Origin of the sequence: Flavihumibacter sp. UBA7668, from assembly GCF_002483205.1 — a bacterium.
Classification (GTDB): Bacteria; Bacteroidota; Bacteroidia; order Chitinophagales; family Chitinophagaceae; genus Flavihumibacter.
In genome coordinates this window covers 288357-403699 of the sequence record NZ_DLHM01000003.1, presented here as the reverse complement: position 1 = coordinate 403699, position 115343 = coordinate 288357, and the positions used below count along the sequence as shown (strand labels likewise).

The following is a 115343-nucleotide window of genomic DNA, read 5'->3' as shown; positions in this document are numbered from 1 at the left end:
GAATTTTTAGAAAACTTGCAATTTCCCGTACGTTGAACGCAATCAGTTCAGGTTGTTTGAATACCTCTTTATTGATGCGCTGCAAAATATAGGTTCCGGACTGACCCGTTACTTTCCAGGTTGAATTGATTAAACCTGATCCAAAGGCCTCAGTGGAGAGGTTGGCTGTTTCTTTTAAATAGGCTGGTAAAATCTTTTGTTCCATTGTTGATTAACCGGTCAAGTCCGATTCCTGATCTAACTTAGGATTAAGATTTGAGCTTCAGCCATGCAACCGTTTGACTTATTTTTTTTGATTGTTCCAATTACACTTATTCTGCCTGCTTTTTCCAGTTTTTTTTCTGAGCATTCAGGTACCGGTCAAAAAGCATGAGTCCCAGTACAATATTCACCATCATGAAAATATTCACAAACTGATTATTAAATACACCGGAGAAATCAATCCTGCTCCAATCGAAGCTGCTGTTGCCCGTATTGCCGCTGCTCCAGTTGACCTGTGCGATGGCATAAATCAGGAAGCCTACAATTACGGTAAGAAAAAAACCGCCGATTCCATAAATGATCTTTTTATTGATATAGGTGCTGGCAGCCGGAGCAATATGGATGCGGGAAATTTCTTCCATTACATTTTTAGTGAATCGCATAGACGGCGATTCCAGTTCCAGGTGGTTGGCCAGATCTTTATGAACAGACAGCAGGGCCTGGTATTTTTCCCGCCATTCCTGCTGGGTTGCGATCAATTCTTCGATAACGGATTTTTCTTCCGGTAACGATATCCCGTCTATGTATTCCCATAAGCGGGCTTCCATTTCATTTTCACTAAACATAGTTGGAAATTTTAGATGTAAGATTTTAGATTTATGATGTAAGATCGCGTACTTCCTGGGGGAAGAATTTTTCCATTTTATCCCGCAATCGTTGTCGGGCCCGGTGCAGTCTCACTTTTACTGCATTTGTTTCCTGACCCAATATCTGCGCAATTTCATCCAGGCTTTGTTCGCCTTTATAAAACAGCGTAATCACCTGTGCATCATCTGGAGAAAGCAGTCCGATTGCCTTGTTTACCATAGCCAGTTTTGATTTTTGTTCGATCTGGTTAGCCCTCATTCCACTTTCCACCTGTTCCGCATGTGCCATCACTTTTTCATTATCCAATGAATGCACTTCCAGCTTTTTCTTTCTTAAAAAAGTCAGACAACTTGTGGTTGTAATGGTATAGAGCCAGGTACTGAATTTGCTTTCACCCCTGAAATCAGCCAGACTTTTATAGGCTTTCACAAAAACATCCTGGGCAACTTCTTCCGCATCTTCCCGGCTGGTCAGGTATCTCAACACTATTGTAAATACATAGTTCTGGTATTTGGTTACCAACGGACCATAGGCCTGATGGTCGCCATTTTTAACCAATACTATGAGTTCGTTATCCGGTTGTCCTGGTTGCATTACTGGTGATAGGACGATGGGTGGTTGAATTGGGTTACAGGAATTCTGACCTTTTTTCAAATATAATAAAGTTGCCGCCCTCTTCCTCATTTTCCCTTACCCCAGCTCCTTTTCCTCCTCTTTCTTAAAATAATCCGTACTGCCTGTAACCTACCTGAACAACTGCTAGTCCTATGTTCTGTAACCAGTTCAATGAAAAAAAATCTTAACTGCTGTAACCTGGATCCGGATGCGGTAGTCAAAGAGAACAGAAACAAATTAACCCCTCAAATAAAACAAATTGTATGCAAACTGCAGAAGTATTAATCCCGATTTTGGTTCCTCTTGGAGCATTTGCCCTGACTTTTGGCATTATTTATCTGAAAAGTCGCGAAAATATGGCAATGATTGAACGCGGCATGAATCCCAAAGAGTTCGCTAATCGTCCGGCTCCTTACCGTAATCTCAAAAATGGTCTGCTTTTCATCGGTGCAGGTATTGGTTTAGCACTGGCTTACTTCATTACCCAATATGTTCTCCACGATGAAGAGAACCCGGCTCTTTGGTTTGCTTTTATTGCCATCGGCGGTGGAATTGGTCTGATCAGTTCTTATAGAATTGAGAAAAGGGAATTGTTGGACAAAGAAGGTGAAAGGTGAAAGGTGAAAGGTGAATGTGGTGAATGAAGTGAATAAGGTGAAGAGGGTGAATTGTGAGAAAGCTGCCCATTCACCCGTAATCTCTTCGAAAACCTTAAAATCCCCCCCTACACAAATTTTATACTTGTTGGGCTGATTGGATTGACATCGTTTATTTAAAGTCCAGATATGGAAGTAATAGTTGAAGCCTGATTATTACATATTAAAAAAGCACCCGATTGCGGGTGCTTTTTTAATATAATGAAGATTGTCTAACAATTAGCCCCGCTGGATATTCACCCTTCCTGATGCACATTGTCTCATTTCTCACCTTTCACCTCCTTCACCTCCTTCACCTCCTTCATCGCTTTCTTCACCATTTCATCCTCCGCATTCAGGACCTGAAAATAGCCATTGCTTCTCCAGCGATAGCGGGCAATCAGGGCCTTCATGCGTTCGGAAAGGAAATCACGGTCAGCGGCGGAAAAACTGCCAATTTTTATGCTATCCTGTTCAGCCAGCTTTTTAAGTCCTGCCCAGTCATTTTCGGTAAACTGAATAGCTTGATTATATGCGCCAGGAGTTGGGTATGCATCAACAGTCTTGCGATTTCGTACATAGTACAAATAGGTATAATTGCCGATGGTATTGTTTCGGTATAAATCGGTAACCGAACTGGATAGAAGCGTCGTGTCAGCTCCTACAAATTGATCAGGAGCTATTCCCCCACCTCCATACACAACCCGGCCTCCGCTTGTTTTGTACTCTTTGCCATTACTGGCATGGATGCTGTCGGCAGAAACCATCTCCCCATTTGCATAACGCTGGTGCAAATCATCCTGATACTGTTCAACTCCTTTGTCATAGGGCTTTTGGATGCTACGGCCGGAGGGGGTATAATAGCGGGCAACTGTAAGCCGAAGGGCAGACCCATCACTCAATTGGTATTGTTCCTGAACCAGCCCTTTACCAAAGCTGCGCCGGCCAATAATAGTAGCCCGATCCCAATCCTGCAGGGCACCCGCCAGTACTTCACTGGCAGAAGCCGACTGTTCATCCATCAGGAGTACCAGTTTCCCTCTTTCAAAGAGACCGGCACGGCGCGCCCGGTATTCCTGACGTGGCAGGTTATTGCCTTCTGTATATACGATCAATTTATCACCATCAAGAAACTCATCTGCCATATCAATTGCCTCTCCCAGGATTCCGCCACCATTGCCTCTCAGATCTAAAATCAGGGATTTCATCCCTTCAGCCTGTAATTTTTCCAATCCGGCCATGAATTCCTCATAGGTAGTTTCAGAGAACTTACTGATTCTCATATAACCGGTACCCGGTTCAACCAGATAAGATGCATCCAATGAGGGCAGGGGAATGGTACCTCTTGTAATTTTAATCGTTTCGGGCTTTCCATTCCTTAAAATGGTTGTTGTAACAACGGATCCGCCCGGACCGCGAAGCAATTCCTTGATCCGATCAGTACTTATTTTGCCAATAACCGTGGTGTCGCCCACTTTCAGGAATTTATCGCCCACCTGCAGACCGGCTTTTTCACTTGGTCCGCCTGGCACTACATTCACCACATTCACGGTATCGCGGAATAATTGAAATTCTATCCCGATTCCCTGAAAATTCCCCTGTAAATCTTCTGTCAGGGCGCCCAGATGCCGGGCCGGAATAAAGTTGGAATGCGGATCCAGCTTCATCAACATATCCTGTATAGCAGCGTTTCCAAGCGTGTCAACATCCACTTTATCTACATATTTCAGCATTACAAGGTCTAAAACCTCCTGTAGAGGGGATCTTTTTGTAGAAAACTTGAACACATTACTGGCCACCTGTGTATTATCGCGTAGTTTATAACCAATCACCATACCAACGATCATGACAATTGAAAACAATAAGGGGAGCCAAACCTGTACTTTCTTTCTTTGCTTCATAATTCTTTCAAAGTTGCAAATTACTGAATTGCCGGAAGCGCCGCTTACATAAATCCCGGACAGTATGCCAACATAGTTTTATTTTCGCCTCAGCATTAAAGTGAATTCATGGCCATACTATTAGCAGATAGCGGAGCAACCAAATGTGAGTGGTGCGTCGTTGATAAAGGAAAAGTTAAAAAGACGGTATTCACAATAGGTATCAGTCCTTATTTTTTAACGGTAGACCAGATTGAAGAGCTGGTTCGCCGCGATTTATACATGGAAATTAGCCGGTTTAAAATTGAAGCGATTTACTATTATGGCACAGGTTGCAAAAACCCCGCCAACCGGAAAATTGTGCAGAAAGCCATCCGCCGCGTTTTTGCCGGTGTCCCGGTTGAGGTAAATCACGACCTGATGGGGGCAGCCAGAGCGGTGTGTCAACAGGAAAAGGGAATTGCCTGCATTCTTGGTACCGGCAGCAACTCCTGCTATTATAATGGAAAAAGCATCCTGAAAAATAGTCCGGGTTTGGGTTATGTACTGGGAGATGAGGGCAGTGGCGCCTATCTTGGTAAAAAAGTAATCCAATATTATCTGTATAAAACCTTCGATGAGGAACTGAAATACCGATTTGAAGAGAAGTTTAAAATGACGGATGTTGATATACTGGATCATGTTTACAAGCAGCCGCTTCCCAACCGCTTTCTGGCCAGTTTTACCCATTTTCTTGCTGAAAACCGCGGGCATTATATGGTAGAGAATATCATTGAAGATGCCTTAAACGATTTCTTTTTTCAGCATATTATCAAGTACAATGAAAGCTGGAAATTTCCCATCCACTTTGTAGGAGGTGTTTCATTTGGATTCCGCGATGTTGTTGCCGACCTTTGCTCTTCTTATGAATTGGAGCTGGGGAAAATTCTGCAGCACCCAATGGAAGGATTAATTCAATTCCATAAATAAAACCAAACCTCAAGCTCAACGTTACCATATGGCCGAATTCGTTAAAGTAACTGAACAGGAAAGTAAACATCGTCACCTCGAACAAATGGAGGTTGCTGAAATATTATTGAATATTAATAAGGAAGACCAGGAAGTGCCGCTTGCTGTTGCGAAAGCGATCCCTCAGATTGAAAAACTGGTAACAGCTATCACTGATAATATGCTTGCAGGCGGACGACTTTTTTACCTCGGTGCAGGCACAAGCGGCCGGTTGGGGATTTTAGATGCCAGTGAAATTCCGCCTACTTATGGTATGCCCTATGGACTGGTGATTGGGCTTATTGCGGGAGGCGAAGAAGCCATTCAGAAAGCAGTTGAAAATGCAGAAGACAGTTTACAGCAGGGATGGGAAGACCTGAGCAGACATTTTATTAACGAAAAAGATGTGGTGGTCGGAATCGCAGCTAGTGGTACTACACCCTACGTAATAGGAGCATTGAAAAAATGTCGCGAAAACGGGATCATAACCGGGTCTATCTCCTGTAATCCGAATTCTCCTGTAAGCGAAGAAGCGGATTTTCCGATTGAAGTGGTAGTGGGACCAGAATTCGTAACAGGATCAACCCGCATGAAAAGTGGTACAGCGCAGAAATTGGTATTGAATATGATTTCTACTTCCGTCATGATTCAGATCGGAAGAGTAGAAGATAATAAGATGGTCAACATGCAACTAAGCAATGAAAAATTGGTTGACCGCGGTACCAATATGGTGATGCAGCAATTGAAAATGGATGATTACGAACAGGCAAGAACATTGCTATTGAAATATGGTAGTGTTAAAAAAGCGGTGGATGCCTGGACAGTTTCGCGTCCTTCTTAGTTCTTTTATCCGGAACTTTGTAAATTGCCGGCGTGCATGAAATTGAACCATTTTATAACTGGCGCCATATTTATGTGAGTGAAGAGGATGAGCAATCTCCTTTTTATGGGCGCGTGTATTCTGAATTTGAGTATTCACAAACGATCTATAATTTTTATATCCACCCGCAATGGGATGAATTTGGATCACGAACACTGTACCTGAAGGTGATTCTGGCGGATTATGATGAACATTATGCTGTTATCGAGTTATTGGGCGAATGGAATGATGCCATTGAAAACGATATCATGCAGCTCAAGCGGGAAGTCATCGATAAATTCCAGCTTGCCGGTATTCACAAATTCATCTTTATTGCAGAGAATGTTCTTAACTATCATTCCGGCGACCGGGATTATTACGAAGAATGGTACGAAGAAATGATTGATGAAGAGGGCTGGGCGGTATTAATTAACATGCCGGAACAAACTCAGTATGATTTTCGGAAAGCTAAATTACAACGCTATATAGAACTGGTTGAACTGCCCAACTGGCGTACCTTTAAGCCATTTCATCTCTTTCGCAAAATGGACGATGAACAGGTTAAACGACTGGACTAATCCGTGTTTAACTAACATTCGTAAGGAAAAATTTTTTTTCTCGTATTCAATCATTGTATATTTTTACTCCATGATCACAGGAAATGCATTTGGCCGATTTTATTTTTACTTCTACTTTTTTACAGGCAGAAGGCCGGCGATGCTTTGTGTTAGATCAACAAATTAAGATCATTAAAACTAAACATAGAGAGTCCCGGCAGAAAGCCGGGACTCTTGTTTTTTATGGCAACAAGAGTATCCATACAGGGTTATGAGGGCAGCTTCCACCAGGTGGCAGCGCAGCAGTTTTTCGGCAAGCAGGTTGAAGTAATTCCCTGCGCCACCTTCCGGGAAGTGGTTAAAATCGCTTCCAGCAAAAAAGACAGTGAAGGCGGCGTTATGGCGATTGAAAACTCCATTGCCGGAAGTATTTTACCGAATTATAATCTCCTGCAGAAAAGCAACCTCCAGGTTGTAGGTGAAGTTTATCTTCAAATCAGGCAAAATTTATTGGTAAATCCGGGTGTGCAACTTGAAGATATCCGGGAGGTTCATTCCCATCCAATGGCGATTTTGCAATGCCTGGATTACCTTGAAAAATTCAACTGGAAACTGGTAGAAACAGAGGATACCGCTTTAAGTGCCAAATATATTCACCAGAAGCACCACAAGCATGCAGCTGCCATAGCAAGCAAGCTGGCGGCAGATCTGTTTGAACTCGAAGTGCTTGCACCGAATATTCATACCATGCGAAACAATTATACCCGTTTCCTGATTCTTCAGCATAAGGATCTGGCTGTGGAAATTGTGGATGCAAATAAAGCCTCGGTAAATTTTCATACAGATCATTCACGGGGAAGCCTGGCGAAAGTGCTGACACGGATTGCGGATGGTGGAATCAATCTCAGCAAACTGCAGAGTTTCCCCATCCCCGGCAGCGATTGGCAATATAGTTTTCATGCCGATATGGAGTTTGACAGTTTGGAACAGTTTCAGGATGTAATGAGGGAGATTGAGCCACTGACGGTGAGTCTCCAGGTTTACGGGATTTATAAAAACGGAAAGTAATTATGAAGATTAGTACGGCGAGTCGCCTTAATGGAATTGGTGAATATTATTTCTCTCAAAAACTTCGGGAAATTGACACCCTCAATAAGGAAGGTAAAGCGATTATCAACCTCGGTATCGGAAGTCCCGATTTGCCGCCACACCCCGAAGTGATAAAAACTCTTCAGGAAGAAGCTGCCAAACCGAATGTGCATGCCTATCAGAATTATAAAGGTTCTCCGGTCTTGCGTAAGGCGATGGCAGACTGGTACGGTACCTGGTATGGTGTTACTCTAAACTCTGATACCAATATCCTTCCACTCATTGGAAGCAAGGAAGGGATCATGCATATTTGTATGACTTATCTTGATGCGGGTGATCAGGCGCTGATTCCAAATCCGGGTTATCCAACCTACAGCAGCGCGGTTAAGCTGGCGGGCGGAGAAGCTGTTTCCTATGAATTGGCAGAAGCTTTGAACTGGGAGCCAGATCTGGATGCGCTGGAGAAAACAGATTTATCAAAAGTGAAACTGATGTGGGTAAATTATCCGCATATGCCAACGGGACAATTACCTTCAGCTAAATTTTATACCCGCCTGATTGCGTTTGCGAAGAAACATTCGATACTGATATGTCATGATAATCCGTATAGTTTTATTCTGAATAAAACCCCCTCAAGTCTGCTGGCCATACCCGGTGCGATGGATGTGGTGGTGGAGTTGAATTCACTTAGTAAAAGTCAGAATATGGCGGGATGGCGGGTTGGCATGCTGGCTGGAGCAAAAGAGCGGATTGATGAAGTAATCCGTTTCAAAAGTAATATGGATAGTGGTATGTTTTTACCAGTCCAGCTGGCAGCGGCCAAAGCATTGCAATTGGGGGCGGACTGGTATGCTTCGGTAAATGAAGTGTATAGCAGGCGGCGCTTACTGGTATTTGAATTGCTGGATTTATTAAAAGCAACTTATAATAAAGGGCAGGCTGGTATGTTTGTATGGGCAAAAATCCCGGCGGAATACAAGGATGGTTTCGCTATGAGTGATGCGATCCTGTATGGTGCCAATGTTTTCATAACGCCTGGTGGCATTTTCGGATCCGCCGGCAATGGGTTTATTCGTGTAAGTCTTTGTAGTCCGGAGGAAAAGTTGAGGGAAGCGAAGCAGAGAATCGAGGAAGTGAGAAGTTAGAAGTTAGAAGTTAGAAGTTAGAAGTTAGAAGTGGGAAGTGGAGGAAAAGGAGGAAGGGGTTGGATTTTGTTCGCTGTTTCGGATATTGATGCAAAGGTAACCGATTGCCAATATTACTGCCGACGCTTGCGGAAGCAGGTAATAAACAAAGGAAACAAAGGAGAAAAAGGTAAAAAGGAAAAAAGGAGAGAAGGGAAACAAAAGTTGAATTGGCGGAAAAGGGTCTTTTTTCCAAGGTAACGGAAACTGTAGTAATAAGTAACCGGTGGTGAATGTTCCTGCGGAAGCCTGGGGAGGCAGGTAAATGGCTGGAAATGGGACTAGGAGTGAGGAGTTGAGAGCGGTAATAAAATCTTGAAATGAAGAATTTTAAAGCAGAATAAAAGCAACACAAAGAATGGAAAGAAAACGAATTGCAATAGTTGGTGTTGGTTTAATAGGCGGGTCCCTGGCTTTGCAGCTGAATGAAAAGGGGATGGCTGCGGGTATTGTGGGAGTGGAAGCCAATCCCGAGCACGCAAAAAAAGCTGTTGAATTAGGACTTGTTGATGAGGTTTTGTCATTGGAACAGGCCATCGATCAATCGGATGTTATCATTCTATGTATACCTGTTGATAAAATGACCAGCCTTCTTCCTAAGGTATTGGATCGGATTACGCACCAGATAGTGCTGGATGCCGGTTCTACTAAGGAACAATTAATTGATGCAGTTAAAAATCATCCCAATCGGGGACGATATGTTGCTACACACCCGATGTGGGGTACTGAGTATAGCGGCCCAGGCGCCGCAATTAAACAAGCATTTGAAAATAAAGCGGTCGTATTATGCAATTCGGCCGATAGTGATGAAGACGCAGTAAAATGGGTCAAATCGGCCTACCATAAAATTGGCATGCATCTGCTCGAAATGGATGCCCATGCGCATGATTTGCATGCTGCCTATGTAAGTCATATATCACATATTACTTCTTTTGCACTTGCTAATACAGTGTTGGAAAAGGAACGGGAAGATCAGGCAATTTTTGAATTGGCGAGTGGAGGTTTTGAAAGTACGGTTCGTCTGGCCAAATCAAATCCCTCCATGTGGGTGCCGATTTTCATGCAGAATCGCGAAAACGTACTCGATGTTTTGAACGAACATATCTCCCAGCTCCGCAAATTCAAAGCCTGCCTCGAAAAAGAGAATTATGAATATCTGGAAGAACTGATTCAGAATGCGAACAGGATCAGCAGGATAATAAAGTGAAAAGTGAAAAGTGAAAAGTGAGAGGAGAAAGGTGAGAGGAGAAAGGTGAGAGGAGAAAGGTGAGAGGAGAAAGGTGAAAGGCGAAAATGTAGGAAAAGTTAGGGTGCTTTTTCGACGTAAAGGAAGCAAAACTTGGGTATCCAATTGGTTATGGGAAAAGGAGGAAGGAAGGAGAAGGAGAAAAAGAAGAAAAGGCCAACGTTGAAAGGATATAATGAATATATATCAACGCGGATGTATGGATGAAATGGAGAATGGAGGAAAAGGAGGCATGGGGCAAGGGGAGCGGAGAAAGGTGAGTGGATTTAATGATGGTAATTTATTTAGTGGGTGAATAGGGTGGCCGATACAGGCGGAGTAATTGCGTTTGAAAACGGCCCGATTTTTTACTTTTTACTTTTAACTTTTGATTTAAACGTAGTTTTATGCAAGCAACCGACAACAAAACAATGAAACAAATTACACAGGAAGCATGGGCGAAACGTCCGCTGATTATAGCGGGTCCATGTAGCGCGGAAACCGAAGAACAGGTATTGCAAACCGCACAACGATTGGCACAAACCGGTAAAATTGATATTATGCGGGCCGGTATCTGGAAACCACGTACACGTCCGGGTTCTTTTGAAGGTATTGGTACAAAAGGTCTGCCCTGGTTACAACAGGCGAAAAAACTTACCGGAATTCCGGTTGCAGTGGAAGTTGCTACTGCCAAACAGGTAGAAGATGCCCTGCACTTTGATGTGGATGTGCTTTGGGTAGGTGCTCGTACAACAGTAAACCCTTTCAGCGTACAGGAAGTTGCTGATGCGCTAAAAGGTGTGGATGTGCCGGTTCTTATCAAAAACCCGATCAACCCCGATCTCGAATTATGGCTCGGTGCTGTTGAGCGGGTAGCCAAAGCCGGGATCAGTCAAATCGGATTGATTCACCGTGGTTTCTCCTCTTACGGAAATACAGAATTCAGAAATGCACCGATGTGGCATCTGGCGATCGAAATGAAACGTCGTTTCCCAGAAATGATGATGATTAACGATCCATCCCATATCTGCGGCAGGCGTGATATCCTGCTTGATGTTATGCAGAAAGCAGTGGATCTTGATTACGATGGTATGATTATCGAAAGCCATATCGATCCGGATAACGCCTGGAGTGATGCTAAACAACAGGTTACCCCTGAGCGTCTGGCAGAAATGCTGAACAGTATCGCCTGGAGAAAAGAAGATGTTGATTCAGAAGCCTACCATGCTGCACTGGAAAAATTGCGTCAGCAAATCAATCACCTCGATGATGAACTCATGCAAATTCTGGGTCAGCGGATGAAAGTGGCCGAACAAATCGGAACCTACAAGAAAAATAATAGTATCACCATTCTGCAAACCAATCGCTGGAATGAAATTCTGGATCGCGCTTTCCTGAAAGGCGATAAACTTGGATTGAGCAAGGAATTCATCACCCGTTATTTTGATGCGGTACATATGGAATCCATCAACCACCAGAATAAAATCATGAACAGCTAAGCCGGAAAGCAGCATGGAAAAGAAAAAAATCCGGATCGGACAAACTGTTACCGAATACTGTTTCGGTGCCAGTTTATCCGGACTGAAAAATGTTGTTGATAAACAACACGCCATCCTCATAACAGACGAAAATATCTATGAAGCCTTTAAGCAAAAACTGAAAGGCTGGAATACGATCGTAATAAAAGCAGGAGAAGAATTCAAAATTCAGCAAACCGCCGACACCATTATCGACACCATGATCGAAATGGAAGCAGACCGGAAAACAACCCTGGTTGGGTTGGGTGGTGGTGTTATCACCGATCTTACCGGCTATGTTGGCTCCATTTACATGCGGGGGATCCGCACTGGTTTTGTTCCGACCAGTTTACTGGCGATGGTGGATGCATCCATCGGTGGTAAAAATGGGGTTGATGTGGAAGTATATAAAAATATTGTTGGCTGTATCCGGCAACCTTCTTTTCTTTTCTTTGATACCAGTTTGCTTCAAACCCTTCCCGAAACAGAATGGCAGAATGGGTTTGCAGAAATTATCAAACATGCGGCCATTAAAGATGCGTCGATGTTCAGACAGCTCAGCTCACACGATCTCAGTTGGTATGTGAAAAGGAAAACTGAAATCGCTGCTCTGGTTCGTCGAAACGCTTTATTGAAGACAAAAGTTGTTCAGGGCGATGAAACTGAACAGGGAGAACGTAAACTACTGAACTTCGGTCATACATTGGCACATGCACTCGAAAACCAATTTGAACTTTCACATGGACAGTCCGTTGCTATTGGAATGACCTATGCAGCCCATTTGTCGGAAGAATTAGTGGGATTCCGTCAGGTAAAACGTTTGGTAAATCTAATCGACCAATACGGATTACCCACTTACGCAGATTTTGACCGCAGTAAAGTGTTTGAGGTACTCAAACACGACAAAAAAAGAGAGCGGTCCAGCCTGCATTATATCCTGCTTGAAAAAATAGGAAAGGGGGTAATTCATACACTTCCGCTTCAGCAGGTTAAACAATTAATTGAAAAGATTTAAAGAAATAAGATGGTAGTAACGGTAGAACCTTCTTCCATATCCGGCGAAATATGGGCAGCAGCTTCCAAAAGTTCCATGCAAAGAGCCTGTGCCGCCGCTATTGCAGCCGGAGGGATCTCCATAATCAGGAATCCTGGTAATTCCAATGATGATAGAGCAGCATTGGGGGTTATAAAAGCACTGGGTGCCGATTTGAAAGAAACAGAAAATGAGCTAATCATTCAATCCTCGGGTATTGAGGCCCGCTCTGCTACGGTACATTGTGGAGAAAGTGGTTTGGGAATTAGAATGTTTACACCATTGGTTGCCTTGAACAAAGAAGCCATCACCATTACAGGAGAAGGCAGTCTGGTTAATCGTCCAATGGATTTTTTTGATGAAGTACTTCCTCAACTGGAAGTGACTGTTCAATCGAAAGATGGAAAATTACCGCTGGTAGTGAAGGGGCCGCTGGTTCCAAAAAATATTACTATTGATGGTTCACTCAGTTCCCAATTCCTTACCGGAATTTTATTGGCCTATGCAGCTGCAGGTGCCAGGGATGTTGCAGTAACAGTTACCAATCTGAAAAGCAAACCTTATGTTGACCTTACCCTCAAGGTGATGGAAGATTTTGGTTTGGAAGTGCCTGAAAACAGAAACTATGAAAGTTTTTATTTTAAGGGAAATCATTCAACAGGTACGGGAAACCGAACGTATACAGTGGAAGGTGATTGGAGTGGTGCCGCCTTTCTGCTGGTGGCAGGAGCAATTGCAGGAGAAATCAATGTCAAAGGGCTGGATGTGTTTTCAACCCAGGCTGATAAAGCCATTCTTCAGGCATTGATCAGTTGCGGGGCAGGAATCAGTATTGAACCCGAACAAATAATCGTTCGACCCATGCCAATGAATGCCTTCCAGTTTGATGCTACGGATTGTCCGGATCTGTTTCCTCCACTCGTTGCATTGGCAGCCTATTGTACGGGCACTACTGTTATTGAAGGGGTTGAACGCCTCACACATAAAGAAAGTAATCGCGCTCTAACCCTGCAGGAAGAATTTGGAAAAATGGGACTCGTTATCGAATTGCAGGGCGACCTGATGTTGATTAAGGGAGGAAACGGTTTAACCGGTGCTTCCGTTCATTCACATCACGATCATCGAATCGCCATGGCCTGTGCCGTTGCTGCATTAAAAGCAAGTGGTATCACTACCATCGACAAAGCAGAAGCTATCAATAAATCCTATCCCGGTTTTTACGATCATATTCGTTCCCTGGGAGCAACCGTAAAAGAAATTGTATGAACGCATTCGGACGAAATTTTCGGGTATCCATTGTAGGTGAATCACACGGACCGGCAGTTGGTGTAATTCTGGATGGTGTTCCAGCCGGATTAACCCTTGCCCTGGAAGATTTCCTGGTTGATATTGAGCGTCGGAAAGGAGGCACCCAAAAAGGAACCACGCCCCGTAAGGAAGATGATCTTCCGATATTTCAAACCGGTCATTTTAATGGAAAGGCAACCGGAGCCCCGCTTACTATTTTATTCGAGAACAAAAATACCCGTTCGGGAGATTACGAAAAGCAACGTGCTGTTCCTCGTCCCGGTCACGCTGATTTTGTAGCACACCAGAAATTTGGTGGTTTCGAAGATTTTCGCGGAGGTGGTCATTTTAGCGGTCGCCTAACAGTAGGACTTGTAGCAGCTGGTGTGGTTGCCAAAAAACTGTTGAATGCAAACAGCCTGAATGCTGATATTAAGGTTAAATCCACCATCCTGGAAATAGGTGGAGAAGCTGACCTTGAAAAAGGATTACAAAAAGCCATTGATGCAAAAGATTCAATCGGTGGTATTGTTGAATGCAGAGTAGAGGGACTTCCTATTGGTTTGGGAGAACCTTTTTTTGATTCAATTGAATCACTGCTGGCACATGCCGTATTTGCCATTCCCGCTGTTCGGGGTATTGAATTCGGAACAGGATTTGCAGCTGCCCGAATGTTTGGGGTGGAACACAATGATGCCATTGAAAACAGCACTGGAAAAACAACTACAAATCATGCGGGCGGTATTGTGGGTGGTATAAGTAATGGGAATGAACTGGTTTTCCGTATCGCCATTAAACCAACTTCATCCACCCCAAAGGAGCAAACAACACTAAACTGGGAAAGCGGAGAAAAGGAAATCTTTTCAGTAAAAGGAAGACACGATCTCTGCATTGCCCTGCGGGTGCCGGTTGTATTGGAAGCAGTTACTGCCATGGTATTGGCGGATCTGATGATGCAAGCCGGACAAATTTCCCGGGTCCTGCCATAATTCCTATATTTATGGATTGGGCAGTATAGTTAATATGAAAAATTATAACAGCAAGGCTTGTTTTCGGTGGATTAGCGGCATTTTTTGTGTTCTTCTGTTCAATTTATTTGCCGCTTGTGGCGACTCTGATACACCAAAAGAGGTTGTTCTGGTAGATAAGACCGAAGAAGTGCCGATGGTGGTAAGCGGACAGATATCCGAGCTGCTTAGTTTCCTAACTAACAAGGATGGCTACCTGAATGACAGTACCCAACTGAGTGCAGTTTTTCTCCTGCAACGATTTTACGAATCCAATAATTTTCAGCCGGTTTGGAGCGAAGGCGATCATTGGAAACCTGCTGGCGACAGTATGTTTTTCGCCATTAGCCAATCTAAACTAAAAGGATTATTTCCCTCTGATTATTATCACCATTCCCTGCTTGAAATCCGGAATAAAATTATTCTGGACTCCATTAGTCGAAAAAATGCAGCACTTTGGGCAAGAGCTGATTTATTGCTGACAGATGCCTGCTGGAAAATGGCGCAGAATTTGAAATACGGCCATCTCCAAAAGGACAGCATTACTATTCGAAAAGACACTGCATTAACGGAAGATCGGCAGATGGAACTGCTGCAATCCATCATCAAGAGCGGGCAGGTGGAAATCATACTTTCAGCACTTGAGCCAACACATGCAGGATATCAGGAACTCAAAAAAGCACTGCCGCATTTTTTGGCTGATGCAAATTTTCAGCCGGTTGACACCATTGCTTTTCCTGCTGCCGATTCACTTGCATTTGTGGCGCAGGTGGCCGGAAAATTGAAAGCAATGAGGTTGCTGGATAGCAGCTGGATGGTTGGAGATGATTCTGTAATCTATTCCAAAGCAGTAAAAAAATACCAGGCTTCCAAAGGGATTATTACCACCGGGGTGGTGGCGCAATTAACGGTGAAAAGCCTGAATACGACAGATTGGGATTTTTTTAAAACCATTGCATTGAACCTGGACCGCTATCGGCAATTACCCGATACCCTTCCGGAAACCTATGTTTGGGTCAATCTGCCTTCCTATAAATTAAAGGTGGTAGATTATGATACGGTAGCCCTGGAATCAAAAATTATTGTCGGAAGTCCCAAAACACCCACTCCGGTATTAAACAGTACCATTACTAATTTTATCACTTATCCTCAGTGGACAGTACCTTATAGCATCATTTTCAAGGAAATGTTGCCGAAGATCAGAAAGGATATCAACTACCTGGCTAAAGAAAATCTGATGGTGGTGGATAAATACGATAGTGTAATAGCCCCCGAAACGATTGACTGGGAAACTGTGACCAGAAATAAGTTCCCTTATCTGCTTCGGCAGAGGCAGGGAGATGATAATAGTCTGGGTGTAATGAAGTTTAATTTCTGGAATAAGTACAGTGTGTACCTGCACGATACCAATGCCCGCAGCCTTTTTTCCAAAGAAACCCGGGCGCTTAGCCATGGCTGTGTGCGGGTTCAGCAATGGGAAAAACTGTCCCATTTTTTGGTTCGCAACAATGAAATCAGGTACCATCCCGATACTATAAGGGCGCTGATCAGTCGCCAGGAAAAGAAAACAATCGGTGATTTCCCCCGTGTTCCAATCTATATCCGATACATCACTGCAGAGGGCAAAGATGGGAAAATTCAGTTTTTTGCCGATATTTATGAGGAAGACAAACGCCTGAAAGCGCGTTATTATGCTTCCAAATCGGATAATCCATGACTATAAAAACCATTATCCTGCTCATCGGGATTTGCTGTCTTTTGCAATCTGGCGAAGTATTTGCCCAGGATAGCAGTGCTCAGGTAGCCGTTTTAATTGATTCAGCCAAATTGGCTTCCGCACCTCCAATACAAAAGAAACGGGTTGTAAATCTGGATCCCGTTCAATATGGCGTGGCAAGTTATTATGCCCCCAAATTTCAGGGACGAAAAACAGCCAACGGTGAGCGATACGATTCCACCAAACTAACGGCTGCGCACAATGGACTGGCTTTTGGTACCTGGATTAAGGTTACCAACCAGCGAAATGGACGGTCTGTTATCGTGAAAATCAACGATCGACTGCATTATGCGAATAAAAGGGTCGTGGATCTGTCTGGCAGCGCTGCAAAAAAACTGGGTTTTTACAAAAGAGGACTCACCAAAGTGAAGGTGGAAGTGCTTGGAAAGAAGAAACCGACTGAGCAATAGGATTCTATTGATAATAAATAATTTCCAAGTTTAACTAGGACAGTTTATTTTTGCCCCAGTTTAAATAAACTACGCATATGAAGAAATTAATACTTTCATTGTTGGTAGGATGCACTTTTACCTCAGTTGTATTCGCCCAAAACAATGATTACAAGAAGCGCCCCGCACTAGGAATCCATTTCTTCGGTAATGATTTTGAAACCCCGGAAAAAATTCGCAACACTTCTCTTAGTACCGTCCTGAAGGATAAGGAATGGGCAAAGCTGGGTGATCACAATTTTGGTTTCGGTGTGAATTACCTTAAAGGTTTGACCAATCACCTCGATTTCTCCACCACACTGGGTGTGTCTTTCCTCGACTATCCAATTCGTGATAAAGGTCCGGTTGGTGATGGTGCCCTGTTTGAGTGGGATGCCATGGTCAATGCCAAAATGCTCACAGATAAATACTGGGTAACACCTTATTTGTCTGCTGGTTTGGCTGCTTCCAAATTCAAAGGTTATTATGGTGCTATTGTTCCTGTTGGTGTTGGTTGGCAGGTAAATTTCTATGATGAAGCCTTCCTTTTGATCAATTCTCAATATCGGATGAGAGTTACCAATACTACTGAGAACCACTTTTACCACAGTATTGGATTTGCCGGTAATATCGGTAAACCCAAAGAAGTTAAAGTGATTCCTCCTCCTCCACCTCCAATGGTTGAACCAGTTGATACGGATAAAGATGGCATTGTTGATTCAGTGGACGCATGTCCAACTGAAGCCGGTCTGGCAGCTTTACAGGGTTGTCCAGATAAAGATGCAGATGGTATTGCTGATAAGGATGATAAGTGTCCGGATGTGCCTGGTATTGCCCGTTACAACGGTTGCCCAATTCCGGATACAGATGGTGACGGCATCAATGACGAAGAAGATAAATGCGTGGATGTTGCAGGTGTTGCCCGCTATCAGGGATGTCCGATTCCTGACCGTGACAACGACGGTGTAAACGATGAAGAAGATCGTTGCCCTGATCTGGCTGGCCCTGCAGATAATGGTGGATGTCCAAAACTGGAAGCATCCAAATTCAATGCAAGTGCTGTTCAATTCGTAACCGGCAGTTCTACTTTGACAGCTGCTGCCCGTAAAGAGCTGGATAAAGCTGCCAGAATCCTGAATGAGCAGTATCCTCAATTGAAAGTGGAAGTAGCCGGACATACAGATAATACCGGTAAAGCAGAGTCTAACCAGAAATTGTCTGAAAAGCGTGCTGCTTCTGTAATTGCTTACCTGGTTAAAAAAGGTGTTGATACTTCCCGCTTAACTGCTGTAGGATTTGGTCAGGACCAGCCGGTAGCTGATAATGGAACAGCAGCCGGACGTACACAAAATCGTCGCGTTGAATTTAAAGTAAGCCAATAAGCGTACTTAAATATTACTGAATAAAAAAAACTGGTCAGCTTTGGCGGACCAGTTTTTTTTTGCTTCCTGAATAGTAGTTTCGATGGTCTGATAGCAAAGAATTATTAAATGATTGAACAGTATCAATTCCATCCCAACCTGGTTCTTCGTTCGCCTAAATTGCCCCTGGAAACTCAGGTTGACAAAGAAACACTGGCTGCACAGGTAAATGATCCGGTGTTCATGGAAGCTGTTTACCTGGCGTCTCCGGTTTTATATGAGGAATGCAGGAAAATGAAGGAAGGAGTGGGGCCGGATGTCCGCGGACTGAAAAAAATTAACAGCTCTCTGACCAAATACTATACCCGGATGTTCAGTCGCTGTACTCCCTTTGGCCTGTTCTCCGGCTGTGCCGTTGCAAACTGGGGTACTGGCGAAACCAACCTGGTCGTTGATCCTGAAGGTTTTGATCGCCATACCCGTTTTGATATGCATTATTTGTGCGCACTGGCTCAATTTTTATCTGGTTTTAGTGGAATCAAAGAACAACTCGGATTTACGCGCAACTCCACGCTTTACTTTATCGGGAATGAAGCACGATATATTGAATACTATTACAATCAGGGCAAGCGGACCCATAAAATCAGTTCCATTTTACGGAATGAATATATAGACCGGGTTTTATCAATTGCTGCCCATGGTTTTCACAGCATACAGGATTATTGTACTGAATTGATGGATGAGGATATTAATTTGGAAGAAGCAAGTGAATTTATCCATGGTCTCATTGAAGCACAGGTATTGGTAAGTGAGTTGGAGCCTTCCGTTACCGGTCCTGAATTCATTCATCAGATGATGAAATCCCTTAATCAACTTAAACCAGATAAAGATGGAACAATTCTGTCAATCCGAAGTTTTCTTTTAACTGCATTGAAGGAATTAGATTCGCTTGATGAAGGGAAAATAAATGCTCCTGCCAGGTATAAATCCATTCAGGAAATGTTACAGATGATTCAGTTGCCTTTTGATGAATCCAAACTATTTCAATGTGACCTTTCTGTTAAGTTAAGCAGTGGGCAGGTTTCAGCTCAATATCAGTCACAATTAAGAGATGCATTGATTGCCTTGCATCGTTTAAGTCCGGTTCAGGAGCAGTCAATGGACCTTTTTATCCGAGATTTTAAAGAACGGTATGAGGATCGGGAAATGTCGCTGCTGGAAGTATTGGACACAGAAACGGGAATTGTTTATAAAGAAAATTCAGGGGTTGAACTGAGTCCCCTATTGAATGACCTGGTTTTGTTAAAGCCAGATCAGCCCATCAATTTTCAATGGGGAAAACTGGAAGAATTCTGGCATAAAAAGCTGGATAAGACAAAAGACTTCAGAGCTGTTCAGATTGAATTAACAGATAAGGATCTGGAGGAATTTCCAGAAAAGGCAGTTAAACTGCCGCCTTCAATTTCATTGTTGTTTCGGGTTGTTGATGCGGAAAAATCGCTGTTATTTATCGAATCAGCTGCAGGCTCCAGTGCGGCAAATTTATTGGGCCGTTTCGCCCATAGTAACGTAGCGATAAACGAACTCGTGCATTCCATAACGGAAAAAGAGCAGGAGCTCGAAAAGGAAATTATTTTTGCTGAGATTGTTCACCTGCCTGAAAGCAGGATCGGGAATATTTTATTGCACCCCGCATTCCGTACCTACGAAATTCCCTATCTGTCAAAATCTTCTGTTGATGAAAAACACCAACTACCTGTTCAGGACCTGATGATCTCCGTTCGAAAGAACAAAATCCTGCTTCGATCAAAAAGTTTGAATAAGGAGATTATACCCCGCCTTTCTAGTGCGCATAATTATAACCTGCAGCCGCTGCCGGTATATCAGTTTTTATGTGATCTGCAAACACAGGGAATCGCAAATGGATTTTCTTTCAGTTGGGGAGATATTAGCTTCCAACATAAATTTCTGCCCAGGGTGCTATACCGGCAAACTATCCTGCATGCCGCCACCTGGCAATTGCGTAAAGAAGATTGGGAATACCTGATCAACGTTTCCGATAGCGAATTGTTGGTGAAATTGATAGAATTCAGAAACACATGGCAATTGCCTGATAAAGTCGTAATTGCCGATGGCGATAATGAACTGCTGATCGATTTTTCAAATTCTATATTGCGTTCGGTTTTCCTCGACCTGATACAAAAAAGACAGAGCCTGGTTATCCGTGAATTTTTATACACCAATTCAACCGGAGTTAGGGATCTGATGGGAAACAATTATGCCAACCAGTTCCTGGCAATATTGCAAAAAAAGGAAGCCACCTATACAACTGCTGTATCAAAAATTGAATCTGCCCGGGAAGCTGAGTGTTTTTCAATAGGTTCAGAATGGTTGTATTATAAAATATATTGCGGCTCTCAATCTGCAGAAAAAATTCTGGTCCAGGCTGTTTATCCATTGGTGGAAGAATTAAAGGAGACGGGTAAAATCGACAACTGGTTTTTTATCCGGTATACGGATCCTGCATTCCATATCCGGTTACGTTTTCACCTGACGGATATCAGCAAACTTGGAGAAATCATGCAGGCATTCACCAGTTCTTGCTCAACCTTTGTAAAGGAGGGATTTATCTGGAGAATTCAATTGGACTCCTATCAAAGGGAATTACAACGCTATGGAAGCCGATCAATAGAAGCCGTGGAAAAATTGTTTTGTTTAAACAGTGTTTCAACATTGCAATGGCTTTCTCATGAAGTAGGCGATGAACGGGAAGAGGAGCGTTGGATCTGGGGATTACAGTGGATTGATTATCTATTGGATCATTTTGAATTGGACCTGGAAAAGAAAACGAATTTGCTGGAGCGCATTAAAACCAGTTTTGCAGAAGAATTTCATACAGGTAAACTCTTAAAGGACCAGCTTGATACTCGGTATCGGTTACATAGGAAAAAGCTAGAAACAAGAATGGGAGAGGGTTTTGTGTTTCATTCACACGATGGGGAGGTGGCAAATTCTGTAAGGTTCATTTTGAATTTGCACCGGCTGGATCTGCTTGAACCAGAGCTTGATAACTTACTGGCCAGTTTGATTCATATGCAGTTAAACCGGCTTTTTACGTCAAAACCAAGACAGCATGAAATGGTTTGTTATGACTTTTTGTATCGTTATTATTTCGCGAAAATGATGCGAAAATCACCTTCAAAATAGGGGGTTGTCAGTCCTCCCATACTATTCGTACCTACATTCGGCCTGTTGGTGTAGTGTTTAAGGTCACTCTGGTTGTTCGGGATAGATTTGTTGCACTCTGATTAAACAACAAATAAATCTTAACAAAATGAGACCCGAATCAATCAAATCCAAGCTGAACATTCAAAAGAAAACAATCGCTATCATGGTTAAGCAGGCGGAGCTTTCAACCAATCAGCAACCCTACGTAAAAGGTAATGATATCCGATTCATTCCTTCGTTGGTGGAAATTTGTACTTCTCCAAATCCGAAACCAACGTCAAAAGGGATATTTTAATACAGAAGAGGTATTTTTTGGTGGCTGCCTGCAGAATTTGTATCTATATGCCTGAAACAAAGTCTGGATGCAGAATAAAAAATACGGATCGGTAGTTCGTCATGCCACTTTCTGGGGTATCTGGATAGGAACAACTTTATTGGTTGCTTATTATATGAGCGGAGATGTAGATTTAATATCTGCAACAGTAAATTTCTTGCCAAGTATAGGCTGGTTTTATTTTGGTTGTTTTTTGCTTTGGAAAGGTGTTTTTGGTAATAAGAAAATAAGGTATATAAGGCTAGTATTTATGCTGGCATTATTTCCTGTATTTCATATTATCAGATTTAGTTTGATTGTGATTTTTTATGGTTATGATGAAACTATCAGCTTTATTTTTAATCGAAGAGACCTCGGACTTTCATTAACATATTATATTCAATACAACATATTCGCTCTTGGATATTCCTACTTCGTTTATTCCCTGGAAAGGCAAAAACGTATTCAGGAACTGGAATTGAATAACCGGAAATTGGAAATCCAGCAGCTTCACACTGAATTTAATTTTTTGAAAGCACAAATCAACCCTCATTTTTTATACAATACCCTGAATACGCTGTTTGCTCATGCGCAGTATTATTCGGAGGAACTGGCCAATAATATCCTGAAATTGTCCGAAATAATGCGCTATAGCATCGAAGGACTAGATAAGGACAACGGTATGGTTAACCTGAAAAATGAAATTCATTATCTGCATAACCTCATTGATATTCACCAACTTCGGTTCTCCAATGAGCTCCAAATCGATTTTACCGTTACTGGTCCGGTTGGAGATCATAAGATTCCACCACTTGTATTCATTACCTTTGTGGAGAACGCACTGAAGTATGGCGAGTTAAAAAACAGAAATCATCCCTTAATCATCCGTCTGGATGCCAGCCCGGAGAAGATCTATTTTTATTGCCAGAACCGGAAAAAGAAAAAAGTGATTGAGAAAAGCAGTGGGATAGGTATTCAGAATGTGCTGAGACGTTTGGATGTTTCCTTCAAAGGGAAATACGACGTGGTCACAACAAATGAAGAGGAATTCTATACACTGGAATTAACCCTTTATGTTTGATTCGTATGGTGAAATGCATGATTATCGATGATGAGAAAGCTGCAATTGATGTGCTGATCAATTATGTCTCCAAAATTGATCTGCTGGAATTGGTGGCTACTGCTATGAATCCCATAACCGGGGTTGATCTGATCAATCGTCATAAACCTGATCTCGTCTTCCTGGATATCCAGATGGAAGAAATGAATGGTATCGATATTATAAAAATTGTCGGAAATCATACCAAAGTTATTTTCTGTACGGCCTATTCCGATTTTGCATTGGATGCTTTTGATTATGAAGCGGTGGACTACTTAATGAAGCCCATCGCTTTTCCGCGTTTTATGAAAGCTGTGCAACGGGCAGTCAGTATTATAATGGCAGGGAAAGTGGCCGTTGTTGATGCCATCCCCAATGATTATATTTTTATTAAAACAGAACAAAGAGGCAAGCTTGTAAAAATCAATTACAATGAAATTGATTTTATAGAGGGACAGAAAAATTATGTTGCATTTCACAAAGGCAAAGAAAAAATAATGACACTTCTAAATCTGAAAGATGTAGAAGACCGGTTGCCTAAAAATATATTTGTACGTGTTCATCGCTCTTTTATTGTGCCCTTCCACAATATTATTTCTATAGAGAATAATATACTTCGCTTAAGAAATCGGGTAGAGCAGGTTCCGATTGGAACCAGTTTTAAAGATCAACTGGTGTCCCGGACACGTGATAGTACAATGAAGTAACCTGTATATCCATCCAAAAGGGGTATTCGTGTATTAAACTTAGATATTCGTATAGCTGCTATTACTTTTATTTCAGAAAATAACAGTTATGCAAGTAAAACAATATCCAACCGAATTAGTGAAAGAAAATTCATCCAGTTTCAGAAAGGATATCCTTCATCATATTGGTATGATGGAGCACGCCATTCAAGCCGGTACCACACACAATGATTCTCTCTTTATGGGGAAGCTCGGACTTTCACTATACCACTATAGTTGTTTTGAATATACCGGTTCTGAAGAGCATATCGAGAAAGGTCGTTTGTATCTTGATGAAGTGTTTCTTCGGTTTAATGAAAGTGGTAGTTCTTTGTTAAACCCTTCCTTAAGTACCGGCCTTGCAGGATTTATGAGTCTGTTGAATTTTTTATCGAAAAAGCAATATATCTATCAGGATTTGCAGGAATTTGAAGAAATTGATAAGTTTCTTTTAAAACAGGCACTACACCAGGCAGATCATGATTTTAATGATTACCTGCATGGCTCTTTTGGCGTTCTTAATTATTTTCTGGATCGCCTTCCTGATCCTGCCATCCAATTACATGCTGAATGCCTTTTGGAAGCTATACTTAAAAATGTAATTCATGCAAAAGATGGATGCTGGATTCGGAATTATATAATCTCAAAAGAAGAAACAAGCGAAATGAATCTTAGTTTGTCACATGGACAAACTGGTTTTATTCTTGTATTGCTGAAGGCTTTTGAACAGGGCTTGTTGTTTGATAAAATGCACGATACCATCCGTTCAATGGTTGGTCTGGTACTTAAACAAACGATGACAACAGATCCGGAAAACAATCGGCATTCCATTTTTCCAAATACGGTTCATGAAGCAACCCATGAAAAAACGTATAATAACCGACTGGCCTGGTGTTATGGTGATTTGAATCAGGCATTCATGTTGTATAAGGTAGGGTCTGCATTTGGAATTCAACAATATATTGAAATTGCTGATCTGATTGGTGCCTGCTCTCTTGATCGCCTGGATGCAGCTTCAACCATGTGTGTTGACGCTCAGTTCTGTCATGGTGCCGCAGGTATTGCCGCCATGTATCAATCTCTCTTTGCAGTAAGTGGCCGTTCATTTTATGAAAAAGCAGCCATTGCGTGGATTCAGAAGACAATGCATTTTCTGGAAGAAGGAAAACTGAATCTTGATTTCAACGAGAAGGAGTTGTCTTTATTGGATGGTTATCCTGCTGTATCGCTTGTATTACTTGACGCTGTATATCCGAATAAAGGGGACTGGAAAGAGTTCCTTCTTATAAACTAATGCACCATTAAACCTGTGGCATATTCATCCGGAGAAAATCGCTTTGGATGAATATGCCACCTATGAATTTTTATTCCTGTTCTTTATTCTTTTTGCCACCAAAAATTTTACGAAATATTCCTTTTTTTTTGGGAGGCTCTGCGGTATCTGTTGGTTTCTTCTCTTTCTTTTTCTCCGAGTCGCGGGCTTCTTTCAAAACATCTTCTTCATCTTTCGGAATTTCTGATTCAATTGGCACATCATTGTTTTCCGGTTCCATCAGATATTGGTCAGCTGCACCATTTCCCTGATCTTCTCCTTCTGCACCGGGAGGCTGGGTTTGATCAATAATATTCATGTAATCATACATTACTTCATTTTTCATCTGCTCCGGCTGTGCAAATCTTGCATCCTTATCAATACCCAGTGTTTTATCAGCATATACTTTCTGGAAAAAATATTCCCAGATTGGACGGGAGGCCTGTCCGCCGTATCCAAGGTTGTTTTCAATACGGATAAATCGATCATCACAACCTACCCAGGTTCCTCCCAGGAGTTGGGGGGTGAAGCCAATAAACCAGGCATCTGCATTGTCATTGGTGGTGCCGGTTTTACCTGCCATTTCGGCTGCACCCAGCCTTGCTCTCAATCCGGCTGCTGTTCCTACTTCAACGGGTCCGCCTAACATCTTGGTTGTGGTGTATGCGGCTGCTTCACTGATTACCTGATTCATTTTTGTTTGGAAACTTTCCAGCACATTTCCATTGCGGTCTTCAATTCGGGTAATATAAGTTGGTTGTGTACTGTATCCATTATTGGCAAACATGGTATAGCCGTATAACATCTCATACATTGAAAGATCCACTGCTCCCAGGCAAATGGAAGGATAAGCATCCATTTTGCTTTTAATATTGATATTATGCAGAAACTCTACAAAGCGCTTTGGACCAATCTGCTTCATGATATAAGCTGTGGCGCAATTATAGGAATAGGTGAGGGCCGTAGCCATCGAAACCGTATTGCCTTTACATATACCTTTTGCAGGAACCAATCCGAAACCTGGAAAATCCTGCGCTACATTTTCAACCTGTGTTTCAGGAGTAAATCCAGCCTCTTCCAATGCCTGACAATATAAAAATGGTTTTATGCTGGAACCTACCTGGCGTTTGGTATTAATATTAACATGATCAAATTTGTAGGTCTTGAAATCAATTCCACCAACCCATGCCTTTACTTCTCCGGTAACTGGATCCATCACCATAAAAGAAGTTTGCAACATCTGCCGGTGGTACTTGATTGAATCCATTGGCGTCATGATGGTATCTGTTTCTCTTCTTGAATTCCAGGCGAACACCTTCATTGGCGTTTTGGTTTTAAAGATCTTCCTGAGTTCTGTATCCGTTAATCCTTCCTCTCTTCCATTTTTCCAGCGATCACTGGCCTTCATGGCAGATTCCAGGACATTGTTATGGCCTTCCCAAACTTTCCCCTTTTTAATAGAAGGTTGTGCATTCATTGCTTTTTGAAGGGTGGGCATATGTTTGGCAACCGCTTCTTCCGCATAGATCTGCATCCGTGGGTTAATTGTGGTATAGATCCGTAATCCGTCTTTATAAATATCATAGGGGTCACCAGTAGCCGGATTCGTTGTTTCCTTACACCATTTTTTGATATCATCTCGTAATACTTCTCTGAAATAAGGAGCCAGTCCCGCTGTTTCATCCTGTTTGCGATAATTCAGTGCAATGGGTTTAAGTTTTAATTTGGCACCCTGTTCTTCTGTCAGGTAGCCGTTTTTGGCCATTTGATCCAATACCACATTTCGTCTGTTTACTGCAGCTTTTGGATTTCTTCTCGGATTGTACAGGGTATTGCCTTTTAACAAACCAATCAATACTGCTGCTTCTTCCGGGGCCAGACGGTCTGGCTCTTTTTGGAAAAAGGTAAGGGCGGCATTGCGAATTCCATAAACATTTTCTCCAAAGGGAACCGTATTAAGGTAAAGAGTCAGTATTTCTTCTTTCGTAAAATTTCTTTCCAGCTTTATGGCAATTATCCATTCTTTCAATTTCTGAACCACCCGTTTGATGGGATTTTTAGATCGTTCTGCAAACATATTTAATGCAAGCTGCTGTGTGATGGTGGATCCACCGCCTTCTTTACCAAGAAAAACAATGGCTCTTAGCACAGAACGACCATCAATACCCGAATGATCATAAAAACGTTCATCTTCCGTTGCAATAAGGGCATTTACAGCATGTTTACTGATATCCCTGTAGTCAACATTACTGCGGTTGCCTCTGTTTAGGAAGTATTTTCCCATCAGCGTACCATCCGCTGCATATACTTCTGTTGCCTGCAGGATGGATGGATTCTCCAGTTCACTTAGGGAAGGCAATTTCCCGAATAAGCCCAGGTTTATCGAAAGGATCAGCAGTGCAAAAACTGCAAAGCCAATGAAGAAAATTTTCCAAAAAACTCGTGTTACCTGTTTCATACTTTATATTTAGGAAGGGGCGCTGGTTTAAAATTGATTCGGGAAGATTTGTTGAAGGAAGCTGCGATATGCCGGTAAATTACTGCTATCCAAAAGTAAATTCAGGTTATCTTCCGCAACCGGCATAAAATAATAATTTTCCTTTTTCATCCAGGGAATGATATCCTTTTCTGCCAATGCTTTAGCTCTTTCAATATAATCCATCGCCGCCGCTTCATTTGCCATACCGCGAATGCTTACCAACTTCACTGTATCCGACAGTGATGTTATTGTTACATTCATTGGCTGATTGTAATACTTTTCGCGATGATAGCGATCAAATGCATTTTTTGTTTCATTTACATAAACCGGATCCACATTTGTTAACACAATCACAACAAAATGCGCCTGTTCCGCATGACGGCTGAATAAATTAGTAACCGGCAATTTTGGTGCCTCTTTCTTCAGCCGGCTGCTATCTGTTTTAGGCTGATCTATTTTGGCCAGTGGCCGGGCCGTTGCAGCACGGGTTTCTCTCGGCTCCGGCTCTTTTACTGCTTCTATTTTCGGGATTGCCTGAAAACGGGTAGAATCCTCCGGTTGACGTTCCACCTCCAGATTGGTCAGGTAATTTTCTATTTCTGCACGGCGACGCAGCACATCAATCATCGTATTAACCTTAGAAGACATCGGGTGTTCCGGAAACTGACGCTTCAATTGTTCAAGAGTGCCTATTGCTACACTATCGTTCTTTTCTTTGATATGATAAACTGATTCAATATAGAGTAACTGAGGCGTCCAGTGATTAGGTCCATACATGCTATCAGCAGCCCGTTTTGCATCCACTGCCTGTTGAAACTTTCCGGAAAGAAACTGATCATAAATTTTATCATAAGCTGCCGTAGCTTTTTTATCCTGCAAACTATCTTCGGCCTGAACAGCTAATGGATCATGAGCCAATCTTGCCTGCCTTGAATTTGGGAATTGTTCTCCCAAACGCTTATTTGTTGCAGCAAGTTCAACAGATTTACCTAACATCCGGTAACAGATCGCCAGATTATATAAAATATCCGCTTCCATCTGACTGCCCTGATAATTTTCCAGTAACCATTCGTATTGGCTGGCCGCTCCCGCATAGTCTTCCAACCTATTCTGCAATGTAATTCCGATCATATAACGGGATTGAGCAACCGAATCCTGGGATATCTGCAGTTTCTCCGGACTAAGAGGAATATTCTCCAACAGCTGATCCAGGTTCAGTTCCTCTTCATTTTCAGCATCCGTACTTAATTTGGTTTTGCTTTGTTCCTTGCTGAATACAGGGTTCGACTGATTGCTGGATCTTCTCCAGTTATCCGTATTTGGACGATTACCCCATTTGTTTCTAAAATCATTATAACCTCTGCTTTTCAAGGTATTATTATAGAAATAAAATTCGCTGGTATTTCCGGATGCAAATAAATCAGTGGGAGGCTGATTTGCCTGACTGTTAAATCCCGGGAAATTTGAACCGGGAACCGGATTTACATTAGCCAATGCATTTTGCTGTTTTTTTAACTGTCGAAGTTTTTTTCTCAGGATATCATTGCGCTCCTCTTCCGGCATAGCAGCCAGTGCCTGTAAACTATCCTGGCGATGAATTATTTCCAGTTGTGCTACAACAATACTGAGCAATTCTTTACGGAGTCCTAATTGAACCAGTTCAGATTCATCTATCAGATTGGTTTCCACACTATCGTAATAGGCTTTTGCCGGCTGGTATTGCTTCTGAATAAAAGCAACATCACCCAATAGTAACCAGGTGCGTGCTTTTTGTTCCGGATTTTCAATACTGTTTTTTATGCTTTTCAGGAGGTGTTGATGGGCTTGTGGATAAGCTTCGTTGCGGGTTTCAATCTGGCCGATGGTATAATATATCAAATCACGATAGCTGGCATATTTTTCTCTTTTGGCCATTTTTTCCAATGTTTGTATCACTGTTTGCCAGTTTCTGCCATCCTTTCCGTCCAGTAGCTGCGCCACTTCCAATTGAGCGGCCACTTCCATAACCGGATTAAGGGTGTGGCGGGCTGCCAGTTCAAAGGCTTGCCGGGATTTTTCCAGGGATCCTGCTTTCTTGAATAATTGGCCCATGAGAAACTCCCATCGTGCTTCTTCCTGTTTATTGGTTGCTGCTGGCAATGCCTTCCCAAGGTAGGTGGCAGCGCTATCGTATTGCTTTAGCTTATAATAATACAAGGCCTGCATTTCTTCCAGTTGAGGATGCAGGCGGACAGGGAATTGCGGATCGTTCCGGATGGTCTCAATCAGGGTGGCAGCAGTGGCGGTTTCATTTCGCTCCAGATGCGTTCGGATTAACCAAATCAGGGCATCATTCCGGCTGGGCGGACGTGAAACTGCTTTGTCCAGCAGATTTCTTTTTTCCTGTGTCGAAACCTTCATGGCATTTCCCCCCTCGGTGGAATTGGAGGCTATAATTCGGTCATACCCATCCGGATCCTTGGGGTGAAAAGCATAATTCATGTATTGGAATGTCATGAATGCTGAATCCAGGGTATTCCGGAAAAAATAGGCCTGACCCATAGCGAGGTAGAGGTTATCCATCCAGTTGCTTCGCAGGTCGTGCAGGAAAACGCCGGCGTTTACTTTATAAATAACAGAGTCCAGCTCTGTTTTTTGGGCAGCAGTTGCCTCCAGTGTATAATTATAGAAGGGCAGCAGCATCGAATACCGTTCCACATGCTGAAGCTTGGCCGACTCCAACACCTGGGTCAGTTTGGTTTCCGCATTGAACACATAATTATAATGCGTATAGGTGTTTTGAAAAAACCGACGAGGGGCAGTAAATTTCTTTTCTCCTGTTTTTTCTGCCCGAAGGATGCGATTCTCGTATTTTTTGGGTTTTTGCTTCTGGAGATCCGGGTCAAGGGTAGGTTGGCCCATTCCGGGTATTCCGCAGGAAAGGTAAATTATAAAGGGAACAAGGTATTTAAGGACCTGGATCTTGATCATCTGCGCAAACTAAATTGATAATAACACTCCCGCAAGAAAATTATTTTAAAGTTAGCCAAATATTTTGGCTTGAATTTTATGTAAGTTGTGACGGCTTTCTTTGAAAAACAGAACAATTTTAATGCCTGAAAACAATACTAATACCACACTTAAGCGTTTACGTAACAGGTACCGGCTGGTAGTGATGAACGATGACAGCTACGAGGAGGTGGTTACTTTCAAATTATCCAGATTAAGTGTATACATTGGATTGAGTACCATTTTCGTGCTTTTGACCAGTCTCACAGTGGCTTTAATTGTGTTTACGCCGTTAAAGTTGTATATTCCGGGTTACGGATCAGCCAGTGCCACCAAGGAATTGAGACAATTGAAGATCCGAACCGATTCGCTCGAACAGGCGATGGTGTATAAAGATCAATATTTGTTAAATATTAAACGGGTATTGCAGGGAGAGGAGCCTGTAGCATTGGATACAACTCTTCTGAATATCCCGGTAACTGAAACAACCACCGATTAAATCCAAGATCATGTTCAACGGAAAATCCAAATCTGAAGCTGCCGCAGAAGTTTCGAGCAGCACCTCCACCAGCACCAGCCTTATTGGCAACGGAACCACCTTAAAGGGCGATATCTCCAGCAATGGCGACCTTCGTATTGATGGCAAACTCATTGGAAATATTCACAGCACAGCAAAAGTTGTAATTGGCGCCAATGGGGTAGTAGAAGGTGATATCAATGGCGTTACTGCCGATATTATGGGTAAAGTAACCGGTACCATTAAAGTGAAGGAACTGCTCCAGTTGAAAGCCAGCGGAACGGTAAACGGCAATATCCATGCAGGTAAACTGCAAATTGAGCCGGCTGCTACCTTTAACGGGGCCTGCCATATGGGGGTAGAATCAACCACTACTTCCATGGTCAATGAAAAACAGAAAGACACCAAGGCAGCCTGATAAAAGCTCTTCCCTCTTACAATATATCTCCCTGGGTACCCAATTGATGGTTGCCCTGGGAGCAGCCGTATGGGCCGGTATCTGGATCGATAAACGGCTGGTTATTACTATGCCCCTATTTGTTTGGATCTTACCTTTGCTCGTAATTGCTGTTACCATTTTTAAACTGGTAAAAGAAACCGCAGGTAAATCGAATGGAAAATAATCGACCTAATGCACGAAAGGCCCTGATTCCGCTGGTATTGGTTTTTATTCTCATTAATTCAGTATTGCTCTTCTTCCGTGCCCGACTCTCCGACATGGGACTGGATGTTTCCGTTTTAATGACGGCTAATATCCTCCTATTCCTCATTTTCTTTATTTCACTATGGCTGCATCTTCGCTCCATGGCTAATAGTTCCACCCATGTTTTTATGCGGAATATGTATTCCGGTATGCTGCTGAAATTATTTGGTGGTGCCATCGCCGCATTCGTTTATATCTATCTTTTCAGAGAAAAAGTGAACAAACCTGCATTATTCGGTAGTATGGCAATCTATGTTTTATACACGGTTATCGAATTAAGATCGGTCCTCAAACAATCCAAGTCCAGCTGATACATGCCCAAAAAGGAATATCCGCTTCAACAATTATCCCATTTTCTTCCGGAAGGTTCATTTGAACTGATTGTTCGCTATCTGCTTCACTACAAAGTTCACCTTACGGTGAGCCGCGATCGTCGTAGTCTGCTGGGTGATTACCGCCATGCACATCAGAACCGGAATCATAGGATCAGTGTAAATGGAAACCTGAATCCCTATTCCTTTCTGATTACCCTTATTCATGAGCTGGCCCACCTGGTTACATTTGAACAGTATAGCCATCGGGTGCAGGCACACGGTAAAGAATGGAAACAATTGTACCGACAACTACTCGAGCAGTTTTTGGGTAAGCAGATATTTCCACAGGACGTCGAAACAGCCCTGCTCACCAGTCTACATAACCTGCCTGCCAGTAGTTGTGCTGATGAACCTTTGATGCGGGTGCTTCGGCAGTATGATCATCCCGATGATAAACAATTGCTGGTTGAAGAAATTCCGGAAGGGGCATTATTCGAAATTGAAGGTGGACGAATCTTCCGGAAGGGAAAAAAATTAAGAAAAAGATATCAATGTAAAGAGTTGGCTACCGGAAAGTTGTACCTTTTCAGTGGCTTGTATGAAGTCTTAAACCATCAAATATGAAAAAAATAATCCTTAGTTCCATGGTATTGCTCTTTTCATTGCCGGGTTTTACTCAAACAGAACAACGCGACTGGCTTGTTGGTGGCAGTTTTGCACTGAATACCAGCCGGAATACCACTATCAGCCTGACTCCGGCTGCCGGCTATTTTTTCCTGAATAATTTTGCCGCCGGTGGCACCTTAAATTTATCGTACAATAAAATTGGAGACGAAAAAAGAACTGTTATCGGTTTTGGTCCTTTTGCCCGCTATTATTTCGGTAAGAAAGAGCTCAAACCATTTATCGCCAGTGAATATATTTTCACTTCCAACAAGTTTGATAACCCAAATTTCAGCTCTACGGTAAACGGGGCAGATTTCTTTATCGGACCCGGACTCGCCGCATTTGTTAATGAGCATATAGCAATTGAAACAATTGTGGGATATGTAAATTCTAAAGTGTCTGATGTGCCCAGTGATGGAGGTGTAGTTGTACGGATCGGTTTTCAGATCTACCTGAGTCCAAGAGGTATTGTTGATACCTATAGAACCAAATAAAAGGCGATTAAATAACTTAGAGCGATTTTTTCATCCAGACATCACAGCCGAAGTGCCCTGATGCACCTACGGGTGCCGGTAAGTAGACAAATCCAAATTGTTCGTAAACGGATACCGCTTTCCGAAGTTCAGGCATTGTTTCCAGATAAACTGTGTGGTAACCGATTCTTTTTGCCCGATCCAAACTGCGACGGATTAATTCCTTACCCAAACCCTTACCCCTTGCTTCTTTCCTCAGGTACATTTTGACCAGTTCGCACCAGCCTTCCGGTAATCCGGCTGTTGGAAATATTCCGGCTCCACCAAGGAGTTTTCCATCCTGTTCGGCAATCAGGTAAAAACTACCTGCTGTCTGAAACAAATCAAATAAATGATCGGTAGTATCGTCGTAATAGACGGTTCCGGGTTTGTTTGCACCAAATTCTGTAAGTGCCGTCCGTACTATGCTGGCCAATTCCTGGTTATCGCCAGCTTGAATCGGTCGGATGATCCATTCCATAGCACAAAACTACTGCTTAAGCAAGTACCAATGCAAACAGCCCATAAAACAATACCAGGGAGGTAAAGATGGCTGCAATGAAAACTTTGTCGGCGTTCTTGGAGTGCATGTTCAGATTTTTTTATAGAACCTATTATGCCAAAAACGTGCCAGCTCAGAAAATCGTATATATTTTTCCTCTATTTATTTTGTGACAGGAATAAAAAAAGTATATATATTTGTCTAAATATAAATTTAGACAAGTCTAAATAATGAAATCAGTTTATCTTTTTATCCTTGCTGTATTTGGTGTTCAGGTGGTTTACGCCCAGATCCCGAACAACAATTGCAGGATAGTGGAAGAAGGATCCAATCGTCCAGTGGCAGGGGCAACCATTCAGTATAAGCGAAATAAAGCCGCAGTTGTGGCCGATAGTTTGGGGAGTTTTTCACCCAGACAATTACTGGGAGATAGTATAACCAGGGCTGTATTGCTGATTACAGCCATTGGATTTGAATCAAAAGAATGGCAATGGAATAAAGGGGATTCGATTCTCCAGTTGCAATCTGCTGCGAATGAAATGGATGCCGTGGTGGTAAGTGGTACCATGCGGGCCGTAACCCGATCTTCCAGTCCGGTTCCTGTGGAAGTGTACTCAGCACAGTTTTTTAGAAAAAATCCAAGTCCCAGTTTGTTTGATGCTCTTCAATTGGTGAATGGCGTTCGACCTCAATTGAATTGCAATGTTTGTAATACGGGCGATATACATATTAATGGTCTGGAAGGCCCCTATACCATGGTATTGATTGATGGAATGCCAATTGTCAGCAGTCTGGCAACTGTTTATGGACTACAGGGAATTCCCAGTTCACTGGTGGAACGTATTGAGGTGGTGAAAGGCCCTGCTTCTTCTTTGTATGGTTCGGAGGCGATGGGCGGACTCATCAATGTGATTACAAAAAATCCGGAAAAAGCACCTCGCTTTTCGGTTGAGTATACCGGAACCAGCTGGCGCGAGCATAACCTGGATGCAGGATTTAAGATTAAAACCGGTACGAGGAGTACCGCGTTGGTAGGTATCAATTATTTTAATTACACCCACCGCATAGATAAAAACGGTGATAATTTTACTGATGTAACCCTGCAAAACAGACTCTCTTTATTCAGTAAAATCAACTGGAATCGGGAAAAGGGGCGTCAGGCAGGAATGGCAGTTCGATTTATAACAGAAGATCGCTGGGGGGGAGAAATGCAATGGACCCGGGCAAACAGGGGAGGAGATGAACTATATGGAGAACAGATTTCCACCAACCGGATTGAATGGATTGGTAACTACCAATTACCCACAACCGAAAAATTGGTAGCCTCTTTTTCTACCAATAAACACCAGCAACGATCTGCTTATGGTACTACTATTTACGATGCAGATCAATATATTGGATTCGGTCAACTGACCTGGGAAAAAAAGCTGGGATCAAAACATCAGTTATTATCGGGTATTGTTGCCCGTTATACCTACTATGATGATAATACCCCTGCAACTCTAAAGGCAGATGGCAAAACCAATCGTCCTGATCAGGTGGTGATTCCGGGTATTTTTATTCAGGATGATATTACCATGCACGCTAACCACCAACTGTTAACCGGGTTTAGGTATGATTACGATAAACGTCATGGATCCATTTATACTCCCCGGATTGCCTATAAATGGAAATTGTCACCATTTGATTACCTGCGATTAAATATCGGTACCGGATTTCGGGTTGTTAATCTGTTTACAGAGGATCATGCGGCTTTAACTGGTTCGCGCGAAGTGGTGCTATTGGATGAGTTGAAACCGGAACGCAGTTATAATGCAAGTTTGAATTATACCAGGAAAATAGTAGTAGGACAAGGATTCGTAAACCTCGAAGCAGCGGGTTGGTATACCTATTTTTCGAACCGGATTGTACCTGATTATCTAACGGATCCCGATAAAATTATTTATGCTAACCTGGATGGTTATGCGGAGTCGCTGGGGGTCAGTCTGAATTTGGATGGACAGTTCAGTCATCGCTTGCGTTTCACAAGTGGTCTCACCCTGCAGGATGTACGAACCATGCAGCGTGATGGCAGCGGCCGTATGCAACGAAATCGCCAGTTATTAACGGAACGCTGGTCGGGCACCTGGACCCTATCCTATAAATTAGGTAATTCCGGCTGGTCTGCCGATTATACAGGATCTGTATATGGACCGATGTTATTGCCCTTACTGTCTGAATTGGATCCCCGTTCACCCAAATCGCCTGTCTGGAGCTTACAACACCTCCAGGTGACAAAAAAAGTCAAATCAGGTCTGGAGATTTTTGGCGGAATAAAGAATCTGCTGAATTTCACACCCGATAAAGGAAACCCTTTCCTGATTGCCCGATCCAATGACCCCTTCGACAAAAATGTACAGCGAGATGCCAATGGTACCATACTCGCCACCCCCGACAATCCCTATGCCCTCAGCTTCGATCCCACCTATGTATACGCCCCAAACCAGGGAAGGCGAATTTATTTCGGTCTCCGTTTTAGTAGGTAGGGGGGGACTAAAACGAATTCTTTTCTCTCTATCCTTCCATTTCCCGTCTTCCATTTCCCGTCTCCCCTTTCCTCCCTTTCCCCTACCTTTGGTATGTGAAATCCCGAGTTACTCTCTTCCTTATGGCCTTGCTGCTGCTTACCCAAACGGAACTGCACCAGCTCCTGAAACTACCGATTCTGGTAGAACATTTTCAGGAACATAAGGCATTAAATAAGGATATCTCTCTACTGGATTTTCTAAAAGAACATTATCTCGGACATACCGTAATCGATAACGATTACCAGCGTGATATGCAGCTTCCCTTTAAAACAACAGATTGCGTTAGTACCGTACTGATTGCGCTGGTAGAACCGGTAAATTTTGATATTCCACGAGCGGAAGTATTTATCGAACGTGAATTTAATCTCCATAAGCATTATATCCCGTCTCAGGGTGCCCTGAATGCAATTTTCCAGCCTCCACGGTTGGCATGATCAGTCGGTTTTTATTGATCATTTTAAATTTTAACTAATGTTGAATGCAATTATCCGCTTTTCCATACGGAATAAGCTGATCATCGGTTTATTTATTGCAGGATTGATCGGGTATGGTGCTTATTCCGTTTCAAAACTGCCAATCGACGCATTACCCGATATAACCAGTAACCAGGTACAGGTGATAACGGTTACGCCTACCCTGGCTGCTCCGGAAGTAGAGCGACTTATTTCTTTTACCATTGAGCAATCCACTGCTAATATTCCGGGAATCCATGAAATGCGGTCAATATCCCGGTTCGGATTATCGGTGGTTACCATCGTATTTAATGATGATATAGATATGTATTGGGCCCGCCAGCAGGTGGCAGAAAGACTTACCAGTATAAAGGAACAAATCCCCGTAACGGCAGGAATTCCTCAAATGGCACCACCCACTACCGGTCTCGGTGAAATTTTCCAGTATATCATCAAGCCCCAAAAAGGCTATGAGGATAAAATTGATCTCACTGAACTTCGATCTATCCAGGATTGGATTGTTCGTCGGCAATTGCTCGGTATCCCGGGGGTAGCAGATGTTAGCAGCTTTGGCGGGAAACTAAAACAATATGAAGTAGCCGTCATGCCAGATCGGCTTAAAAGCATGGATCTGACCCTTGCAGATGTTTTTGCTGCGCTTGAAAAAAACAACCAGAATTCGGGTGGCGGTTATATCGAACGTAACAGTACGGCGCTTTTTATTCGTACAGAGGGGCTCGCCATGAACCTGGAAGATATTCGCTCTATTTATATAAAGTCAACCAGTTCCGGGTTGCCCATCTACCTGCGCGATATTGCAGAAGTTCGCATGGGCCATGCCGTTCGATACGGCGCAATGGTGGATGCGGATAAAGGTGAAGTTGCAGGTGCCGTGGTGCTGATGCTGAAAGGAGCCAATGCATCACAGGTTGTAAAAGATGTCAAAACCCGAATGGCCATTATTGAAAAAACATTACCGGAAGGAGTTGCAATCGAAACCTTTTATGACCGGACCAAAATGGTGGATAATGCATTAGGTACGGTAAAGAAAAACCTATTGGAAGGAGCCCTGATTGTTGTGTTTATTTTGGTGCTTTTTTTGGGAAATTTCCGTGCGGGATTAATTGTGGCTTCTGTAATTCCGCTGGCCATGCTCTTCGCCGTAATAATGATGAATATTTTTGGCGTATCGGGCAATCTGATGAGTTTGGGAGCACTTGATTTTGGATTGATTGTGGATGGTGCAGTTATCATTGTGGAAGCAGTTATGCATCGATTGTATCATACCAAATCTTTTGCATCGGTTCGAAATATAACGCAGGATGAAATGAATTCCGAAGTAGAACATGCTTCCTCCAAAATGATGAATGCAGCAGTATTTGGACAAATCATTATTCTGATTGTATATCTCCCAATCCTTACCCTGGTAGGAATTGAGGGTAAGATGTTTAAACCCATGGCACAAACCGTGAGTTTTGCTCTGATCGGTGCCTTTTTGTTATCGGTTACTTATGTGCCGATGATCACATCGCTGGTGCTGGGTAAGAAACTGAATCACAAGCCGACTATTTCTGATCGTATCATGAATAAATTGGTGAGCTGGTATCAACCGGTTTTGAAAAAAGTGCTGGCTGTACCCCGATGGTTGGTAGTCGGCTCGGTGGCCCTGTTTGTTCTGGCAGTTTTTTTGATGACCCGTCTTGGTGGAGAATTTATTCCCGAACTGGAAGAAGGTGATTTTGCTGTTGATACCCGGGTGCTGGTAGGAAGTTCGCTGACTACATCAATTGAAGCATCGCAAAAAGGAGCGGGACTGCTACTCAAAAAATTCCCCGAAATTGAAAAGATTGTAACACGAATTGGTGCGGGAGAAATTCCCACGGATCCCATGCCGATTGAAATGGGTGATATGATTATTCTGCTCAAACCAAAAAAAGAATGGATCAGTGCTGATAATTATGATGATCTGGCTACAAAGATGAGTGCAGAACTGAGTGCGATTCCAGGGCTCACCGCGGGTTTTCAGTTCCCGGTTCAAATGCGTTTCAATGAATTGATATCAGGTGCACGACAGGATGTGGTTTGTAAAATATTTGGTGAGGACCTTGATTCGCTGGCCGTATTTGCGCATCGGCTTTCAGGTATCGTTCGGGGTGTTGAAGGAGCAACTGATTTATATGTTGAAACCGTAACCGGACTACCACAGATCGTTGTAAATTACAACCGTTCGGCGATTGCCCGATATCGTTTACAGATTGAAGATATAAATACCTTGATCCGTGCTGCTTTTGCAGGAGAATCAGCCGGACTTATTTACGAAAATGAACGACGATTTGATCTGGTGGTTCGATTAAGTGAAGAAGGCCGGAAAGATGTTAAGGATATCGAACAATTGTTGATACCAACACCATCCGGTACGCAAATTCCTCTATACCAGGTCGCTTCAGTTGAAATAAAAGATGGGCCCAATCAGATACAACGGGAAGATGCCAAACGAAGAATTGTGGTAGGATTTAATGTGAGAGGAACGGATGTGGAATCAGTAGTCACGGAACTGGGAGAGAAGGTGAAAAAGGAATTGGTGCTACCCGCAGGCTACTATATTCATTACGGCGGACAGTTTGAAAATCTTCAACATGCTAAAGCCCGTTTGTCGATTGCCGTTCCAGTTGCATTGTTGTTAATTTTATTGCTTTTATATTTCTCCTTTGGGTCTATAAAATACGGGTTGCTTATTTTTTCTGCTATTCCATTATCCGCAATAGGCGGAGTGTTTGCTTTGTATTTGAGGTCCATGCCTTTTAGTATTTCTGCTGGTATTGGATTCATCGCCTTATTTGGCGTTGCAGTATTAAATGGAATTGTATTGATTGCTGAATTTAATCGCCTTAAAAAAGAAGGAGAAACCAATCTTCAAACTATTGTTATGGAAGGAACCAGTTTACGTCTTCGGCCGGTGTTAATGACAGCAGCTGTTGCTTCACTCGGATTTTTACCGATGGCGCTAAGTCACGGTCCGGGCGCCGAAGTGCAACGTCCGCTTGCAACCGTCGTAATCGGTGGATTGTTTACGGCAACCTTACTTACGCTGCTTTTATTGCCGGTATTATATGTTTGGCTGGAAAGGAAATCGGGCAAGTTTAAGGTTAACGTGACCGCGGTATTTATTCTTTTTGTGGGATGTTTGACAGGTGTAAATGCAAACGCACAACCGAATCAGTCTAGACCTGTTTCTATTGATAGTTTGCTGGCATTGGTGAATCGCCAGAGTCTGGATATCAAAGCTGCCGAGAAGCAGGAAGCCTATTGGAAAACGCTGGAATCTGGAACTTTTGAATTATCTAAAACCCAGGTGGGCATTGAATATGGTCGTTTTAATTCGGTGTTTGCAGATAACCGGCTTTTTCTGAACCAGGGCTTGAAATTGCCGGCAGTTTATAAATCACAAAAAAAACTTTATCAGACGCAGGGAAAATTGCAAGCACGTATTACGGGTATGCATCGAAGTGAGTTGAGAAAGGAAATACGGATGTTATTTGTTCAATTGATTGATCTGAAAGAAAGGGAAAAGTTATTGCTTTCACTGGATAGTATTTATAGCAGGTTCAGTTTGGCGGCAAGCTTGCGTTTACAGACGGGTGAATCCAATCAGTTGGAAAAAACCACTGCAGATGCATTGGTGGAGCAGTTGCGCCTGCAATTGAAGCAACTTGATTTTGATCGATCCATTGTTCAGCAACGATTGATGTCAATGACTAATAGCAGTGTTTTATTTGAGCCCGTATATGAAGATCCATTAATGGCAAAACCAGTTATAATGGGAGTTACGGATAGTAGTCCGGGTATTCAGCTATTGGAAGAACAGGCGCGGGTTGCGTTAGCAACCGGTAAAGTGGAGAAGGCGCAACTACTGCCGGAATTTACAGTTGGTTACACAAATATGTCCATTGTTGGTTACCAGACGAAAAATGGAGTGGATGATTTGTATTTCGGTCCGGGTTATCGTTTTCACTCTGTAAATTTCACCATGGGGGTTCCGCTTTTCATGAAAGCTACCCGTACGAGGATGAAAGCTTCTAAGGTGCAGGCAGAACAGGCCTCCATGCAGGCAGATGCAATGCGGCAAACGATAAAGTACAGACAGATAGCATTGCAGCAGGAGGTGAATAAATACGAAGAACAAATACGTTATTACCAAACGAGCGGACGCTCGCATGCGGAAGCATTGGAGCTGCAGGCCCGGGATGCTTACAGGGAGGGGGAGATTGATTACCTGCAATGGACCCAGCTGATGAATCAGGTGATCGCTATACGGTTGAGTTACCTTGATGCGATGAAGGCGTACAATGCCCAACAGGCGGAAATTTATTACTTAATCGGAAAATGAAAAAAATGAAATGGATAATAAGTTGTAGCTGCTGGCTGATACTGGCTGGCTGCGCATCAAAAGAAACTAAAACAGAAGAAACAGTAGCACTGATGGAGAGTTCCATAGTTGGCCTGGAGCCGGCGCAATTTCAATTGGCAGGTATTGATACCGGCCGGGCAGTGCTGGAAAAAATCAGCAGTAAATTGACGGTTAATGGGGTGGTGGATGTTCCGCCTCAGAATATTGTGTCTGTGAGTTTTCCTCTTGGTGGTTATCTGAAATCTACCCGTTTGTTGCCAGGGATGAGGATCCGCAGAGGTGAAGTTATTGGTATGATTGAAGATCAGGGACTGGTTCAGTTGCAACAGGATTACCTCGTTACAAAATCAAAATTACAGTACCTGAAACAGGATTTTGAACGACAGCAATTGTTAAATGAGAACAAGATAAATGCCGATAAGGTATTACAACAGGTGAGTTCGGAGTACCAGAGTCAGCAGGTTTTATTGAAGGGATACAGTGAAAAGTTACAATTGGTCGGCATTCAGCCCGATCAGCTAACGGAAGCGAGTTTGTCAAGATCAGTAGCGCTGCGATCTCCCATTAATGGTTATGTTTCCAAAGTGAATGTGAATATTGGTAAATATGTGAACCCTACGGATGTATTATTTGAACTTATCAATCCGGATGATATGCACGGGGCATTGACTGTATTCGAAAAAGATATGTCGAAGCTTCGGCTGGGTCAAAAAGTTAGTATGCAGTTTGTGGATGAGCCGGGTGTGAATTATCCGGGTGATATAATCATTTTTACACGAAATGTAGACGAAAACCGGACAGGAACCGTGCATTGTCATTTTGATAAAATGCCTGATCATCTGATGCCGGGCATGTTTCTGAATGCAACGATTTTTTTGGATGATCGCAAGGCTTTAACTGTTCCTGAAGAGGCAGTTGTACGATATGCTGGTAAACAATATGTTTTCAGATTGGTGGGCGACAATAAGTTTGAAATGGTTGAAGTGCAAGTGGAGCCGGTTGGAAATGCAAGGCATGCCATTACATCCAGCTCAACAGATCTGGGTTCTCAGACTTTGGTAATTAAAAATGCATATGCAGTTTTGGGAAAACTAAAAAATACAGCGGAAGAGGAATGATTATAGAAAGGCTTCACGCACGGGAGCCCAACTGTCCAATACCTTGCAGTCTGTTAATGCAACAGCACTGTGAGGTATATTGGCGGGAATCAATTCCAGATTTCCGGCTTTGAAAACAGTGGTTACTCCACCGATGGTCATTTCCAGTTCGCCTTCGAGGATATAGGTGATTTGTTCGTTTTCATGATGGTGCTCCGGAAGAAGTACGCCTTTTTTAATTTCCCAGATCCCCAGAGATGATTTTTCTCCGTGGATAAATTTTCCGATTTGTCCGGGTTGAATTTCCTTTCCTTTAAGATCGTTCAGGTGTTGCATGCTGCAAAAATAGGTTATCGTTCAAAGAAACAAACACTTCCGCCTACCCATTCTTTGTCTTTATTGTATCGAACGCCAATCATTTTTCCCTTGCTTAAACGTGCCAGGTTGATGGCAGGTTTAGGGCGTGCCCATTCATCTTTCCAGATATACATGATCCGAATTTCTGCTTTGGCTGGAATATCTGGTGTGGGAATAACTTCCGCGTATTGAACCTTCTTTTGAAGGATCCAGTTTTCCGGATCTTTTATGGCCTGGATGTCTGCCGGCGTTACGTCGATAACCACTCCTTGTCCGGCAAAAGAAAAAAGTGGTTTAAGTACATACTGCTCGAGGTTGGTAGGGAATTCTTTCAGTTCATTCAGAAAAAGAGTGGGCGGCACATATGGGTGCTGTATAAAAGGCAGGGTGAATTTGCTTATCCGGTAAAACCAATTGGGGTGCGGAATCCATTCCACATCGAGGACCTGTGTGATGTCCACAAAACTGCCGAGTTGAGATTTTTGTGCATTCAAATCATCAAATATTATGCGGTTGTAGATGCGCTTGACCTGAATTCGTTTTCCGTTGTTCTGGTAGTACAATAATTTGCCTTCCTGTTCAAGTTCGGTTATACATACGGGTTGAATACCGATATAGGTTTGCGTACAATAGAAATCGATCCTGGTTTTTTGTTCATGTGGTTTGATCTCAAGCAAAATCACTTCTTCCGGTTCGTAGGGGCCAAGTATCAATGATTTCAGGTCGGACAGATAGGTTTCTTTAGTATAATTTCCCAGGTATTGGGAATAATTCTCAGGGATATTAAAATGCTTACGTAGTACTTCAGGATAATACACCTGAAATCCAAAGAGGGTTGGGAAGCCCTGCATTTCAATTAGCTGAGGTTCGAGTTCCTTTTTTTCATTTTCACAGATACCAAAATCGAAAGCGATCATGTGTGCTATTGGTGATTCATTAGGGACCCGTTCAGATGAAGGAATGCTTCGTTCAGTTAATTGTAGAAAATCAGGCGCGAGTATACGATCTACAATGCTTTCGCAGGCGTTGATGATTTTTTGCTTGAAGGCAAGATCAGCGAGTATCGGCGTTTCCGCTACACGAAATTCAATTGCACCAGGATGCCCACTATGCAGTTCTGTTATGAATGCTTCGTACTGTTCTTTGGTAAAATTTTCATTGAAGCTTTTTCGCCATGCAGGAACCATAAAATTGCCTTTGTTTGAAGATACAGAATTGCAGCTTCTTATACTACTTCAACTGGGGCCAATTGTTTGATTGAGTGGTTTAAAAAATTCGGTAATACCTGCGAGTAGGTGTATACTATTTTATCCGGATCATTCAATTGTTCAATCATACTTTTCCACTTTTCAAATCCGTGGTTATTGATGACGGTTTCTTTTTTATCGGCACGTTGCAGGTACATGCTCATCCCGATGGCGTCTGCTTCAGGATGGAATTGTGTTCCTACCATATATTCATTGAAGCGGAAGGCCATCATGGCGCGTTCAAAGGGGACATGTGGCCTTTCTTTTTCGATGGCCAGAATTTTGCCACCCAGCTGTCGGATTTTTGCATGATTGGGTTGGATAACCTGATAGTCGCGGCTGTCCACTGCATAGAAGGGATCACGCAGGTGGTTGAATACCGGTTCGGAATGGGCGCCTGGTAACATATGCACCGGAAAAACGCCGAAAGCGGTTGATTTGCGATTGGTTACGACACCTACGCCGAAATGCCGGCAGGCCAGCTGATAGGAGTGACAGATAAAAAAGACCTGCTTTTTACGTTGGTTGTTAGCGTTTTCGTTATAGGCCACCACCGTTTGGAGCCAGTTGAAATAAACTTCTTCCCAGGCAGAACCCAGGCTGTCGAGAGGAGATCCGGGTCCTCCGCTGGAAATATAAATATCATAACTGATATCGGGTACCTGCTCTTTAATTCTGACTTCAAACTCATCCCATTCCAAATCGAGCTGGTGTTGATCGGCATACAGATTCAGGATTTCCCTGATACATCGCATTCCCTGGTTTTCCACCCCCTCATACAAATCAAGAATAGCTACCCTTATCTTTCCCAAATCCATTTCCATCCTGCAAATTTAAGGTTTTTCATTTTCACCCGCCGGGTGGCACCCGACCGGTGCCACCCGGCGGGTGAAAGGGTTAATGAACTTTTTCTCCTGATATCCAGGTGCCGAGTACGCGAGTTACGAGCAAGCGGTCTGAAGGAATGGCCAGGAGGTCCTGGTCGAGTAAAATGAAATCGGCAAGCTTGCCGGGTTCCAGACTGCCTTTTTCGGCTTCTTCAAAATTGCTTTTAGCCGCCCAGATGGTCATGCCGCGCAGGGCTTCTTCCCGTGAAAGTGCGTTTTCCGGTTGGTATCCACCTGCCGGAAATCCCTTTGCATCCTGTCGCACTACTGCGGCATAAAATGTTTTGAAGGGTGAAATGTCTTCTACCGGAAAATCAGTACCCAAAGGAATCCAGCCATTTTGCTTCATCAGATCCTGAAAAGCGTAGGCCCCTTTTTCACGTTCACTACCCAATCGCTTTCCAGCCCAATACATATCGGAAGTGGCATGGGTTGGTTGTACAGAAGGAATAATTCCATATTGTCCGAATAATGCAAAATCACTAGCATTCACAACCTGAGCATGTTCGATTCTCCAACGCCGGTCTGACCTGGCCACCAGATGTTTCGCGTAGATCTTTAATATAGTACGGTTGCCGCTATCACCAATAGCATGTGTGTTCATCTGAAAGGGCGTTTTTGCAAGCAATGCGGCGATGGAATCGAAATGTTCGGGATCGCTTAACAAAAACCCTTTATTTCCTGTATGATCAGCATAATCTTCAAGCAGGCAGGCGCCTCTTGATCCGAGTGCGCCATCTGCATATACTTTAAAAGAGCGGACGTTCAACCGATCCGTTTTGATGATGCCTTTAGGAAGCAGGTAATCGTAATTTTTCTTACTATCGCTCAGCATTGCATAGATGCGCATTTTAAGTTCACCTGATTTTTGCATACCGTCGATAAATTCCACTTCATTGTAATCAAGTCCGCAATCATCCACGGTGGTTAATCCCATTGCGAAACAATTTCGCTGGGCATCCAGCAATGCTTCCTTCATTTGCACCTCTGTAGGAGCTGTTATTTTTGATTCAACCAGGCCGATGGCATTATCAATTAGTAAGCCTGTTAATTGGCCATTTTTGACTTCAATTTTCCCGCCGGTTAGCTGATCTCCTGCTTTGATGCCAGCCAGTTCAAGTGCTTTGCTGTTGGCCATGGCCGCATGCCCGTCGATCCGACTCAATAACACGGGCCGGTCAGGGAATAGTTTATTGAGTGCTTCATTGGTTGGGAATTCCTGGCTGGACCAATCATTCTGATCCCATCCTCTTCCGATGATCCAGCCTTCAGGCCGAATTGCAGAAAATTTCACGAGGGTGTCCAGGATCGCCTGCCAGCTGGTAGTTCCAACAAGATCAGCTGTTTGTAATCCTAAGCCGTACCGATAAAAATGACAATGGGCGTCTATGAAACCGGGATAGATGAATTTGCCTTTGGCATCAAACAATTCCTTTGCCGAATATTGACTGCTGATGTTTTCATCCGATCCGATGGCAAGAATTTTTCCATCACGTATAGCCATTGACGTTGCCTTGCTGAATTGGCTGTCTACGGTATAAATAACTGCATTACGGATCAGCAGGTCAGCTGAAGGTTTTCCTGAACAGGCCCAACAGAATATGGAAACCAGGGCAATAATTGCCAGTTGAAAAAAAGATTTCAAGAAGTAGAATTTTAATTATAAAACGATGCCGAATATCGTATCTACAACCAATGATAAGAGGCTGTTTTTGAATTGTTCAATTCTTATAACGGATAAGCCCGCCTGTTTCAATGCAATCATTTGTGCTAGGTCTTTTTGTCCGAGTACCAGCCACTCAAAGTCCTGGGTGGTAAGTTTGCCTTCCGAAAGCAGGATTGTCCATCGCTTCAGGCTTTCTTTGGTTTCATCCAAAAACTTACGGCCATCTTTTATAGCAGCTTTGGTGTAATTTTTCACGAATAGTTTGGCCAGTTCTTCCACCTGTTGTTTCAGTGTTTTGAAGATATCTTCGAATTTTACTGCTTCTGCCATAAGATTAATTTACTGTTGCAGTTCTTTAGGTGTGAGTTTGCCACTTTCCAGTTCGGCAAGCTGATCAAATGCTTTCCCTACAATAATTTTTGCTTCTCCAATAAATGTAGCATTGAGTTGTACTTCTTTTTTCCAGCGCGATAAAAATCCGCCGAGCAAATTTTTCTCGGGATCTTTTAGCAGGTCCCACATCTGAATCCTCAATTGATTTTTTTTTCTGTGTAATTCGTATTCATAGAGTTTGTCGAGCTGATCAGTAAACACGGTGATTTCCTTTTGCTGGGAGGTATAGGTTTTTTCCGCTTTATCCATAAGCTTGAGTGCATCTACTTTTAAGCTGGTAGATTCTTTATATACATACTGGTCGTATGGAGCAGAAGTTACACAGGCGGATGGAAGCAAAAGTAAACAACCCAGCACCAGTGTTAACCACCAATTACCGAAAGTTCGCTTATGAATCAGTGTTTGATACTCAGATACCATATAGGAATTGACTTTTTATATAATCAACAACAGCGACCATGCTATTGGTTTCCTGATAAACTTTCATCTGGCGATCGGCCCCGGTTCCGGTTTCCAGCAAATTGGGTATCAGGTTAAGAATATGGCGGCTTCCCAATTGATCCACCACATCATCCACAAAATCCAGCAGCTCATAAATCAATACCCTGGTATTCACTTCTTCTTCTTTCCCAAAATCGATCAGTCTGCCATCAATCCCGTACCTGCTGGCACGCCATTTGTTCTCGTTTATAAGTGCGCGTGAGTATTGGATAAAGTTGAGGTTGGTGGTTCTTAGTTTGTAAATTTTAGCACAGATTGCCTGGAATAGTGCTGCAATTATAATCGTTTCATGGGTGGTCATCGGAACATCACAGATCCGGAATTCGACCGTATTAAAAAAAGGATGCACCCTTAGATCCCACCAGATTTTTTTCGCATTGTCTATGCAGTTGGTTTTCACCAGCATTTTTACATAATGATCATAATCTTCAATAGTGTCGAAATACTCAGGAATACCTGTACGTGGGAATTTATCAAATACTTTTGTGCGAAAGGATTTGTAGCCGGTTAGTCGGCCTTCCCAGAAGGGAGAGTTGGTGCTAAGTGCATAAATATGCGGTAAAAAATAGCGGGTGCTGTTCGCAATATGATTTGCCATTTCCCGGCTCTCCATTCCTACGTGCACATGTAGGCCAAAAATGAGGTTACTGCGGGCGGCTTCCTGCAGTTCATTTACGATTTCACTATAACGCACATGATCCGTGATTAACTGGCTTTCCCAATGGCTGAAGGGATGGGTACCCGAAGCACCCATAGCAAAGCCGAGATCGCCTGCAACATGGGAAATTGTGTTCCGAAGGGTAGCAACATCTTTGAGTGCTTCATCAATGTCTTTGCAGATATCGGTGCCCACTTCCACAACCGCCTGGTGCATCTCTGCTTTTACTTTGTCCTTGATGATTTTTTGTCCCTCTAAAACTATTTTCTGTTCATGGCTTTTCAGCTCCCGCGATTGGGGATCGAGCACCATGTATTCTTCTTCAATGCCCAGGGTGAATTGCTGGTAGTTGATCATGTTGAAAAGTAAAAAGTTAAAAGTAAAAAGTTAAAAGTAGGGGTTACTATTTATTGAAATTCTCATTTTATTCGAGCAAACAAAAAACGAGCAAACAAAAAACGAACAATTTAAAAGAACAAGCCAAATCAAACAACTAATAACGAACAAAGGCTGAATAATCAAATAATCAAAAGCGAAAAACCTGTCTTAAGTGCAATTAGGAACATGAAATTTGAAAATTGACCATCTAATTAATCAAACTTCCCACTATTTTATAATTCGAGCACTACCTTGTTATTCAGATTTTCGGGATACAGATGTTTAAAGTCCGGCTGTTAAAGCTGTTTTTGCTGCACTTCGCTTGATGTATTCTCCCCAGGTCAGGTTGTCTTTGCCGGGTATGAATGCCATCGCTTTTTCAATAGCATAATTGGCGGCGGTTTCAACTACCCAGGCGAAATTATCTTCACCAACACTTTTGATTTCTGCATCGGGAGCGGGATTGCAAAAGTCAATTGCATAAGGAATACCGTCTCTTAAAGCGAGCTCTACGGTGTTGAAGTCGTAGCCCAGAAAATGATTGATTCTTAAAACAATTTCTTCCATCTGTTTAAGCCTTTCCGGACTTGGTGTAAATCCGGCCTGATAACGAAGATGATGCGGATTACGGGGTTCATAGGGCATGATGCGAACATGTTTTCCTCCTATGCAATAACAACGATAGTATTCATCAAAGATGATTTCTTCCTGTAACAACATAACCAGCTCACCTGTTTCGCTGTGTTTCTCGAAGAAATCTTCCATGCTTGTAAGTTTGTATACATTTTTCCATCCACCGCCAGCGAAGGGTTTCATATAAGCGGGGAAACCAACATAACTGAAAATTCCTTCCCAGTCGAGTGGGTAAGCGAGGTTACTGAACGACTGATCGGAGGTGTCGGCAGGAAGATCACGGGAGGGGAGAATAACGGTTTTGGGAACCGGTACACCAATTTTGGTAGCCAGACAGTTATTGAAAAATTTTTCGTCGGCGCTCCACCAGAATGGGTTGTTGATAACGGCTGTTCCGCACAGTGCTGCATTTTTCAGAAAGGCCCGGTAAAAGGGAACATCCTGCGAAATGCGGTCTATGATCACGGCATAGTCGGTTGCTTCGCCCTGCATAACTTTATCAATTCGAACCGGTTCGGCAACGATGCCTTCGATATTTTTACTGTTCACCCGTTCGATGAATGCCATTGGGAAGCTTCGCTCCTGGCCAAACAAAATGCCTATTTTCTTCATGTGTAATGGTATTGATGAATGGAAATGATCTGCCTTGAATATACTATTATTTAGGCAAGTATAAAACGACCAATCAGGTTTTCAGAAAGCTTTTTTTCATCAAATTCCTGTATTTTCATCGCCCTGTATTATTTTATTGTGAACTGTTATGAGTGTATTGATGCCGCCGGAGAAAACAACTGTTACAATTGATATCAAATCCTTTCAGGTTGATTCTGCTTTCCTGGAAAGAGAGGTAAAGGTAGATGCTTATTTGCCTGTTTTTCTGACAGGAAAAGAGCGGCCTTCCCTCTTATTGTTGAATGATGGCCAGGATATGGGTGCGATGGGATGGACGGCTATCTTTGGGGATTTTTTCCATCGAAATGGGGCCATTCCGCTGATTGCTGTAGCGATTCATGCAGGGATAGATCGAAAAATGGAATATGGAACGGCTGAAGTTCCTGATTATCTGGGTCGCGGAGCAAAGGCGGGTGATTATACGAAGTTTTTATTTGAGGAATTATTGCCGGTGATCAGGAAGGAATTGGGCTATCCGGAATTCAGTGAAAAAGTGTTTGCCGGATTTAGTTTGGGGGGATTGTCGGCCCTGGATATTGTATGGGCGCATCCGCATGAGTTTACAAGGGTTGGTGTTTTTTCAGCATCACTCTGGTGGCGGATGATTGATCAGACGGAACCTGATTATGACGATGATAAACATCGAATCATGCACGAGCTGGTCCGCAAGGGTAATTATGCTCCCTGGTTGAAATTTTTTCTTTGTACGGGAACGCTTGATGAAACCAATGATCGGAACGGAAATGGCATTATCGATTCCATTGATGATACGCTGGGATTGATGGAGGAGTTGGAGCGAAAGGGGTATCATCGCGAAACGGATATGTATTACCTGGAATTGGCAGATGGTCGCCATGATGTGGTAACCTGGGGCCGGGCGATGCCGGTGTTTCTGGATTGGGCGTTTGGGAGGAGGTAAAAATAAAAAGAGGCTGTCTCATTACGAGACAGCCTCTTTTTATTTGGATAGTTTTTAATTAAAAGTTCAAGCGGAACCCTAATTGGCTAACCCATCTTGCACTATAGTTTGGAACAGTGCTTGTGCTTACAGTATAAGGATCAACATTTGTGTTGTTCGGATTGAATCTGTATTGAGGTACCATTGCGTTGGTATATCCTGAAAAATCGAGCGCATTGAATTGATCGAAACTTGCAAAATAAGTTCTGCCCCATTCTCTGTTCAACATATTGGTGAAGTTAAATACATCATAGCTTATCTGAACAGAGTATACCTTACCTCCGAGTTTTACATTAAAATCTTGTGCAATTTTTAAATCAAGCAAATGGGTGAAAGGAAGTCGATCACCATTTCTCTCTGCGAAATCACCTCTCCTGCTTTTGAGGTAGGAGTTATTTTGTATGAACTGTTCAAAAGCAGCGCGTTGCTGATCTGGTGTAAAGGTTGTCCCGGAAACTGTGTTGTTTAAGAAAGTCATAGTTTGAATTTCTTGACTGGTTGGAACATAAATCAGGTCATTGAAATTACTGGCTCCATCCCGAATAGGGCTTCCGTTTCTATATGTGTAACTAAGTGGGTTTCCTGATTGACCATTGTAAACCAGAGAGAGAGTAGTTGCCATTTTTTTTCTGGCATAGCTGAATTTTTTGGCAACGAAAGCAAAAATGCGATGTCCTTGGCTAAAGTCAGAAACAGAACGGGTAAGTGCATTGCGGCTGTTTACTGCTTCCATATTTGCCCACTGACTCAGGTTTACTGAACTGGTAGCTTCATGGAGTGTTACGGATTCGCCGTATGTATAATTGGCATTAAAGCTAAAACCGCGCTGGAATCTTTTTTCCAGTGAAAAAGTAAAATTGTAGCTGTATCCTTTATCACCATCATTGTTAGAAAGGATCATTACATTATCATAGGGATTATTGCCTGTAGGGAAGGCAATTTTAGCCGGATTCTGATACACCTGACGCTCATCCGGACCAGCAGAAACCAGGTTAGGCTGTACGATATTAGCGTTGGTGTAGAAGGTTTCATTGATTCCTTTGGTAAAGATTCCTTCAACAGTGAATTTCCATCCATTTCCAAAGTTTTTGTCCACGGCTAAAGAAGTACGCAACACTTTTGGAGCACGGAATTTTTCAGAAATCAGATCAATATTTCCTTTTGAAACACCAAATCCAAGATCTTCCGGACGATACTGGTTGAAAGGATCGGGGCGGAAGGTGATTTGTGCCAGAGCTGCTGAGTTTTGTGATGAACTTGCTGTAAATCGGGCCTGGCTGATTCCGGTATTATTGTAAATGCCTCCAGGCCAAACCAGCGGAATACGTCCGGTGAACATACCTACACCACCACGAATCACGATATTTTCTTCGTCGATTTTATAGGTAAATCCAAGTCGTGGTGAAATCGCTACCGGCATTTTTGGTTTTTGCCCGGAACGAGCCCCTTTAAAATCATGGAATTGTGAGAAAATTGGCAGAGCAGTTTCATTGAAATAGGTGTCTTCTGGTGCATCAGTTAAGAAAATGTTGTAATCAGCACGAATACCCAAGTTTAGGGTAAATGCCTCGTTTACTTTTATTTCATCATTAATAAAAAGGCCTAATCGTGCTGTTTTGAAGTTAGCTGCCGCTCCGGTATTGTCGCTTAGATCGTTATCAACAGTTGGATATCCAATTATATATTGACGAGGATTTCCATTGGCAAGAAAAGTTGCAATGTCTGCAAATTCATAGTTGCCATATGTGTTTTGAAGAAATACATTATAAGCTTTGTTCAGTTCGTTATCGGTGCCAAACGTTAATGAGTGTTTGCCACGGTTAATCTTAAAGGCATCAAAAAGACTAATGGTGGATTGTTCCAGTTTGTTTTGAGTGGAGCTATTGTCTGATCCAAATACGAAACGTCCGGCACCATCAAAAATCGTAACCCTTGGGAAGGGGTCACCAAGTGGTACCCGATCATCCAGAACATCTGTGTAAGTGATGAGTAATTTATTACTCATACCTCTTTTAAGGTTGCTGTTTAATTCTGCAGATAAGGAATTTGTTTTTGTTGGAAACAGGTATCCGTTATTATAAAAGTTAATGGCAGTATTGCTGCTGCTGGATGTATTAAATCGCTCTCCTTTATTTAACCGGTAACTGAAGGAGAACTTATGGCGGGAATTTATATTCCAGTCTAATTTAGCTGTGATACGATCAACATTTACTTTTTCAGGATTGTCATTAAATCCACCGGTTTCGTAACCATACTGGCTAAGAATAGTAGAACGCAGGTTGTTAACAACATTTATATCCTGCGTATTTCCGGAATAATTGTCGAAATCATATGGTTGAGGGCGTTCATCGCGCTGAACCTCACCATTAATAAAGAAGAAGAGTTTGTTTTTGATAATTGGACCACCAACTCTGAAACCAATTGTTTGATTTTTGAACTCTGACAGTTTGCTTGCATTATCCTTTTCGCCGGTAGGTGTTTTACCGGATAGGTCCTGGTTGCGGAAGAAATAGTAAACAGAGCCCTGGAATTGGTTTGTCCCTGAACGGGTGATGGCATTGATTCCACCTCCGGTAAAATTACCAAGAGATGCATCATATGGCGAAACAACCACCTGGAACTGGTCAATCGCATCTATAGATATTGGTGCTATTCCTGCTTGTCCGCCATTTGTTCCGGATGCAGCTAAGCCGAATACATCGTTGTTAACGGCCCCGTCAATATAAAAGGAGTTGAAACGGTTATTTTGTCCGGCGATGGTGATGCCACCGTCAACTGCAGTAAGTTTAGCTTGCGGGATTGCTCTGAGGTAATCAGTAATATTCCGTCCAACAGTTGGAAGGTTGGCCATTTGATCACGGCCGATCACAGTTTCGGCACCACCTTTACCACCAGCAGCTGTTTGTTTTCTAACTGAGCTAACAATAACTGCCGCCAGTTCATCAATTTTATCTGTCAGATTGATGTCTGCACGGAAAGTTTCACCCAGTGTAAGGAAAATCTCGTCTTTTTTTGTGGTTTGGAAGTTTACAAAACTGGCTTCGATGGAATAAGGACCGCCAGGGTTCATGTTTTGGATGTCAAAACGCCCACCAACGCGGGTGGTGCTGGTATAAACAGATCCAGTAGGAATGTGGGTAGCTTTGATTGTCGCACCAACTAGGGGTTCTCCTGTTGAGGTCTTTACAAATCCGCTCATGCTACTGGTCGTTACCTGAGCTGTTGCGCTGGCAGTGAATGCCATCAGGAGGCAGACCAGCCGTACAATTCTCTTCAAAAGCATAATGTGTGTGTTTTACAATTTGCTGCAAAGAAACTGAATAATTTTATTATGTTATTAGGATAGTGTTAACAAATTGTAACCTCCCCGTTTACCCCGAAGAAAGTCGTCAGACACCAGTGAGACAGGTATCAGACACCAGTGAGATAGGTGTCTGATACCTATCTAATAGCATTCTAACTCCTATCTGACACCTCTCTAACAGTGTTCTAACACCTGTCTGACGTCTATTCTCGGGTTTCCCGTAGCTTTGCAAAAATTTGGACTATGCTGGATAGTATCGAAAGTGCCATTGAGGACTTTAAAGAAGGGAAGATGCTGATTGTGGTGGACGATGAAGACCGCGAAAATGAAGGGGATTTTGTTATTGCTGCCCGCCATGTAACACCCGAAGTGATCAATTTTATGAGTAAAGAAGGCCGCGGACTCATCTGCGCCCCCCTCGTGGAAGATCGCTGTGAAGAACTAAAGCTCGATATGATGGTTTCCAGTAATACCGCCCTGCACGAAACCGCCTTCACCGTATCCGTCGACCTGCTCGGGCACGGCTGCACCACCGGTATTTCCGCTCACGACCGCGCCAAAACCATCCAGGCCCTCATTAATCCGGATACCCGCCCCGAAGAACTTGGCCGCCCCGGACATATATTTCCCCTGAAAGCAAAAAAAGGCGGCGTGCTCCGCCGTGCCGGTCATACTGAAGCCACCATTGATCTGGCCCGCCTGGCCGGATGCGAGCCCGCCGGTGTGCTGGTCGAAATTCTGAACGAAGACGGTACCATGGCCCGACTGCCGCAACTAATGGAAATCTCTAAAAAATTTGGTATCAAGATCATCTCCATCAAAGACCTGATTGAATACCGCCTCAAACGCGACACCCTGATCGAAGAGGTGGTTCGGGTTGATATGCCCACCCAATTTGGCCATTTTACCATGGTCGCTTTTCGAGAAAAACACACCCTCAACGAACATATGGCCCTAATCAAGGGTAGCTGGGAAAAAGATGAACCGGTGTTTGTTCGCGTGCATTCCAGCTGCTTCACCGGTGATATCCTCGGTTCTCTTCGTTGCGATTGCGGTGAACAACTCCATAAAGCGCTGCAACTGGTGGAAGCCGAAGGTAAAGGCGTAGTCCTGTATATGAATCAGGAGGGCAGGGGCATCGGCCTCATGAATAAACTCCGGGCTTACAAACTTCAGGAGGAAGGAATGGACACCGTGGAAGCCAACCTGCACCTGGGGTTTCCTATGGATAAGCGTGATTACGGTGTCGGAGCGCAAATCCTCCGTCACCTTAACGTCTCCAAATTGAAACTTATCAGCAATAATCCGAAAAAAAGAGCCGGACTGGTAGGATATGGGATCGAAATTGTGGACACCGTACCAATTCGTATCCACCCCAATCCGCACAACGAAAAATACCTTCAGACAAAGAGAGATAAACTGGGACATACAATTCTTGGCGCGGAAGGAGAATAGAAGGAAGTAAGAAGTAAGAAATAAGAAGTAAGAAGTAAAATGTAAGATTTTAGATGTTTAGGCCACAGAGTTAAATCTAAAATCTTATATCACTTTTTTGCTCCGCTGGTGCTATCGGGTATTGCCGGGCCATCTGCCGTATCAACCGCAGGCGGTGTTTCTGTTTTCTTTTTCTTCTTCCGGGTAAAGAGTTCCCAAATACGATCAAATTCTTTGCGATAAGAAATCCCCAAACCGGATCGCTGCAACGCACTCTGGTAGGCATAACTCCAGTTATTGCGATAGAAGAATGTAATGCGGAATTTTCCATCCGGAGTCAGCTTGTATTCAGCAGACACATCCGGCAGAAATTGAAAAGTTGCCGCCTGACGCGAATTAATGCCGAAATCAATCGCACTTCCCACCATAAAGGTCAGTCGCTCATTCAGGTAACTCTTCGCGAGACTCAGGTTGATATTTGTCCGATCCGGTAACATGATCTGCGCATTCGACTGTCCGGTTAAATTCGTGCCACTATACAAAGCTGCATTCATATTCAACTTCAGACTCTTATCATTGAATACATTCTGCAAAATCTTGGAAAATTCATTTGATAATACACTCGATAAAAATCCGGAAATACTACTCACCACCAGACTTTCAAAGGCTGTATTCGCAAACGATGCGCTGTTGTTCTGTAAGCTTCCAACCGCAGTTAATGGTCCGAAATTATTAAACAGAATCAGGTAGGAAACCTGCTTGTTCAATTCACTCTCATCTTCCTGAATAATTTTAAACAAGGCGCTGGCCTGGTAATTATTCCGCAATGGACTGTTCTCCGGTAACTCAATCCGGAAGCGGATCTTGGGCTGAGACAGGCGGTCCGTAATATTTGCAATAATGTTTACCGTTCCCCGATACTGCGTTACATTCGGATCATTGATTCCAAATCCGCCACTACTCAACAGATCACTAAACTTAACATTGTTCGCAGTATATAAGGCATCAATTTTTAATGTAGCATCATAGGGATCGCCATTCCAAACAATATAATTGTTCCGCTCCGGTAACAATACGAAATTCTTCTTCCAGGCCTGAAAATTGAAATTATAAAAACCGCTTTCAATGTCATATCTGCCGGTCATGCTAAGGCTCTCTTTTGAACCCACCCTCATTTTTAAATTTCCATTACCTCTCGCCGTTATGATATCACCCGTACTTTCATCAATGATCATATTCACCACCGCTTTGTTATTTGCGCGGATATCCAGACTCACAGTAAAATTAGATTCCTTATCATACGGTTTGTAAGGTGTCATTTCTTTACCGTATTCTTTCCAAACAATGAAATCAGCTTCTGCATTCTGTCTGCTGCTTTCGGTAGCGATATAAATATTACTGCTGTCCGTCGGCTCTCCGCTGATCTCCATCTGCATATCGTACATCGGTCCGCTGAACTTCATATTGGCCTTTCCAATCACATTGCCGTAGAATAAACTGTTATCCGCCGGAGTTGTGTTCAATAACAAGAGCTTATTTGTTTTTACTGCAAAATCAAAGGCCAGGTCGTTGAAGTTATTGTGGTATAATTTTCCTTCCGTAAGCTCGCCCTTGTTTCCCAGTGTATCCTGCAAAACAAACTTCCCAAAATCAATCTGTCCATCTGAAAACTTGATTTGAGCAGCAGGAATTTTATAATATACCTTGGTGTAATCCACCAGCAAACCGGCATTATTCAAACTGACATCTCCCAGGTATTTCAGATTTTTTCCTTTCCCAACGATCTGAAGTTGTCCGGTTGCATACCCATCCAGTTTTTCAAAAATGCCTGTCAGGTATTGCTGTAATAAACTGATTTTGGTATTCTTTAAATTCGCCCGGATATCTACCTGATCCGATAAGCTGTCTGTGGTGTTAACCAAACCAGCTATATCAAAATTATAATCTTCATTCAATGATACTGTCTTAAAGGTGACCTTGCCTGATTTGCTGGAATAGGTACTGGATAAATCAAGCACTCCGATGGAGTCGTTATCCAATCGAAAATGTTCGGCTTTTGCACTTGCATCCACCTGCAGGTTGCTGAATGGGTCAATGAGTTCGATTTCGCCGGTTAGCAATCCTTCAAGACGATTCGACTTCACAAAAAACGGAGCGAAATCGCCGATATTTATTTTTTTCAACTCCACTTTCAGATCATTCCCTTTACCAATAGAGGAAGGGGCTGATGTCAGAATAATTTCCTGGTCCTCACTGTAAATGCGCACCCCTTCGGTTGTTACCAGTTCTTTACTTAATATGATTTCACCTCCATCCTCAATGATCCAGGGTTTCTGGTTGATATCAAAACTTGATGGATAAAACTGTACGCGGATACCATTCTTCAATGTCTGTACTTCACCCGCAATGGAGGCGCGGTTCAGGGTCTGGTTGGCACTGGTTATAATAGAAACTTTCGATAGGTCTTTTGCTGCAGAAATGGTTACTACCGAACCCGGAAAATGCAAACTGTCATTTACCTGGATATCACCTACATTGGTGCTGACAGCTAATGAATCGAAATTACCCCTGGCCTGAAATTTTACATCATAAAACCCGAGTTTATTATAACCAAATTGCGGGATTTCGGCATCCACATCAAATATATTCTCCTCGGTATTTAACTGCCCGTTTATGGTGGAATAATTAAATCCTTTTAATCGTTTATCAAGCAGACTTAAATAATCATCCACTTTGCGGGTGGTGATAAAAAAGCTGAAATTATTATCCACCGTGGTTTTGGAAGCAGCTATATAACTGGGGTAATACCTGTTCAGAAATGTTTGAAACGCATCGGGGAGAGAGGAGATATTAAATTTCCCTGCCAGTATTCCTTCAAATTCATTACTGCGTACTGTGATGGTTTTATTTCCACTTTCCTGCAAACTGGATTCAACATATAAACTGTCAAAAGATATTCGCTGGCCATTATTGAAAACCGATGCGTCTGAAATACGTGCCGAGCCAAGAAAATTATCAATATTACTGCCGGTGAAGTTCACATTGAAGGTTCCATTGAAATCCAATTCTTCTTTGGTGAATTTCATGCTGCGCAGGTTTGCATTCACCACCAGTGCGCTGAAGTCGAAACGGGGAATATCGCCAGATAAATCAACCAGCCCTTTCAGCTTTGCTTCCAGGTGTTCATCATTCACTGCCACATTTCCATTGAATAATCGCTTGGCAAATTTGCCATCCACTTCTATATCGCGATACTCATAACCGTTATAAATGATAAAGGGAATATATCCTTTCAATCCGGCATCCAGACTATTTAAGGTAAAGCCCTTCCCTTTAATATCACCTGCCACTCCAATAGATCCCAGCATTGAGTTGCCAATAAACTGTCCGATATCAAAATCTTCGGTTTGAATGGTTCCTTCATAGAGTGGAACGCCTTTTTCCGGAAGTTTCATGTTAACGTCGGTGGCAATCGTTCCCAGTGCGGTTTCAATTGTACCATAGGTGACAAAATCATTCAGAAAACCGGTAAAACTTCCTTTGAAGCGAAGAAAGCCGAGCCGGTCCAGACGGGGTTCTGTAATTGTTTTTACAACCGGAAAAAATTGACTGATATCGGCATAGCTGGCATTGAAATCACGAACTGTTACGTCGAGATAGGATTTTTTTATATCAGGCAATCCTTTTAGGGAGAAATCCCCATTCAGAAAAGTATTGTTTCCCGCTTTTGCGATAACATTTTTTCCTTCGAGGTTGCTGATGGTACCACTTGCTTTTCCACTCAGACTGATTCTTGTATTCCAGTTTGCGAGCTCCGGTGCGAAATAGGCGATGTCATCACTATGAACGATGGCATCTGTGAAATTTCCCTCTAATCGAATTGATTCAATGAAATCACTCATATCATCAAATGTATCATAGCGCATGGCATAGAAATTCCGCAGGTAACTTTTTGGAGTGCGAATATCGAGCTGGCGGAATTCCATCGCTTCCGGATGAAATTTCAGATTGGCTTTAAGTTGCTTCACTTCAAATCCCGATCGCTCTTTGGTAGCAATCTGAATGGCGGCACTTAAAGTATCATTGATCAGTTTTACATCACGAAACTGACTGTTGATCTGGCTAAACTGAAAATGAGCGCCATCGAAATAATAGTAAGGAGCGCGTTCGGTTTCAATATCGTTCTTGAGACTGCCGTTTTTGATGGTGAGATATCGAACGCCGAGCGACCATCGCCCTGAATTCCAGCGAAGATGTTCCGGATCATTAGGTGGGATTTCTGCTCTGGCAATTTTGGGCCTTGGTGGGCGGCGGCCTTCGTAATTATAAATGGAAAAATTTGGTTGAACTATAGCGAGGTTTCTGATCTGGATATTTTTATTGATCAGGTCGAAAATTTCTGCTTCCACATCCAGGGATTGGAGAGACAGGCCGAGATTTTCACCGCGCCACTCATCGCGCTGCAAAAGGCGGATATTTTTTAGCGAAACTTCTTTGACTGATAATTGAATGGGGTTCTGTTTTTTGGTACTCGCAGGTGCGGCGAAATAATCGGCCAGAAACTGGTAATTCCAAACGGAGTCTACCCGATGCAGGTCGATCAGGGTGTTTTCCAGTCCGAGATAGGTGAGTTCCACCTTTTCCTTTACGAAAAACCAGTCGGTGATATTCACCTTCAGGGCACCGGCATAAAGCAGGGTGTCCTTGTTCTGATCGCGCACGAGGGTGCCATTCAGCGATAGTGTATTAAAAAACTCGAGGTCAATATGGTCCACTTTTACCTCGGTATTCAAGGCTTTCGACAACCGGTTGGCTGCCTGCCGGGCAATATAATTCTGGACAAAACTGACCTGCAAGAGAAAATACACCAGCACCACCAATAGCAAAAGCGAAAGGATCAGGTAACCGGTTATTTTAAATACTCGTTTCAGGAATTGGGTATTAGCTGCAAAATTAACTATTCAGGATCAACCTCCTAAGAAGATTGTGTCCATTGAACGAATTTACTGGATGAGACTGGTATACCCGGGGCGAGGTTTAATTCTTAACCTGATTTTACAAGGCCTTCCGCAGCTTGACCAGAGTCGTAAGCAAATCTTCCAACCTGTCTAGTTGCAGCATATTGGCGCCATCGCTTTTGGCTACCGCCGGATTGGGATGGGTTTCGATGAAGAGTCCGTCTGCGCCCGCTGCCAGCGCAGCTTTTGCGATGGTTCCAATCATTTGGGGATTACCTCCTGTTACGCCGGATGTCTGGTTAGGTTGCTGCAGGCTATGGGTGCAGTCCATCACCACAGGTACACCGTGTTCTTTCATCCAGGGAATATTGCGATAATCCACTACCAGGTCCTGGTAACCAAAAGTAGTACCCCGTTCAGTCAGGATGATTTTATCATTTCCCGCCTGCCTGATTTTTTCCACAGCAAATTTCATGGACGGGCCGCTTAGAAACTGGCCTTTTTTCACGTTGACTACCTTTCCGGTTTCCGCGGCGGCAATCAGGAGATCGGTCTGGCGGCAGAGAAATGCGGGGATTTGCAGGATGTCGGCGTATTTGGCAGCTGGTGCAGCTTCATCGTGGGCATGGATATCAGTGGTGGTGGGCAAATTGAAACGCTGCCCGGTTTTGTGGAGGAGGTCCAGGCCGAGTTCATCGCCCAAACCGGTGAAAGAGCTGGCACTAGTACGATTCGCCTTTCTATACGAGGATTTGAAAATATAGGGGATTCCAAGTTTGGTGCAGATCGTTTTTACTTTTTCCGCCACTTCCGTAAGCAGTTCTTCACTTTCAATTACACATGGACCAGCAATCAAAAAAAAGTTCTTCTCATCATAAGTTTGACCGGTAAACAGCTCTTTCAGAAATTTTTCCATCCTGCAAAGATAGGATTTCTCCCATCTCACCCGCCGGGTGCCACCGGTCGGGTGGTACCCGACCGGTGGCACCCGGCGGGTGAGAAAGCTATCGGTTTTGTATGTAGGTTTGCAGGCTTAATTTCGATTGCTATGACGAAGGAGAAAATACTGGTTATTGGTGCCTGCGGGCAGATCGGGGTGGAACTGACCCTGGCACTTAGGAAAATATACGGCAACAGCAATGTACTGGCATCCGACCTGCGGGAGGAAAATGAACTCCTGAAAGGGACCGGTCCCTATGTATCCATCGATGCATTAAACAAGGAAATGTTGCATGTGCTGGTGATCCGCCAAAATATCACACAGGTGTACCTGCTGGCGGCCATCCTTTCTGCCACCGGTGAAAAAAATCCCAACCTGGCCTGGCACCTGAATATGCAGAGCCTGCTGAATGTACTGGATATTGCACGTGAGGAAAAACTCACCAAGGTCTATTGGCCCTCCTCCATTGCAGTATTCGGACCAACTTCACCCAAACAAAACTGTCCGCAGTACACCATTATCGAACCCACCACCGTTTACGGAATCTCCAAATATGCCGGCGAATTCTGGTGTAATTACTACCACCAGCGCTATGGAGTGGATGTACGGAGTCTTCGTTACCCCGGACTCATCAGTTATAAATCAGCTCCAGGCGGCGGAACCACCGATTATGCCGTTGAAATTTTCCATGAAGCCCTGGAAGAGGGTTCTTATACCTCTTTTTTGAAGGAGGATACCTACCTCCCGATGATGTATATGCCGGATGCTATAAAGGCAACCATTGAACTGATGGAAGCACCTGCGGAAAAAATTACGGTTCGTACTTCGTACAATATTTCCTCAATGAGCTTTTCGCCAAAGGAAATTGCTGCGTCCATTCAGCAACATCTTCCTGATTTCACCATGAAGTACGAACCAGACTATCGGCAGGCTATAGCCGATTCCTGGCCACAGAGCATTGATGATCATATTGCCCGCCGCGATTGGGGCTGGCAACAGGATTATGACCTGAACCGCATGACTGCAGATATGCTGGCCAATCTCCAAAACCAGTAGGCTTGTTAATTTGTTAAGTTTACCAACTGCCTGGCGTAAATTGCCGGTTAGATTAGTAGCCTATGCGAAATATTTATTTTGTACTTATAATTGTTTTTTGTGGAGCATCCGTTCATGCCCAGCCGGTTCAACCCGGAACCTGGCGGGCAGAATTGCTTCGCGAAGAAGGCTTACCCATCGTATTCAATTTCGATCTGAATTATGAAAAGGGGAAGCCCTATATCTATATCCGTAATGCAACCGAACGTTTGGAAGTTCGAAATATTAATGCGATAGGCGATTCAGTTTTGATTGATCTGCCATTTTTCGAATCTGCTTTTTTTCTTAAAAAACAGGAAGATGGATCCTTGCAGGGCGAATGGCGCAAGGGTACCACCAAGGGATTGTCGATTATGCCGATGGTTGCTGTACCAAATCGATCTGATCGGTTTATTTCAGGGGCAGCACCAACAGAAAAAATCACCGGAAAATGGGAGATGACCATTTTACGGCCAGATGGCAGTCCGCGGCCCGCAATTGCTCAATTTCTTCAAAAAGGATCCCGCCTCACCGGCACCATCATAGCACCTTCGGGCGATTATCGTTATCTGGAGGGAATTGTTCGGGGTGATAGTTTATTCCTTAGCACATTTGATGGCAGTCATGCTTATGTTTTTTCGGCTCGTATTAAATCTGCCACAGAAATAGAAGGTGGACGATTTTATTCAGGTCCAACGCATGTGGAAGAATTTTCTGCCATTAGAAATGAAAACGCACAATTACCATTGGACGGAATTGGTGTCTATTTGAAACCGGATGCTCCAGCACTGGATTTCAGTTTTCCTGATCTGGATGGCAAGATCGTCAGTATACGCGATGCAAGGTTTCAGAATAAAGTTGTGGTAATTCAGCTGATGGGATCCTGGTGTCCGAATTGTATGGATGAAACCAATTTTCTGAGTAAATATTATTCGAAGAATAAATCTCGCGGGGTGGAAGTGGTTTCGCTGGCCTATGAATACAGTACAGACCTTACCCGCTCCCGTAACAGTTTACGGAAATTTCAGCAGCGCTTTCAGGTGGGCTACCCTATGTTAATTACTGGTGTAACCAGTTCTGATACCTTGCGTACGGAAAAAACATTGCCGCAATTAACGCCGATTAAAGTTTTTCCCAGTACCATTTTTGTTGGAAAAGACGGTACTATTAAAAAAGTTCATAGCGGATTTTTTGGTCCGGCTACAGGTGAGGCATACACGAATTATGTAGCTGAATTTGAAGCAACAATCAATAAACTGCTGACGGAATAATAAGCTCTGCTGAATTTATGTAAATGCGATATCAGTTATCGTGCGGTTTTCCAGAATACTTAAACTGGCATCCCGCACTTCTTTCATGATATGGTTTAGTCCGCAGGTAATCTCATCGCAATCTTCGCATTTCTTATAAAAATTCAGACTTGCGCAGGGGAGCAGGGCGATAGGGCCATCCAGTATTCGGATGACCGTAGCAACTTTTATTCCTGCCGGCGGAATGGCAAAATAATAACCACCACCTTTCCCTTTTTTACTGTCGAGCAATCCGGCTTTTTTCAAATCCAGCAGGATGGCTTCCAGAAATTTAATGGGGATGTTTTTTTCGGATGAGATCTCAGCAATGAGAATTGGGCCCTGTTGTTCACGTTGGGCCATAAAACTCAGTGCTTTTAAACCATATTGGGTTTTTTTCGAGATCATATTAAAAACCGAGTACGTCGTTCATACCGAATATACCTTTTTTCCCTTTAAGAAATTCTGCCGCCATTACAGCTCCTGTGGCAAAACCGGTGCGATTATGCGCCGTATGGATGATTTCAATATCATCGATTGCAGAAGTATAAATGACTTTATGCGTTCCTGGTGCGGGATCAATTCGCTCACTTTTGATTTCCAGTTCATCTGCTTTATTGCTGCTATGATTCACCCATTTTTTGTAAAGAGGGATGGAATGCAGAATTTGTTCTGCCAGGGTTACCGCCGTACCGGATGGAGCATCTTTTTTTTGTGTATGATGAATCTCTTCCATGCTAACCCTGTATTCGGTTTGATTAGCCATCAGTTGAGCCAATTTTTTATTCAACTCAAAAAAGATATTTACTCCAACAGAATAATTGCTGGCATAGAGAAAGGCACCCTGTTGTTGCAAACAGTATTCATCTACGGCCTCTTTTTTATCGAGCCATCCCGTAGAACCGCATACAACCGGCACCTTTGCTTTCAGGAGGTCCATAATATTATCGAAAGCGCTATGCGGACTCGTAAATTCAATGGCAACATCGATATCAGCGAGTTGGGTTTCGTTTAAATCGGCACGATTATCCAGGTCAATTTTCAATCCAATGGTATGCCCTCTCTCCAATGCAATTTTTTCAATTGCCTGGCCCATTTTTCCGTATCCTACTAATGCTATGTTCAAGTTAGATGTTTGAAGTTAGAAGTATGAAGTGGCAAATATAAGGGGGAAGGGGGAAAAGGAGGAAAAGGAAACAAAGGAGGAAAAGGAGGAAAAGGAGAGGAGAGAAGGGACAGTGGACAGTATAGAAGTGGGTATTTTCCCCGACCTGCTGAATATTCTACCTTCACTATTCACCTCATTCACTATTCACCTCATTAACCTTTCACGTTTCACCTTCTTCTCATCTTGCAAACAATTTCGCAGGCTTTGCCTTATGGATATCAAATACCAGCGATAAGCCGGTAGTATTCCCAACACCCAATTGATAGGTATTATTAGGCAGGAGGGGTTTTAGCTTCATACTAAGTTCGGGACTCACGTCAAATTCTTTCAGGTGGGCATCTACGGTGGCGTCTACTACATTCAATCCCCAGAAAAGAAGGAATACCAACACCGAATAGTCAATGTTTCGGCGGAATTCACGGCGATAGTTATCGAGAGAGGAAGTTGCGTTATTTTCTACAAAGACACGCAGATAGGGGGCAACTTTATCCCAACTTGCAGTGTCCTTACTTTCGGTTACCTGATAAGCGAAACGAACTTCACGGTAGGTTTTGATATTATCAAAAAACACATAACCGGTAACCCCGAGTGCCGCGTACACAATGGGCACTTTCCAGTATTTTTTATTGTAAACCTGTCCCCATCCCGGAAGAATTGCCGAGCGAATGGTGGCTTTACGTGGGTTATGCGGTTCTTTTACTTTTTTCTTAACCTCTGAGGAATCGGAATTTTTTTTTGCTGATTGATTGGATGCGAGCTGTTTGGCGGCAGGCTTTGATGTGTCAACTTGGGAAAGAGCGGGTTTGCTGGTATCGGCATCAGCCAATTTGCCAGTCTGCATCATGTGCAAAGAATCCAGGTCAAAATATGCTACGAATCCCACAGGAAACCTGATCGGGACAGAAAAATTGCCCCGGATTCCAAAAGAAAAATTGGCATGGTACCCAAATGGAGAATTGGCCTTGCCTTGTTCGGGTAACCCGTCGGGTGGATGGATGGCAAAACTCTCCAAATCGCTGAGTAGGCCTGAACTTAAAAACAGTATGGAAATTACCGCCTGGATCTTGATCATGAGTTAATTCACTGTTACTCCCATCGATTCCAGCAACTTGTTCAATTCCTGAATGGAATAATATTCGAGGGTAATACTGCCATGCCCTTTCTTGTTATGGTTGAGTTTTACCTTGGTGCTGAAATGGGAGGCTAAATTATCTTCAATTTTCTTGTATACAGGCGGCAGACTGGTTTTTGGAGCAGATTTAACAGCCGCTTCGCCTTCCTTGTACATTTTTCGAACCAGCTCTTCCGTCTGCCGAACGGATAACCCCTTATTCTTTATCTCATTGAAAATATAGAGTTGTTTATCGACCAGGTCCACATTGATCAGGGCCCTTGCATGGCCCATGCTCATCACGCCATTTCGAACTGCTACCTGAATATCGGGCGGCAGACGAAGCAGACGGATATAATTCGCCACTGTGCTTCTTTCTTTACCCATGCGTTCCGCCACCTGTTCCTGGGTATAATTCAATTCATCCATCATGCGCTTATAACTTAAGCTCACTTCAATGGCGTTGAGATCTTCCCGCTGCAGGTTTTCCAACAGTGCCAGTTCCAGCAATTGCTGATCATCTGCCTGGCGGATATATGCCGGAAGGTCTTTTAATCCGGCTATTTTAGAAGCACGATACCGGCGTTCCCCGGAAATCAGCCGGTATTTTCCTGATGGTAATTTGGAAACCGTGATGGGCTGTATAATATCATGAATCTTTATGGAAGCGGCCAGCTCATTCAGTGCCTGCTCATCAAAATCATGACGTGGTTGTTTTGGATTGGTTTCGATTTGAGTAATCGGAATCCGGCTCATGCTGGTAGCCTGTTCCACTACCTGTGGCTTTAATTGTCCGGATGTGCTTTTCAAATCAGCATCGATATTCTGCAATAAGGAACGAATTCCTTTTCCTAGCGCGTCTTTTTTATTGGGGTTGGTCATTTTGCAAAGTAAAAATTCAAAAGTAAAAAGTAAAAAATGGAAGCATCAAAATTCGCAATGCGCTTCTATATATGCTAACATCAACTGACTAAACAATCCTATTCCATCCGCGGGCTAAAGGAATTTTCCTTGCACATTTCAGGTTTCACCACTCACTTATCAGCCCTGTCTTCTCACCGCTGTCTTCTCGCGGCACATATCTCTCGGCAGATATCACACCTCTCCATTCACGGGTTCCGCGTCCCACTTCTGAAGTCCCACTTTTCAGTTCACAATTCTTTCGATAGACATCTAATATCACAAGTCCTGCGACTTATTTCTCACCACTCAAATTTTTCTAGTCGCCACACATGGAACAATGTAAACCGACCGGCATTTTTTAAATACCCCCCCCAGAAAAACTCATCTTCCCCTTTTTTCTTTTGTCTCTTTTCTTCTCCTTGTTCCTCCATTGTCTCCATTGTATCCCTTTCACCTTTTCCTCCTTTGTCTCCTTTTCCCCCTTTCCTCCTTTGTCTCCTTTTCCTCCCTTTCCTCCCTTTCCTCCGTTGTCTCCTCTTTCCCTATTCCTCCTCTTCTCCTTCCTCCACTTCCATCACTCTGTCTTCCTGACTTATTTTAGTCATATTGTTTTTCTGTAATATTTCCTTGGCAAGGTTCAGGTAGTTGACCGATCCCTTGCTGTAGGCATCGTATAATATAACCGGTTTGCCTACGGAAGGGGCTTCACTGATTCGCGTATTCCGGTGAACGATGGTATTAAATACCAACTCATCGAAATGACGGCGTACTTCACTCACTACCTGGTTGCACAAACGCAGACGGCCATCGTACATCGTCATCAAAATCCCTTCAATTTCCAATTCAGGGTTCAGGCGATTTTGTACAATCTTTATGGTATTCAATAGTTTTCCCAATCCCTCCAAAGCAAAAAACTCTGTCTGAACCGGAACAATTACGGAATCGGCGGCAGTCAGGGCATTTACGGTAATCAATCCCAGGGAAGGAGAGCAGTCAATTACCACAAAATCATATTCATCCAAGACCGGATTCAGAATCCCTTTCAGCACATTTTCACGGTTGGGGTAATTGATCATCTCAATCTCCGCACCCACCAGGTCAATATGGGAGGGTACCACATCCAGGTGCGGAATATCCGATTTCAGGATCACATCCCGGATCGGCGTACCATTCACCATACAGTCGTACAGACTCTGGGTAATATTATGCAGGTCGAAACCGGTACCGGTTGTGCTGTTGGCCTGCGGATCTGCATCCACCAACAGGGTCCGGAATTCCAGTACGGCAAAACTTGCTGCCAGGTTAATAGCAGTGGTGGTTTTGCCTACACCACCCTTCTGATTCGCTACGCCAATGATTCTTGCCATAATTCAGTTCCTCGTTCTTGCGGTTTTCGGGTAAGGTATTAAATCGTAATGCTATCTCCAATACCGACCAGGTGTAATTTTTTTCCACCCCGGGTAAATACTTCCTGAGCGGCCTGATGATCTATTTTGATATATCCAAAGGTATCATAATGCACACCAATTACCTGCTGACACTGAATCATTTCAGCACAGACCAGGGCATCAGATGCGTTCATGGTAAAATTGTCGCCAATTGGCAAGACCGCAAAATTAAGTTTTGCCCAACGCGGAATTAATTGCATATCAAGGGTTAAGGCAGTATCACCTGCATAATAAAAGTTGCCGGCATCGGAATAGATAATGAAACCCATCGGATTGCCGCCATAGGACCCGTCCGGGAGTCCGCTGGAATGCTGGGCAACCGTACAGCGTACCCTGAAATCACCAAAATCCCAGGTACCACCGGTATTCATCGGGTGGGTGTTGGTCAGGCCGTTTTTATTCAGCCATTCGTGAATTTCCCAGTTGGTGATAACTTTGGCACCGGTTCGGGTGGCTATAGCAATACAATCAGCAATATGATCAGAATGGCCGTGTGAAACCAGTATATAATCGGCTTTTATACTATTGATGTCGATGCCTGCTGCCAGCTCATTATAGGTGATAAAAGGATCAAACAGGAGCTGCTTGCCGTTGATCACCACGGAAAAACAGGAATGTCCATAATATGTATATTGCATAGTCTGCTTTTTTGGTAAGGAGAGCAAAAATAACGTTTCAACCCAAAAAAACCGGAACAAACCGTTCGGGTACTTGTTATCAAAGGCAGATTTTAGCACAGTAACATGAATTCGAACTATACAATTGTATCAGGAACCAACAGAACCGGAAGTAATACGCTCAAAATAGCCCAGCAATACCAGGCCATTCTGGAAGCTAAGGGGATCAAAGCTGAACTCCTGACCCTGGAAAACCTCGATGTCAGTACCCGTAACCAACAGATTCGCGAGCTGGAGGCCCGCCTGCTCATCCCGACAACCAAGTTTATTTTTATATCACCGGAATATAATGGGAGCATTCCCGGGGTATTGAAATCATTGTTCGACAGCAGTGATATACAACATTGCTGGTGGGGGAAAAAAGCGTTATTAACCGGAGTGTCAACCGGACGAGCGGGCAATCTTCGTGGTATGGAACACCTTACCGGAATTTTGCATTATCTGAGAATGGTGGTGCACCATAACAAATTGCCTATTTCTGTCGTGAATGTGTTGCTGCATCTTGATGGAACCATCAAAGACGAACCGACCCTGCGTGCCATCAACCAGCAACTGGATGATTTTATCTCCTTTTAAAATTTTATTCGATGAGAAGTTCGGGAATGATCTGGGTGATTTTGATTCTGCTAATCCTCCTGGACATATATGTTTTTCAGGCACTGCGACATGTTACCCAAAATTGGGCGGCGCGCTCGCGGATGATCCTGTTTATCAGTTATTGGCTGGTATCGGTGCTGGTGGCCGTGGTATTTGTATTTATGCCTGCACTTGGAGCGGATAACTGGCCAAAAGCTGTCCGTTCTTATGTGTTCGCCATCATAGTGGGACTCTTTTTCTCCAAGTTCGTGGCGAGTATATTTTTTCTGGTGGATGATCTGCGCCGTGGTGTGCAGTATACAGCGGGGAAGGTTATCCCGCAGGCAAAAGCAGCATCTCCCAAAGAAGAAGAGGGGATCAGTCGCTCAGCTTTTTTAAGCTGGCTGGGGCTTGCTGCCGGTTCTGCCTTATTTGGCACCTTATTATATGGATTTACGAATAAATACAATTATTCCATCAAACGGATCAAACTTGCGTATGATCATTTGCCGGCTGCTTTCAAAGGTTTGAAAATTCTGCATATCAGCGATATTCACAGTGGCAGTTTTACAGACGCGATGGCGGTACAAAAAGGCATCGATCGCATTCTTGAGCAGCAGCCTGATATCATTTTATTTACAGGCGATCTGGTGAACGACCGGGCAGTGGAAATGGAACCTTACAAGGAAATTTTTGCGCAACTGAAAGCACCTCTGGGTGTTTATTCCGTATTGGGAAATCATGATTACGGCGATTATTATCAATGGGATTCAAGAGAAGCAAAGGAGAAAAATTTATCGGATATCATCCAGGTACATGCTGATATGGGCTGGCGTTTACTAATGAATGAACATGTGGTGCTGGAGCGGGGAGGAGAACAAATCGCGCTTATTGGAATTGAAAACTGGGGTGCGAAAGCGAATTTTCCCAAATATGGCAGTCTGCCGAATGCGTATAAAGGAGCAGAACAACATCCCTTTAAAATATTAATGAGCCATGATCCGAGTCATTGGGATGCGGAAGTGCGGCAGGCATTTAAGGATATTGATCTTATGTTAAGCGGACATACACACGGTATGCAATTTGGTGTGGAGATCCCCGGATTTAAATGGAGCCCTGTGCAATATATTTATAAACAGTGGGCGGGATTGTATGAAGCGGGCCGGCAGAAACTCTATGTGAATCGTGGTTTTGGATTCATCGGATACCCGGGACGGGTGGGCATTTTGCCAGAAATCACGGTTTTGGAGCTCGTTTGACTTTTTGAAATGTGGAAGGTTTAATCGGGGTTTCTTTGCGTTTTATTTAACAGGTATGCATGACCGTTGGCATATAATTCGTGCTTACTTACATTCAAACCAACGTTATGAAATCCAAACTTAGTTTTTTAGTAGTGGCCCTGATGGCCGTTTCCCTTACAACATCTGCACAGGGACTTCACTTTGGTGTGAAGGGGGGTGCTAATCTTACCAAGGTAGATGGTAAAGCCATGAGTGATGAATTCAATTATGGTTACCAACTCGGTGGTTTTGCTGAAATCGGCCTCGGTAAAAAATGGTTTATTCAACCCGAAGTAATGTGGACCGAATATCGCACGCGTACCGCAGATGATTTTGAAGACATCATTAATAATGCGATTGAAGGATCGAGTCGTAAGGACGTAAAATTAAATTACCTGGCTATTCCGATAACACTGAATTATCGGTTGCTGGATTGGTTTTCGCTGCATGCAGGTCCGCAGTTTGGTGTATTGCTGAACCAGGATAAGAATTTATTGGAGAATGGGAAGGATGCCTTCAACTCCGGGGTGGTATCCTTTGTAACGGGTGCCCAGCTTAATTTTGGCGGCTTTCATGTAACAGGAAGATACTTCACAAATATCAATGATATCAATTCCGGCGATGTTGATAATGCCTGGAAAAACAAAGGTTTTCAGGTGGGGGTTGGGATCCGAATTCTGTAGTTGCGAATGGGGTAAGGATCATTTGCGCTATGTTTGCAAAAATTTTCTTTACCAATGTCTTTACAAGCAACGATACAGGAAGCCTGGGGCAACCGGGAGCTATTAAAGGAAGCACATTATGCAGATGCGGTTCGTGCCGTAATTGAAGAAGTAGATAAGGGAAGACTCAGAGTGGCGAGTCCGGGAGAAAACGGATGGGTAGTGAATGAGTGGGTGAAACAGGCCATCCTGATGTATTTCGGAATTCAGCAGATGCAGACCTATGAACTCGGGCCCTTTGAGTTTTACGATAAGATGTTGTTGAAAAAGAACTACGCTTCTCTCGGCGTACGGGCGGTACCGCATGCCATTGCGCGCTATGGTGCTTTTCTGGGACGGAATGTGGTAATGATGCCGAGCTATGTAAATATTGGGGCCTATGTAGATGAGGGCACGATGGTGGATACCTGGGCCACCGTGGGAAGCTGTGCACAGATAGGGAAAGGCGTACACCTGAGTGGTGGTGTTGGAATCGGTGGTGTACTGGAGCCCCTTCAGGCGGCACCAGTGATTATTGAGGACGGCTGTTTTATCGGATCCCGCTGTATTGTGGTAGAAGGAGTAATTGTAGAGAAGGAAGCAGTTCTGGGTGCCAATGTGGTACTAACACAAAGCACCAAGATCATTGATGTAAGCGGTTCCGAGCCGATTGAATACAAGGGAAGGGTGCCCGCTCGTTCTGTTGTGATTCCGGGTTCCTATACCAAGAAATTTACAGCCGGTGAATACCAGGTAAGCTGTGCACTGATCATTGGTCAGCGTAAGCCGAGCACGGATTTAAAAACCAGCCTTAACGATGCTTTGCGTGATTTTAACGTGAGTGTTTAGTGGGCACGATTAGCAATAAGCAACTGCACTGGTGGGGGTTTGTATTAACCTTTGCCGGTGCAGTCTTGTTTTCTACCAAGGCGGTAATGGTGAAACTGGCCTATCGCGAAGTGCAGATAGATGCCATCAGTCTGCTGATGTTACGCATGTTGTTTTCGGTTCCGTTTTTTGTAGCAGTAGCCTGGTGGAACAGCCGGCAGGAAGGAGAGGGGGCCGTTTCAATGCGGGATTGGTTCTGGGTGGTTATATGCGGCCTGCTAGGGTATTATGCCAGCAGCTGGTTTGATTTTATCGGGCTGCAGTTTATTTCTGCTGCGCTGGAGCGGCTGATATTGTTTTTGTATCCAAGTTTCACAGCCTTTATCAATTATTTTTTGTTCCGGCAGAAGCTGAGTAAGCGACAGGGCTGGGCTTTACTGATTACTTATCTGGGAATCGGGATTGCGTATTATGGTGAATTGCAGATTGATTATGGAAAGGATGGCTTCTTTTTTGGCTCCCTGATGATTTTTATCTGTTCGATCACCTATGCGGCGTATCTGGCCGGGAGTGGAAAGATGATTCCGCGGGTAGGCGCCACGCGTTTTAATGCCTATGCCATGCTGGCCGCTTCAGGCGGTATTTTTGTTCATTATTTACTGGAGAAGGGGATTGGCGGGTTCGCCTGGACGGGTGAGAAGATCCAGTTTGGCTTGTTGCTGGCGATTTTTGCCACGGTATTGCCTTCTTTCTTTCTGACGGCAGGCATGAAGCGGATTGGCAGCAATAATGCGGCGATCATTTCCTCTATTGGTCCGGTTTCCACCATAGCGCAGGCTTATTTCTTTCTGGGCGAGCCGGTACATGGTCCGCAGATCTTCGGCACCGTCCTCGTTGTGTTGGGCGTAACCATGATTGGCTGGAAATCTCCCTCCACCTGACTGATAACGTTCACCCGACCGGTGGCACCGGTCGGGTAAAAAAAACTTCTGAATCCGGGATGGATTTTTTGGCTGCAATGCATCATTTCCTATATTTGCACCCCGTTAAACAAGAAACGGATGCCCAGGTGGCGAAATTGGTAGACGCACCGTCTTCAGGTGGCGGCGCCGCGAGGTGTGCTGGTTCGAATCCAGTCCTGGGCACGGAAAAAGATCCTCTGACAAAAGTCAGGGGATTTTTGGTTTTTGCGGGTGCTTTGTGTAACAATATCCGGGAAATACAGGATCAACAGTACAAGGATTTAATTGCAGCATTTTAACGGATGGGTTATTGAATTATTTTGATTCAAGAAGGGATACCTGCGGATCAACCGTTGACACTGGGAGAATCAACTAACCGGAGACATCATCAGCAGAGACTGGAAGCTTGTTCAATCAGGAACCAGGATGACCGCAGAGTTCGCGGCTTTTTTGAATAAATTGGAAACACCCTATGCGGAAGCAAATTCTTTATTTGTTTTCCGGCTGCCTTCCGAAAGCGTTATAGTAAAAACCTGGTCGCCGATTTTTCCGGAAAAAATTCTACTATATGATTGCTGGCTCCGGTGCAGGTCCGGCACAAAAACGGTACAAGTCCGGGATAAGTCCGGGGATGCTGGGGAAATCTCGGTCTGTTCTCCTGTTCTCCTTATGTTCCAGGTTAACACCTATTGTTTCGAACCTATTAAAAAGCAGCTCATCTGCTCAAGACCAGGTGAGAAGGCATTTAAAACAGAACGAGAAGGCAATTAAACGTAGGGTGGCTAACTGATTAACCAATGCTTACCCAACAATATACATAGTCCTCAAAAAATCAATTTTCCAATATGTCAAAGAACTTGGCCTTTTACTATTAGTATCATTTATTTCGGATTTATTACATGACCCGTCCTAAAAAAACTTTACCCTATCCTTATAGTAACTTCATCCAAACCTTATCCTAACCTAAAAGAAACAATAAAAGTTATCATGTGTTTTAATAGGTTGGATTTCAATAATTTATAAAGAAAATTGCTCCATTCCACTTGTGTGTTTTATCCAGAATAACTATATTGTTGGATACACTTTAAGTAATTCCAAATAGTTTATCTGATATTCTTATGAATACATCTTCTCATACCATTCAAACTCTGTCTTCAGAATGGAACAGCAAGGGGCTGTTATATGCAAATGATGTAAATGAAATGGTGGAGTTTGGTGAAACGCTGGGTTGGGAAAATTGGAAAGGATTGGAGCCGTCTGACCAAAGAGATCATTTAGCTGATCAGATTTTATCGTTATTAAAACAAGCTAACAAGAATGGAGATACCGAATGTTTCAGAAATTTATTTCCACCTGCCCATGCACCCTTCATAAAAATTTTTGAAAAGCTGGGGCAGAGTATTGAGGATATGTGTTTTATTAAAGACAATATGATTGCTTTTATAATCGGTACATCCTATCAAAAAAGGGAAGCGTATTCCTTATCAGAAAGAAGTGTAGAAAAGCTGCCTGAATACATTGTGTCAATCGGTAAGTCGCATAAGAATGAAATTTTCGCAATAGCCGATGCAGAAAAAATAACCACCTACAATGGTTGGTTTGGTAATATAATTTCAGAATTTCCATTACCTGAGGTAAAAAAATTACCTATTTCTAAATTGATTTTTTTTAATGATGGGCTATCTGTTCTGCTCGTTTCATCAGAGGGGATTTATTTACTTTCAGCAAAAGGTAATTCGATGATTCACCCTGTTTCTGGAAATGAAGAAGAATTTATTTCTACTATTGACATGGAACATGCTGCTTTGTCTTGTGATAATAAACTTATTGTAGTGGGGGACCAATGTTCTGAACACAGAATATTGGATCAAAATGGATGTGAGGTTGCTGAAATTGGCCCACAATGCTCTTATCCCCATTTTGCATTATTTTCTAATGATGGGAAACAGGTAGTGTTGAATTCATGTCATTTATACAATGGGATTTCTATTGGTGTTTCAACAAAAGATATTTACGGGTTAAAAATTGAAGCATATTCAGAAGATGATAGATTCATTGTAATTGATGAAGATTGTAGGGTTTATGCAGCTCTTACTACTTCAAGCTATTATATTTTCGGTGATGCGGGCGGTTATATAAAAGCATTTGATAAAGAAGGAAAGAAATTATGGCGTTACTATTTGGGTTCTACCATTACCGGAATGACTATTTCAGAAGACGAAAAGACTTTGTGGGTTGGCTCATGTACCGGTATCATTCACAAGCTCCTATTAAATCGTGGAAAAAGAGATAGTCATACAATAGGAAATGGGAATCATTTTGAAGAATTTAGAATGATATTCTGGAAAAATGAACCCCAACCACTTATTTGGTAGGAATCCATCTAGTCGAAATTGGTTTAAGTTATAATGTTATATGAACCGTACTATACTTTTAATAGTTCTAGCTAGTTTAATTTTTACAAGTTGTTCTAACGGGCAGATAAATACAACTATTCCCATAATACTTCAAAACAGGAAAATGGACGATTTCGAATTCTCATTTAATACAGCCCATTCAAATGCTAAGGCGTTAATGAAAGATGATTTTTTTTGGAGTCCGATTGAAGAGTCGGCCCCCTTTGGAAAATTGGAAGTTAGGCTTAGTAGGTATTTAAATAATTAGTGTAGCGTTGCTATGTATATTATCGAATTATCGTTTATTATATTTTTAACTATATTTCTTTTGGTATATAATCCTTTGTTGACAGTGGTTTTTATCAAACAAAGAGGTGTATTAGATAAAATTCCTGTAAGAATTAACTCCCGGCTTTTTCTTGTAGTTTTATTTCTGCTGATTTTCTTTGGTCAATTTTTGATTCAGTTTATTATTCCAGACCCAATAATTGGATTGTTGATTTATTTTATAACTATTACGATATTAGTTATTTGGGATAAAATTGTAAAAAAGAAGAGGAGTTGATATTTTCTGGCTTTGTAACCCGTAGACAAATGTCATCGTATTTTAATTCAGGCTGGTATAATTTTGTCTTATGCAAATAGGTATTGATAGTTTCGCTTCCGCCATGTATGGCAGTAAGGTGTTAAGCAGTGCAGATGCCATGGAAGAACTGTTGGAGCGTATCAGCATTGCTGATCAGGCTGGTCTGGATGTATTTGGCATTGGTGAACACCATAAAAAAGAATTTCTGGATGCGGCTCCGGCCGTGATTCTTGCAGCCGCGGCTGCCCGTACAAAACGTATTCTTTTGGGCAGTGCAGTTACGGTATTAAGTACGGCGGATCCCGTACGTGTTTACCAGGAATTTGCTACGCTTGATCTTATTTCAAAAGGCAGGGCTGAACTGGTGGTAGGACGCGGATCTGCCATTGAAGCATATCCCTTATTTGGCTATAATCTCAATGATTATGACGCTCTCTTTGTTGAAAAACTTGATTTATTACTTAAGATTCGTTCTGAAGAATTTATAACATGGAAAGGTAAATTCAGGCCCGCTCTTGTAAATCAGCCGGTTTATCCCAGGGCGCTGCAGGAAAAATTACCTGTCTGGCTGGGAGTTGGGGGTACACCGGAATCCTTTATTCGTGCCGGAACGTTGGGGCTGCCTCTGATGGTAGCCGTGATTGGTGGAGAAACGGAACGTTTCCGTCCGCTGATCGATCTGTACCGGGAAGCCGGACAAAAAGCTGGCTATTCAAAGGATCAACTGAAAGTCGGACTTCATTCTCCCGGATATGTGGCAATATCCACAGAGCAGGCCATTGCAGATTATTATCCGGGTTATGCGGAACTATGGACTAAACTGGGCAAGGAAAGAGGATGGCCACCTGTAACCCGCACGCAGTTTAATTCCATGATTGCACCTAAAGGTGTGCTGGTGGTAGGCGGACCAGAAGAAGTTGCTGAAAAGCTGATCCGGCATAGTAATGCGCTGGGAGGAATTGACCGGTTTACGTTTCAAATGGATAATGCGGGACTATCACACGAACAATTATCGAAATCCATTGAATTAATTGGTACTAAAGTTATTCCATTGGTAAAGCGATACGAATCAGGTTATTGAAAGAAGTCTGCAGACAGATTTAGGCTCCGGACTGAATATTTTTTTTGTAATCTATTGCGCAAGTAAATACTTGCGCTTATATTTGCAAGTAAATACTTGCATAATATGGAAGCTCGAAGAGATGTATTTCAGGCAATCGCAGACCCCACAAGAAGGGCCATTATCGAAATGACAGCCCGGCATCCGGTAACCGTGAATACAATTGCGGAAAATTTTGATGTCAGTCGCCAGGCCATTTCGCTCCATCTTAAAATACTAAATGAATGTGGTTTATTAATAATTAAACAGGAAGGAAGAAACCGATTTTGTGAAGCCAGGCTTGATCAGCTTAATGAGGTGCATCAGTGGGTACAACAGTATGAACAGTTTTGGAAAGGCAGGTTGAAATCCCTAAAAACTTTCGTGGAAAAGGAGAGTAAGCCAACCAAATCAAATAAAGCAACTTCGAAAAATTCAAAAAAAACATCAATATGAAAACAACAACAAATGAAGCAGAAGTTTATATCGTAGAACTATTTAACGCGCCTGTTCAACGGGTTTTTGAAGCCTGGACAGATCCGAAAAAATTAATGCAATGGTACGCCCCTGAAGGGTGCTCCATACAATTTAAAAAGCTGGAAATAACTGTTGGTGGCCAATTTCACTCCTGTATTATCCATCCGCAATTTGGAGAATGCTGGTGCATTGGTGTATACAAAGAAATTATACCCAATAAAAAAATCGTATTTACCATGCAAAATGCAGATGAAAAGGGAAACCCTGTTAATCCGGCATCCATTGGTATGGATCCCGATTGGCCGGGTGAAATGTTGGTGAGTATACTGTTGTCAGATGAAAATGGAAAAACAAAAATGGAATTAAGGCAAACTGTTTCGCAAGAGTTGGCCCGTAAAACCGGAGCCTATTCCGGATGGATTCAAATGTTCACTAAATTAAAAGAATGCTGCTAATAAAGTCAATTTTATGAGATTTGTTAATTTAATCGCAATTTCTGTATTATTCCTACTTACCAGTTGCCGCAACAATTCAGAGTTATCACAAGCTAAACATTCATCAGGAGAAAAATCACCGGATAGTTTGCATTTCCAAAATGGCTATGCAACTGTAAATAAGCTGAAAATGTATTATGAAGTATATGGTGATGGTGAACCGCTTGTGCTACTTCATGGAGGAGGTTCTACCATTCAGACAAGTTTCGGAAAAATTATTCCGCTATTGGCTAAAAACAGAAAATTGATTGCCATTGAGCTTCAGGCGCATGGAAGAACCGGCGATCGGCCAACCGGATTAAGTTTTACCCAGGACGCAGATGATGTGGCGGAATTACTAAAAAGTTTAAATATCCCCAATGCCGATTTTTTAGGTTTTAGTAATGGGGGAACCACTGTTTTACAAATAGCCATACGCCATCCGGAAAGTATAAAAAAGATGATTCTTTGTTCAGCGCTTGCTAAGCGCGATGGAGTTCCGGCCGGGTTTTGGGATTTTATGAAAAATGCCCAATTGGAAAGTATGCCAGAACAATTAAAATCGGCCTACCTGAAACTTGGAAGAGATTCCATTGGATTGCAAACTATGCACGATAAAGATGTAAGCAGGATGAATTCATTCACGGATATTGATGATGAGCTGTTATCAGCAATAAATTCTCCGGCATTAATAATAACTGCAGATAAAGATGTAATTACACCGGAACACGCCATTTACCTAAGCAGGAAAATAAAAGATGCGCAGCTTGCGATACTCCCGGGAATCCATGGTGAGTATCTTGGGGAAATAACAACCATTAAGCCTGATTTTAAAGAAGCCCAACTGTTAATCGTGCCATTAATTAATCAGTTTTTAAGATAAAATATATTGGACTGCCGAATTGGATTACCTGCACTCATGTTCCATAAAGGAGACACCTGTTTCATTAAATTCCGGCAGAAAGATGGTGCGTTTTTTTATATATCCTTTTTCGTCCAATTCGTAAGAATACTCTCTGTTTATTCCTCCAAATCCAAATTTTAGTGATTTTGGCAGGCTTTTACTAAGCTTTCCCAGCCAGGGATAATATTCAGTATTTCCAACAAAATAGATTCCATCCAGATAGGTCCAGAATTTTAACTCTTCCGGATAATAATCAATGGTATTAACAGCATGTATGTTAGCATATTTTTTTTCAAATTTTGTCAGGTTTCCATCCGTATAAAATAATCTATAATCAACTATCCCTGATTTGGAAGAATCTTTTATGGTAGCCAGGTATCCGTCTGTTGTGTAGGTGAAATATCTTTTATCATTCAGGTTTCCCAAAATATAAGCTTCGCAGGATTCGGCTAATGATTGCTCATTTAAATAAAATACAGTATAAAATTCATCCTCTTTCGGAACATGAAAAACAGTTATTTTGCCAGGTTCATAGGAAATGCTATCGTCCGTTCCCGCGGGTCGGTCTACAAATGTCAGTCGATTCATCTCATCAAAATGAAAACTAAGGGATGATGTAGTGCCGTCTTCAATAAAATTTACCTTACTATGATAGCAGGCCGGTTCTTTATAAAGTACAGGTTGTTTCATGCAACTTGGCAGAAGCAGTAAACATAAAATCAAGTTGTAAGTATTCATCTTGCTCATGGATAAGGTTTTCATTTTTCGTTATCAATATACAACAGGTCGGGTTGAATTGAAAGAGGTTCAGCGCTTATTTAGTAAAAGTTTTTTGTATCAATAGGAATTAAAATGCCTTTTTAAGCGTTTAATATGCTTATGAAAGTAATTATTACTGCTATTCTGCTCCTGTTTTCAGCTTTTACGTATTCCCAAACAACGGAGATTCTGAAAATCCTCAATCGTGAATTAAAAAATGAAATCAGATTCCAAAAAGAGGATTCGCTTAATTATCCAGGTGAGAAATTTGAATTGGTGAAGGAATTTAATCTTCAGGACTCCCTAATCAGGATGGTTGTGCAAACAGTGGATACCGGTAGCTTTGAACTCGTTTCAGAATCATTGGTGCAATCCGAAATTAAAATTTTAAGTATAGAGGTCAGGAAAAAAGCTATTCTACAGGCGAATATTATGTCCAAAAGCAGGAAGTTGAACTTCAAAAAATCAGGGCTATCTCAAAGGATATAAATGTGATTTTTGAAACTGAACCAGGATCCGTAAAAGTTACAAATATGAACCTTGATGGTACTGCCAGTACCCAAACTACTGATTTGTTTTTTCTGAACCTGTCTTATGTGAAGCAAAATGAATACCTCGCGAAAGAGCTAATAAAGGCATTCAGAAAGGCTGGATATGAAATTCAAAAGGGGAGTTGGTTTGATTAAACATTCACCCCAAAAATATAGCCAACCAATGCAGATAATACCATTGCAATAGTTCCCCAAATAACTATTCTTGTAATGGCTTTGCGAACACTTGATCCGCCTGTTTTTGCTGATACCGCCCCAAGTATAATTAGTGAAATGATCGTAAAACCATAGAGATAGTACTCCAGATGCAGAACCGGTGCAAACAAGGTAACCAATAAGGGTAATGCACCTCCGGCGGTAAAAGCAGCTCCTGAAACCAACGCCGCCTGAATTGGGTTAGCCTGACTTACTTCATTGATGCCTAATTCATCCCGGATATGGGTACCCAGGGCATCGGATTCAGTTAACTCCATTGCTACTTGTAGTGCAGTTGTTTTTTTCAATCCCCTTCTTTCATAAATCTCTGCCAGAATTTTTAATTCCTCCTCCGGCATTTCCTTAAGTTCTATTTTTTCCCGTTCGATATCTGCTTTCTCAATATCGGTTTGAGAGCTTACCGAAACATATTCACCCGCTGCCATGGATAAGGCACCGGCTACCAGTCCGGCTACCGTGGCAAGCAGTATCGGTGCTCTTTCTGTGCTGGCTGCAGCAACGCCAATAGCCAGACTTGAAATAGAAATTATACCATCATTGGCACCCAATACCGCTGCTCTTAACCAATTGCTTCGGTGGATGAAATGGGGGTCCAGATAATTCTCAATTGTTACCATAATACTGGTTTTTGGCTGTGAGGGTTCTGTCAATTTACTCTTTTTTTTCAGTATCAAACTTTTCCTGTTTTGCAGAACAACAGTTGTTATTGGCATCCCGGTCTGGATTTAAAGCATTTGGTCGGATAACTGTTCCGATTGGTTAAATGCCACTATAATTTGCAGGTATGAAACACCTTATCCCCCTGCTATTTATAAGCATACTGAGTCTGCATGCCTGTACTACTGAAAAAGAAAATGAATCACCTGATCCTGGCCCAGATGATGTGATTACACAGGAACTTGAATTCAGTGCGCTTCCCACATCCACTGCCAGTTTTGCGCTTTCAGAAACCGCTGATCATGTAAATGTGATGGGCAATCAACGAAAACCATTACCCTCATTTAAATCCTTACAGGTTAAGCCAGGCAGGGCGATCGGTTTTGTGAAGGACAGTTATGGCCGGCCAATTACAGGTGCTTATATTGGAATCCGGTCTTCAGTAATTGGTGGAGTTTATTCGAGTGCAACTGCTGTTACCAACGATAAAGGGTATTATGAAATTCTTATTCCTTTTGGAACAGCCGAATTCTTTTCTGCTGCCACTACCATCGATTATGGTCCGGGTAGGGCGGCAATGGGTGTATTCCCAGCAGATTCTGCTTTGAATTCATTTGCTTCCGAGGCAGGTGTGGTTAAGAATTTTGTATTGATTCCTTACGGCAGAGGCCGGTTGGATGCTGTGAGTGAGAGACCCTGGCTTAGCAGCAATTATTTTGGTGGCAGTCTATTCATCAGTTATAATACAAAAGTGGCAGGTGATATTTGGGCTCCTGCAGGTTCCTTACTGGAGGGCTCAGAGTTTGAAATAAAACTGGAACCGGAAGAGTGGTTATTCCATGCAGCAGAGAGGAAAACAATAGTGATCCGTAAGAAAACCGGCAATTTAAATTTCAATGTGGTAAATATTCCAGTCGGACGCTATAAGATTTCTGCCCGTCTTGTTAATGGTGCTGAATTGCGATTAAAAGAAATTGGCCCGGATGCAGGCTCAAATTTTGGGTTATCCCCCAAACAGGCAGTGGGTTCAACTACTTTGTGGTTTCATCCGAATACAGCCCAAACCAACCTGACGGGTACCTATACCGGAAACTGGAATCCTATAGATGTGAAAATTGAATTACCCTGAATATGAAAATTAATAACAGGTTTTTCATTTTGTTGCTGCATGCAACCGTATTGCTGCTGTTTTCCTATGCATCCTGTAATCGCGAAAACGAGGGGCCAGGTGGACCCGGTGTGCAACCTGAAGTGAGACCTCGTGGTGAAACTGCTGGCAATCCCGTTACAAAAACGATTAGCTCAACAGGAGGGGAGTTAAAGTCCGGTGATGGTAAACTATTGGTGAAAGTTCCGGCAGGAGCAGTAGCTGCACCAACCGTCTTCACCATTCAGCCGATTACTAATACGCTTCCAGGTGCACAGTTAAACGCCTATCGGTTGTTGCCTGAGGGTGCGGATTTTGCAAAACCGGTTGAATTGGTGTATACCTATAAAAATGAGGATGTTGAAGGAACTGTTGAGGATGCATTGTTTCTTGCTTATCAGAAAAATGATGGTGTCTGGTCCTTTATGACAGAAACGAATTTGGATGCAGTGGCCAATACGCTTACCGTAACAACAAATCGTTTATCGGATTGGGCACCATTTGCTTTGTTCTGGTTGAATTCAGATCCAAAGACGGTTAAAGCAGGAGCCGAAGCGAAACTTAGTATTGATATAACCGATACCTATCTGCTTGCGCCGGAGCATAAAGAGAGAGCCATTGGAAAGAGCCGGTTGTTTGATAAATCACAGAGTATTATTGATTGGAACCTGACGGGCGCAGGGAATCTTACAGTAAGTGGAAATAAGTCCGGCGCCACTTATAAAGCGCCAGGCACGATAAGCGGTCCGGGTAACATATCCATATCCGTTTCGTTGAATAAAGTAATTCCCCAGGATACCCTGCCTCGCCGCAGGCTTTCAGAAGAATTGGATATAACCAAAAGGATTTTTTTTTATCAGGAGACTTATTTTACTGCCAAAGTCGGGAATGATGAATTGAATTTTCCGGGGCATTATTATTTTTTTCAGAATGGAAATCTTGCAATAGCCGGAGCTCAGCAGACTCCCGGAGGTGCACCCGGTATATCCATCATGATAAATATGGGATCTGTGATGAAAGATGGCGTATTCCCCTGGTATCAGGATCTGGATCCTGGAAAGGCAGTGCTGGGTTACGTATTAACGCAGACAAACACCTATATATCCACGCATAATTGTGACTGGATTGCCTCCCCTGGTGCTGTGGCCGTAGAGATGCTGGAAGACGATGGTGTTACTTATGCGGAGGGTGAATTTGAAGGAAGGGTTTACAGGAACCGCGATTGTGATGATGATTTTTTTGTGCCGGTAATTGGTAAATTCAGGGTGAAATCCCGCTGATTTAATTTCATGATAAAAAAATATAAAATGACATCCACTATAAATATTGCAACGAACTGGTATCCGGAGAAAAGTCTGCTGGTAACAAATATAAGCGGGGACCTGGAAATCAGTGATATTGAAGAGTGGGAGCAATCGTTTAAAACAACACTGGATCGCCTGGAAGATAAAACGAGCTTCAAAATATTTGTCAATATGCATGGGTTCAGGGCAGTTGATATTTCAGCGCATAAACGGTTCAGATCGGTTATTCCTTTAACGCTTGCAGACTTTGGCTGGAAAGTGGGGTATGTGGACCTTTTTGAAGAAGAGGCGAAGAATATGGTGTACCGAAATATAAGGGGTATCGCTTGCACCGGTGCTGCACATGCGCATCAGGATGAAACTAAAATGGACTTGTATGAACAGCGCTTTAGTAGTGAGCGGGAACGATTTTTTACTGATCCTTTATTAGCGAAAAAATGGATAGAGGAATTAGTAGATTTGCCCAATGACAACCGACATTGTTGAAGTAAATAATTTCATTGTTTTAATAGAGCAGTCCAATTCTGACAATACTTTTATACAAAAGTGCGAGATTGATGGGGACTGTCTTGGTTTTGCCTTTTACAGCTCAGGGGAAGTTGAGTTGGAAATTAAACATCAAAACCAGACTAAAATTCTAACCAATACAACCGGTATTGCGATTTCTTTTTTTGGTAATGATAAGGTTGAATTCTCGCATAAAATACGACCGGATCATCCCCTGCAATCGATCAGTGTTTTTTCCAAATTAAAAAATATGCATACCCTGCCGAAGGAAGAGCAGGAGGTATTTACGTCCTATTTGCCACAATTAATTAATCCGGATGCTGACTTTGTGGAGGGCCCCAGGTTTTACATGACGCCTGATATGCAAAATGCCGTGCATAAAATTATGACAACCCAATACAGAGGAAACACGAGGCAATTGTTTTTGAAAAGTCAGGTAAATGAATTGTTGGCACACTATTTTGCGTTTCTTGCTTTGGATAAAAAAGAGCGGCTTAATTATGAGGACAGATCAAGGTTGTTTAAGGCAAAAGAGATTATGGAGAATAATCTTTCCAATCCGCCTTCATTGAGTGAATTGTCCAAGCTAATCGGACTAAATAACAATAAATTAAAGAAGAATTTTAAAGAACTGTTTGGCATGCCCGTCTTTAAGTTCCTGCAGGAAGAACGATTGAGTAAAGCGTATCAGTTGTTGAGTTCCGGTTCTGAAAATGTGCAGGAAGTGGCCTGGTTTGTAGGGTATGACAGTTTAAGTTCTTTTTCGAATGCCTTTCAGAAAAAGTTTGGGGTTCGGCCAAATGAAATCAGGCAACAATTCTTTTCAAACAAATCATAATGCTTTTGCGACAAACCTGAGCGGGTTCTTACTTCCATATTTGCTTCATCATTCATTCAAAAAGAAGTTATCATGAAGCAGACAAATTTTTTAATTCTTGGCGGTAATGGGAAAACCGGTCGCAGAGTTGCAGAAAGATTAAATGGCAGGGGGGATTCATCCATACGGATTGGCTCCAGGAGGGGGTCACCGGCTTTTGACTGGGAAAACTCAGGTACCTGGCCGGATGTAATCAAAGGCATGGATGCTGTCTATATTAGCTTTCAACCTGATTTAGCGATTCCGTCCGCAGTGGATACGATTCAGCATTTTGTATCGATGGCTGCAGCGGCGGGCGTATCGAAAATGGTATTGTTATCCGGCCGTGGTGAAAAGGAGGCGCAGCGCTGTGAACAAATTGTTCAGGATACTGCTGCAAGCTGGACCATTGTTCGGGCGAGTTGGTTTAATCAGAATTTTAATGAAGGGATATTTTTGGAGCCTGTGCTTGCCGGGCAGGTGGCCTTGCCACGTGCAGATGCACCGGAGCCCTTTGTTGATGCAGATGATATCGCGGATGTGGTGGTGGAGGCACTATTGGATGATAAACACGATGGACAGATTTATGAGTTAACGGGGCCTCGATTAATGACGCTCAGAGAATTGGTTGCAGAGATAGGAAGAGCTACCGGCAGAGAAATTCAGTTTCATGCACTTTCGGTAGAAGAGTATATAGAGCAGTTGCGGGCTTATCAATTATCGGAAGAGGAACTTTGGCTGGTAAATTATCTTTTTACCGAAGTGTTGGATGGAAGGAATGCAAGTGTTAGTACAGATATTGAAAAACTATTGGGCAGGAAGGCTATTGATTTTGTTGAATATGCAGAGAGAATGGCTGCAAGCGGTGTTTGGGAATCAAAATAAACCTTACCTGATCCCGAAAAGAATTATTTATTGATAGTTGGGGTGGGGTATAATAATAGGGTTAGGTAATGGCTAATCCAGTCAGGAAATGAAACTGCTGGTAATAGAGGATAAGGTTTGATTTATCGATATGGTTATCGCCCTCATGGGTAATAATCGCTTCCAGCATATCCAGTAATTCAATGTGGACATAGGTTTTGGTAAAGGTTTGTTTGAATTGCTGAAGAATGATTGCGGGATTGGATTTTTCTTCTTCGGTTAATAGGATTGGACGATTTTTGTCCGCGATTTTTTGTCTTGTTTCTTTTGGAAGGGCCGTAAATAAAAGTTCGAAATACTGTTTGTTTTTTTCTTTGTTCAGCAGGTAAAATGCTTCAATCAGTTTGAGCAATTCCTGTATGAAGTCCTGCAGGTCATTTATTGAATCAGGATCGTCGTAGATACTCTCCTTATTGGATATAGCGAGGGTTTTCCAGGTGGCCAGTTCCTGTCGAAAATTATCAAGAGAGAAGTTGTGGAAAAGTTCGGCCAGCGCTTCAAAAGGTGCTTCCTCTGCGAGTTGCATGAAATGGTAGGGTTTGTGGAAGCGCTGCCGATTGGTATTTGAGGATTTCATGGAGAAGGAGTTTTGGTAGTATTCACAATAAAAATAGCGTGGGTTGATTCTTACCGGTTCTGAAGGGCTACGACACCCTGACTCCAAATAAGAACGCCCACGCTAAAGTCATTGCGAATTGCCAATATTTCCGGGGTCATTTGAAAGGTCGTAGTTTTCAGAACCAGAAAGAAGTGCTATTTCGCTATTAGTTGGTATGCGTCTGCAACTGGAAAATAGTTCATGAACTATCCATAGATTCAGTAGATGCAAACATAATAGAGGGGGTATTAAAGTAATAAATATACTATAAAAGTAACTAAAAGTTATTTATAAATAATAATATTTCGAATTCTTCTTCTTTTTCTTTTTATTGCTGCTTATGGCAGCAGCTGGTAAGAAATTCAACAGGATAAAAATCGTGTTATTGGAAAAGGAGAAGTCCAATATCTGGTTATCTGAAGCATTGGACGTTAGCATCACGGCGGTATCCAAGTGGTGTACGAACAGAAATCAGCCTACAGTGGAAATGCTTTTCCGTATAGCCGAAGTGTTGGACGTGGAGGTGGCTGATTTGCTGAGAAAGGTGTCAGACAGGTGTTAGAACACTGTTAGAGAGGTGTCAGATACTTGTTCTTACTGGTGTCTGACGTTTATCTATTAGAATTTCAACTAAGATTCTGTGTTCAAATCCAGCCAATACTTAAGTTTGGAATCAATTATCTCCTGTACCCCGGGACTGTTCTTATAAAATTCTTTCAGTTTTGCTTTGAATTTTTTATTCAGGATGTTTTTCAAAAAAATAAAACTGCCAGCTGCTTTTTCGAACGTGTAGAAATTTTGCTGGGAGGGTAATGCTTCGCCACCAGATTGATAATAGCCATACTGATAGAGACTGCTTTTAGATCCCATATAAATAGACTAAGAAACTTATAACTCCCATCTTTCACCGGCCTGGAGGCGTAAAAATGTGAAATTCCTTTATGGGTAAAACCGAATCCCTGTATGTCAGAAGGGGTATATGTGGTATGGTTGTTTCCGGAGTCATTTGGTTAAATTGGGGAATAGTTGTTATTGTGTTACCTGTTGTTTAGTAAATGATAAAGTTCCTTCTTTTTGCATTGGTTGGTTTTCTTTTGATTGCTGTACTTTTTGTATGGCTGGGTGCAGGAATTCTTGCCAATCGATTTGAAGAGCTTGTTCAATCAGGGTTTTAGAAATATCCCCTGCAGAAGAGAAACCTGATTTCTGAGACAGACATCGCTCATTTACCCGCCATCGTTCAGAAATACATGCACTTCACAAAATCAGTGGGCAAACCGAAAATTGTCAATTTCAGCGCAGTTTTTAAAGGTGGAATGCGTGCTAATCAGGGGGATCCATATATGCCTGTGCGCACAGTTCAATACAATTTTATTGAAGAACCATCGCGATTTTTTTGGTTTTCTGCAAACAAAGCAGGTCTTCCGCTAACCGGCATGCATATTTACCAGTCTGCAGGTGCGATTTTCAACGTGTTATTGCTCAACTGGATTCCCATCGTTAAAGCAAAAGGCGATCAATTAAAGCAGGCTGAAACTGTTACTATATTAAATGATCTTTGTTTTATTGCTCCTGGGGCCTTGATCGATCCCAGGATTCGTTGGGAAACGATTAGTGATACGGTGGCTCGGACGTGGTTTACAAATCCTCCGTTTACGATTAGTGCAGACATGTATTTTACTCCAGGTGGACAGTTACTCAATTTTATTTCAACTGATCGATTTGAAACAGATGGCAAGCAGTATAAAAATTACCCCTGGAGCACACCGGTTTCTGGTTACCGTGAATTTAATGGATATGTATTACCAGCCAAAGCATCGCTTTGGTATGATCGTCCGGGTGGCAAATGGTGAACTGTAACTTTTGAGGTGAGAAACGTCAGACACATGTCTAACAACGTTCTGACATGTATCTGACATCTGTCTGACATCTTTCCAAAAAAAATATGTATTTTTCGCTCACCTTATTACCGTTATGTCTATTCAACCTGTACTCCGAATCGCCATTATTGTGCTCTTTTGCAATTTTTCGTTCCTGTCCTCCGCCCAAAAATCCATGAAATTTACGGATGGACGACAACTTGGCAATTGTATCAGCTGTAAAACGGTCATCGATCAAAAACCCAAAGAAGTATTGTTTGGAATCCAGATCAATGACAAAGGCGAAGTCTTTTTTACCATGAATGATAAAGCCTGGTTTGATAAGATTATCAAGAGCAATTCCTATGGTATTTCAGTGGATTTGATTTCAAAAGATCGCTATGCCTGTGGAAGGACAATTCCTGTAAACAGAAAAATTCCCCTGGGCAACAGTTTACCCGGCGTTTACAGAAATGAATTGTTAAGCAGAAATGTAGACCTGCCTGAAGGCGGCATCTATACAAAAATTGGTGATCTTCCCCATTATCTGAAAGGAAAAGAAGTGGAAGGAAATCTGATCATTTTAAATGAAAGCTACATCTGCTATTATTCCAATTTTGTCAATATCGACCGAAGTGCCTGGGAACTCCTGGAAATGGGTTTGTTCACCGATTCACTGATTTCAGGCATAGGGAATTCAACTAAAAAGCAAGGTAAAAATTCTACGTATTCAAGAATCCACCAGTTTGAAATCCCTTTTGAAAAGGCAAGCTCCAGGCTGGATCCGGCTTTTTTAACAACCTACCTTGATTCGCTCCGTGTATCAGATGCACGAATTACCAAAGTTGGTATCAGAGCTTATTCTTCCGTGGAAGGGTCCGAAAAATTCAATAAGGAGTTGATGAAAAGGCGGGCAGCATCCGCAGTATCCGGACTTAAAAAATATCAGCCTGCAATGAAGAATATATCGGTGGTTTCCGCAGAAAACTGGATTGATTTCTTTAAGGATATTCAGGATACCCGATTCTCTCATTTTACCGGTAAATCCAAACCCCGGATCAAAGAGGAACTCAACGAAACTGCCCAATTGCCTGAAATGGAAGGTATCCTGTCTAATCACAGAAAGGTAATGGTAACCCTCTATACGCAAAGCAAATCGAGGTATTATTCAATGCATGATACTTCTCTTTCCACTGAATTAAGCAGGGCAATTGAAATGAAGGATGTGCCTAAGGCCCAGGAATTACAAAAAGAAATAGCACTTCGGATCGCTGATAATAAATTACCCATTTCATTTATGTCGAAGATTGAAGTGCCGAAATCAAAATTGTATGCCCCCCTCTTAAATGATCGGGAAGTATACAGATACCTGCTGCAGGGGTCCAATGAGCAACAGGCACTGGAAAATTTTCTTGAAATCCGGAAAATGGAACCTGATAATGGTAAATTGAATTATAATATAAGTTCATTACGGTTTTTTATGTGGCAGCATGGAGACACAACCGATGTTTCCTCTCTTCCTGAAGAAATCAATAAGCTGGCAAACCAGGGAATCTCACCTAATCTGATTCAGCGAATGAAAATTAACTATTTCATTCTAAAAGGGGAGGACCAGATGAGCGCCTTCAAGTATGATGCAAAAGATTCCTCTCTGCAGGAGATCCGAAAATTATATGCCAGCACCGATATGTCGGATGAGGATGTTTTTTCAATGGCAAAGTACTATGCACATTATTCGCAGATGGCATGGGCAAAGGAAATAATTCAACCAAGAGTCACCAAACTGGATGTAAGTGAAGATTTGGTTTTTTATTACCTGAACCTGCTGTTTTATGATCCCTCCATTTATTCTTCCGATACTTTCAGAAACGCAATGCTGGCTGCCTCCAACTTAAACCCAAAACGATTTTGTGATTACTTCAAACCTAATGATAAGGGTGGTGCTGGCATGCAGTTATTGGAGTATCCGCAAATCCGCGGCATGTATTGTGTGGAGTGCAATGAATAGGTGTCAGACAGGTGTTAGAACAGTGTTAGAGAGGTGTCAGACAGGTGTTGGAACATTGTTAGAAGTTAATTGGGTAATCATCCGGACTTTGACTGCAATACTCAATTTCTATTGAATCTGGTTGCAGTTTTCATTCCGATCGGTTATCAGGTTTCATTGAAACCGGTTTGAAAATCCGGGTACCGTTTCGACTATTCCGGGATTTAATTAACTTTAACCAACAACCCGGCACCCGGCCGCTTGCCCTATGAGGTTTTTATCACGTTAAACCTCTTTTTATGCGACAAATTCAATCAACTTTATTGTACCACTGGTTCGAAGATGTGTGGAACCGGGAACAGGAAGATTCCATTGCCAAAATGATGTCTGATTCTGCTATCCTGCACGGTATTCTTCAGCCGGATCAGCCCCCTGGTGCAACCGGATTTCAACAGTTTTACCGCAACTTCAAACAACAATTCGAACATATCCATTTTGACATAAAGGATGTTGTTCAGCAGGATGATATGGAAGTTGCCTTAACGGATGTTACTGCCATTTACCGCGAAACCGGAAAAGAAGTAGCGTTCTCCGGACTCTGTATGGTTCGGGTTCAGGAGGGAAAAATTGCAGAAGCCTGGAATCAATACGATTTTTTAAGCCTGAATAAACAAATTGAAGCTTCTTCTCCTAACACTGTTCTAACACCTGTCTGACGTCTATCAGATAACTCAACTTCTTCAATGGTTCCAATACCGGAGAAGTCGATGCTGATTCCCTGAATATTGCCGATGGATTTCGTATAGCTGCTTGTGTATAGCAGTTTCCCGTTTACAAAAACTTCCGCCTGCCGGTTTTTTACCTGTATCCGGATTTCACCACCACCTGATAAATCAACGCCAAGCGCACGAAGATCTGAACTGCCCCCATAGGATCTGTTTTCTGAAAAACCGATCGTTGACCAATTGGTACAACCCGGTTTCAGAATCAGTACATCATGATAATAATGATCACCAAATACTTTGGTCCATACCTGTGAGCACCGTACGCCCGGTCTGTCTGAAGAGGTCCTGAGTTTAATATTCAGGGTAAAATCATCCCCCGATATATCCTCTGCTGTTGTCTGGTAAAAATTAACCAAAAATGTTTTATTTGTATCAATACCTGCTGCAAAGAGGGTGGGTGTAGTAACCTGTAATTTACCATCGCGCCGGATATTGGCTGAACCAATCGGATACACCCGCGTTGTATCCTGTAACATACTTGCCGTGGCAGACCATTCTTTTGATAACAGCGATACCCGGGAGGTATCAATCGGTTTATCATTGTAATACAAAATCGGATAATAAACTCCGGGCATCTCGAAATAATGATTCAGCAATTCGCCCGACTGTATGGATCGTTTCGATTTTCGGTCATTAAAGTCAATCGTGAAGCCGCCGTTATTGGGTAATTCGCCCTTTACAGCTTCCAATTTGAATAAAGCGGTATGGGGATTGGCACCATCCGGATTCTGACATACCAACCGAACCGTACCGGGTAATACAAGATCATCTCTGGTCTTTTGGAGGTATAAACTAAATAACACCAATAAAATGACCGCTGCAAATCCACCAATCCATTTGCGATAGGCCCACCAGAAAGCAGTTCTTGAACTGGATGATTCTTTTGGGACAGGGAATTCTTTCGTTCCAGCCAATGGCTCCTGGGGTATTTCGTCTGGTTCTAAAGCACCTGGTACAATATCAATTGCGGCCTCTGTGCCAATTACCGATTCCGGCATTTGTTCCGACATCGTTGCCCAATTGGTATACCCTGCAAATTTAGCCAACGCATCTCTGGTGGCCTGCTGTGGAAAATAATGAGCCGTCGTATGGATCTTTCCAAAAATCCGTTTCAGGGTATTCGGACTTATCAATATAGAGGTATCCCTTGAAATTGTATGACTTAAATAGATATAATCCCGGTTGGTCCATTCCCCCACCTGCTTATTCCCATAGCGGCGTTCTATCTGCTTGCAGCAGAAGAGGAGTTGCGCCGATTGGAGCGGAGTCGCCAGTTGTCCAGAATCCCCCTGCATCTTTTCTAAATTATTGAAAGCAAATTAGTTAAGTTGTTCATTCTTTTGGTCAGACTTTTGGTTAAGTCGAAACTTGCAAAGCCATTTCAGAGTTCCGAATTTACTTTTTCTTTCTAGTCCACCAACCAAAACGATTGTTTAGTCATGAAAAAAAAGCAACTCATCCTACTGTTTCTGCTGGTGCTGACCGCCGTAATCAGTAGAAGCCAGAACCGCACCATCAGCGGTCGGATTATTGACAGTGCCAGCCAACAGGCACTCTCCGGTGTTTCCATTGTTCCTGCTGGTTCAACCACCGGAACCCAAACCGATTCAGATGGCCGGTTTCAATTAACTGTTCCTCCCGGGATCAGTTCTCTTCTGATAACGATGACGAATTACCAATCCCTTCGAATTGCGCTTGATCAGTTTGTTGAGGGTAGTCCGCTTACCATTTCGCTTACCCGCGCTGCTACTGAAATGGAACAGGTAATTGTAGTGGGATATGGTACGCAACGTAAAAAAGACCTTACCGGAGCTGTGTCCACCATTAGCGCAGAAGATGTTGGCGGAAGACAAACCGTTCAGGTTTCGGAAGCTTTGCAGGGGGCTGTAGCGGGCGTATCTGTTACCCGGGGCAGTGGAGCGCCCGGAGCATCGGCCAATATCCTTGTTCGGGGCATTACCACGCTGGGAACCAATTCGCCCTTAATTATTGTGGATGGGATTCCGGTTAGTAGCATTGATAATGTGAATCCGAATGATGTAGCAAGTCTCACTGTTTTGAAAGATGCCGCCTCTGCTGCCATTTATGGATCAAGAGGTGCGGCAGGAGTTATTCTGATCACGACCAAAAGAGCAAAATCCGGACAGGCTCAAATGGAATATACCTATGAATATGGGGTGCAGCGACCCACCCGTTTACCTGAGTTTGTAAATGGTCCTGATTACATGCGCTATTTTAATGAACAACAAACCAATGATGGGGCAACTGCAGGATCTTACCCCCAGGCCTTTATTGATAATTTTGCGGACAGTAACCGGCTCAATCCGGATCAGTTTCCATTTGCCAATACCAATTGGCAGGAGCTGCTGATGGAAAGAAACCTGGCACCCCGTCAACGGCACGATCTTGTTTTTACCATGGGCACGGGCAAGCTGAAAACAAAAGCTTCCATGGGATATACGAGTGCAGGTTCCTTTTTCGATCAACAGAAATTTGATCGCTACCAGGTTCGGATCAACAATGATTTGCAGGTGATGGATAACCTGTTGGTGAGTCTGGATATGGGCTATCGCCGGGTTTATCAGGAGAACCCAATCTCCAATCCTTTTTATGAAGCCAGGGTGATGCCCTCGATTTACGATGATTTTTATTCCGATGGCCGCTATGCTTTGTCAAAAGATGGACGAAATCCGGTTGCACAGTTGCGAGAAGGCGGATCGGATGAAGCCTATTTAAATCAACTGACTGGTCGGCTTTCCTTACAATATCGTCCGCTAAAAGGACTTACGCTTACTGCCCTTGTAGCACCTACACTTGATTTTAATAAAGGGAAACGTTTTTCCAAACGGATTGATTTCACCAATCCGGATGGCACACCGAGCTCACTGAGCAATATCCCCAGAACAATTCTTACTGAAACCAGACAGGAAAGTACTTCTATAACCGGACAATTATTGGCTGATTATTCCACAGAGTTTGGAGAGGGGCATAGTTTGGGTGTATTAGGTGGTTATGAAGAATTGTATTTCTCTGATGAAAATACCATGGCTTCGAGAAGTGGATTTGCGCTTACGGATTTTCCCTACCTGAATGCAGGTTCACAAGAGTTTCGGGATAACTCGGGTACTGCCTCCGAGAATGCATTACGTTCTTTTTTTGGCAGACTGCAATACAATTATAAAAACAAATATTACCTGCAGGGAAATCTGCGCTATGATCAGTCCTCCCGCTTTGCTGCACAATACCGGGATGCGCTCTTCCCCTCCATTGCCGCAGGCTGGACCATCAGTGAAGAAGGGTTTATGCAATCCGTAAACTGGTTGTCCTTTTTAAAACTAAGAGCTTCCTATGGTTCGGTGGGGAACGAACGAATTGGGAATTATCCCTATCAATCGCTTATCGCTTTTTCCAATGCGTTGTTTTATCAGAATGGAGTGGTGGTGCCGCTAAATGGTGGTGCACAACAGGTATATGCAGTTGAAAATATTTCCTGGGAAACCACAAAGACCACCAATATTGGTTTAGATGCTTCGTTTTTTTCCAATCGCTTAAGCGTGTCTGCGGATTATTACCAGAAAAAAACAAGAGATATTTTATTATCGCTCGATATTCCTTTATTTATTGGATTTGATAAGCCAAGTCAGAATGCCGGAACCATGGAAGTGAAGGGCTGGGAACTGGAAACTTCCTGGAGAGATAAAGTGGGCAAATTGCGGTACACCATCGGCTTTAACCTGAGCGATTCCAAATCGAAAATTCTGGATATGAGGGGAACCCAGATTCTGGGTGCTCAATCCACTTTTGAAGGCAGTGAATTTAATGAGTGGTTTGGGTATCGGTCCAATGGATTGTACCAGACCATTGAAGATACTGTAGGATCTCCCCGGTTGAATAACAATGTAACGGCGGGCGATGTGCGATATGAAGATGTAAATAAAGATGGACGTATTACGCCGGATGACCGGGTTCTGCTGGGCGGTTCATTGCCCCGTTATTTATACGGTGCAACCATTCGTCTGGAATACAATCGCTTTGATTTTGGTCTGGTGGTGCAGGGCGTGGGTAAGCGAAACAGCAGGCTCAACGAAGATTTGGTTCGGCCCTTTGCAGAAGCTTTTGGAAATGTGCCGAATGATATTGTTGGAAAATTTTGGAGCAGAAACAATAGTGCTGAGCAGAATATGGCGGCAAGGTATCCGAGACTATCTACCAGATCACTTGGTAATAATTATGAAATGTCGGATTTCTGGCTGATCAATGGGGCTTATTTCCGGATGAAAAATATCACGCTCGGTTATACCATACCCTTACCTGCCAGGAACGGAAATACCGGGAAAACCTGCCGGGTGTATTTTTCTGCCAATGATGTTTGGACCATCAGCAATTTTCCCAGGTATGCCGATCCGGAATCGAATTCCTACTCTTATCCGATTGTAACCACCATGATGGTAGGTGCTACCATCCGACTGTAATTTTTCTCTTCATTGATTAAAAATTGAACACAATGAAATATTATCCCTATATACTGTTGTTGTTTTTGCTTCAGGCCTGTGTGAAGTTGGAACTCACGCCACCGGCAGAGCCATCCACCGGTTCCTTTTATACCAACCAGACACAACTGGAACTGGCAGTAAATGATTTATATAAAATTGATTTCTGGGGCAACGATAATGAACAATACACAGACAACTACTGGCACCGGGGCCAACTGGGCAATGCGGTCACATTTGGTACCATGAATTCCGATGATGGTATGGTGCAGGCGTATTGGAGTCTGGCGTATAAGGCCATTGCGCGGGTGAATACTTTTCTTGAAAACAAGGACAAAGCTGCCAATAATACACCGGCAGAGGTGATGACGCGGCTGGAAGCTGAAATGCGTCTTATCAGAGCCTATCAGTACAGCCGGCTGATTACACATTTTGGTGATGTTCCTTTTTTAACCACGCAGGTATCATTGGAAGAAGCGCCGGCTATTACCCGCACCAGTAAAGAAGAAATTCTGAATTTCATTTTTGATGAACTGGATTTTGCCGCGAATATTCTTCCTGAAACCTATCCTGCTTCTGCAGTGAAACGACTTACCAAAGGAGCGGCACTTTCTATAAAAGCAAGAACGGCGCTTCAAATGGGAGAGTGGTTGGTTGCAAGGGATGCCTCCAAAGCAGTGCTTGATCTGGCAGCAGCCGGAGTCTATAATCTGCACCCAACTTATGAGCAGTTGTTTTTAAAAGCGGGAGAAACGAGTAAGGAACTCATCATCAGTATTCCGCGGGATGAAGCACAGAAAGTATTTACAACAGGTACGCCGGTTCAGGATCAGTTACCCAGGAATACAGGAGGTTTTGGTGCACAAATTCCAACCCGCGAAATGATGGATGCCTATGAATGTATTGATGGATTGCCGATTGATGAGTCATCGCTTTATAATCCGCTGGATCCCTTTGCAAATCGGGATCCCCGGCTGAGGGCTACCATCGTTCCTTTTAATAGTTTATGGTTGGGACATTATTACCAGCCACATCCCGATACCTTAACCGTTTTAAGTACCGCACAGAATGCGCGCGTGAGTAACCGCGATTGCAGAACGGTCGCCACTTTTGCGAGTTATACCGGTTTCTTGTGGAAGAAAGGAATTGATCAGTCCTGGGCTGATAAAAAATCGGAAGATAGTGATGCCATTATAATTCGCCTGGCGGAGATGTATTTAACCTATGCCGAAGCAAAACTGGAATTGGGAGAAATCGATGCAAGCCTGTTTGAAGCGCTGAATAAAGTACGTGCCAGAGCCTATGGCGTAGCGTTTGCAGAAACCGGATTGTATCCCGCTGTATCAACCACCGATGCGGTGGAATTGAGGAAAATTATTCGCCGGGAAAGACGAATAGAACTGGCGAAAGAAGGCATTCGTTATATGGATCTGATTCGCTGGAGACTGGCAGAAAAAGCGTTAACTAAACCAGTCATCGGGTTGCCTGATCCGGCGGTACAGGATCGTGCAAGATGGCCTTTTCCCGGTGTAACTCCATTGGATGAGGATGGGATAGCGGATTATTCTTCTTTTGGCAATCAGGTGAAAGTGGTGGCGCAACGGAATTTTGATGCATCCCGGCAATACCTCTGGCCAATTCCTGCATTGGAGATTCGGGTGAATCCTAATCTGGAACAAAATCCCAATTATTAAATCAATAGCTAAACGTATACGATGTTAAAGATAGTTAAGTGTGCAGTATGGTCAGGTGCCTTACTGATGGGTGGATTTTTTGCCAATGCGCAAGCGGTATCAAATTCGCCATCCCGCCCAACTGATGAACGATTGAAAATTTCGGGTGTATATCCCCATCTGGCAGTTTTTAATGAAGGGTATGGATTGCCCTGTGGTGGTAATGGAAATGAAGGAGGGATTGGTGCCATCACACCCTGGGCGGGCAAACTGTGGATGGTTACCTATAGTCCGCATTGTCCTTATGGAAGTTCAGATAAATTATACAGCATTGATCCGAATTTGAACCTGATGATTCATCCCGAGAGTGTGGGGGGCACGCCCGCCAACCGGATGATTCATAAAGAGTCGGGTCAATTGATAACCGGTCATCATTTTATAAATGAAAAAGGCCGGGTGCGAACCATTGCACCTTCGGTGATGCCAGGCCGCATGACTGCAACAACCCGTCATTTGACGGATCCTGCCAATTGGGTCTATTTTTATGATATGGAAGGCATGTTGTATGAAACCAATGTGCATACGCTGGAAGTTCGGAAGTTGTTTCATAAACCGGTTCCGGGATGGCATGGAAAGGGTGCCTATGTTGCTCAGAAACAATTGCTGGTGGCGAATAATGGGGAGCATGCCGTATTTGATATCAAGTCTTCCGATTTGAAGGCAGGAGGTGCTCCGCGCTCTGCTGAAGATATGGGTGTATTGGCGAGTTGGGATGGAAAGGATTGGTCCATTGTGGAGCGGAAGCAGTTTACGGATATTACCGGTCCGGGTGGCATTTATGGTAATAGCTCGGATACTGATCCAGCCTGGAGTATCGGATGGGATAAGCGATCCGTATTATTGAAATTATTGGATCAGGGCGAATGGGTTACCTATCGTTTACCAAAGGCGACGCATACCTATGACCATATTGGCGGATGGTATACAGAGTGGCCGCGTATTCGTGAAGTAGGTGGAGGAAAAATGCTGATGGATATGCACGGTATGTTTTATTCATTTCCAAAAACCTTTGCGAAGGCAACAGCCGGAGGGATAAGTCCGTTGGGTAGCCATTTGCGGTATATTCCTGATTTCTGTGAATGGAATGGGGACCTGGTATTGGCAACGGATGAAACAACCATTCTGGAGAATCCCCTCGCGGGAAGAGCGCAATCCAATTTATGGTTTGGTACTTGGGAGGATCTGAGTAAATGGGGGCCTGCATCGGGCTGGGGAGCAGTATGGATGAAGGATTTGGTGGAGGCAGGGAAGCCATCAGATCCCTTTTTAGTAAATGGATTTCAGCATCGGACTTTACATATTACCAATGAAGGTGCAGGCGCGGTTGAGTTTAGTATTGAGGGCGATGTAGATGGTACTAATCAATGGAAGGTTTGGAAGAAGCTTATTGTTAAAGCTGGCGCATATGAATGGGTTCAGCTACCAATTGACTGGAATGCACAGTGGGTTCGGGTTAAGGCGAATAAAAATACAAAGGCATCGGCGGTGTTTCATTTAAGAGGGGCGCTGCAACCTGTTCAACCGGATCGGATGTTTACGAGTTTGACAGGCATTGATGAAGTGGATGGGGGGCAATACCAGGCAGCGATTATTCGTCCGGCTGGACATAATAAAAATCTGCAGGTACTTTTTCCTTCAGGGGTTAATCAATACCGGTATGAAGAAGTGAATGAAGAACTGCAATTTTCGAAACCGGGTTATGATAGTGTGTCGAGGGTTTTGGCCATTGGGAAAACCAGTCAGGATTTTCAAACGGATGAAGCATCTGTTTTGGTTACGGATAAAACCGGTACCTGGCGATTACCGAAGACGCATGCGCGCTATGAGCAGGCTTTTCCCGGGGGCTGGCCGCGGGGGAAAAGAGAACTGGAATCGGAGCGATTTATGTTGAATGCGCATGGTACTTTCTATGAGGTGGGGCGGGAGTCTGGTTATGCGGCCATTCGTCCGGTTTCCACGCATGAAAAAGCGATTATGGATTTTTGTACCTGGCGGGGATTGCTGGTGATCAGTGGTGTTGATGCAAAGTCGGGTTCAGACGGACATTTTTTTCCTGGTAAGGAGAGCGGTTCCGGTTTATGGTTTGGTGCCATTGATGATTTGTGGAAACTGGGCAAACCAAGAGGAGAGGGTGGTGCCTGGAAAAATGCTGCTGTTAAGGCACAGGAATATTCCATCCCCTACCTGATGAGGGGATACGATAAAAAGAAACTTCGTCTCACAGCCGATAAGGCGGTGGTGATAACAATTGAGGTGGATGTGGATCAGGGCAATTGGCAAACCTACCAGCAGGTGAAGGTTCCTGCAGGCAAAACCGTGGAGCTGGACTTCCCGGAATCCTACCAGGCCAACTGGATCCGCTTCAAAACGAATAAAGATTGTGTTGCAACTGCCTGGTTATCGTATTTTTAGCTTAGGTGTCAGACAGGTGTTAGAACGCTGTTAGAGAAGTGTCAGATACATGTTAGAACAACATCCTAACACCTGTCTGACGTCTCTCTAACAGCGTTCTAACACCTGTCTGACGTCTAATCTACCCTACTGTTTTAATATTAAAACCGAAGGGGTGTAGGATAACCAGATGCTGTGTGTTTCAACTGCTTTTTTCCAGCTTTCAATACTTATGAGCAACAGATCCTGCTTTTCCAATAAGTCCTTTTCAATTTTATTGTCTGTAATTAATGAAATATGGCGCGGGGCGATCTGTTCAATCATGCGAATATTTTCCTTGATCTCAGGATGTCTTTTTATAACACCCGCAACATCCAGAATGGTAACCGTTGCCTGGTTGTGATGAATTAGTTTTTGCGCATAGAGTATAAGAAAAGCATCACTTACAGTAAATATGGGGATATAAATATGCTCCATGGTATCCAGGTCTTTTTCAATTAAAATACCTACTGGAACTTTGACCGATTTTACTATTTGAAATGTCCGTTGATCATTCGCTGCTGTATCAAATAATTTCTCCTTCCCGATTATCGTATCATACAATCGCTCCGGATTAATAATTTTGGTGGTGAAACCCAGTACTTTTCCAAGTAAGGTTCCTTCAAATACAGACCTTCCCATGCCAATCAGTAATAAATCAAAATTACCTGCATTGGCTGTTTCACTGATCTCCCGATCAATATCTGTTGTGGCTTTGAACATGCTGATGACCGGCAGATTCATTTTTTCTGCCTCTGTTTGAATAGGGATGAAGTTTTCTGCTTCATATTCCTGTCGATTGAATTGATTTAATTCGTTACTCTGCGAAAGATGCATGGCTACAACCTCTGCACTTACTGTCGCTTTTTTGACAAGACTGTTCGCAAGCTTCAACAAGGATCTTCCTTTTTCAGGTGTGCCGAAAGAAACAAGAATTCTGTATTTGCCCGCTTCAATACTCTCCGGAAGTAGTGGCCTGATTTTTTTATCAGGCAGAAATTTATTTATAAGATCCAGCGCAGGTCCGGTCATAACCGTTGTTACCAATGCCATTAATACAAGCATGGTAAATATCTGAGGCGAAAGAACACCAAGGTCAAATCCGATATTTAATACCACCAATTCTACCAGCCCCCTTGTATTCATTAAAGCTCCAATCATCAGACTGTTACGCCAGTTCTGACCAACAAATTTTGCAGCCATGGCGCTGCCGAAAAATTTACCAGTTATTGCAATAAGGATTATTACGGCACAAATCTTCCATAAATAGGGTTCATTTAATAAACCAATTTGCGTGCGTAATCCGGTAAAAACAAAAAATAAGGGTAAGAGAAGAACCAAGGCAACATCTTCTACTTTTTCAATAAAAATACTTCGGAAATGCATGTTGGGGGGCATAATCACGCCTGCCATAAATGCTCCAAAGAGTGCGTGAATTCCAATTACTTCAGTAGCATAGGCTGAAAATAAAAGGGTGATAAAAAACACAGCTACAACCGGTTTGCTGAGGCTTTCCCGGCTTGAATAAATTTCACCCATTCGCTGAAGAAAGGGTTGAATTAGCTTAAGCATTAGGAAAACATAGGCAACAGCCATGGCAATGGTGGCCAGGGAACTGGTAAAGGAACCTGCTTTTACAATAGCGATAACAGCCGCCAGCAGGCACCATGCTGTTATGTCATCGGCCGCAGCACAGGTGATGACCAGGGTGCCAATTTTTGTTTTGGTTAGATTTCTTTCCTGTACAATTCTTGCTAATACCGGAAAAGCTGTGATACTTAGTGATATGCCTATGAATAAAGCAAAGGAGGCAAAATTAATTCCAGCTGGAGCAAACTCATCGTATAAAAAATAAGCCGAAGTAACACCCAGTGCAAAGGGGAAAACAATACTTGCATGACTAACCACAACAGCCTCATGCGCCTTGTTTTTCAGCATTGTTAAGTCCAGTTCCATTCCAATTATGAACATGAATAAAATCAGACCGATCTGACTCAGGAACTGCAGGTTTCCCAATGATTGAGCCGGAAACAAAAAAGCTGAAAATTCCGGGAAATACATTCCAATAAAAGAGGGTCCCAGAAAAATGCCGGCAACAATTTCCCCGATTACGGTTGGTTGACCGATTAATTTAAAGAGATAGCCGAAAAAACGAGCAGTCAGGATAATAGTAATGATCTGTAACAGCAGAATTGCCAACGGATGTGTAAAATTATGGCTATAGGTCTCTTTGATCTGATCCCACAAGGAGAGCCTGGCTGACTGGTTAAATGCAATCCCTTTATTAATCTGAAGATCCAGACCAATCGTAATTACATAATACATCAGGCCGCAGAATCCTCCAATTGTCAGTACATAAAAAAGCAGGTTCTTCCAGTTCTTTGCCATTCGATTCACTTTGCAGCAAATGTAAAAAACGAGCTAGTTCAGTAGTATGTGCTGTATGTAAAGGAACGGGAATTTGTACTGAAAGGGGTAAATTTTGGACTGAATCAACGATTCATAAGTCGGAAAAAATCCATTCTGAAAGGATCTCCAATACTTAATCGGATTCTTTTTGCCGGATCTTCATGGCTAAGTTCCACCAACTCCTGTGTAAAAATCCGAACACGTTGAATGGCAATTATGGCGCTTTTGCTAATTCTGCAGAACTGATTTGCAGGTAATTTTTTTAAGAGTTCCTGAAAACTAATATTTTTAAGAACGATTGTTTCGCTGTTATTCAGGAATAATTGCTTATCCCGGCGATCAATTTCACCAGCCGTGATACAAACAATTTCATTTGGGCTGATATTCGCTTTGCCCTGGTCAGTATTAAATACTATAAACTCTTTTTCCATTTTTCTATTAATCCGTTCACGCGCACGTTGCAATGCTTTTTCAAGACGATCTCGCTGGATGGGTTTTTGAACATAGTCTACCGCATTCAGGTCAAACGCTTCTGGTGCATATTCCCTGTATGCAGTAGTGAATATGATTTCTTTTCCTTCCAGGAGCTGAGCCAGTTGTAATCCATTCATCTGAGGCATTTCAATGTCCAGTATACAGCAGTCGAATGTTAACTGGTTGATTTCTTCAAGCAACCGCAAGGGATCATTAAAAACCCGTACAACTTCCACTCCTTGCATTTGTTCACATAACATGCGTAAGTAGGCAAGTCCGGGTAGTTCGTCATCCAGCAGAAGGCATTTCAATGGTATTGTCAAGAAGGTTGATTTTCAATTGTGCAATATAAACCTGATTTTCTACAAATTGTTTGAGGGTGAAATTTCCGGCATGTAATGCCTGCAATCGGGTTTCCAGGCTGTTTTTGCCAAATCCCCCCTTTTGTTTGGTTACCGCTTGTCCATCACTGATTTTATTTGAAATGGTGAGACAAAACTGATCGTTTTTAATTTCAAAATGAATGGAGATAAATGCGTCGGGACTTTGCAAATCCGCATGTTTAAATGCATTCTCTACCAGGTTAACGGTAATAAGAGGAGTTAGAAGCTGTTGGGAATAATATTCATTATTTGGCGAAATGGAATTTTTAATGCGGATATCAAACAACGGACTCACTTTTAACCGATTGATTTCTACGAAGTTTAAAATGAAATCAATTTCTTCTTTTATTGATATTCTTGTTTTATCACTTTCATATAAAATGTAATCCAACACCTCTGACAGTTTATCCAATGCATGGTAGGTTTGATAGGCATGCGACTGAATAGAATTCAATGTGTTCCTAAATAAGTGAGGGTTTAACTTAAAGCTGATCCGTTCCAGTTCCGCAGTTTTAACTTCCCGGGTTAAATTCGTCAGACGTTCTGAAAATTCCTGATTTTTCTTCATTTCAGCAACATATTGAAATGCAAAAAATGCTGCAGTAAGAAAAAGTAAACAACAAATTACGATCAGCCATTCCATATGGGTATTTTTACTTTCGTTTTTTAACCTAAATGTACTTTTTCATTTCCATTATATTCATTCATTGACTTATATAGATGTTCATCGGACATTTCAACCATAAAAGACCGTAAAGAATCCTTAAAAAGATAAATAATTGTCTAGATTAGGTAACTAATAGTATCTATGAACGAAATCCTCTGGAATAAAATACTCGCTTTCGATTTTGATTTTCCGCCCAGTGAATATGGGTTTAGCACCCGTTTGAAAATGGAGAATAAATGGACTCAGGCATTTGCTGAAAAAGCTATCCTGGAATACAAGAAATTCATGTATCTGGCGGCAATTGCAGAGGGGATGGTTTCTCCTTCTGAAATTATTGATGTGGTTTGGCACCAACACCTGATATTTTCAAAGTCTTACCAGGAATTTGCTGAACTGATTGGTAAGCAGGTACAACACCTGCCATCCACGCACAATAGAGAAGAGCGGGAACGATTTAAACAAGCGAAGGAAAGAACAGCACGCTTATATACTGCCAATTTTGGAACACAGCCACCTGATATCTGGAATTGTTCCGAAATGTTTGACAGCCTCCGTTTGCCTAAAGCCAAATTCAAGATCCGATCGGTGATATTAATGGGAATTGGACTACTCGTATTATTAGCCATTCCATTCTTTTATTTACTTCAACCAGTTTATGCTTCCATTCAAAACCCTTACTTTTTATTGGGTTTTGGATTAACATGCATTGTTTGCTTTTTTCTCCTCGATTTTTATAATCGAAAAAAACTCAGACAAATTATTGAGCTGGCTGATAAAAATTCTTTTTTGTTTGATTTGAGTCCGAATGAAGTATTGTATTTAAGAACCCAAAACCTGAAAGATGTAATTAATGGATATATGAATGAATTGGTTAAAAAGGAAATTATCAAGATCAATTCCGATTATACGATTGAACTTGCCGATTTAAATAAAACCGAGAATAGTCATCAATTGCAAATAACCTCCCTATTGAGTAATTTAGGCAGGGTCTATTATCCCAGTCTGTTGCAGCAATTACTTAATAAACCCCTGTTTTCTCATATTTCCGGAACTATGGATGCATTCAGGAAATACCTTATAAAATCCAAGAAGTTTGGGAGTCTGTTTTCCATCAATCTGGCTCTTATACTAATATTGATATTAGTTGGCCTAACCAGGGTATTAACCGGATTGGAAGCCGGAAGACCTGTGTTTTTAATTATTCTTGCAACCTTTCTTGTGATTGCAGTTGGGGCTTTATTTTTAAACCGGCTAACCAATCAAGCCAGTTTCCATATAATTCCAATCCTGTATGTGGAAGAAATTTTACCTTCAAGAAATCTAAGCAAAGAAAGTGATTGGGCTTATTTTATAATAGGTCCGTCTGTTCTTGTTTCAAGCTTTATCCCAATCGTTGAGTATACCAATAAAAACTCATCGGACGGTGCAGGTTGCGGCAGTTCCTGCGGAAGTAGTTGTGGCAGTTCCTGCGGTGGCTGTGGTGGTTGCGGAGGTGATTAATATGAAATTTGAAAAACATTTTCCAACGGAGCGGCTGCGGCCTTTTATCCACTACTTTGTAGTGTCGGAGAATGAATTGGAATCTGAGTATAAAATATTTCCGGTAGCCGGACTCGTAATCGGATTTCAGTATAAAGGCAGGCTTAAAACCATCCAAAACAAAATTGCAACCAATCTTTCCGCTGCCGGCATTACCGGCCTTGCCGATACTGTCAAAACCTTCAAAAATACGGCCGGTATCGGAACCATTCTGGTCTATTTCACCGAAATCGGCTTTGCTCAATTTTCAACCGTACCTGCCAACGAACTCTTTAATTTAAGTGTTTCACTCGAAACTATTTTTGATAAATCAGCTGTGTCGGAAGTAGAAGAAAAACTGGCAGAAGCCACAACGGATAAACAACGAATCAAACTGGTGGAACAGTTTTTATTAAGGCATCTCAAAAATATCCAGACAGATAAACTTATAGTGGAAGCCGTCCGTTTAATCTATCAACAGAAAGGTGCTATTCGTATCAAAGAATTGAATGAACGGCTGTTCATCAGTCAAAGCCCTTTCGAAAAGCGATTCCGGAAATTGGTTGGAACAACACCAAAAAAGTTTGCCTCAATAATTCGATTTAATGCCGTCCTGGATAGTTTAGGTAATTCGAAATCACTCACGGAAATCTGTTATGAGCATAATTTTTTCGATCAGGCTCATTTTATTAAAGATTTTAAACAGTATACAGGAGATACGCCTGAAAAATTTAAGCGATAACACCACCCATCAACGGGTCTGTTATACTTGGTTGCCCGTTTTCCACATGTCCCGCAAATCGTTGTTCAAATGAAGCATTCCCTTTGATCCGTACAATCAGATCATACCAGTTATGATTTTTACTCAAATCAACCGGTACACTCAGCGATTTGCCTGCTGCCAGGGTTTTTGTTATGGTTGCCCCCTTATAAGATGGGTCACTGATTTCAATTACCTGAGATTTGGCAGAACCATTGCGAAGCATGAGCACCACATTGCCACTCAACTTTTTACTACCCTTACTTTCTTCATATGCCAATAACGCTTCTATGGCCGGATCTGATCCTGTGCCTTTAAATTCCCGGAAAAATCCATTGGCTCCATGTACGCATAGATGATAGGATCCTGATGATGCCAATGGCCATTCATCTGTAAGTTTATCGCCTGCACTTACAACATAATTCCTCGGAGCTTCCCCTGTTAATGGATGATAAACAATAAAACCGGCACCGGTTGTTTTATCACCAAACTGATCCTTGCGATTCTGAAATTCCAATTCAAAACGATCCTTTGATACTTTACCATTAACATAGAGCTGATAAGGAATCGCAGTGGCCGGACGTGTACCTTTCTCCTGATTCGGTACCAGTGGAGATTTCATCGGATCCTTATTCAATTCCGCCAGCTCAGCCGCCCCCAGTTTCTTAAATCCTGTTGGCATTTCTTTAAACTGCGCTTTGTGGATGCTCTCCAAAAATGGTATTCGATCTACCGGTTGAGGGGCTTCCAGTTTTTCTCCATTATAAGGTCTGAAAACAGACGTCAAATTACCGCAGATTGTCCGGCGAAAGGCAGTTACCTCCTCGGAATAAATTTTCTTTCCTGTTTTATGTGATAAAAAATGTTCCAAAAACTGAATGGGTGAAGTAAGGTCGCAGACTTCTGAATTCACCCAGCCTCCGCGCGTCCAGGGTGATGCTATAACCAGGGGCACCCTGTAACCGAGGCCAATCGGCCCTTCCAGGTGGTTGGCTTTCGAAGGGTCATTTTTCATCCAGTCCTGCGTTTTGCTTACGTATTCTTCCTTGCAATCAATGCCGGCAGAAACCTTGCCGGAATTGGGCTTATACGGATTCGGCGGAACAAAGGGCGGTACATGATCAAAATAGCCATCATTCTCATCATAGTTCAAAATGAAGATGGTTTTTTTCCATACTTCCGGATTCTGTGTCAGAATATCCATCACTTCACTCAGGTACCAGGCACCATACCAGGGAGATCCGGGATGGTCAGAGAAATTGGAAGGAGCAACTACCCATGAAACGGTTGGCAATTGGCCATTTTTTACATCCTGCCTAAACTGATGTAATACATCTCCTTTGGGAAGTTTCATAGTTCGGGTGTTGCCGCCATCCTCATAGGTAATAGTTTCCAGACTCCGATAATCCGGGTCATTACGGTTATCGCTGAAGGCTTTTTCGTGCAGGTTTTTTTCACGCTGACTAAGCCGATCAAAATTTTCCTGCGTATATTCTTTAACAGCCTGCTGCGCATAGGCATATCCTTTTTCCAATCCTTCCAGTTGCCGTTTCAACCGGGGAAGGGCAGGGTCACCCGCCGGCAATGCAGCGATTTTATCCTGCAGCGCTTTAATTTTCCCCGGCAGGATCTGCACTGCTTTTGGCAGAAACTGCCGATGCCCGTAAGCATACCGGATTTTATACTGCTTAAACCATTCTATTGGATTGTCTGTAAAATTGCCCAGCCAGTCGTCTTCTTCGCCTTCAAATCCGGATTCCATACTCACTTCATTCTGATAAATTTTCCAGGAAACCTGGTTGTCTTCCAGGTACTCCGGAAAAGTTTTCCAGGAAGCTTCTTTTCCATAATCCACATCGGAATTGTACACATTGGCCACCACGTTTTCATCGTGTTTTTCGCGAATGGTGCCGGTCCAGAAATGAAGTCGGTTGGGCGTTGTGCCGGTTAGCGATGAACAGAAATGCTGATCACAAACAGTGAAAGCATCTGCCAATGCATAATAAAAAGGAATATCCCTACGATCAAAATATCCCATGGTCAGCGGCATTCCTTCGCATTCTTTTCTGCCTGGTTTTTTGGCTTCCAGCCAATTGTCGTAATGGCCTTCATTACGAGCTGCAGTCATATCATTCCAGCCATGCGGAAGAGAACCCAGCCAGGTTATTTTACTGTCTTTAAGGTCGTGACGAAAAGGCGCATAGGTGTTTCCTTTGGCATCTGACTGCGCCCATACCTTGTTTTTGTTCGGGAGCGATATGGCCCTTGGATCATTGAATCCCCGCACGCCCTGCAAAGCACCATAACAATGGTCAAAGGAGCGATTTTCCTGCATCAGGAATACTACGTGTTCGGCATCCAGATAGGTGCTGCCGGCAGCCGGATTTATGGCAAATGCTTTTTGAATCGAAGCCGGCAGGCTGTTGGCAATACCGGCTGTTCCGGTCAAAAGGGCTGCTTTACGCAGGAATTCACGTCTGTTATCCATATCTAAATTATCATAAAGTGGGAAAATGCATCCTAAATCTAGTAATAAATACTAAATAAAAGTTTAGTAATACTAAATTAACGGAAGCCTAATAATTCGTTTTTGATTTGGTCATACATTGATAATACCAATCTTTAATGAAATATACCGGTTTAACCATTGTTAAACAGTTGTGAAGAGATATTTAGTGTGACTACTATCACATTCGCCTAATGAGGAGGCTGTACTTTAGCGAAATGTTGATTCGTCACGCGCTCGCTTTGATTTTTATTGTAATTGGTACTTGTTTACTGCTTGAACCTGTTCGCCATTGTCCGAACCAAAAATCAATAATCCAGGAGCACCAGGAGATTGTTAGTTCAACCTGTAGTTTTGTAATGGCGGTTCCAGATCAGCCTAAAGCTTATACCGATATTGTTAAGCAGTATTCTACTGAATATCCTAACCCCTTAAATAATTATTTTACCTGCAGGGATTTTTCCAATTCTATTTTCGATCCCCCGGACTATAGTTAATTATCCTCTTATTAATTAACTAAATAAATTGTATGTCTGGAAAATATTTTTCCTTATTCAGGATATTAACCAGCCTGATATTCGTTTATGCAGGTTTGGGCCATGTTTTAAGTCCGGATAAGATGTTGATCCGGCTTTCAAAATCCACTCTTTATAAATGGCTGCCGTATCACGGACTTTTTGAAATAGTACTCTTAATATCCGGAGTTGTAATGCTTGCAGCAGCCATATTGTTGATTTTAAATCGACAGGTGAAATGGGCTGCACTGACTTTGTTGCTGGTCCTGATTTCCATCACCCTGTCTGTTCAATTGGAGAATTTGCAAGACCTCGGCCCTTTTTTTAAAAATGTGGCTATTGCCGGCAGCCTGATTTTATTAATCAATTCAAAAAAAGATGAAACTACATAAAACGACCCTAATTGCCTTTTTTCTCTTCCTTACAGGAACTGTTTTTTCTCAGGTAAAACAACAGGGAGATCAATTGGTATTTCTTGTAAAGCAAAAAGAACATTTTTTTCAGGTTATTAAAACAATTGAGTCATTTAAAAAATCGAATACTTCAACCATTCATGCATCTCATACGGTTATTATCCTTTGTGGTGAACTGGTTAGGGAGTTGAATGGACAGGATCTTAAAATTAGCAAAAGACTGGAGCAGGCCGGTCAACTTGAAACGGATGTATATGCCTGTGGCCTTTCACTGGAAAAATTCAACATTCCAAAAGAATCGTTGCCTGCCTCTGTGTTATATACTGAAAACGGTCTGATTAAACTGCTTGAATTGCAAAAGGCCGGATATTTATCTGTTCAACTTTAAAAAAAATAAAGATGTTTAAAATAAAAATACCATTAATTATTGCAGTGCTTTTAGTTGCTGTTGCCGGCTGTTCATCAGGAGTTATATCCAGTGATAAGGAGGAAGAGTATTCGAAAATTACAGGAGGTTCAACATCAGCTCTTCCGAATTTTATTTTACTGGATGTTAATGGTAAACAGGTTTCCCTCGAATCGTTTAAAGGCAAAAAAGTTTTCGTGAATTTGTGGGCCAGCTGGTGCCCGCCTTGCAGAGCTGAAATGCCTTCTATCCAAAAATTATATGAAAAAACTGCGAGTCAGAATGTGCAATTCGTATTACTGGCATTGGATAATGATTTTACCACCTCATTGCAATTTATAAATAAAACCGGATTTACATTTCCGGTTTATTATCCGGGTGCAGCCCTGCCTTCCCTTTTTAATGTGGAAGGGATTCCGGCTACCTTTATTTTTAATGAAAAAGGAGAACTTGTTAAACATATTTCCGGAGGTGCCAACTATGATTCAAAAGAGTTTCTGAAACTTTTGTCAAATTAAAATTATGTGTAGCTATTCAATTCGAATAGCTACTTTTTTTTCAATTCTTTCACCACTTTCCTGAAATTGCGGGATGTATTTTTTCGCCCATTGGACCTAATGATATAGCAGGCATAGGTTGGATGGGATTTTAGCATTTCCATTCCATTTTCCTTTCCCAATACCATAATAGCTGTGCTGAATGCATTACAGATTTCGGCATCCGGACCAATTACTGTTACACTGGTTAATCCATAGGAGGGCATACCTGTTTTCGGATTGATGATATGCGAATAACGTTTGCCATCTATCTCCACATATTTTTCATAATCGCCGGAGGTGGTTACTGCACCGTTTCGCATGGATAAAACAGCGGCCGGTTTTGATGGATGAAAGGGATCTGTAACCCCAATCCGCCAGGCAGTACCATCCGGCTGAGATCCCCAGGTAGCCATATCGCCCGATGCATTTACAATTCCTGCCTGCACCTGCAGTGATTTCATCAAGGCTCTTCCTTTATCAGCTGCATAACCTTTGCCCGTTGCACCAAAGCCAATTTTCATTCCTGGTCTGGTTAAAAAAACAGTGGAAGAATCCTGGTTTAATTGAATATATTGGTAACCTACATTTTCAATAGCCTTTTTAATAGTGGATGAATCCGGCAACTTGTCCATGCTGCCATCAAATTTCCAGATCCTGTCCATCGCAGCAAAACTGATATCAAATGCCCCGTCTGTCATTTTCGAGAATTGAATTGCCCGCTGAATGAGCTCCAATAATTCCCGGTCTACTTTAACCGGACAAATACCCGCCTGGCGATTGATTTCGGATACCTGAGATTCCGGAATCCAATCGGATATCAGGTGTTCAATTCGCGTGATTTCCGCAATCACCTGATCAATGTATTTTTCTGCCTGCAGACTATCACCAGCTACTATCGTTATATCAAAGCGACTGCCCATTAAATCAGTAAAGCGCTTGCGTAGGACCTGCGCCTGGAGGAGTTCTCCAGATGCACACAGCAACAATACCACTACCAGCAAAGTCATTGCTTTTCTCATCCCATAAAATTAATAGCAATCAGTGAGCAGTTGCCCATTGGTTTTATACCAGGAGAGGGGATGGCTGCAATATTCCCTGCAAATCTGATCCAATACCGCTTCCACATCCTGCTGCATGGCAAGAGATCCACAGATTAACACCACCCCTTTTGAATTAAACAGCTCTGCAAAAAAAGCAGCATCTTTTTGGATTAAGTCCATTACATAGGACGATACAGCCGCTCTCGAAAATGCAAACTGAGCTGCCTGTAACCTTCCCTTAGCCTGCTGAAGCGCTGCAAAATCCTCGTAGGATTTTGCATTGTTATTTTGATAACGGAACCCTGCGTATAAATGAAGCTCCCGTTTTTCTTTATTCTCTTCCATCATTCCTAAAAATGGCGCGATGCCGGTACCATTGGCAATCATCGCTATTTTGGGTGCTTTTCCCGGGAAATGAAAGGAGGGATTCTGAATAATGCGGGCCGAAATGTTATCCCCAGTCTTCAAGTTATAAAGGTATTGAGAACCCAACCCCTGCTCATGCAGTTTTACCACCAATTGCATTCTCTTTCCAATTTTTGCAATGGAATAGAGTCGCTCCCGTTCGTCACCCGCCGGGTAAATGGCCAGTAAATCCCCAGACCGAAAAGCAATTCGGGAACCCGCTTCCAGTTGAACCAGAAAATTTCGATCCGTTTCAGAAACCTCCGTTTTTTCTTTCACCCGAAGTGTTTTTAGTCCGGGTGGTTTTCCTCCATACATAGCCGGACTCGTTACAAGCGCCAATTGATTCAACTGGCTCCAGTTTTTTACCCAGTGCACAAAATCTTCCGTGGACTTATCATTTACCGTATGCAGCGCTACTGCTCTTTTTGCCCATACCTGCTGCGACAGTTGTTCATCTAATTTTACCGCATAACCGCAAAACTCTTTGTAGGTATGTGAACCGAATCCCACTACCGAATATTGAATGGGTTGTTGCTGCGGGATGGCGGCCAGTTTCTTTTCAAACAGCCTGGCATTGGTTGGTGCATCTCCCAAACCAAAAGTGGAACTGAATACCACCAGTTGTTTTGCTTTTGGAAATAGCTGATAGCGGTTAAGTTCTGTTTGATAGGATTTAATTCCATTCGCCAGCAATTGCTGATGAATCTGTTGGGCAAATCGCAGGGTGCTTCCATTTTCAGACCCGGTCAACAGGATGAATTCTGCCTCCTCCGCTTTAAACTTATTACGGGTTTTAACACCGAGTCTTCTGTAGCTGATCAGGAATCCGGAATAAATAAAGAAGAGTATGTTAAGTGATGCAATTCCCAAAACAATCGCCCATACAGCACTGGTTCTTCCCGTATGTAAATCAAGACTCCATTGATCCAGGGTTTGTGCCAGCGGATACCTGTATTCTTCCACTAGTTCGCCGGTATGTTGCTGCACACTGATTTCCCGGTCTTTTAGTTGAAGTTTAAAATATTCAGACGGATCATCATCCAGTGGAAATTCAATTTTAACTACTTCAGATAGCAGCGTTTGCTGAAAAATGGGGAATTTCTCCAGCTCAATTTTTGCTGCTTCCAAATGAAGGCGCGGAGCTGATTCTTTTTTTACAACAGGTTGAATAATTTCAAATCGTACCAGAAACAGATAGGTGCCGGTTGCTGCCAGAATAAATATCGGAATAAGTAATAAGCGTCCGGCTACTACATGATAATACTGAGCAAAAAAATCACGGGTCATTTTATCAAAAAAATGACGGATGCCCTGCTGCCGCTGAATGATAAGAACTGTTCCTGAGACAACAATCAGCATCAATAAAAAGGAAACCACACCAACAATGAATCGGCCGGTTTCATGTATGAAAAGTGACCGGTGAAGGGCCAGATTCCATTGTATAAAATCGGATTTTGGAGCCGGTTGTCCAAGAACTTCGCCACTTACCGGATGAATGATTGATTTGAAATCATTGCCATCTGCATCAAAGCCCTCTGCTGTTACAAACTGGTTGTGATCAATCGTCAACTGCAATAACTCAGGGTATTTCCTGCGCAATGCAGGAAGCGATTCGGAGAGCTTAATTTGTTCAAATTCCGCTGCTTTGAATGGCTGCGTTTTCTCCTGTACAATATCCCAAGCTAATACAACACCTGTTCCTGCTGCTGCCAGCAGAAACAGAGATGAAACAATGGCTAAAACCAGGTGTACATAGCGCCAGATGGATATTGTCATTCAGTTTTCTCCAAATCTTATTGAACCTTACTTAATTTGACAAAACGAATATATCCCTTGCCGTCAGTTTTCAAGGTAAGCGCTTCAGTTGTCAGGGGAATTTCAACATCCGTTACATGGTAATTCTGATCTTCTACTGAACTTTCAAACCGAAGCTTGTATCCCTTATTGAGTTTGGATTCATCCAGCACAAATGTTGTACTGCTCCGATCTCCGGCAGCTACAGAGGCTCCTGTTATCGCACTCAGGTTTTCTTTCTTTTTGGATTGCTGTTTATGCCATTCTTTAAAGCCATTATACCATTGTTTATCAGAACCCATCACATACAATGTTTTTTCATATTGTCCGGCTGGATTGATCAACGAAACCACGATATAGGCTTCCAGGCCCTTATAGTTGGTTGTTTGTAATAAACATTTGTATTTGGCATCCTGTGCCTGCGTGGTAGCCAGACTTAACAACAGAAAGGAAAAAAGGGTCAGTACTAATGATCTCATGGGTAGCTTTAAATTATTTTAAGAAATCAATCGCAATTTTTTGTTCTGCGAGGTATTCATTTTCTTTTGCGAGGTCGAAGGCAGATTCATCCAGCTCGGTCAACAACTCTTTTTTGGCACCCAAAGAAAGCAGGTATTTCAAAATGGAATCATCTTTGGCCATCATGGCTGCGCGATGCAAAGCCGTCATGCTTTCTTTGTTTTTTGCATTTACATCAATGTTCAGTGGGGCCAATGCTTTAAAGAGGGTGAGGTCGTTTTTACTAACCGCGAGGTGATAAAGCGTATTTCCATCAGCCTGTGCTTTTGAAAGTTCAGCCCCCTTCGCCTGCAACAGTGCCAACTTCTTAGTGAATTCATCTGCCGCTTCACCCGCACGTGGAGCACGATAGGATTGCACCAGATAGAAGCCCAGATTTCCTTCTTTACTATCCACTTTGGTGGAAGCACCTTTCTCCAACAGGAGGTTTACCATTTCCGGAGAACTGTTCTGAACTGCCAGCATCAATGCTGTTTCTCCTTTATTATTGACAGTATTGATATTTTTCACCTTTGGCAAAAGCGATTGTGCCAATTCAAGGTTACGGGTATTCGCAGCCACCATAAAGGCGGTATTGCCTGATTTGTCTGCTTTGTTTATATCAACTCCTTTGGCCAGAAAATAATTGATCTGCTCTTCCTGTTTTGGTTTTCTTACCAAATGATGCAGTACTGTTTCACCGTTTTCACCGGTAGCAGTAGCGGGAATTTTCAACTCTTCCACCAGGTATTTATATACATCAGGATTGGCAGCAGTGGAACGTCCGCCTTGTGCAGCCAGTAATAATGCATGTTGGGTGTTTTTTACTCCTTTTGCTTTAAGCTTTTTTAACAGGTCGAGATTTCCGGAACGTGCTGCATAATCAAAGGCTGTTCTGCCCAGTTCATCTGTATCGGAATAGGAGAGGCCTTTTGTTACGAGATAATCTGCCAGTACCAACTCTTTATCATTCGCGATTGCCAGTAAAAGCAGGCTTGCTCCGTTCTGAAACTTCTGTTTCGGATTATTGCCGGCTTTGAAAAAGGCTTCATACACCTCCTTGTTTGTTTGACCATTTCCGAGCGCAAACGCCATTGGGA

99 protein-coding genes and 1 tRNA gene (2 of these 100 cut by a window edge) are annotated in these 115343 nt (G+C 42.7%); 63 read left to right on the top strand and 37 right to left on the bottom strand.

Going from position 1 to position 115343, the window contains the following annotated elements; translation table 11 throughout:
- From B2746_RS07540 to B2746_RS07530, 3 genes are all read right to left on the bottom strand, one after another.
- Positions 1 to 205, bottom strand: the beginning of a protein-coding gene (locus tag B2746_RS07540; protein ID WP_290792249.1) for a phosphotransferase enzyme family protein. It extends 878 nt beyond the left edge of the window; the window shows 205 of its 1083 coding nt (coding positions 1–205); it begins with the start codon at positions 203 to 205; its stop codon lies beyond the left edge, outside the window.
- 106 nt (positions 206 to 311) lie between these two features.
- The gene (locus B2746_RS07535; RefSeq protein ID WP_290792248.1) at positions 312 to 827 is read right to left on the bottom strand and encodes a hypothetical protein; all 516 of its coding nucleotides are present in this window, start codon (positions 825 to 827) and stop codon (positions 312 to 314) included.
- A gap of 31 nt (positions 828 to 858) precedes the next feature.
- Positions 859 to 1443, bottom strand: a complete 585-nt coding sequence (locus tag B2746_RS07530) for an RNA polymerase sigma factor (protein WP_290792247.1) — start codon at positions 1441 to 1443, stop codon at positions 859 to 861.
- Positions 1444 to 1727: 284 nt separating this feature from the next.
- Between B2746_RS07530 and B2746_RS07525 the strand changes: the two genes are divergently transcribed.
- Positions 1728 to 2081, top strand: a complete 354-nt coding sequence (locus B2746_RS07525; RefSeq protein ID WP_290792246.1) for a DUF6249 domain-containing protein — start codon at positions 1728 to 1730, stop codon at positions 2079 to 2081.
- A gap of 299 nt (positions 2082 to 2380) precedes the next feature.
- Here the strand turns inward: B2746_RS07525 and B2746_RS07520 are convergent, their stop codons facing one another.
- The gene (locus tag B2746_RS07520) at positions 2381 to 4000 is read right to left on the bottom strand and encodes a S41 family peptidase (RefSeq protein ID WP_290792245.1); all 1620 of its coding nucleotides are present in this window, start codon (positions 3998 to 4000) and stop codon (positions 2381 to 2383) included.
- 108 nt (positions 4001 to 4108) lie between these two features.
- On the opposite strand from B2746_RS07520, the gene B2746_RS07515 reads away from it, so the two are divergent.
- The 18 genes from B2746_RS07515 (at position 4109) to B2746_RS07430 (ending at position 24949) form a co-directional block, all read left to right on the top strand.
- On the top strand, positions 4109 to 4948 hold the full coding sequence (locus B2746_RS07515) for an N-acetylglucosamine kinase (RefSeq protein ID WP_290792244.1): 840 nt from the start codon (positions 4109 to 4111) through the stop codon (positions 4946 to 4948).
- Positions 4949 to 4976: 28 nt separating this feature from the next.
- Positions 4977 to 5807: an N-acetylmuramic acid 6-phosphate etherase gene (murQ, locus tag B2746_RS07510; protein WP_290792243.1), complete on the top strand. Its 831-nt coding sequence runs from the start codon at positions 4977 to 4979 to the stop codon at positions 5805 to 5807.
- 32 nt (positions 5808 to 5839) lie between these two features.
- Positions 5840 to 6403, top strand: coding sequence for a hypothetical protein (locus B2746_RS07505; RefSeq protein ID WP_290792242.1), 564 nt, complete (start codon positions 5840 to 5842; stop codon positions 6401 to 6403).
- Positions 6404 to 6625: 222 nt separating this feature from the next.
- Positions 6626 to 7450 (top strand): prephenate dehydratase, encoded by an 825-nt coding sequence (locus B2746_RS07500; RefSeq protein WP_290792241.1) that lies wholly within the window; start codon positions 6626 to 6628, stop codon positions 7448 to 7450.
- A gap of 2 nt (positions 7451 to 7452) precedes the next feature.
- Positions 7453 to 8616, top strand: coding sequence for a pyridoxal phosphate-dependent aminotransferase (locus tag B2746_RS07495; protein ID WP_290792240.1), 1164 nt, complete (start codon positions 7453 to 7455; stop codon positions 8614 to 8616).
- A gap of 397 nt (positions 8617 to 9013) precedes the next feature.
- On the top strand, positions 9014 to 9862 hold the full coding sequence (locus tag B2746_RS07490) for a prephenate dehydrogenase (protein WP_290792239.1): 849 nt from the start codon (positions 9014 to 9016) through the stop codon (positions 9860 to 9862).
- Positions 9863 to 10287: 425 nt separating this feature from the next.
- Positions 10288 to 11379: a chorismate mutase gene (locus B2746_RS07485; protein ID WP_290792238.1), complete on the top strand. Its 1092-nt coding sequence runs from the start codon at positions 10288 to 10290 to the stop codon at positions 11377 to 11379.
- A 13-nt stretch (positions 11380 to 11392) separates the two neighbouring features.
- The gene (gene aroB, locus B2746_RS07480) at positions 11393 to 12412 is read left to right on the top strand and encodes a 3-dehydroquinate synthase (RefSeq protein WP_290792237.1); all 1020 of its coding nucleotides are present in this window, start codon (positions 11393 to 11395) and stop codon (positions 12410 to 12412) included.
- A gap of 9 nt (positions 12413 to 12421) precedes the next feature.
- Positions 12422 to 13696 (top strand): 3-phosphoshikimate 1-carboxyvinyltransferase, encoded by a 1275-nt coding sequence (gene aroA / locus B2746_RS07475; protein WP_290792236.1) that lies wholly within the window; start codon positions 12422 to 12424, stop codon positions 13694 to 13696.
- Positions 13693 to 14706, top strand: a complete 1014-nt coding sequence (locus tag B2746_RS07470; RefSeq protein ID WP_290792235.1) for a chorismate synthase — start codon at positions 13693 to 13695, stop codon at positions 14704 to 14706. Before aroA ends, B2746_RS07470 begins: the two co-directional genes overlap by 4 nt.
- 34 nt (positions 14707 to 14740) lie before the next feature.
- On the top strand, positions 14741 to 16441 hold the full coding sequence (locus B2746_RS07465) for a L,D-transpeptidase family protein (RefSeq protein WP_290792234.1): 1701 nt from the start codon (positions 14741 to 14743) through the stop codon (positions 16439 to 16441).
- Positions 16438 to 16911 carry a septal ring lytic transglycosylase RlpA family protein gene (locus tag B2746_RS07460; protein WP_290792233.1) on the top strand — a complete coding sequence of 158 codons (474 nt, stop codon included), beginning with the start codon at positions 16438 to 16440 and terminating at the stop codon, positions 16909 to 16911. The genes B2746_RS07465 and B2746_RS07460 overlap by 4 nt, the downstream gene beginning before the upstream one ends.
- 77 nt (positions 16912 to 16988) lie before the next feature.
- A complete protein-coding gene (locus B2746_RS07455) occupies positions 16989 to 18311 on the top strand; it encodes an OmpA family protein (RefSeq protein ID WP_290792232.1) in 1323 nt (440 codons plus the stop codon).
- A gap of 108 nt (positions 18312 to 18419) precedes the next feature.
- The gene (locus tag B2746_RS07450) at positions 18420 to 21497 is read left to right on the top strand and encodes a lantibiotic dehydratase (RefSeq protein ID WP_290792231.1); all 3078 of its coding nucleotides are present in this window, start codon (positions 18420 to 18422) and stop codon (positions 21495 to 21497) included.
- A 127-nt stretch (positions 21498 to 21624) separates the two neighbouring features.
- Positions 21625 to 21813: a hypothetical protein gene (locus B2746_RS07445; protein WP_290792230.1), complete on the top strand. Its 189-nt coding sequence runs from the start codon at positions 21625 to 21627 to the stop codon at positions 21811 to 21813.
- A 67-nt stretch (positions 21814 to 21880) separates the two neighbouring features.
- Positions 21881 to 22912: a sensor histidine kinase gene (locus B2746_RS07440; protein WP_290792229.1), complete on the top strand. Its 1032-nt coding sequence runs from the start codon at positions 21881 to 21883 to the stop codon at positions 22910 to 22912.
- Positions 22913 to 22917: 5 nt separating this feature from the next.
- On the top strand, positions 22918 to 23637 hold the full coding sequence (locus tag B2746_RS07435) for a LytR/AlgR family response regulator transcription factor (protein ID WP_290792343.1): 720 nt from the start codon (positions 22918 to 22920) through the stop codon (positions 23635 to 23637).
- Between the two features lie 88 nt (positions 23638 to 23725).
- On the top strand, positions 23726 to 24949 hold the full coding sequence (locus B2746_RS07430; RefSeq protein WP_290792228.1) for a lanthionine synthetase LanC family protein: 1224 nt from the start codon (positions 23726 to 23728) through the stop codon (positions 24947 to 24949).
- A gap of 70 nt (positions 24950 to 25019) precedes the next feature.
- Here the strand turns inward: B2746_RS07430 and B2746_RS07425 are convergent, their stop codons facing one another.
- Both B2746_RS07425 and B2746_RS07420 read right to left on the bottom strand, forming a co-directional pair.
- The gene (locus B2746_RS07425) at positions 25020 to 27425 is read right to left on the bottom strand and encodes a penicillin-binding protein 1A (protein ID WP_290792227.1); all 2406 of its coding nucleotides are present in this window, start codon (positions 27423 to 27425) and stop codon (positions 25020 to 25022) included.
- Positions 27426 to 27452: 27 nt separating this feature from the next.
- Positions 27453 to 30416: a tetratricopeptide repeat protein gene (locus B2746_RS07420; RefSeq protein WP_290792226.1), complete on the bottom strand. Its 2964-nt coding sequence runs from the start codon at positions 30414 to 30416 to the stop codon at positions 27453 to 27455.
- A 121-nt stretch (positions 30417 to 30537) separates the two neighbouring features.
- On the opposite strand from B2746_RS07420, the gene B2746_RS07415 reads away from it, so the two are divergent.
- The 6 genes from B2746_RS07415 to B2746_RS07390 are packed head-to-tail and all read left to right on the top strand — an operon-like array spanning position 30538 to position 33128.
- Positions 30538 to 30933, top strand: coding sequence for a hypothetical protein (locus B2746_RS07415; RefSeq protein WP_290792225.1), 396 nt, complete (start codon positions 30538 to 30540; stop codon positions 30931 to 30933).
- A gap of 10 nt (positions 30934 to 30943) precedes the next feature.
- Positions 30944 to 31369, top strand: a complete 426-nt coding sequence (locus B2746_RS07410) for a bactofilin family protein (RefSeq protein ID WP_290792224.1) — start codon at positions 30944 to 30946, stop codon at positions 31367 to 31369.
- Positions 31338 to 31574: an AtpZ/AtpI family protein gene (locus B2746_RS07405; protein ID WP_290792223.1), complete on the top strand. Its 237-nt coding sequence runs from the start codon at positions 31338 to 31340 to the stop codon at positions 31572 to 31574. The genes B2746_RS07410 and B2746_RS07405 overlap by 32 nt, the downstream gene beginning before the upstream one ends.
- Complete coding sequence (locus B2746_RS07400; RefSeq protein ID WP_290792222.1) at positions 31564 to 31965, top strand: hypothetical protein; 402 nt, start codon at positions 31564 to 31566, stop codon at positions 31963 to 31965. Before B2746_RS07405 ends, B2746_RS07400 begins: the two co-directional genes overlap by 11 nt.
- Positions 31966 to 31968: 3 nt before the next feature.
- Positions 31969 to 32592, top strand: coding sequence for a SprT-like domain-containing protein (locus B2746_RS07395; protein ID WP_290792221.1), 624 nt, complete (start codon positions 31969 to 31971; stop codon positions 32590 to 32592).
- Positions 32589 to 33128 (top strand): outer membrane beta-barrel protein, encoded by a 540-nt coding sequence (locus B2746_RS07390; protein WP_290792220.1) that lies wholly within the window; start codon positions 32589 to 32591, stop codon positions 33126 to 33128. The genes B2746_RS07395 and B2746_RS07390 overlap by 4 nt, the downstream gene beginning before the upstream one ends.
- Positions 33129 to 33144: 16 nt before the next feature.
- Here B2746_RS07390 and B2746_RS07385 read toward each other — a convergent pair whose 3' ends face one another.
- Positions 33145 to 33627 (bottom strand): GNAT family N-acetyltransferase, encoded by a 483-nt coding sequence (locus tag B2746_RS07385; protein ID WP_290792219.1) that lies wholly within the window; start codon positions 33625 to 33627, stop codon positions 33145 to 33147.
- 251 nt (positions 33628 to 33878) lie between these two features.
- Here B2746_RS07385 and B2746_RS07380 point away from each other — a divergent pair, with 251 nt between their 5' ends.
- The 4 genes from B2746_RS07380 (at position 33879) to B2746_RS07365 (ending at position 42193) form a co-directional block, all read left to right on the top strand.
- Complete coding sequence (locus tag B2746_RS07380) at positions 33879 to 36173, top strand: TonB-dependent receptor (RefSeq protein ID WP_290792218.1); 2295 nt, start codon at positions 33879 to 33881, stop codon at positions 36171 to 36173.
- 122 nt (positions 36174 to 36295) lie between these two features.
- Positions 36296 to 36649, top strand: coding sequence for a hypothetical protein (locus B2746_RS07375; RefSeq protein ID WP_290792217.1), 354 nt, complete (start codon positions 36296 to 36298; stop codon positions 36647 to 36649).
- 37 nt (positions 36650 to 36686) lie between these two features.
- Complete coding sequence (locus B2746_RS07370) at positions 36687 to 41054, top strand: CusA/CzcA family heavy metal efflux RND transporter (RefSeq protein WP_290792216.1); 4368 nt, start codon at positions 36687 to 36689, stop codon at positions 41052 to 41054.
- 5 nt (positions 41055 to 41059) lie between these two features.
- Positions 41060 to 42193: an efflux RND transporter periplasmic adaptor subunit gene (locus B2746_RS07365; protein ID WP_290792215.1), complete on the top strand. Its 1134-nt coding sequence runs from the start codon at positions 41060 to 41062 to the stop codon at positions 42191 to 42193.
- Here B2746_RS07365 and B2746_RS07360 read toward each other — a convergent pair whose 3' ends face one another.
- The 8 genes from B2746_RS07360 to B2746_RS07325 all read right to left on the bottom strand — a co-directional run bounded on the left by B2746_RS07360 (position 42194) and on the right by B2746_RS07325 (position 49504).
- On the bottom strand, positions 42194 to 42508 hold the full coding sequence (locus tag B2746_RS07360) for a cupin domain-containing protein (protein WP_290792214.1): 315 nt from the start codon (positions 42506 to 42508) through the stop codon (positions 42194 to 42196).
- Positions 42509 to 42522: 14 nt separating this feature from the next.
- Positions 42523 to 43716: a hypothetical protein gene (locus tag B2746_RS07355; protein WP_290792213.1), complete on the bottom strand. Its 1194-nt coding sequence runs from the start codon at positions 43714 to 43716 to the stop codon at positions 42523 to 42525.
- Positions 43717 to 43754: 38 nt separating this feature from the next.
- A complete protein-coding gene (locus B2746_RS07350; RefSeq protein WP_290792212.1) occupies positions 43755 to 44600 on the bottom strand; it encodes a type 1 glutamine amidotransferase in 846 nt (281 codons plus the stop codon).
- Positions 44601 to 44673: 73 nt separating this feature from the next.
- Complete coding sequence (locus tag B2746_RS07345; RefSeq protein WP_290792211.1) at positions 44674 to 46308, bottom strand: amidohydrolase; 1635 nt, start codon at positions 46306 to 46308, stop codon at positions 44674 to 44676.
- Positions 46309 to 46323: 15 nt separating this feature from the next.
- Positions 46324 to 46659, bottom strand: a complete 336-nt coding sequence (locus tag B2746_RS07340; RefSeq protein ID WP_290792210.1) for a hypothetical protein — start codon at positions 46657 to 46659, stop codon at positions 46324 to 46326.
- Positions 46660 to 46668: 9 nt separating this feature from the next.
- Positions 46669 to 47142, bottom strand: coding sequence for a hypothetical protein (locus B2746_RS07335; protein WP_290792209.1), 474 nt, complete (start codon positions 47140 to 47142; stop codon positions 46669 to 46671).
- Entirely contained in the window at positions 47132 to 48238 is a 1107-nt protein-coding gene (locus tag B2746_RS07330) for a carboxylate-amine ligase (RefSeq protein ID WP_290792208.1), read from the bottom strand. The genes B2746_RS07335 and B2746_RS07330 overlap by 11 nt, the downstream gene beginning before the upstream one ends.
- 303 nt (positions 48239 to 48541) lie before the next feature.
- Positions 48542 to 49504: an ATP-grasp domain-containing protein gene (locus tag B2746_RS07325; protein WP_290792207.1), complete on the bottom strand. Its 963-nt coding sequence runs from the start codon at positions 49502 to 49504 to the stop codon at positions 48542 to 48544.
- Positions 49505 to 49652: 148 nt separating this feature from the next.
- Between B2746_RS07325 and B2746_RS07320 the strand changes: the two genes are divergently transcribed.
- Entirely contained in the window at positions 49653 to 50483 is an 831-nt protein-coding gene (locus B2746_RS07320; protein ID WP_290792206.1) for an alpha/beta hydrolase, read from the top strand.
- Between the two features lie 58 nt (positions 50484 to 50541).
- Here B2746_RS07320 and B2746_RS07315 read toward each other — a convergent pair whose 3' ends face one another.
- Entirely contained in the window at positions 50542 to 53805 is a 3264-nt protein-coding gene (locus tag B2746_RS07315) for a TonB-dependent receptor (protein WP_290792205.1), read from the bottom strand.
- A 264-nt stretch (positions 53806 to 54069) separates the two neighbouring features.
- On the opposite strand from B2746_RS07315, the gene B2746_RS07310 reads away from it, so the two are divergent.
- Positions 54070 to 55281, top strand: coding sequence for a bifunctional 3,4-dihydroxy-2-butanone-4-phosphate synthase/GTP cyclohydrolase II (locus B2746_RS07310; RefSeq protein ID WP_290792204.1), 1212 nt, complete (start codon positions 54070 to 54072; stop codon positions 55279 to 55281).
- An 89-nt stretch (positions 55282 to 55370) separates the two neighbouring features.
- Here B2746_RS07310 and B2746_RS07305 read toward each other — a convergent pair whose 3' ends face one another.
- Positions 55371 to 60137 (bottom strand): translocation/assembly module TamB domain-containing protein, encoded by a 4767-nt coding sequence (locus B2746_RS07305; protein ID WP_290792342.1) that lies wholly within the window; start codon positions 60135 to 60137, stop codon positions 55371 to 55373.
- 178 nt (positions 60138 to 60315) lie between these two features.
- Entirely contained in the window at positions 60316 to 61134 is an 819-nt protein-coding gene (gene kdsA, locus B2746_RS07300) for a 3-deoxy-8-phosphooctulonate synthase (RefSeq protein ID WP_290792203.1), read from the bottom strand.
- Positions 61135 to 61266: 132 nt separating this feature from the next.
- Between kdsA and B2746_RS07295 the strand changes: the two genes are divergently transcribed.
- A complete protein-coding gene (locus tag B2746_RS07295) occupies positions 61267 to 62214 on the top strand; it encodes an NAD-dependent epimerase/dehydratase family protein (protein WP_290792202.1) in 948 nt (315 codons plus the stop codon).
- Positions 62215 to 62276: 62 nt separating this feature from the next.
- Positions 62277 to 63503: a peroxiredoxin family protein gene (locus tag B2746_RS07290; protein WP_290792201.1), complete on the top strand. Its 1227-nt coding sequence runs from the start codon at positions 62277 to 62279 to the stop codon at positions 63501 to 63503.
- A gap of 15 nt (positions 63504 to 63518) precedes the next feature.
- Here B2746_RS07290 and B2746_RS07285 read toward each other — a convergent pair whose 3' ends face one another.
- The 6 genes from B2746_RS07285 to B2746_RS07260 form a co-directional block, all read right to left on the bottom strand.
- The gene (locus B2746_RS07285) at positions 63519 to 63929 is read right to left on the bottom strand and encodes an RrF2 family transcriptional regulator (protein WP_290792200.1); all 411 of its coding nucleotides are present in this window, start codon (positions 63927 to 63929) and stop codon (positions 63519 to 63521) included.
- 1 nt (position 63930) lies between these two features.
- Positions 63931 to 64647, bottom strand: coding sequence for a 4-hydroxy-tetrahydrodipicolinate reductase (gene dapB / locus B2746_RS07280; protein ID WP_290792199.1), 717 nt, complete (start codon positions 64645 to 64647; stop codon positions 63931 to 63933).
- 220 nt (positions 64648 to 64867) lie between these two features.
- On the bottom strand, positions 64868 to 65761 hold the full coding sequence (locus B2746_RS07275) for a DUF5683 domain-containing protein (RefSeq protein ID WP_290792198.1): 894 nt from the start codon (positions 65759 to 65761) through the stop codon (positions 64868 to 64870).
- 3 nt (positions 65762 to 65764) lie between these two features.
- On the bottom strand, positions 65765 to 66682 hold the full coding sequence (locus B2746_RS07270; RefSeq protein ID WP_290792197.1) for a ParB/RepB/Spo0J family partition protein: 918 nt from the start codon (positions 66680 to 66682) through the stop codon (positions 65765 to 65767).
- A 563-nt stretch (positions 66683 to 67245) separates the two neighbouring features.
- On the bottom strand, positions 67246 to 68070 hold the full coding sequence (locus tag B2746_RS07265; protein ID WP_290792196.1) for a ParA family protein: 825 nt from the start codon (positions 68068 to 68070) through the stop codon (positions 67246 to 67248).
- A gap of 38 nt (positions 68071 to 68108) precedes the next feature.
- Positions 68109 to 68789, bottom strand: a complete 681-nt coding sequence (locus tag B2746_RS07260) for a metal-dependent hydrolase (protein ID WP_290792195.1) — start codon at positions 68787 to 68789, stop codon at positions 68109 to 68111.
- A 105-nt stretch (positions 68790 to 68894) separates the two neighbouring features.
- On the opposite strand from B2746_RS07260, the gene B2746_RS07255 reads away from it, so the two are divergent.
- From B2746_RS07255 to B2746_RS07205, 11 genes are all read left to right on the top strand, one after another.
- On the top strand, positions 68895 to 69404 hold the full coding sequence (locus B2746_RS07255; protein WP_290792194.1) for an NADPH-dependent FMN reductase: 510 nt from the start codon (positions 68895 to 68897) through the stop codon (positions 69402 to 69404).
- 11 nt (positions 69405 to 69415) lie between these two features.
- Entirely contained in the window at positions 69416 to 70663 is a 1248-nt protein-coding gene (locus tag B2746_RS07250; protein ID WP_290792193.1) for a metallophosphoesterase, read from the top strand.
- A gap of 107 nt (positions 70664 to 70770) precedes the next feature.
- Positions 70771 to 71367, top strand: coding sequence for a porin family protein (locus B2746_RS07245; protein ID WP_290792192.1), 597 nt, complete (start codon positions 70771 to 70773; stop codon positions 71365 to 71367).
- Between the two features lie 54 nt (positions 71368 to 71421).
- A complete protein-coding gene (locus B2746_RS07240; RefSeq protein WP_290792191.1) occupies positions 71422 to 72234 on the top strand; it encodes a 2,3,4,5-tetrahydropyridine-2,6-dicarboxylate N-succinyltransferase in 813 nt (270 codons plus the stop codon).
- A complete protein-coding gene (locus B2746_RS07235) occupies positions 72234 to 73154 on the top strand; it encodes a DMT family transporter (protein WP_290792190.1) in 921 nt (306 codons plus the stop codon). The genes B2746_RS07240 and B2746_RS07235 overlap by 1 nt, the downstream gene beginning before the upstream one ends.
- A gap of 122 nt (positions 73155 to 73276) precedes the next feature.
- Positions 73277 to 73358: transfer RNA gene (locus B2746_RS07230), tRNA-Leu, on the top strand.
- Between the two features lie 935 nt (positions 73359 to 74293).
- A complete protein-coding gene (locus B2746_RS07225) occupies positions 74294 to 75550 on the top strand; it encodes a hypothetical protein (RefSeq protein WP_290792189.1) in 1257 nt (418 codons plus the stop codon).
- 656 nt (positions 75551 to 76206) lie between these two features.
- A complete protein-coding gene (locus B2746_RS07220) occupies positions 76207 to 77238 on the top strand; it encodes an LLM class flavin-dependent oxidoreductase (RefSeq protein ID WP_290792188.1) in 1032 nt (343 codons plus the stop codon).
- Positions 77239 to 77343: 105 nt separating this feature from the next.
- Positions 77344 to 77712: an ArsR/SmtB family transcription factor gene (locus B2746_RS07215; protein ID WP_290792187.1), complete on the top strand. Its 369-nt coding sequence runs from the start codon at positions 77344 to 77346 to the stop codon at positions 77710 to 77712.
- Positions 77709 to 78188, top strand: a complete 480-nt coding sequence (locus B2746_RS07210; protein ID WP_290792186.1) for an SRPBCC family protein — start codon at positions 77709 to 77711, stop codon at positions 78186 to 78188. The genes B2746_RS07215 and B2746_RS07210 overlap by 4 nt, the downstream gene beginning before the upstream one ends.
- A 13-nt stretch (positions 78189 to 78201) precedes the next feature.
- Positions 78202 to 79089 (top strand): alpha/beta fold hydrolase, encoded by an 888-nt coding sequence (locus B2746_RS07205; RefSeq protein WP_290792185.1) that lies wholly within the window; start codon positions 78202 to 78204, stop codon positions 79087 to 79089.
- A 24-nt stretch (positions 79090 to 79113) separates the two neighbouring features.
- Here the strand turns inward: B2746_RS07205 and B2746_RS07200 are convergent, their stop codons facing one another.
- Positions 79114 to 79800, bottom strand: coding sequence for a DUF4595 domain-containing protein (locus B2746_RS07200; RefSeq protein ID WP_290792184.1), 687 nt, complete (start codon positions 79798 to 79800; stop codon positions 79114 to 79116).
- Between the two features lie 189 nt (positions 79801 to 79989).
- Between B2746_RS07200 and B2746_RS07195 the strand changes: the two genes are divergently transcribed.
- Together B2746_RS07195 and B2746_RS07190 are read left to right on the top strand one after the other, a co-directional pair.
- On the top strand, positions 79990 to 80358 hold the full coding sequence (locus tag B2746_RS07195; protein WP_290792183.1) for a hypothetical protein: 369 nt from the start codon (positions 79990 to 79992) through the stop codon (positions 80356 to 80358).
- A gap of 44 nt (positions 80359 to 80402) precedes the next feature.
- The gene (locus B2746_RS07190) at positions 80403 to 80555 is read left to right on the top strand and encodes a hypothetical protein (RefSeq protein ID WP_290792182.1); all 153 of its coding nucleotides are present in this window, start codon (positions 80403 to 80405) and stop codon (positions 80553 to 80555) included.
- Here the strand turns inward: B2746_RS07190 and B2746_RS07185 are convergent.
- Complete coding sequence (locus tag B2746_RS07185) at positions 80552 to 81253, bottom strand: VIT1/CCC1 transporter family protein (protein ID WP_290792181.1); 702 nt, start codon at positions 81251 to 81253, stop codon at positions 80552 to 80554. The two genes, B2746_RS07190 and B2746_RS07185, sit on opposite strands and share 4 nt — an antisense overlap.
- A gap of 167 nt (positions 81254 to 81420) precedes the next feature.
- On the opposite strand from B2746_RS07185, the gene B2746_RS07180 reads away from it, so the two are divergent.
- The 5 genes from B2746_RS07180 (at position 81421) to B2746_RS07160 (ending at position 85992) form a co-directional block, all read left to right on the top strand.
- Complete coding sequence (locus tag B2746_RS07180) at positions 81421 to 82422, top strand: carboxypeptidase-like regulatory domain-containing protein (protein ID WP_290792180.1); 1002 nt, start codon at positions 81421 to 81423, stop codon at positions 82420 to 82422.
- A 2-nt stretch (positions 82423 to 82424) separates the two neighbouring features.
- Positions 82425 to 83720 carry a hypothetical protein gene (locus B2746_RS07175; protein WP_290792179.1) on the top strand — a complete coding sequence of 432 codons (1296 nt, stop codon included), beginning with the start codon at positions 82425 to 82427 and terminating at the stop codon, positions 83718 to 83720.
- Between the two features lie 27 nt (positions 83721 to 83747).
- Entirely contained in the window at positions 83748 to 84230 is a 483-nt protein-coding gene (locus B2746_RS07170) for a hypothetical protein (protein ID WP_290792178.1), read from the top strand.
- Positions 84211 to 85089 (top strand): helix-turn-helix domain-containing protein, encoded by an 879-nt coding sequence (locus tag B2746_RS07165; protein WP_290792177.1) that lies wholly within the window; start codon positions 84211 to 84213, stop codon positions 85087 to 85089. Before B2746_RS07170 ends, B2746_RS07165 begins: the two co-directional genes overlap by 20 nt.
- Positions 85090 to 85161: 72 nt before the next feature.
- A complete protein-coding gene (locus tag B2746_RS07160) occupies positions 85162 to 85992 on the top strand; it encodes an NAD(P)H-binding protein (protein WP_290792176.1) in 831 nt (276 codons plus the stop codon).
- 61 nt (positions 85993 to 86053) lie between these two features.
- Here B2746_RS07160 and B2746_RS07155 read toward each other — a convergent pair whose 3' ends face one another.
- Positions 86054 to 86608: a hypothetical protein gene (locus tag B2746_RS07155; RefSeq protein WP_290792175.1), complete on the bottom strand. Its 555-nt coding sequence runs from the start codon at positions 86606 to 86608 to the stop codon at positions 86054 to 86056.
- A gap of 361 nt (positions 86609 to 86969) precedes the next feature.
- Here B2746_RS07155 and B2746_RS07150 point away from each other — a divergent pair, with 361 nt between their 5' ends.
- Complete coding sequence (locus B2746_RS07150; protein ID WP_290792174.1) at positions 86970 to 87191, top strand: helix-turn-helix domain-containing protein; 222 nt, start codon at positions 86970 to 86972, stop codon at positions 87189 to 87191.
- A gap of 68 nt (positions 87192 to 87259) precedes the next feature.
- On the opposite strand, the gene B2746_RS07145 is transcribed toward B2746_RS07150, so the two are convergent.
- Complete coding sequence (locus B2746_RS07145; protein ID WP_290792173.1) at positions 87260 to 87499, bottom strand: hypothetical protein; 240 nt, start codon at positions 87497 to 87499, stop codon at positions 87260 to 87262.
- A gap of 314 nt (positions 87500 to 87813) precedes the next feature.
- On the opposite strand from B2746_RS07145, the gene B2746_RS07140 reads away from it, so the two are divergent.
- The 3 genes from B2746_RS07140 (at position 87814) to B2746_RS07130 (ending at position 91191) form a co-directional block, all read left to right on the top strand.
- Positions 87814 to 88482, top strand: a complete 669-nt coding sequence (locus B2746_RS07140; protein ID WP_349680608.1) for a DUF6544 family protein — start codon at positions 87814 to 87816, stop codon at positions 88480 to 88482.
- Between the two features lie 121 nt (positions 88483 to 88603).
- Entirely contained in the window at positions 88604 to 90496 is a 1893-nt protein-coding gene (locus B2746_RS07135; protein ID WP_290792171.1) for a hypothetical protein, read from the top strand.
- A 278-nt stretch (positions 90497 to 90774) separates the two neighbouring features.
- Positions 90775 to 91191 (top strand): ester cyclase, encoded by a 417-nt coding sequence (locus B2746_RS07130; RefSeq protein WP_290792170.1) that lies wholly within the window; start codon positions 90775 to 90777, stop codon positions 91189 to 91191.
- Here the strand turns inward: B2746_RS07130 and B2746_RS07125 are convergent.
- Positions 91119 to 92555 carry a hypothetical protein gene (locus tag B2746_RS07125; protein WP_290792169.1) on the bottom strand — a complete coding sequence of 479 codons (1437 nt, stop codon included), beginning with the start codon at positions 92553 to 92555 and terminating at the stop codon, positions 91119 to 91121. The two genes, B2746_RS07130 and B2746_RS07125, sit on opposite strands and share 73 nt — an antisense overlap.
- A gap of 144 nt (positions 92556 to 92699) precedes the next feature.
- Between B2746_RS07125 and B2746_RS07120 the strand changes: the two genes are divergently transcribed.
- Genes B2746_RS07120 through B2746_RS07110 form a run of 3 tightly spaced genes read left to right on the top strand, consistent with a single transcriptional unit; the run spans position 92700 to position 99895 of the window.
- A complete protein-coding gene (locus B2746_RS07120; protein ID WP_290792168.1) occupies positions 92700 to 95732 on the top strand; it encodes a SusC/RagA family TonB-linked outer membrane protein in 3033 nt (1010 codons plus the stop codon).
- 32 nt (positions 95733 to 95764) lie between these two features.
- Positions 95765 to 97444 (top strand): RagB/SusD family nutrient uptake outer membrane protein, encoded by a 1680-nt coding sequence (locus tag B2746_RS07115; protein WP_290792167.1) that lies wholly within the window; start codon positions 95765 to 95767, stop codon positions 97442 to 97444.
- Between the two features lie 21 nt (positions 97445 to 97465).
- Positions 97466 to 99895: a hypothetical protein gene (locus B2746_RS07110; RefSeq protein WP_290792166.1), complete on the top strand. Its 2430-nt coding sequence runs from the start codon at positions 97466 to 97468 to the stop codon at positions 99893 to 99895.
- A 126-nt stretch (positions 99896 to 100021) separates the two neighbouring features.
- On the opposite strand, the gene B2746_RS07105 is transcribed toward B2746_RS07110, so the two are convergent.
- The 3 genes from B2746_RS07105 to B2746_RS07095 all read right to left on the bottom strand — a co-directional run bounded on the left by B2746_RS07105 (position 100022) and on the right by B2746_RS07095 (position 103822).
- Entirely contained in the window at positions 100022 to 102301 is a 2280-nt protein-coding gene (locus B2746_RS07105; protein ID WP_290792165.1) for a cation:proton antiporter, read from the bottom strand.
- A 104-nt stretch (positions 102302 to 102405) separates the two neighbouring features.
- The gene (locus B2746_RS07100; protein ID WP_290792164.1) at positions 102406 to 103119 is read right to left on the bottom strand and encodes a LytR/AlgR family response regulator transcription factor; all 714 of its coding nucleotides are present in this window, start codon (positions 103117 to 103119) and stop codon (positions 102406 to 102408) included.
- Positions 103085 to 103822 (bottom strand): sensor histidine kinase, encoded by a 738-nt coding sequence (locus B2746_RS07095; RefSeq protein WP_290792163.1) that lies wholly within the window; start codon positions 103820 to 103822, stop codon positions 103085 to 103087. Before B2746_RS07095 ends, B2746_RS07100 begins: the two co-directional genes overlap by 35 nt.
- 165 nt (positions 103823 to 103987) lie before the next feature.
- Between B2746_RS07095 and B2746_RS07090 the strand changes: the two genes are divergently transcribed.
- Both B2746_RS07090 and B2746_RS07085 read left to right on the top strand, forming a co-directional pair.
- A complete protein-coding gene (locus B2746_RS07090) occupies positions 103988 to 105346 on the top strand; it encodes a hypothetical protein (RefSeq protein ID WP_290792162.1) in 1359 nt (452 codons plus the stop codon).
- The gene (locus B2746_RS07085) at positions 105270 to 106106 is read left to right on the top strand and encodes a helix-turn-helix domain-containing protein (RefSeq protein WP_290792161.1); all 837 of its coding nucleotides are present in this window, start codon (positions 105270 to 105272) and stop codon (positions 106104 to 106106) included. The genes B2746_RS07090 and B2746_RS07085 overlap by 77 nt, the downstream gene beginning before the upstream one ends.
- Here B2746_RS07085 and B2746_RS07080 read toward each other — a convergent pair.
- On the bottom strand, positions 106096 to 108612 hold the full coding sequence (locus B2746_RS07080) for a phosphocholine-specific phospholipase C (RefSeq protein ID WP_290792160.1): 2517 nt from the start codon (positions 108610 to 108612) through the stop codon (positions 106096 to 106098). The genes B2746_RS07085 and B2746_RS07080 overlap by 11 nt on opposite strands.
- 547 nt (positions 108613 to 109159) lie before the next feature.
- Here B2746_RS07080 and B2746_RS07075 point away from each other — a divergent pair.
- The 3 genes from B2746_RS07075 to B2746_RS07065 are packed head-to-tail and all read left to right on the top strand — an operon-like array spanning position 109160 to position 110482.
- Positions 109160 to 109537, top strand: a complete 378-nt coding sequence (locus tag B2746_RS07075) for a DoxX family protein (protein ID WP_290792159.1) — start codon at positions 109160 to 109162, stop codon at positions 109535 to 109537.
- The gene (locus B2746_RS07070) at positions 109524 to 109946 is read left to right on the top strand and encodes a hypothetical protein (protein WP_290792158.1); all 423 of its coding nucleotides are present in this window, start codon (positions 109524 to 109526) and stop codon (positions 109944 to 109946) included. The genes B2746_RS07075 and B2746_RS07070 overlap by 14 nt, the downstream gene beginning before the upstream one ends.
- Before the next feature lie 11 nt (positions 109947 to 109957).
- Positions 109958 to 110482, top strand: coding sequence for a TlpA family protein disulfide reductase (locus B2746_RS07065; RefSeq protein WP_290792157.1), 525 nt, complete (start codon positions 109958 to 109960; stop codon positions 110480 to 110482).
- A gap of 29 nt (positions 110483 to 110511) precedes the next feature.
- Here B2746_RS07065 and B2746_RS07060 read toward each other — a convergent pair whose 3' ends face one another.
- The 4 genes in view from B2746_RS07060 to B2746_RS07045 are tightly spaced (at most 17 nt apart) and all read right to left on the bottom strand, a layout consistent with a single transcriptional unit that may run on beyond the window.
- Entirely contained in the window at positions 110512 to 111522 is a 1011-nt protein-coding gene (locus B2746_RS07060; protein WP_290792156.1) for an FAD:protein FMN transferase, read from the bottom strand.
- A gap of 9 nt (positions 111523 to 111531) precedes the next feature.
- Positions 111532 to 113727, bottom strand: coding sequence for a PepSY domain-containing protein (locus B2746_RS07055; protein WP_290792155.1), 2196 nt, complete (start codon positions 113725 to 113727; stop codon positions 111532 to 111534).
- Between the two features lie 17 nt (positions 113728 to 113744).
- The gene (locus B2746_RS07050) at positions 113745 to 114224 is read right to left on the bottom strand and encodes a DUF2271 domain-containing protein (RefSeq protein ID WP_290792154.1); all 480 of its coding nucleotides are present in this window, start codon (positions 114222 to 114224) and stop codon (positions 113745 to 113747) included.
- Positions 114225 to 114237: 13 nt separating this feature from the next.
- Positions 114238 to 115343 carry the 3' portion of an ankyrin repeat domain-containing protein gene (locus tag B2746_RS07045; protein ID WP_290792153.1) on the bottom strand. It continues 373 nt past the right edge of the window, so 1106 of the gene's 1479 nt are visible here — the last part of the coding sequence; the start codon falls outside the window, past its right edge — the gene reads right to left on this strand; its stop codon occupies positions 114238 to 114240.

What these genes read in the sequence shown, in the direction of transcription:
- B2746_RS07535 (WP_290792248.1), bottom strand. Translation starts at nt 827, where the DNA reads ATGTTTAGTGAAAATGAAATGGAAGCCCGCTTATGGGAATACATAGAC.
- B2746_RS07530 (WP_290792247.1), bottom strand. Translation starts at nt 1,443, where the DNA reads ATGCAACCAGGACAACCGGATAACGAACTCATAGTATTGGTTAAAAAT.
- B2746_RS07525 (WP_290792246.1), top strand. Translation starts at nt 1,728, where the DNA reads ATGCAAACTGCAGAAGTATTAATCCCGATTTTGGTTCCTCTTGGAGCA.
- B2746_RS07520 (WP_290792245.1), bottom strand. Translation starts at nt 4,000, where the DNA reads ATGAAGCAAAGAAAGAAAGTACAGGTTTGGCTCCCCTTATTGTTTTCA.
- B2746_RS07515 (WP_290792244.1), top strand. Translation starts at nt 4,109, where the DNA reads ATGGCCATACTATTAGCAGATAGCGGAGCAACCAAATGTGAGTGGTGC.
- murQ (WP_290792243.1), top strand. Translation starts at nt 4,977, where the DNA reads ATGGCCGAATTCGTTAAAGTAACTGAACAGGAAAGTAAACATCGTCAC.
- B2746_RS07500 (WP_290792241.1), top strand. Translation starts at nt 6,626, where the DNA reads ATGGCAACAAGAGTATCCATACAGGGTTATGAGGGCAGCTTCCACCAG.
- B2746_RS07495 (WP_290792240.1), top strand. Translation starts at nt 7,453, where the DNA reads ATGAAGATTAGTACGGCGAGTCGCCTTAATGGAATTGGTGAATATTAT.
- B2746_RS07490 (WP_290792239.1), top strand. Translation starts at nt 9,014, where the DNA reads ATGGAAAGAAAACGAATTGCAATAGTTGGTGTTGGTTTAATAGGCGGG.
- B2746_RS07485 (WP_290792238.1), top strand. Translation starts at nt 10,288, where the DNA reads ATGCAAGCAACCGACAACAAAACAATGAAACAAATTACACAGGAAGCA.
- aroB (WP_290792237.1), top strand. Translation starts at nt 11,393, where the DNA reads ATGGAAAAGAAAAAAATCCGGATCGGACAAACTGTTACCGAATACTGT.
- aroA (WP_290792236.1), top strand. Translation starts at nt 12,422, where the DNA reads ATGGTAGTAACGGTAGAACCTTCTTCCATATCCGGCGAAATATGGGCA.
- B2746_RS07470 (WP_290792235.1), top strand. Translation starts at nt 13,693, where the DNA reads ATGAACGCATTCGGACGAAATTTTCGGGTATCCATTGTAGGTGAATCA.
- B2746_RS07465 (WP_290792234.1), top strand. Translation starts at nt 14,741, where the DNA reads ATGAAAAATTATAACAGCAAGGCTTGTTTTCGGTGGATTAGCGGCATT.
- B2746_RS07460 (WP_290792233.1), top strand. Translation starts at nt 16,438, where the DNA reads ATGACTATAAAAACCATTATCCTGCTCATCGGGATTTGCTGTCTTTTG.
- B2746_RS07455 (WP_290792232.1), top strand. Translation starts at nt 16,989, where the DNA reads ATGAAGAAATTAATACTTTCATTGTTGGTAGGATGCACTTTTACCTCA.
- B2746_RS07450 (WP_290792231.1), top strand. Translation starts at nt 18,420, where the DNA reads ATGATTGAACAGTATCAATTCCATCCCAACCTGGTTCTTCGTTCGCCT.
- B2746_RS07445 (WP_290792230.1), top strand. Translation starts at nt 21,625, where the DNA reads ATGAGACCCGAATCAATCAAATCCAAGCTGAACATTCAAAAGAAAACA.
- B2746_RS07440 (WP_290792229.1), top strand. Translation starts at nt 21,881, where the DNA reads ATGCAGAATAAAAAATACGGATCGGTAGTTCGTCATGCCACTTTCTGG.
- B2746_RS07435 (WP_290792343.1), top strand. Translation starts at nt 22,918, where the DNA reads ATGGTGAAATGCATGATTATCGATGATGAGAAAGCTGCAATTGATGTG.
- B2746_RS07430 (WP_290792228.1), top strand. Translation starts at nt 23,726, where the DNA reads ATGCAAGTAAAACAATATCCAACCGAATTAGTGAAAGAAAATTCATCC.
- B2746_RS07425 (WP_290792227.1), bottom strand. Translation starts at nt 27,425, where the DNA reads ATGAAACAGGTAACACGAGTTTTTTGGAAAATTTTCTTCATTGGCTTT.
- B2746_RS07420 (WP_290792226.1), bottom strand. Translation starts at nt 30,416, where the DNA reads ATGATCAAGATCCAGGTCCTTAAATACCTTGTTCCCTTTATAATTTAC.
- B2746_RS07415 (WP_290792225.1), top strand. Translation starts at nt 30,538, where the DNA reads ATGCCTGAAAACAATACTAATACCACACTTAAGCGTTTACGTAACAGG.
- B2746_RS07410 (WP_290792224.1), top strand. Translation starts at nt 30,944, where the DNA reads ATGTTCAACGGAAAATCCAAATCTGAAGCTGCCGCAGAAGTTTCGAGC.
- B2746_RS07405 (WP_290792223.1), top strand. Translation starts at nt 31,338, where the DNA reads ATGAAAAACAGAAAGACACCAAGGCAGCCTGATAAAAGCTCTTCCCTC.
- B2746_RS07400 (WP_290792222.1), top strand. Translation starts at nt 31,564, where the DNA reads ATGGAAAATAATCGACCTAATGCACGAAAGGCCCTGATTCCGCTGGTA.
- B2746_RS07395 (WP_290792221.1), top strand. Translation starts at nt 31,969, where the DNA reads ATGCCCAAAAAGGAATATCCGCTTCAACAATTATCCCATTTTCTTCCG.
- B2746_RS07390 (WP_290792220.1), top strand. Translation starts at nt 32,589, where the DNA reads ATGAAAAAAATAATCCTTAGTTCCATGGTATTGCTCTTTTCATTGCCG.
- B2746_RS07385 (WP_290792219.1), bottom strand. Translation starts at nt 33,627, where the DNA reads ATGGAATGGATCATCCGACCGATTCAAGCTGGCGATAACCAGGAATTG.
- B2746_RS07380 (WP_290792218.1), top strand. Translation starts at nt 33,879, where the DNA reads ATGAAATCAGTTTATCTTTTTATCCTTGCTGTATTTGGTGTTCAGGTG.
- B2746_RS07375 (WP_290792217.1), top strand. Translation starts at nt 36,296, where the DNA reads ATGGCCTTGCTGCTGCTTACCCAAACGGAACTGCACCAGCTCCTGAAA.
- B2746_RS07370 (WP_290792216.1), top strand. Translation starts at nt 36,687, where the DNA reads ATGTTGAATGCAATTATCCGCTTTTCCATACGGAATAAGCTGATCATC.
- B2746_RS07365 (WP_290792215.1), top strand. Translation starts at nt 41,060, where the DNA reads ATGAAATGGATAATAAGTTGTAGCTGCTGGCTGATACTGGCTGGCTGC.
- B2746_RS07360 (WP_290792214.1), bottom strand. Translation starts at nt 42,508, where the DNA reads ATGCAACACCTGAACGATCTTAAAGGAAAGGAAATTCAACCCGGACAA.
- B2746_RS07355 (WP_290792213.1), bottom strand. Translation starts at nt 43,716, where the DNA reads ATGGTTCCTGCATGGCGAAAAAGCTTCAATGAAAATTTTACCAAAGAA.
- B2746_RS07350 (WP_290792212.1), bottom strand. Translation starts at nt 44,600, where the DNA reads ATGGAAATGGATTTGGGAAAGATAAGGGTAGCTATTCTTGATTTGTAT.
- B2746_RS07340 (WP_290792210.1), bottom strand. Translation starts at nt 46,659, where the DNA reads ATGGCAGAAGCAGTAAAATTCGAAGATATCTTCAAAACACTGAAACAA.
- B2746_RS07335 (WP_290792209.1), bottom strand. Translation starts at nt 47,142, where the DNA reads ATGGTATCTGAGTATCAAACACTGATTCATAAGCGAACTTTCGGTAAT.
- B2746_RS07330 (WP_290792208.1), bottom strand. Translation starts at nt 48,238, where the DNA reads ATGATCAACTACCAGCAATTCACCCTGGGCATTGAAGAAGAATACATG.
- B2746_RS07325 (WP_290792207.1), bottom strand. Translation starts at nt 49,504, where the DNA reads ATGAAGAAAATAGGCATTTTGTTTGGCCAGGAGCGAAGCTTCCCAATG.
- B2746_RS07320 (WP_290792206.1), top strand. Translation starts at nt 49,653, where the DNA reads ATGAGTGTATTGATGCCGCCGGAGAAAACAACTGTTACAATTGATATC.
- B2746_RS07315 (WP_290792205.1), bottom strand. Translation starts at nt 53,805, where the DNA reads ATGCTTTTGAAGAGAATTGTACGGCTGGTCTGCCTCCTGATGGCATTC.
- B2746_RS07310 (WP_290792204.1), top strand. Translation starts at nt 54,070, where the DNA reads ATGCTGGATAGTATCGAAAGTGCCATTGAGGACTTTAAAGAAGGGAAG.
- kdsA (WP_290792203.1), bottom strand. Translation starts at nt 61,134, where the DNA reads ATGGAAAAATTTCTGAAAGAGCTGTTTACCGGTCAAACTTATGATGAG.
- B2746_RS07295 (WP_290792202.1), top strand. Translation starts at nt 61,267, where the DNA reads ATGACGAAGGAGAAAATACTGGTTATTGGTGCCTGCGGGCAGATCGGG.
- B2746_RS07290 (WP_290792201.1), top strand. Translation starts at nt 62,277, where the DNA reads ATGCGAAATATTTATTTTGTACTTATAATTGTTTTTTGTGGAGCATCC.
- B2746_RS07285 (WP_290792200.1), bottom strand. Translation starts at nt 63,929, where the DNA reads ATGATCTCGAAAAAAACCCAATATGGTTTAAAAGCACTGAGTTTTATG.
- B2746_RS07275 (WP_290792198.1), bottom strand. Translation starts at nt 65,761, where the DNA reads ATGATCAAGATCCAGGCGGTAATTTCCATACTGTTTTTAAGTTCAGGC.
- B2746_RS07270 (WP_290792197.1), bottom strand. Translation starts at nt 66,682, where the DNA reads ATGACCAACCCCAATAAAAAAGACGCGCTAGGAAAAGGAATTCGTTCC.
- B2746_RS07265 (WP_290792196.1), bottom strand. Translation starts at nt 68,070, where the DNA reads ATGGCAAGAATCATTGGCGTAGCGAATCAGAAGGGTGGTGTAGGCAAA.
- B2746_RS07260 (WP_290792195.1), bottom strand. Translation starts at nt 68,789, where the DNA reads ATGCAATATACATATTATGGACATTCCTGTTTTTCCGTGGTGATCAAC.
- B2746_RS07255 (WP_290792194.1), top strand. Translation starts at nt 68,895, where the DNA reads ATGAATTCGAACTATACAATTGTATCAGGAACCAACAGAACCGGAAGT.
- B2746_RS07250 (WP_290792193.1), top strand. Translation starts at nt 69,416, where the DNA reads ATGAGAAGTTCGGGAATGATCTGGGTGATTTTGATTCTGCTAATCCTC.
- B2746_RS07245 (WP_290792192.1), top strand. Translation starts at nt 70,771, where the DNA reads ATGAAATCCAAACTTAGTTTTTTAGTAGTGGCCCTGATGGCCGTTTCC.
- B2746_RS07240 (WP_290792191.1), top strand. Translation starts at nt 71,422, where the DNA reads ATGTCTTTACAAGCAACGATACAGGAAGCCTGGGGCAACCGGGAGCTA.
- B2746_RS07225 (WP_290792189.1), top strand. Translation starts at nt 74,294, where the DNA reads ATGAATACATCTTCTCATACCATTCAAACTCTGTCTTCAGAATGGAAC.
- B2746_RS07220 (WP_290792188.1), top strand. Translation starts at nt 76,207, where the DNA reads ATGCAAATAGGTATTGATAGTTTCGCTTCCGCCATGTATGGCAGTAAG.
- B2746_RS07215 (WP_290792187.1), top strand. Translation starts at nt 77,344, where the DNA reads ATGGAAGCTCGAAGAGATGTATTTCAGGCAATCGCAGACCCCACAAGA.
- B2746_RS07210 (WP_290792186.1), top strand. Translation starts at nt 77,709, where the DNA reads ATGAAAACAACAACAAATGAAGCAGAAGTTTATATCGTAGAACTATTT.
- B2746_RS07205 (WP_290792185.1), top strand. Translation starts at nt 78,202, where the DNA reads ATGAGATTTGTTAATTTAATCGCAATTTCTGTATTATTCCTACTTACC.
- B2746_RS07200 (WP_290792184.1), bottom strand. Translation starts at nt 79,800, where the DNA reads ATGAAACAACCTGTACTTTATAAAGAACCGGCCTGCTATCATAGTAAG.
- B2746_RS07195 (WP_290792183.1), top strand. Translation starts at nt 79,990, where the DNA reads ATGAAAGTAATTATTACTGCTATTCTGCTCCTGTTTTCAGCTTTTACG.
- B2746_RS07190 (WP_290792182.1), top strand. Translation starts at nt 80,403, where the DNA reads ATGAACCTTGATGGTACTGCCAGTACCCAAACTACTGATTTGTTTTTT.
- B2746_RS07185 (WP_290792181.1), bottom strand. Translation starts at nt 81,253, where the DNA reads ATGGTAACAATTGAGAATTATCTGGACCCCCATTTCATCCACCGAAGC.
- B2746_RS07180 (WP_290792180.1), top strand. Translation starts at nt 81,421, where the DNA reads ATGAAACACCTTATCCCCCTGCTATTTATAAGCATACTGAGTCTGCAT.
- B2746_RS07175 (WP_290792179.1), top strand. Translation starts at nt 82,425, where the DNA reads ATGAAAATTAATAACAGGTTTTTCATTTTGTTGCTGCATGCAACCGTA.
- B2746_RS07170 (WP_290792178.1), top strand. Translation starts at nt 83,748, where the DNA reads ATGACATCCACTATAAATATTGCAACGAACTGGTATCCGGAGAAAAGT.
- B2746_RS07165 (WP_290792177.1), top strand. Translation starts at nt 84,211, where the DNA reads ATGACAACCGACATTGTTGAAGTAAATAATTTCATTGTTTTAATAGAG.
- B2746_RS07160 (WP_290792176.1), top strand. Translation starts at nt 85,162, where the DNA reads ATGAAGCAGACAAATTTTTTAATTCTTGGCGGTAATGGGAAAACCGGT.
- B2746_RS07155 (WP_290792175.1), bottom strand. Translation starts at nt 86,608, where the DNA reads ATGAAATCCTCAAATACCAATCGGCAGCGCTTCCACAAACCCTACCAT.
- B2746_RS07150 (WP_290792174.1), top strand. Translation starts at nt 86,970, where the DNA reads ATGGCAGCAGCTGGTAAGAAATTCAACAGGATAAAAATCGTGTTATTG.
- B2746_RS07145 (WP_290792173.1), bottom strand. Translation starts at nt 87,499, where the DNA reads ATGGGATCTAAAAGCAGTCTCTATCAGTATGGCTATTATCAATCTGGT.
- B2746_RS07135 (WP_290792171.1), top strand. Translation starts at nt 88,604, where the DNA reads ATGTCTATTCAACCTGTACTCCGAATCGCCATTATTGTGCTCTTTTGC.
- B2746_RS07130 (WP_290792170.1), top strand. Translation starts at nt 90,775, where the DNA reads ATGCGACAAATTCAATCAACTTTATTGTACCACTGGTTCGAAGATGTG.
- B2746_RS07125 (WP_290792169.1), bottom strand. Translation starts at nt 92,555, where the DNA reads ATGCAGGGGGATTCTGGACAACTGGCGACTCCGCTCCAATCGGCGCAA.
- B2746_RS07120 (WP_290792168.1), top strand. Translation starts at nt 92,700, where the DNA reads ATGAAAAAAAAGCAACTCATCCTACTGTTTCTGCTGGTGCTGACCGCC.
- B2746_RS07115 (WP_290792167.1), top strand. Translation starts at nt 95,765, where the DNA reads ATGAAATATTATCCCTATATACTGTTGTTGTTTTTGCTTCAGGCCTGT.
- B2746_RS07110 (WP_290792166.1), top strand. Translation starts at nt 97,466, where the DNA reads ATGTTAAAGATAGTTAAGTGTGCAGTATGGTCAGGTGCCTTACTGATG.
- B2746_RS07105 (WP_290792165.1), bottom strand. Translation starts at nt 102,301, where the DNA reads ATGGCAAAGAACTGGAAGAACCTGCTTTTTTATGTACTGACAATTGGA.
- B2746_RS07095 (WP_290792163.1), bottom strand. Translation starts at nt 103,822, where the DNA reads ATGGAATGGCTGATCGTAATTTGTTGTTTACTTTTTCTTACTGCAGCA.
- B2746_RS07090 (WP_290792162.1), top strand. Translation starts at nt 103,988, where the DNA reads ATGAACGAAATCCTCTGGAATAAAATACTCGCTTTCGATTTTGATTTT.
- B2746_RS07080 (WP_290792160.1), bottom strand. Translation starts at nt 108,612, where the DNA reads ATGGATAACAGACGTGAATTCCTGCGTAAAGCAGCCCTTTTGACCGGA.
- B2746_RS07075 (WP_290792159.1), top strand. Translation starts at nt 109,160, where the DNA reads ATGTCTGGAAAATATTTTTCCTTATTCAGGATATTAACCAGCCTGATA.
- B2746_RS07070 (WP_290792158.1), top strand. Translation starts at nt 109,524, where the DNA reads ATGAAACTACATAAAACGACCCTAATTGCCTTTTTTCTCTTCCTTACA.
- B2746_RS07065 (WP_290792157.1), top strand. Translation starts at nt 109,958, where the DNA reads ATGTTTAAAATAAAAATACCATTAATTATTGCAGTGCTTTTAGTTGCT.
- B2746_RS07060 (WP_290792156.1), bottom strand. Translation starts at nt 111,522, where the DNA reads ATGAGAAAAGCAATGACTTTGCTGGTAGTGGTATTGTTGCTGTGTGCA.
- B2746_RS07055 (WP_290792155.1), bottom strand. Translation starts at nt 113,727, where the DNA reads ATGACAATATCCATCTGGCGCTATGTACACCTGGTTTTAGCCATTGTT.
- B2746_RS07050 (WP_290792154.1), bottom strand. Translation starts at nt 114,224, where the DNA reads ATGAGATCATTAGTACTGACCCTTTTTTCCTTTCTGTTGTTAAGTCTG.